Annotated in this window: 88 protein-coding genes, 1 tRNA gene, 1 rRNA gene and 2 pseudogenes; 52 read left to right on the top strand and 40 right to left on the bottom strand. The window is 62.6% G+C overall.

Annotation, left to right across the window (positions count from 1 at the left end):
- From rrf to AAZU54_RS14630, 7 genes are all read left to right on the top strand, one after another.
- Nucleotides 1–115: ribosomal RNA gene (gene rrf, locus AAZU54_RS14660) — 5S ribosomal RNA — on the top strand.
- A gap of 148 nt (nucleotides 116–263) precedes the next feature.
- The gene (gene recC, locus AAZU54_RS14655) at nucleotides 264–3,743 is read left to right on the top strand and encodes an exodeoxyribonuclease V subunit gamma (protein ID WP_434727306.1); all 3,480 of its coding nucleotides are present in this window, start codon (nucleotides 264–266) and stop codon (nucleotides 3,741–3,743) included.
- Nucleotides 3,740–7,417: an exodeoxyribonuclease V subunit beta gene (gene recB, locus AAZU54_RS14650; protein WP_434727305.1), complete on the top strand. Its 3,678-nt coding sequence runs from the start codon at nucleotides 3,740–3,742 to the stop codon at nucleotides 7,415–7,417. The genes recC and recB overlap by 4 nt, the downstream gene beginning before the upstream one ends.
- Entirely contained in the window at nucleotides 7,414–9,483 is a 2,070-nt protein-coding gene (recD, locus tag AAZU54_RS14645; protein ID WP_405130030.1) for an exodeoxyribonuclease V subunit alpha, read from the top strand. Before recB ends, recD begins: the two co-directional genes overlap by 4 nt.
- 91 nt (nucleotides 9,484–9,574) lie before the next feature.
- Nucleotides 9,575–10,150, top strand: coding sequence for a YfiR family protein (locus tag AAZU54_RS14640; protein ID WP_186554289.1), 576 nt, complete (start codon nucleotides 9,575–9,577; stop codon nucleotides 10,148–10,150).
- On the top strand, nucleotides 10,147–11,397 hold the full coding sequence (locus AAZU54_RS14635; protein ID WP_186554288.1) for a diguanylate cyclase domain-containing protein: 1,251 nt from the start codon (nucleotides 10,147–10,149) through the stop codon (nucleotides 11,395–11,397). The genes AAZU54_RS14640 and AAZU54_RS14635 overlap by 4 nt, the downstream gene beginning before the upstream one ends.
- A gap of 63 nt (nucleotides 11,398–11,460) precedes the next feature.
- Nucleotides 11,461–11,916, top strand: coding sequence for an OmpA family protein (locus tag AAZU54_RS14630; RefSeq protein ID WP_186554303.1), 456 nt, complete (start codon nucleotides 11,461–11,463; stop codon nucleotides 11,914–11,916).
- A 113-nt stretch (nucleotides 11,917–12,029) separates the two neighbouring features.
- On the opposite strand, the gene AAZU54_RS14625 is transcribed toward AAZU54_RS14630, so the two are convergent.
- Nucleotides 12,030–12,980 (bottom strand): LysR family transcriptional regulator, encoded by a 951-nt coding sequence (locus AAZU54_RS14625; protein WP_186554287.1) that lies wholly within the window; start codon nucleotides 12,978–12,980, stop codon nucleotides 12,030–12,032.
- 120 nt (nucleotides 12,981–13,100) lie between these two features.
- On the opposite strand from AAZU54_RS14625, the gene AAZU54_RS14620 reads away from it, so the two are divergent.
- Together AAZU54_RS14620 and mmsB are read left to right on the top strand one after the other, a co-directional pair.
- Entirely contained in the window at nucleotides 13,101–14,627 is a 1,527-nt protein-coding gene (locus tag AAZU54_RS14620; RefSeq protein WP_186554286.1) for a CoA-acylating methylmalonate-semialdehyde dehydrogenase, read from the top strand.
- A gap of 10 nt (nucleotides 14,628–14,637) precedes the next feature.
- Nucleotides 14,638–15,525 carry a 3-hydroxyisobutyrate dehydrogenase gene (mmsB, locus tag AAZU54_RS14615; protein WP_186554285.1) on the top strand — a complete coding sequence of 296 codons (888 nt, stop codon included), beginning with the start codon at nucleotides 14,638–14,640 and terminating at the stop codon, nucleotides 15,523–15,525.
- A 123-nt stretch (nucleotides 15,526–15,648) separates the two neighbouring features.
- Here mmsB and AAZU54_RS14610 read toward each other — a convergent pair whose 3' ends face one another.
- The 9 genes from AAZU54_RS14610 to AAZU54_RS14570 all read right to left on the bottom strand — a co-directional run bounded on the left by AAZU54_RS14610 (nucleotide 15,649) and on the right by AAZU54_RS14570 (nucleotide 23,429).
- Entirely contained in the window at nucleotides 15,649–15,993 is a 345-nt protein-coding gene (locus AAZU54_RS14610) for a cupin domain-containing protein (RefSeq protein WP_003251579.1), read from the bottom strand.
- A 110-nt stretch (nucleotides 15,994–16,103) separates the two neighbouring features.
- Complete coding sequence (locus AAZU54_RS14605; RefSeq protein ID WP_186554284.1) at nucleotides 16,104–17,036, bottom strand: phosphatidate cytidylyltransferase; 933 nt, start codon at nucleotides 17,034–17,036, stop codon at nucleotides 16,104–16,106.
- A 1-nt stretch (nucleotide 17,037) separates the two neighbouring features.
- On the bottom strand, nucleotides 17,038–17,661 hold the full coding sequence (locus AAZU54_RS14600) for a lysophospholipid acyltransferase family protein (RefSeq protein WP_186554283.1): 624 nt from the start codon (nucleotides 17,659–17,661) through the stop codon (nucleotides 17,038–17,040).
- A gap of 10 nt (nucleotides 17,662–17,671) precedes the next feature.
- On the bottom strand, nucleotides 17,672–18,103 hold the full coding sequence (locus AAZU54_RS14595) for a hypothetical protein (protein ID WP_434727304.1): 432 nt from the start codon (nucleotides 18,101–18,103) through the stop codon (nucleotides 17,672–17,674).
- Nucleotides 18,100–19,524, bottom strand: a complete 1,425-nt coding sequence (locus tag AAZU54_RS14590) for a phosphatase PAP2/dual specificity phosphatase family protein (RefSeq protein WP_434727303.1) — start codon at nucleotides 19,522–19,524, stop codon at nucleotides 18,100–18,102. The genes AAZU54_RS14595 and AAZU54_RS14590 overlap by 4 nt, the downstream gene beginning before the upstream one ends.
- A complete protein-coding gene (locus tag AAZU54_RS14585) occupies nucleotides 19,521–21,278 on the bottom strand; it encodes a bifunctional alpha/beta hydrolase/class I SAM-dependent methyltransferase (protein ID WP_186554280.1) in 1,758 nt (585 codons plus the stop codon). The genes AAZU54_RS14590 and AAZU54_RS14585 overlap by 4 nt, the downstream gene beginning before the upstream one ends.
- Nucleotides 21,279–21,321: 43 nt before the next feature.
- The gene (locus AAZU54_RS14580) at nucleotides 21,322–21,927 is read right to left on the bottom strand and encodes a CDP-alcohol phosphatidyltransferase family protein (RefSeq protein ID WP_434727302.1); all 606 of its coding nucleotides are present in this window, start codon (nucleotides 21,925–21,927) and stop codon (nucleotides 21,322–21,324) included.
- A 97-nt stretch (nucleotides 21,928–22,024) separates the two neighbouring features.
- Nucleotides 22,025–22,420 carry a hypothetical protein gene (locus AAZU54_RS14575; protein ID WP_434727301.1) on the bottom strand — a complete coding sequence of 132 codons (396 nt, stop codon included), beginning with the start codon at nucleotides 22,418–22,420 and terminating at the stop codon, nucleotides 22,025–22,027.
- Nucleotides 22,421–22,544: 124 nt separating this feature from the next.
- Nucleotides 22,545–23,429, bottom strand: coding sequence for a LysR family transcriptional regulator (locus AAZU54_RS14570; RefSeq protein WP_434727300.1), 885 nt, complete (start codon nucleotides 23,427–23,429; stop codon nucleotides 22,545–22,547).
- Between the two features lie 77 nt (nucleotides 23,430–23,506).
- Between AAZU54_RS14570 and AAZU54_RS14565 the strand changes: the two genes are divergently transcribed.
- A complete protein-coding gene (locus AAZU54_RS14565) occupies nucleotides 23,507–24,271 on the top strand; it encodes a sulfite exporter TauE/SafE family protein (RefSeq protein WP_405130025.1) in 765 nt (254 codons plus the stop codon).
- Here the strand turns inward: AAZU54_RS14565 and AAZU54_RS14560 are convergent.
- Nucleotides 24,261–24,575 (bottom strand): putative quinol monooxygenase, encoded by a 315-nt coding sequence (locus AAZU54_RS14560; RefSeq protein WP_186554274.1) that lies wholly within the window; start codon nucleotides 24,573–24,575, stop codon nucleotides 24,261–24,263. The genes AAZU54_RS14565 and AAZU54_RS14560 overlap by 11 nt on opposite strands.
- Nucleotides 24,576–24,754: 179 nt before the next feature.
- On the opposite strand from AAZU54_RS14560, the gene AAZU54_RS14555 reads away from it, so the two are divergent.
- The 3 genes from AAZU54_RS14555 (at nucleotide 24,755) to ggt (ending at nucleotide 28,145) form a co-directional block, all read left to right on the top strand.
- The gene (locus AAZU54_RS14555) at nucleotides 24,755–25,345 is read left to right on the top strand and encodes an NAD(P)H-dependent oxidoreductase (protein WP_186554273.1); all 591 of its coding nucleotides are present in this window, start codon (nucleotides 24,755–24,757) and stop codon (nucleotides 25,343–25,345) included.
- Between the two features lie 100 nt (nucleotides 25,346–25,445).
- On the top strand, nucleotides 25,446–26,348 hold the full coding sequence (locus AAZU54_RS14550; protein ID WP_186554272.1) for a LysR family transcriptional regulator: 903 nt from the start codon (nucleotides 25,446–25,448) through the stop codon (nucleotides 26,346–26,348).
- A gap of 129 nt (nucleotides 26,349–26,477) precedes the next feature.
- Nucleotides 26,478–28,145 (top strand): gamma-glutamyltransferase, encoded by a 1,668-nt coding sequence (gene ggt, locus AAZU54_RS14545; RefSeq protein ID WP_186554271.1) that lies wholly within the window; start codon nucleotides 26,478–26,480, stop codon nucleotides 28,143–28,145.
- Nucleotides 28,146–28,243: 98 nt separating this feature from the next.
- On the opposite strand, the gene AAZU54_RS14540 is transcribed toward ggt, so the two are convergent.
- The 3 genes and pseudogenes from AAZU54_RS14540 to ypfJ all read right to left on the bottom strand — a co-directional run bounded on the left by AAZU54_RS14540 (nucleotide 28,244) and on the right by ypfJ (nucleotide 31,260).
- Nucleotides 28,244–28,957, bottom strand: coding sequence for a methyl-accepting chemotaxis protein (locus AAZU54_RS14540; RefSeq protein WP_392465268.1), 714 nt, complete (start codon nucleotides 28,955–28,957; stop codon nucleotides 28,244–28,246).
- Nucleotides 28,958–29,098: 141 nt separating this feature from the next.
- Nucleotides 29,099–30,028: pseudogene (locus AAZU54_RS14535) on the bottom strand (methyl-accepting chemotaxis protein); the annotation flags it as partial.
- Nucleotides 30,029–30,366: 338 nt separating this feature from the next.
- Entirely contained in the window at nucleotides 30,367–31,260 is an 894-nt protein-coding gene (gene ypfJ, locus AAZU54_RS14530; RefSeq protein ID WP_434727299.1) for a KPN_02809 family neutral zinc metallopeptidase, read from the bottom strand.
- Between the two features lie 198 nt (nucleotides 31,261–31,458).
- On the opposite strand from ypfJ, the gene pcaH reads away from it, so the two are divergent.
- Together pcaH and pcaG are read left to right on the top strand one after the other, a co-directional pair.
- Nucleotides 31,459–32,178 carry a protocatechuate 3,4-dioxygenase subunit beta gene (gene pcaH / locus AAZU54_RS14525; RefSeq protein ID WP_186554268.1) on the top strand — a complete coding sequence of 240 codons (720 nt, stop codon included), beginning with the start codon at nucleotides 31,459–31,461 and terminating at the stop codon, nucleotides 32,176–32,178.
- An 11-nt stretch (nucleotides 32,179–32,189) separates the two neighbouring features.
- Nucleotides 32,190–32,795, top strand: coding sequence for a protocatechuate 3,4-dioxygenase subunit alpha (gene pcaG / locus AAZU54_RS14520; protein WP_186554267.1), 606 nt, complete (start codon nucleotides 32,190–32,192; stop codon nucleotides 32,793–32,795).
- A gap of 77 nt (nucleotides 32,796–32,872) precedes the next feature.
- On the opposite strand, the gene AAZU54_RS14515 is transcribed toward pcaG, so the two are convergent.
- From AAZU54_RS14515 to AAZU54_RS14495, 5 genes are all read right to left on the bottom strand, one after another.
- On the bottom strand, nucleotides 32,873–33,310 hold the full coding sequence (locus AAZU54_RS14515) for a cupin domain-containing protein (RefSeq protein WP_186554266.1): 438 nt from the start codon (nucleotides 33,308–33,310) through the stop codon (nucleotides 32,873–32,875).
- Between the two features lie 103 nt (nucleotides 33,311–33,413).
- A complete protein-coding gene (locus AAZU54_RS14510; protein WP_186554265.1) occupies nucleotides 33,414–34,319 on the bottom strand; it encodes a LysR family transcriptional regulator in 906 nt (301 codons plus the stop codon).
- Nucleotides 34,320–34,378: 59 nt separating this feature from the next.
- Complete coding sequence (gene trmA, locus AAZU54_RS14505; RefSeq protein WP_186554264.1) at nucleotides 34,379–35,464, bottom strand: tRNA (uridine(54)-C5)-methyltransferase TrmA; 1,086 nt, start codon at nucleotides 35,462–35,464, stop codon at nucleotides 34,379–34,381.
- On the bottom strand, nucleotides 35,461–36,756 hold the full coding sequence (locus AAZU54_RS14500; protein ID WP_312152573.1) for an NCS2 family permease: 1,296 nt from the start codon (nucleotides 36,754–36,756) through the stop codon (nucleotides 35,461–35,463). The genes trmA and AAZU54_RS14500 overlap by 4 nt, the downstream gene beginning before the upstream one ends.
- 276 nt (nucleotides 36,757–37,032) lie before the next feature.
- A complete protein-coding gene (locus tag AAZU54_RS14495; RefSeq protein WP_368972150.1) occupies nucleotides 37,033–38,253 on the bottom strand; it encodes an MFS transporter in 1,221 nt (406 codons plus the stop codon).
- A 417-nt stretch (nucleotides 38,254–38,670) separates the two neighbouring features.
- On the opposite strand from AAZU54_RS14495, the gene AAZU54_RS14490 reads away from it, so the two are divergent.
- Genes AAZU54_RS14490 through AAZU54_RS14480 form a run of 3 tightly spaced genes read left to right on the top strand, consistent with a single transcriptional unit; the run spans nucleotide 38,671 to nucleotide 41,293 of the window.
- On the top strand, nucleotides 38,671–40,113 hold the full coding sequence (locus tag AAZU54_RS14490) for a cytochrome ubiquinol oxidase subunit I (protein WP_392465240.1): 1,443 nt from the start codon (nucleotides 38,671–38,673) through the stop codon (nucleotides 40,111–40,113).
- Between the two features lie 3 nt (nucleotides 40,114–40,116).
- Nucleotides 40,117–41,124, top strand: coding sequence for a cytochrome d ubiquinol oxidase subunit II (cydB, locus tag AAZU54_RS14485; RefSeq protein WP_186554260.1), 1,008 nt, complete (start codon nucleotides 40,117–40,119; stop codon nucleotides 41,122–41,124).
- A 13-nt stretch (nucleotides 41,125–41,137) separates the two neighbouring features.
- Nucleotides 41,138–41,293 carry a DUF2474 domain-containing protein gene (locus AAZU54_RS14480; RefSeq protein ID WP_264234681.1) on the top strand — a complete coding sequence of 52 codons (156 nt, stop codon included), beginning with the start codon at nucleotides 41,138–41,140 and terminating at the stop codon, nucleotides 41,291–41,293.
- A 45-nt stretch (nucleotides 41,294–41,338) separates the two neighbouring features.
- Here the strand turns inward: AAZU54_RS14480 and AAZU54_RS14475 are convergent, their stop codons facing one another.
- Together AAZU54_RS14475 and AAZU54_RS14470 are read right to left on the bottom strand one after the other, a co-directional pair.
- Nucleotides 41,339–42,463, bottom strand: coding sequence for a methyltransferase (locus tag AAZU54_RS14475; RefSeq protein WP_434727298.1), 1,125 nt, complete (start codon nucleotides 42,461–42,463; stop codon nucleotides 41,339–41,341).
- Nucleotides 42,464–42,561: 98 nt separating this feature from the next.
- Nucleotides 42,562–43,266, bottom strand: coding sequence for an autoinducer binding domain-containing protein (locus AAZU54_RS14470; protein WP_405130022.1), 705 nt, complete (start codon nucleotides 43,264–43,266; stop codon nucleotides 42,562–42,564).
- 205 nt (nucleotides 43,267–43,471) lie between these two features.
- Here AAZU54_RS14470 and AAZU54_RS14465 point away from each other — a divergent pair, with 205 nt between their 5' ends.
- Complete coding sequence (locus AAZU54_RS14465) at nucleotides 43,472–44,248, top strand: ferredoxin--NADP reductase (protein ID WP_186554256.1); 777 nt, start codon at nucleotides 43,472–43,474, stop codon at nucleotides 44,246–44,248.
- An 88-nt stretch (nucleotides 44,249–44,336) separates the two neighbouring features.
- Here the strand turns inward: AAZU54_RS14465 and mscL are convergent, their stop codons facing one another.
- Nucleotides 44,337–44,756, bottom strand: a complete 420-nt coding sequence (mscL, locus tag AAZU54_RS14460) for a large-conductance mechanosensitive channel protein MscL (protein WP_186554255.1) — start codon at nucleotides 44,754–44,756, stop codon at nucleotides 44,337–44,339.
- 178 nt (nucleotides 44,757–44,934) lie between these two features.
- On the opposite strand from mscL, the gene radA reads away from it, so the two are divergent.
- From radA to AAZU54_RS14420, 8 genes are all read left to right on the top strand, one after another.
- Nucleotides 44,935–46,302 carry a DNA repair protein RadA gene (gene radA / locus AAZU54_RS14455; protein WP_186554254.1) on the top strand — a complete coding sequence of 456 codons (1,368 nt, stop codon included), beginning with the start codon at nucleotides 44,935–44,937 and terminating at the stop codon, nucleotides 46,300–46,302.
- Nucleotides 46,303–46,374: 72 nt separating this feature from the next.
- Nucleotides 46,375–46,878: an RNA polymerase sigma factor gene (locus tag AAZU54_RS14450; RefSeq protein WP_186554253.1), complete on the top strand. Its 504-nt coding sequence runs from the start codon at nucleotides 46,375–46,377 to the stop codon at nucleotides 46,876–46,878.
- A 68-nt stretch (nucleotides 46,879–46,946) separates the two neighbouring features.
- Nucleotides 46,947–47,948, top strand: a complete 1,002-nt coding sequence (locus AAZU54_RS14445; protein WP_434727297.1) for a FecR family protein — start codon at nucleotides 46,947–46,949, stop codon at nucleotides 47,946–47,948.
- Between the two features lie 207 nt (nucleotides 47,949–48,155).
- Nucleotides 48,156–50,825: a TonB-dependent hemoglobin/transferrin/lactoferrin family receptor gene (locus tag AAZU54_RS14440; protein ID WP_434727308.1), complete on the top strand. Its 2,670-nt coding sequence runs from the start codon at nucleotides 48,156–48,158 to the stop codon at nucleotides 50,823–50,825.
- A gap of 83 nt (nucleotides 50,826–50,908) precedes the next feature.
- Complete coding sequence (locus AAZU54_RS14435) at nucleotides 50,909–51,526, top strand: heme acquisition protein HasA (protein WP_186554250.1); 618 nt, start codon at nucleotides 50,909–50,911, stop codon at nucleotides 51,524–51,526.
- 169 nt (nucleotides 51,527–51,695) lie between these two features.
- Nucleotides 51,696–53,459, top strand: a complete 1,764-nt coding sequence (locus AAZU54_RS14430; protein WP_434727296.1) for a type I secretion system permease/ATPase — start codon at nucleotides 51,696–51,698, stop codon at nucleotides 53,457–53,459.
- Between the two features lie 5 nt (nucleotides 53,460–53,464).
- Entirely contained in the window at nucleotides 53,465–54,811 is a 1,347-nt protein-coding gene (locus AAZU54_RS14425) for an HlyD family type I secretion periplasmic adaptor subunit (protein ID WP_186554248.1), read from the top strand.
- A 4-nt stretch (nucleotides 54,812–54,815) separates the two neighbouring features.
- The gene (locus AAZU54_RS14420; RefSeq protein WP_405130019.1) at nucleotides 54,816–56,150 is read left to right on the top strand and encodes a TolC family outer membrane protein; all 1,335 of its coding nucleotides are present in this window, start codon (nucleotides 54,816–54,818) and stop codon (nucleotides 56,148–56,150) included.
- Nucleotides 56,151–56,258: 108 nt separating this feature from the next.
- Here AAZU54_RS14420 and AAZU54_RS14415 read toward each other — a convergent pair whose 3' ends face one another.
- A complete protein-coding gene (locus AAZU54_RS14415; RefSeq protein ID WP_186554246.1) occupies nucleotides 56,259–57,776 on the bottom strand; it encodes a nucleobase:cation symporter-2 family protein in 1,518 nt (505 codons plus the stop codon).
- A gap of 260 nt (nucleotides 57,777–58,036) precedes the next feature.
- A complete protein-coding gene (locus AAZU54_RS14410; RefSeq protein WP_186554245.1) occupies nucleotides 58,037–58,405 on the bottom strand; it encodes a PilZ domain-containing protein in 369 nt (122 codons plus the stop codon).
- 165 nt (nucleotides 58,406–58,570) lie between these two features.
- Between AAZU54_RS14410 and AAZU54_RS14405 the strand changes: the two genes are divergently transcribed.
- From AAZU54_RS14405 to yjiA, 3 genes are all read left to right on the top strand, one after another.
- A complete protein-coding gene (locus AAZU54_RS14405) occupies nucleotides 58,571–60,637 on the top strand; it encodes a carbon starvation CstA family protein (protein WP_434727295.1) in 2,067 nt (688 codons plus the stop codon).
- Between the two features lie 17 nt (nucleotides 60,638–60,654).
- Entirely contained in the window at nucleotides 60,655–60,852 is a 198-nt protein-coding gene (locus AAZU54_RS14400) for a YbdD/YjiX family protein (RefSeq protein ID WP_119145888.1), read from the top strand.
- Between the two features lie 77 nt (nucleotides 60,853–60,929).
- Nucleotides 60,930–61,907: a GTPase gene (gene yjiA, locus AAZU54_RS14395; RefSeq protein WP_405130018.1), complete on the top strand. Its 978-nt coding sequence runs from the start codon at nucleotides 60,930–60,932 to the stop codon at nucleotides 61,905–61,907.
- A 155-nt stretch (nucleotides 61,908–62,062) separates the two neighbouring features.
- Here the strand turns inward: yjiA and glyA are convergent, their stop codons facing one another.
- Both glyA and AAZU54_RS14385 read right to left on the bottom strand, forming a co-directional pair.
- A complete protein-coding gene (gene glyA, locus AAZU54_RS14390) occupies nucleotides 62,063–63,316 on the bottom strand; it encodes a serine hydroxymethyltransferase (RefSeq protein ID WP_186554242.1) in 1,254 nt (417 codons plus the stop codon).
- Nucleotides 63,317–63,620: 304 nt separating this feature from the next.
- Nucleotides 63,621–66,605 (bottom strand): annotated as a pseudogene (locus AAZU54_RS14385) (sensor domain-containing protein); the annotation flags it as partial.
- A gap of 1,096 nt (nucleotides 66,606–67,701) precedes the next feature.
- On the opposite strand from AAZU54_RS14385, the gene AAZU54_RS14380 reads away from it, so the two are divergent.
- The 3 genes from AAZU54_RS14380 (at nucleotide 67,702) to gdhA (ending at nucleotide 71,677) form a co-directional block, all read left to right on the top strand.
- Complete coding sequence (locus AAZU54_RS14380; RefSeq protein WP_312151429.1) at nucleotides 67,702–68,109, top strand: hypothetical protein; 408 nt, start codon at nucleotides 67,702–67,704, stop codon at nucleotides 68,107–68,109.
- 256 nt (nucleotides 68,110–68,365) lie between these two features.
- Nucleotides 68,366–70,033, top strand: coding sequence for an energy-dependent translational throttle protein EttA (gene ettA, locus AAZU54_RS14375; protein ID WP_186554239.1), 1,668 nt, complete (start codon nucleotides 68,366–68,368; stop codon nucleotides 70,031–70,033).
- 303 nt (nucleotides 70,034–70,336) lie between these two features.
- Entirely contained in the window at nucleotides 70,337–71,677 is a 1,341-nt protein-coding gene (gdhA, locus tag AAZU54_RS14370; RefSeq protein ID WP_186554238.1) for an NADP-specific glutamate dehydrogenase, read from the top strand.
- Nucleotides 71,678–71,784: 107 nt separating this feature from the next.
- On the opposite strand, the gene AAZU54_RS14365 is transcribed toward gdhA, so the two are convergent.
- Both AAZU54_RS14365 and AAZU54_RS14360 read right to left on the bottom strand, forming a co-directional pair.
- Entirely contained in the window at nucleotides 71,785–73,638 is a 1,854-nt protein-coding gene (locus AAZU54_RS14365) for an Lnb N-terminal periplasmic domain-containing protein (protein WP_186554237.1), read from the bottom strand.
- 77 nt (nucleotides 73,639–73,715) lie between these two features.
- Entirely contained in the window at nucleotides 73,716–74,204 is a 489-nt protein-coding gene (locus tag AAZU54_RS14360; RefSeq protein ID WP_186554236.1) for a DUF3015 domain-containing protein, read from the bottom strand.
- A gap of 256 nt (nucleotides 74,205–74,460) precedes the next feature.
- Between AAZU54_RS14360 and AAZU54_RS14355 the strand changes: the two genes are divergently transcribed.
- The 5 genes from AAZU54_RS14355 (at nucleotide 74,461) to AAZU54_RS14335 (ending at nucleotide 79,254) form a co-directional block, all read left to right on the top strand.
- Nucleotides 74,461–76,899, top strand: a complete 2,439-nt coding sequence (locus AAZU54_RS14355; protein ID WP_186554235.1) for a Lon protease family protein — start codon at nucleotides 74,461–74,463, stop codon at nucleotides 76,897–76,899.
- 163 nt (nucleotides 76,900–77,062) lie between these two features.
- Nucleotides 77,063–77,401, top strand: a complete 339-nt coding sequence (locus AAZU54_RS14350) for a hypothetical protein (RefSeq protein WP_084297418.1) — start codon at nucleotides 77,063–77,065, stop codon at nucleotides 77,399–77,401.
- A 218-nt stretch (nucleotides 77,402–77,619) separates the two neighbouring features.
- A complete protein-coding gene (locus tag AAZU54_RS14345) occupies nucleotides 77,620–78,108 on the top strand; it encodes a TIGR00645 family protein (RefSeq protein WP_186554234.1) in 489 nt (162 codons plus the stop codon).
- A 136-nt stretch (nucleotides 78,109–78,244) separates the two neighbouring features.
- A complete protein-coding gene (locus AAZU54_RS14340; RefSeq protein WP_186554233.1) occupies nucleotides 78,245–78,550 on the top strand; it encodes a DUF6482 family protein in 306 nt (101 codons plus the stop codon).
- Nucleotides 78,551–78,636: 86 nt separating this feature from the next.
- Nucleotides 78,637–79,254 (top strand): FKBP-type peptidyl-prolyl cis-trans isomerase, encoded by a 618-nt coding sequence (locus AAZU54_RS14335; protein WP_186554232.1) that lies wholly within the window; start codon nucleotides 78,637–78,639, stop codon nucleotides 79,252–79,254.
- A gap of 86 nt (nucleotides 79,255–79,340) precedes the next feature.
- Here AAZU54_RS14335 and AAZU54_RS14330 read toward each other — a convergent pair whose 3' ends face one another.
- The 3 genes from AAZU54_RS14330 to AAZU54_RS14320 form a co-directional block, all read right to left on the bottom strand.
- Nucleotides 79,341–79,586 (bottom strand): PA4570 family protein, encoded by a 246-nt coding sequence (locus AAZU54_RS14330; RefSeq protein ID WP_186554231.1) that lies wholly within the window; start codon nucleotides 79,584–79,586, stop codon nucleotides 79,341–79,343.
- A gap of 149 nt (nucleotides 79,587–79,735) precedes the next feature.
- Complete coding sequence (locus AAZU54_RS14325; RefSeq protein WP_264234696.1) at nucleotides 79,736–80,077, bottom strand: zinc ribbon domain-containing protein YjdM; 342 nt, start codon at nucleotides 80,075–80,077, stop codon at nucleotides 79,736–79,738.
- 160 nt (nucleotides 80,078–80,237) lie between these two features.
- Nucleotides 80,238–81,206 carry a polyprenyl synthetase family protein gene (locus AAZU54_RS14320; protein WP_392467964.1) on the bottom strand — a complete coding sequence of 323 codons (969 nt, stop codon included), beginning with the start codon at nucleotides 81,204–81,206 and terminating at the stop codon, nucleotides 80,238–80,240.
- A gap of 245 nt (nucleotides 81,207–81,451) precedes the next feature.
- Between AAZU54_RS14320 and rplU the strand changes: the two genes are divergently transcribed.
- From rplU to AAZU54_RS14295, 5 genes are all read left to right on the top strand, one after another.
- The gene (rplU, locus tag AAZU54_RS14315) at nucleotides 81,452–81,766 is read left to right on the top strand and encodes a 50S ribosomal protein L21 (RefSeq protein ID WP_011532169.1); all 315 of its coding nucleotides are present in this window, start codon (nucleotides 81,452–81,454) and stop codon (nucleotides 81,764–81,766) included.
- 38 nt (nucleotides 81,767–81,804) lie between these two features.
- Nucleotides 81,805–82,062: a 50S ribosomal protein L27 gene (gene rpmA / locus AAZU54_RS14310; RefSeq protein WP_101316402.1), complete on the top strand. Its 258-nt coding sequence runs from the start codon at nucleotides 81,805–81,807 to the stop codon at nucleotides 82,060–82,062.
- A gap of 186 nt (nucleotides 82,063–82,248) precedes the next feature.
- A complete protein-coding gene (gene cgtA, locus AAZU54_RS14305; protein ID WP_186554228.1) occupies nucleotides 82,249–83,475 on the top strand; it encodes an Obg family GTPase CgtA in 1,227 nt (408 codons plus the stop codon).
- A gap of 76 nt (nucleotides 83,476–83,551) precedes the next feature.
- Complete coding sequence (gene proB / locus AAZU54_RS14300) at nucleotides 83,552–84,670, top strand: glutamate 5-kinase (protein WP_186554227.1); 1,119 nt, start codon at nucleotides 83,552–83,554, stop codon at nucleotides 84,668–84,670.
- Nucleotides 84,671–84,674: 4 nt separating this feature from the next.
- Nucleotides 84,675–85,136: a CreA family protein gene (locus AAZU54_RS14295; protein ID WP_186554226.1), complete on the top strand. Its 462-nt coding sequence runs from the start codon at nucleotides 84,675–84,677 to the stop codon at nucleotides 85,134–85,136.
- A 108-nt stretch (nucleotides 85,137–85,244) separates the two neighbouring features.
- Here the strand turns inward: AAZU54_RS14295 and mksF are convergent, their stop codons facing one another.
- Genes mksF through mksB form a run of 3 tightly spaced genes read right to left on the bottom strand, consistent with a single transcriptional unit; the run spans nucleotide 85,245 to nucleotide 90,038 of the window.
- Nucleotides 85,245–88,076, bottom strand: coding sequence for an Mks condensin complex protein MksF (gene mksF / locus AAZU54_RS14290; protein ID WP_186554225.1), 2,832 nt, complete (start codon nucleotides 88,074–88,076; stop codon nucleotides 85,245–85,247).
- The gene (gene mksE / locus AAZU54_RS14285) at nucleotides 88,073–88,780 is read right to left on the bottom strand and encodes an Mks condensin complex protein MksE (protein WP_186554224.1); all 708 of its coding nucleotides are present in this window, start codon (nucleotides 88,778–88,780) and stop codon (nucleotides 88,073–88,075) included. Before mksE ends, mksF begins: the two co-directional genes overlap by 4 nt.
- The gene (mksB, locus tag AAZU54_RS14280; protein ID WP_186554223.1) at nucleotides 88,770–90,038 is read right to left on the bottom strand and encodes an Mks condensin complex protein MksB; all 1,269 of its coding nucleotides are present in this window, start codon (nucleotides 90,036–90,038) and stop codon (nucleotides 88,770–88,772) included. The genes mksE and mksB overlap by 11 nt, the downstream gene beginning before the upstream one ends.
- 259 nt (nucleotides 90,039–90,297) lie before the next feature.
- On the opposite strand from mksB, the gene AAZU54_RS14275 reads away from it, so the two are divergent.
- The 4 genes from AAZU54_RS14275 (at nucleotide 90,298) to AAZU54_RS14260 (ending at nucleotide 92,972) form a co-directional block, all read left to right on the top strand.
- Nucleotides 90,298–91,086 carry an energy transducer TonB gene (locus tag AAZU54_RS14275; RefSeq protein WP_434727294.1) on the top strand — a complete coding sequence of 263 codons (789 nt, stop codon included), beginning with the start codon at nucleotides 90,298–90,300 and terminating at the stop codon, nucleotides 91,084–91,086.
- Nucleotides 91,083–91,538 carry a ribosomal protein S18-alanine N-acetyltransferase gene (rimI, locus tag AAZU54_RS14270; RefSeq protein ID WP_186554221.1) on the top strand — a complete coding sequence of 152 codons (456 nt, stop codon included), beginning with the start codon at nucleotides 91,083–91,085 and terminating at the stop codon, nucleotides 91,536–91,538. The genes AAZU54_RS14275 and rimI overlap by 4 nt, the downstream gene beginning before the upstream one ends.
- 51 nt (nucleotides 91,539–91,589) lie before the next feature.
- Nucleotides 91,590–92,228, top strand: a complete 639-nt coding sequence (can, locus tag AAZU54_RS14265; protein WP_186554220.1) for a carbonate dehydratase — start codon at nucleotides 91,590–91,592, stop codon at nucleotides 92,226–92,228.
- Between the two features lie 159 nt (nucleotides 92,229–92,387).
- A complete protein-coding gene (locus AAZU54_RS14260) occupies nucleotides 92,388–92,972 on the top strand; it encodes a D-Ala-D-Ala carboxypeptidase family metallohydrolase (protein WP_434727293.1) in 585 nt (194 codons plus the stop codon).
- Here the strand turns inward: AAZU54_RS14260 and AAZU54_RS14255 are convergent.
- Complete coding sequence (locus AAZU54_RS14255) at nucleotides 92,912–93,829, bottom strand: LysR substrate-binding domain-containing protein (protein WP_434727292.1); 918 nt, start codon at nucleotides 93,827–93,829, stop codon at nucleotides 92,912–92,914. The genes AAZU54_RS14260 and AAZU54_RS14255 overlap by 61 nt on opposite strands.
- Before the next feature lie 222 nt (nucleotides 93,830–94,051).
- Here AAZU54_RS14255 and AAZU54_RS14250 point away from each other — a divergent pair, with 222 nt between their 5' ends.
- Nucleotides 94,052–94,669, top strand: coding sequence for a LysE family translocator (locus AAZU54_RS14250; RefSeq protein WP_186554217.1), 618 nt, complete (start codon nucleotides 94,052–94,054; stop codon nucleotides 94,667–94,669).
- A 57-nt stretch (nucleotides 94,670–94,726) separates the two neighbouring features.
- Here the strand turns inward: AAZU54_RS14250 and AAZU54_RS14245 are convergent.
- Nucleotides 94,727–94,803: transfer RNA gene (locus AAZU54_RS14245), tRNA-Met, on the bottom strand.
- A 96-nt stretch (nucleotides 94,804–94,899) separates the two neighbouring features.
- On the bottom strand, nucleotides 94,900–95,823 hold the full coding sequence (locus AAZU54_RS14240; RefSeq protein ID WP_434727307.1) for a FecR family protein: 924 nt from the start codon (nucleotides 95,821–95,823) through the stop codon (nucleotides 94,900–94,902).
- A gap of 189 nt (nucleotides 95,824–96,012) precedes the next feature.
- On the opposite strand from AAZU54_RS14240, the gene AAZU54_RS14235 reads away from it, so the two are divergent.
- The 3 genes from AAZU54_RS14235 (at nucleotide 96,013) to AAZU54_RS14225 (ending at nucleotide 98,788) form a co-directional block, all read left to right on the top strand.
- Complete coding sequence (locus tag AAZU54_RS14235) at nucleotides 96,013–97,227, top strand: MFS transporter (RefSeq protein ID WP_312152438.1); 1,215 nt, start codon at nucleotides 96,013–96,015, stop codon at nucleotides 97,225–97,227.
- A gap of 132 nt (nucleotides 97,228–97,359) precedes the next feature.
- On the top strand, nucleotides 97,360–97,503 hold the full coding sequence (locus AAZU54_RS14230; protein WP_264234708.1) for a hypothetical protein: 144 nt from the start codon (nucleotides 97,360–97,362) through the stop codon (nucleotides 97,501–97,503).
- 124 nt (nucleotides 97,504–97,627) lie between these two features.
- Entirely contained in the window at nucleotides 97,628–98,788 is a 1,161-nt protein-coding gene (locus AAZU54_RS14225) for an MFS transporter (RefSeq protein ID WP_312152434.1), read from the top strand.
- 38 nt (nucleotides 98,789–98,826) lie between these two features.
- On the opposite strand, the gene AAZU54_RS14220 is transcribed toward AAZU54_RS14225, so the two are convergent.
- The 3 genes from AAZU54_RS14220 to AAZU54_RS14210 form a co-directional block, all read right to left on the bottom strand.
- Entirely contained in the window at nucleotides 98,827–101,280 is a 2,454-nt protein-coding gene (locus tag AAZU54_RS14220) for a TonB-dependent siderophore receptor (protein ID WP_434727291.1), read from the bottom strand.
- A gap of 94 nt (nucleotides 101,281–101,374) precedes the next feature.
- Nucleotides 101,375–102,331 carry a FecR domain-containing protein gene (locus AAZU54_RS14215; protein WP_434727290.1) on the bottom strand — a complete coding sequence of 319 codons (957 nt, stop codon included), beginning with the start codon at nucleotides 102,329–102,331 and terminating at the stop codon, nucleotides 101,375–101,377.
- Complete coding sequence (locus AAZU54_RS14210; protein ID WP_186554212.1) at nucleotides 102,318–102,833, bottom strand: sigma-70 family RNA polymerase sigma factor; 516 nt, start codon at nucleotides 102,831–102,833, stop codon at nucleotides 102,318–102,320. The genes AAZU54_RS14215 and AAZU54_RS14210 overlap by 14 nt, the downstream gene beginning before the upstream one ends.
- A gap of 299 nt (nucleotides 102,834–103,132) precedes the next feature.
- On the opposite strand from AAZU54_RS14210, the gene AAZU54_RS14205 reads away from it, so the two are divergent.
- Entirely contained in the window at nucleotides 103,133–103,765 is a 633-nt protein-coding gene (locus AAZU54_RS14205; RefSeq protein ID WP_405129952.1) for a DNA-3-methyladenine glycosylase family protein, read from the top strand.
- Nucleotides 103,766–103,846: the final 81 nt, after the last annotated feature.

Raw genomic sequence — 103,846 nt, 5'->3', positions numbered from 1 at the left:
TTGACGACCATAGAGCATTGGAACCACCTGATCCCATCCCGAACTCAGTAGTGAAACGATGCATCGCCGATGGTAGTGTGGGGTTTCCCCATGTGAGAGTAGGTCATCGTCAAGATTCATTTCGCAAAACCCCTATCTGCGTGAGCAGGTAGGGGTTTTGTCTTTCTGGCTGAAAAGAAATGTGGCTGTGTGGGTTTCAGTTCGCAGCCCATCCCCATGATATGGTTCCTCCCCAGGACCGACTGCCCTCCAGAGAGTGCCCAATGGCAAATACCCCCTTGCACCCCGGCTTCATGATCGTTCACGGCAACCGCCTGGATGACCTGCGTAGCCTGGTTGTGAGCTGGATGCGTCGTTACCCGCTCGCGCCCCTGGAGAACGAAGTCGCCTTGGTACAGAGCAATGGCATCGCCCAATGGCTCAAGCTGGCCCTGGCCGAAGACCCACAGGACGACGACCAAGGTGGCTGTGGCATTGCCGCTGCCATCGATGTGCAATTGCCGGGTAGCTTCATGTGGCAGCTGTACCGCAAGGTCCTGGGCCGTGATGAAATCCCAGAAGTGTCCTTGCTCGACAAGGCGCCGTTGACCTGGCGGCTGATGCGCCTGCTCCCCGAGTTGATCAAGCGCCCGCATTTCGAACCGCTGCGACGCTTTCTGACCGACGACAGCGACCTGCGCAAGCGCTATCAGCTGGCCGAGCGATTGGCCGATCTGTTCGACCAATACCAGGTCTACCGCGCCGACTGGCTCAAGGACTGGGCTGGCGGTGAGCATGTGCTTAACAGCGCTCGCGGCGAGCGCAAGCCTTTGGCTCCCGGTAATCGCTGGCAGGCCGAGTTGTGGCGCGCATTACTCGAAGATGTCGGCCTGGAAGGCATGGCCCAGAGCCGTGCCGGGGTGCACCAACGCTTTATCGAGCGCATGCACAGCCTGGCGCAAGCGCCCAGCGGTCTCCCCGGCAGAGCGATCGTATTCGGCATCTCTTCCTTGCCCGCGCAAGCCCTCGAAGCCCTTGCTGGCCTGGCCCGTTTCAGCCAGGTGCTGTTATGCGTGCATAACCCCTGTCGCCACCATTGGGCCGATATCGTTGCCGACAAAGATCTGCTCCGGCACCAGTACAAGCGTCAACAACGCAAGCAGGGCATGCCGCTGCAATTGGACGACGACTCGCTGCACCAGCATGCCCATCCACTGCTGGCCGCCTGGGGTAAGCAGGGCCGTGACTACATCAACTTGCTCGATAGCTATGACGACCCCGCCAGCTACCAAGGGGTGTTCAGCGACGGTCGTATCGACCTGTTCAGCGAGGGCCAGCCGACCAACCTGCTCAACCAGCTGCAGGATGACATCCTTGAGTTGCGGCCTTTGGCCGAGACCCGCGACGTGTGGCCGCCAGTCGATCCCGGCAAGGATCGCTCGATACGCTTCCACGTCGCGCACAGTGCCCAGCGTGAAGTTGAAATCCTTCATGACCAACTGCTAGCCCGTTTCAGCGCCGACCCAACCCTGCGCCCGCGCGACATTATCGTCATGCTGCCAGCGATCGATGACTATGCCCCCCACATCCGCGCGGTGTTTGGCCAGTTGGATCGCCATGATCCGCGCTATATCCCCTTCACCCTGACCGACCAGGGCCAGCGCGGTCGCGACCCACTGCTGATTGCCCTGGAGCACTTGCTCAAGTTGCCGGAAAGCCGCTTCGCGGTGAGTGAAGTCCTCGACCTGCTCGATGTTCCTGCGCTACGTGCTCGCTTCGCCATCCAGGAAAGCGATTTGCCAACCCTGCACCGCTGGATCGAGGGCGCCGGTATCCGCTGGGGCCTGAATGCCGAACAGCGCGCTACCCTTGGTTTGCCGCAAGGCCTGGAGCAGAACAGTTGGCGCTTCGGCCTGCGACGCATGCTGCTTGGCTACGCCGTTGGGGTGGGCGAGGGCTGTGATGGCATCGAACCTTATGACGAAATTGGCGGCCTGGACGCAGCCTTGATCGGCCCGCTAGTAGCCTTGCTCGATGCCCTCGATGTGGCCTGCCTGGCATTGTCGCAACCCGCCACCGCAGCGCAGTGGGGCGAGCGCCTGAACGCCTTGCTGCAGGTGTTCTTCCTGGCTGAAAACGAACACGACGAGTTTCTTCTGGTGCAGCTGCAAGACCTGCAAGACACCTGGCTGCAAACCTGCGACACCGTCGGCCTGCAAGACCCCTTGCCGCTGACGGTGGTGCGCGAAGCCTGGTTGTCCGGCCTGGATCAGGGCAAGCTGTCGCAGCGCTTTCTTGCGGGCTCGGTGAACTTCTGCACCCTGATGCCCATGCGTGCGATCCCCTTCCGGGTGGTCTGTCTGCTGGGCATGAACGACGGCGATTATCCGCGCGCCCAGCAACCCCTGGACTTCGACCTGATGGCCAGCGACTATCGCCCAGGTGACCGTTCGCGGCGCGAGGATGACCGCTACCTGCTGCTCGAAGCACTGCTCTCGGCCCGGGACCAGTTGTACGTCAGCTGGGTCGGTCGCAGCATCCGCGACAACAGTGAGCGTCCGGCATCGGTGCTGATTGGCCAGTTGCGGGATCACCTCGCAGCAGGATGGCGACTGGCCGGAGCCAAGCAAGGGCTGCGTGACGACCCTGGCCAGCAACTGCTGCACGCGCTGACCCAGGAGCACCCCTTGCAGCCCTTCAGCCAGCGCTATTTCCAGAAGGGCAGCCCGCTGTTCAGTTATGCCCATGAGTGGCAGGTATTGCACCAGACCGACGACTCGCCGCTTCCGGCTGATCAACCATTGCCGCCGTATGTGAGTGACGAGCCACTGAACCTGGTGCAACTGCAGGACTTCTTGCGCCACCCGGTTCGGCATTTCTTCAGTCAACGCTTGAAGGTGTTCTTCGAGGCACTTGAAGCGCCGACTCCGGACGAAGAGCCTTTCGTCCTCGATGCGCTACAGCGATACGGCCTTAGCGAGACATTGCTGGGCGCAGCGCTGGCCGATCCAGACAACGCCGAACGCGCCTTGCACACCCAGGCGCGTCGCCTACAGGCATGTGGCCTGCTGCCACTGGCGGGGTTTGGCGAGATCCTCCAGGCCGAGCTGATTCAGCCGCTGCCGGACCTGCTGCAACGCCATCGGCAACTGCTGCAGCGCTGGCCGACCCTGGTCGAGGGCGCCCTGCCGATTCACTTCGAACGCGGTAGCGATCGCTTGCAGGGCTGGCTGGGCCGGGTTTATCAGGCCGATGACCAGAGCTTGTTGAGCATCACCACCGTGCCCAACACCATCAGTGCAGGGCGCAACAACCTCAAGCGACATCGCCTGATCCCCACCTGGGTGATGCACCTGGCGGCCTGCGCCGCCGGCTACCCGCTGCACAGCGCCCTGGTTGCCAGTGACCTGACCCTGCTGCTTGAGCCGCTACCACAGGCACAGGCCGCCGATCTGCTGGGCGATCTGCTGATCTCGCGCCAAGCCGCAATGAACGCGCCGCTGCCAGTGGCGGCCAAGACCGCATTCGCTTGGCTGGCCCAGGATGATGCCGACAAAGCCTTGGCTGCCGCTGCCCGCGCCTACGAAGGCGACGGCCAGAACAGCTTTGGCGAGCGCAGCGAAAGCCTGGCCCTGGCCCGGCAGTTTCGCGACTTTGCCGCGCTTACGGCTGATGAAACATTCGAAGGCTGGTGTGAAGCCCTGTACCGCCCCCTGTTCGCCGCGCCCTGGCAGACCCTGGGCAATCCGGAGAGTGCCGCATGACCCAGGCCCGCCCTTTGGCCTTGAGCTTTCCGCTGCATGGCAGCCAACTGATCGAAGCCAGCGCCGGTACCGGTAAAACCTTCACTATCTCGGCGCTGTACCTGCGCCTGATCCTCGGGCATGGCGACGAGCAGGGCTTTGGCCGCGAACTGTTGCCGCCGCAGATCCTCGTAGTGACCTTCACCGACGCCGCCACCAAAGAGTTGCGCGAGCGTATCCGCACCCGCCTGGCAGAAGCTGCGCGCTTCTTCCGTGGCGAGCTGGCCGACGCCGATCCACTGCTGCAGCTACTGCGCGACGACTATCCCGAAGCGCTTTGGCCACGCTGTGCCAGTCGCCTGGAGGTGGCCGTGCAGTGGATGGACGAGGCGGCGGTGTCGACCATTCACGGCTGGTGCCAGCGCATGCTTCGAGAGCATGCCTTCGACAGCGGCAGCCTGTTTACCCAAAGCCTGGAAACCGATCACAGCGAACTGCTCGGCCAGGTCATGCGTGATTACTGGCGCCGCTACTGCTACAGCATGCGTGGCGAAGCCCTGGCCTGGGTCCGCGCTCGCTGGATCAGCCCCGATGCGTTGTTGCCGCGCATCCGCCCGCTGTTCGCCCGTGCCACAGCCGAGCAGGAAGAGGTCGAGCCGCAGGCGTTGATCGAGGCCACCCTGCAACAGCGCAGCGAGCAGCTTAGCCAACTGAAGGCGCCGTGGGCAGAGTGGGCCGAGCAGTTGCAGCAGATCTGCCGCGATGCCGTGGCAGCCAAGCAGGTCGATGGCCGCAAAATGCAGGCGCGTTTCTTCGAGCCCTGGTTTGACAAGCTGCGCAGCTGGGCCACTGATGAGCAGGCGCTGGAACTGGACCTGGGCACGGGCTTCACCCGTCTCACCCCGGCGGGTATGGCCGAGGCCTGGAAGGTTGGCGAGCCGCCGCAGCACCCAGCGCTGCACGCCATGCAAAGCCTGCCTCAGCAGCTACAGGCGCTGCCTAGCCCCGATGTACGCTTGCTCGAGCATGCTGCCAACTGGGTATCTGCACGTTTCGAAGTGGAAAAGCGCCGCCGCGCTGAAATGGGCTTCGACGACATGCTCCTGCGTCTGCAGCACGCCCTTGGGCAAGAGGCTGGCGAACGCCTGGCCGGATTGATCCGCGAGCAGTTCCCGGTGGCGATGATTGACGAATTCCAGGACACCGATCCGGTCCAGTACGGCATCTTCGAGCGCATCTACCGGATCAGCGAGAATCGCACGGAAACCGGCTTGTTCATGATCGGCGACCCCAAACAGGCGATCTATGCGTTCCGCGGTGCCGACATTTTCACCTACCTCGCTGCCCGGCGCGCCACCGCAGGCCGGCTGCACAGCCTGGATACCAACTTCCGCTCCAGCCAGGCCATGGTCGGCGCGGTCAACCGCGTGTTCCTCCAGGCGGAGGCACGTGAGCAAGGACGCGGTGCGTTCCTGTTCCGCGAGGGGCAGGACAACCCCTTGCCTTTCATTGAAGTGAACGCCAAGGGACGCGGCGAGCGGTTGCTGATCGAGGGCCAACCGACCGCTGCCTTGCACTGCTGGCGGCTGGAAAGCGAAGAGCCGGTGTCCAGCACCCTGTACCGGCAACAGTTGGCCGCCAGCTGCGCCAGCCAGATCGTCGCCCTGCTCAATGGCGGACAACGCGGCGTAACCGGTTTCAGCAACGCTGACGGCCTGCTGCGGCCCTGCCTGCCTTCGGACATCGCCATCCTCGTGCGTGATGGCCGCGAGGCGCAGTTGATCCGCAGCGAGCTGGCTGCCCGCGATGTGCGTAGCGTGTACCTGTCGGACAAGGACTCGGTGTTCGCCGCCCAGGAGGCCCATGACCTGCTGGCCTGGCTGAAGGCCTGCGCCGAGCCGGACTCAGAGCGCTTGCTCAAGGCTGCGCTGGCGAGCCTGACCCTCGACCAGTCGCTGGCCGAGCTTGAGCGCCTGAACCAGGACGAGCGGATCTGGGAAGACTGGGTCATGCGTTTTCGCCTGTATCGCGAGACCTGGCAACGCCAGGGCGTGCTGCCGATGCTGCGCCGCTTGCTGCACGACTTCAAACTGCCACGCACGCTGATCGCCCGCAGTGATGGCGAGCGGGTGCTGACCAACCTGCTGCACCTGGCCGAGCTGCTGCAACAAGCCGCTGGCGAGCTGGATGGCGAGCAGGCACTGATTCGTCATCTTGCGGAGAACCTGGCCGGTGCTGGTCAGGCCGGCGAAGAGCAAATCCTGCGTCTGGAAAGCGACGAACAGCTGGTCAAGGTGGTGACCATCCACAAGTCCAAGGGCCTTGAATATCCGTTGGTCTACCTACCGTTCATCTGCACCAGCAAGCCAGTCGATGGCCAGCGCCTGCCGCTGACCTGGCACGACGAACAGGGCAATGCCCACCTGACACTAACCCCGGATGAGCAGCAGATCGCCCGCGCCGACGATGAGCGCCTGGCTGAAGACCTGCGCCTGCTCTACGTCGCCCTGACCCGCGCCCAGCATGCCTGCTGGCTCGGCGTCGCCGACCTCAAGCGTGGCAACCAGAAGCACTCGCAGCTGCATCGTTCGGCCCTGGGCTATCTGCTTGGCGGCGGTCAGCCCCTGGCCGCCTCGCCGCAGCTCACGGACTGGCTACACGCCCTGCAAGCGGGCAGTACCCATATCGCCTGCGCCAGCGTGCCCGCGCCGGATGAGGTGCGCTATCTGCTCCCTGACGACGCCCGCGAATTGATGCCCGCACGCAAGCCGCGTCGGTCTGCCGCAGAGAACTGGTGGATTGCCTCCTACAGCGCCCTGCGCGTCGGCGACCAGACCCTGGGTGCCGACAGCTCGCAAGCCCAGCAGTTGATGGATGATGAGCGAGTCGATGCCCAACAGTTGCGTGAAATCCCTGCCGAGAGCGGCGACATTCATCGCTTCCCCCGTGGCCCAGGCCCAGGCACCTTCCTCCATGGGCTGTTGGAGTGGGCTGGGCGCGAAGGCTTTGCCGAAATCAGCGCCAACCCCGAATTGATCGAGCGCACCGTTGGCCAGCGCTGCAATCGGCGTGACTGGACCGGCTGGATCCCCGCCTTGAGCCAATGGCTTGGGCACATGCTCAACGAACCGCTGCCTTTACAGGCGCCAGGCGCGCAGCTGACCCTTGCGCACTTGCGGCAGTACCAGATCGAGATGGAGTTCTGGTTCGCCAGCCATCAGGTCGATGTGCTGCGCCTCGACCAGCTGGTGACCCGTCACACCCACGCTGGCGCCGCTCGGCCAGCGGCGCAGGCGTCCCAGCTCAATGGCATGTTCAAGGGCTTCATCGACCTGGCGTTCGAGCTGGACGGCCGCTATTACGTGACCGACTACAAGTCCAACTGGCTCGGCCCGGATACCCAGTCTTACAACGCGCTGGCGATGGAACAGGCGATCCTCGAACACCGCTACGACCTGCAGTACGTGCTCTATTTACTCGCCCTGCACCGGCAATTACGCGCGCGCCTGCCCGATTACGATTACGACCGCGATGTTGGCGGTGCCTTGTTCATCTTCCTGCGCGGCGCCAACCGCGCAGGTCATGGCCTGTATTTCGCCAAGCCGCCGCGTGAGCTGATCGAATCCCTCGACGCATTGTTCCGCGGCGCCCTTGCGCCTGAACAGCAGGACCTGTTTGCCGGAGCCGCGCCATGAGCCGACGTCTCGACGACCTATTGCCAACGCCGCTGGAAGCTGAGCAACTGGCGGCCCTGACGCCGCTGAGGGACAGCAAGGATCTGCTGATCCTGCTCGACCGTTGGGTTGAGCGCGGTTGGCTGCGTGCACTGGACCGGGCCTTCGTGGGTTTTCTCGAAGAGCGGGCACCTGGCAGCGATCCGCTGCTGTTGCTGGCGGCGGCCTTGGCCAGCCATCAACTGGGGCACGGGCATGTCTGCCTGGATCTGGCGCAAACCCTGGCCGAACCGGATTTCGCCTTGTCCCTGCCGCCAGAAGGAGACGCCCTGACGGGGCCGCTGCTGCTGCCCTCGCAACTGCTGGCCAACCTTGATCAAGACACCTGGCGCCAACGCATCGCGGCCAGTTCACTGGTCGCTGCGGGTAACACGCCCGATCAGAGCTCGCGACCATTGGTGCTCAGCGGCCTGCGCCTGTATCTGCGGCGCTACTGGAGTTATGAGCGCCAGATCGACGATGCGCTACGCCAGCGGTTGGCGGCGGATGAGTCGATTCCGGCGGATCTGCCGGCGCGTCTTGCCCAGCTGTTCGAAGGTGGCGCGCCGGCCGGCCAGGTGGACTGGCAGAAACTGGCCTGCGCCTTGGCGACCCGCGCCGCGTTCAGCATCATCACCGGCGGCCCAGGCACCGGCAAGACCACTACCGTGGTGCGCCTGCTGGCGCTGCTGCAAGCCCCTGCGGTGGAGCAGGGCCGGCCCCTGCGGATTCGCCTGGCTGCGCCCACGGGCAAGGCTGCGGCGCGTCTGACCGAATCGATTGGCCAGCAGGTCGAGCGCTTGCAGGTGAGCGCTGAGATTCGTGCGCAGATCCCTACCGACGTCAGTACCGTTCACCGCCTGCTGGGGAGTCGCCCCGGCTCGCGGCACTTTCGCCACCATGCGGCCAACCCGTTGCCGCTGGATGTGCTGGTGATCGATGAAGCGTCGATGATCGACCTGGAAATGATGGCGGTGCTGCTTGACGCTCTGCCGCCCAAGGCACGCTTGGTGCTGCTGGGGGACAAGGACCAATTAGCCTCGGTGGAAGCCGGGGCGGTACTCGGTGATCTATGCCGGGATGCCGAGGACGGCTGTTACTCATCGGCGACCCAGGCCTGGCTGGAGCAGGTCGGTGGCCAGGCGCTGGGCGCTAGCGGCCTCAAGACCGGCGATGCCCAGCGCAACCCGCTGGCCCAGCAGGTGGTGATGCTGCGTCACTCGCGGCGTTTTGGCGAAGGCAGTGGTATCGGTCAGCTGGCACGCCTGGTCAATCGCCAGCAGGCACAAGAGGCGCGCGAGTTGCTGACGCACACACTTGCCGATGTCCATGGTCTTTCACTGCAGGGCGAGCATGATCGCCGGTTCGACCGGCTATTGCTCGACGGCCTGGGCAACGACGGGCCACAAGGCTATCGCCATTACCTGCGCACCATTGGCCGCCAGCGGCCGCAACCCGGCACGCCGCTCACGGATCCTCGTTGGGAGGTGTGGGCAAGCCAGGTCCTGCAAAGCTTTGAAGACTTCCAGCTGCTTTGCGCAGTGCGCAAGGGGCCTTGGGGGGTGCAAGGGTTGAACGAGCGCGTGAGCCGAGTGCTGCACAACGCCGGGCTGATCGACAGCCAACAGCCCTGGTACGAAGGCCGTCCGGTATTGGTCACCCGCAACGACTATGGCTTGGGGCTGATGAACGGCGATATCGGCATCGCCCTGCGCCTGCCTGACGAGCAGGGCGTATCGCTGCTGCGCGTAGCCTTCCCGCGTAACGATGGCAGTGGCGGTGTGCGTTTCGTCCTGCCCAGCCGGCTCAATGAAGTGGAAACGGTGTTTGCCATGACGGTGCACAAGTCGCAGGGCTCGGAGTTCAGCCACACCGCGTTGGTGCTGCCCGATGCGCTCAATCCGGTGCTGACCAAAGAGCTGGTGTATACCGGCATTACCCGGGCCAAACACTGTTTCAGCCTGATCGAGCCACGCGCAGGTATCTTTGAGGAGGCGGTCAAGCGCAAGGTGCGGCGGATTTCCGGGCTGATGCTGGAACAGGTCTGAGGCGCTGGGGTTGGGACGGACGTACACGCTGCCTGGCGGCGATATGCTATCTTTGCGGCATTATCTGACCTTATTTTGAGAGTTTTCCCACATGATGGTGGCTGTCTCGCCCTGGGGTCGAGTGACTGGCTGTGCCTTATCGCTGCTGCTGGCGGCCTTGATGCTTTTCGCCAGCCCCAGCCAGGCAGACACTGGCGCGACCACCGCCCAGGTGCAACAACGGGCCAAGGCTGTTACCCAGGTGGTGCTGGGCATTCTCAGCTATGCCCGTTGGCCGACAGAGCCTGTGCCGTTGCGATTGTGCCTGGTGGGGCCTACCGAATACGCCGACGACCTGATCAAGGGCAACGTGCAGAACTCTGGCCAGCCCCTGCAAGTCCGCCGCCTGTTGGCCAACGACCGGCGCATCGCCGGGGCTTGCGATGCGGTGTATATCGGCAAGCTCGATCAGGGCGAGCGCGATCATCTGTTTCAGGCCCTCAGCGGCCAACCGGTACTGAGCATCAGCGAGGCCGATGACCCGTGCACGGTCGGCAGCTTGTTCTGCCTGCGGGTGGGCGATCGTCAGGTGACCTTCGAGGTGAACCTGGACTCGGTAGCGCGTAGTGGCGTGCGCATCCACCCCAGCGTGTTGCAGCTGTCCCGTCGGCGAGCGGCGCAGCCATGATCGCCTCAGCCAAGCGGGTTATCCGTCCGACCCTGCGCGCCGTGCTCGGTCGTGGGCATCTAAGCGCCGCACTGTTGGCGGTAGGTCTGGCGGGCGTTTCGGTAACCTTGCTAGGCGTCTTGGCTCTGCGCGTCTATGCCGACCACAACCTGCACCTGATCGCCCGCTCGATCAACTACACCGTGGAAGCCGCAGTGGTGTTCGACGACCGCGCCGCAGCCAACGAGGCCCTAGTGACGATCGCCGGCACCGAAGAGGTCGCCGATGCCAAGGTGTTCAACAACGACGGTGAGGAGTTGGCCCACTGGCAGCGTGAGGATGACGGCGTGCTCGCGCCGCTTGAAGCCATGGTCGCCAGCACCTTGCTCGAGCAGCCGATCAATCTGCCGATCATGCATCAGCAGCAAAAGGTCGGGCATATCGAGTTGATCGGCCAGGGCCGCAGCCTGCTGCGTTTCCTGCTCAGTGGTCTGGCCGGGGTGGTGCTGTGCACCATGCTCAGCGCACTGGTTGCCAGCTACCTGTCGCGGCGCTTGCTGGGCGACATCATCCGCCCGTTGCGCAGCCTGGCTAGCGTGGCCCATGCCGCACGTCGCGAGCGCAGCTTCGACCGGCGCGTCCCCGAGGCGCAGATTGCTGAGCTGAACGAGCTGGGCAACGACTTCAACGCCTTGCTCGACGAGCTGGAAACCTGGCAGAGCCATCTGCAGAGCGAGAACGAGACCTTGGCTCATCTGGCCAGCCACGACAGCTTGACCGGCCTGCCCAACCGCGCCTTCTTCGAAGGCCGGGTCAGTCGCAGCCTGCGCAACGCGGCCCGGGAGCAGGAGCATCTGGCGCTGCTGTTCCTCGACAGCGATCACTTCAAGCAGATCAACGACAGCCTCGGCCACGCGGTGGGCGATGAAGTGCTGATCAGTGTGGCCAACCGCATCCGCGCGCAACTGCGCGAGCACGACCTGGTCGCACGGCTCGGTGGCGATGAGTTCGCGGTACTGCTGACCCCGCTGCACTCGCGCGAAGATGCCGAGCGCATCGCGGAAAAAATCGTCACCAGCATGAAGCTGCCAATTCAACTCGACGATGGCGACAGCCTCACCACCTCGCTCAGCGTAGGCATCGCCTACTACCCGGACGATGGCCAAGACCCGGCCAGTCTACTCAACGCCGCCGACGCGGCGATGTACCAGGCCAAGCGCAAGCGCCGTGGCCATTGGCAAGTGGCGCATACGGAACGTGGCGCTTGACGTGAAAAAAAGGAGCTAGCCGTGATTCACCCGTTTTCCCAACTGCGTTTTCCTTTGCTGGCCATGCTGCTGGCGCTATTGACCCTGGGGGGTTGCCAGAGCGTGCCTCAGGGCCTGACGGCCGAGCAGGTGGCCGTGCTCAAGCGCGAGGGGTTCGCCCCGACCGAGGAGGGCTGGGCGTTCGATCTGTCTGGCAAAGTGCTGTTCGGCAGTGACCTGGACAGCCTCAATAGCCAGAGTCAGGACATCGTCGAACGCATTGGCAAGGCCTTGTTGAGCGTTGATATCCAGCGCGTGCGCGTTGACGGTCACACCGATGCATCGGGTAAGGCCGCCTACAACCAGCAACTGTCCGAGCGCCGTGCGCAGAGCGTGGCCAAGGCTTTGGTGGGCATCGGCATGCAGCCACAGAACATCCAAACCCGGGGTATGGGGAGTAGCCAGCCGGTGGCGGATAACAGCACCAGCAGTGGGCGGACCGAGAACCGGCGGGTGTCGATCGTGGTGGCGTCTGATTGAGTCAAGTTGTCGCTTAAATCATTGGGGCCCGCTTTGCGGCCCTTCGGGGCGCCTAACCGAAGCGAAGGGCTGCGAAGCAGCCCCAGAATCTTAAGTGCAAAGCAGTGGAATATTCACTCGCGAGCAAAACGCATTTCACGCGTATCGCCCATCAACAACGGCGCATTCGCCTCGGTCACTTCGCGGATGTAATCCCACAGCAAGGTAATGCGCTTGAGCTTGCGCAGATCCTCCCGGCAATACATCCAAAACTGCCGGGTAATGTCCACTTCCCCAGGCAAAACGGTAATCAAACGCGGATCCTGCGCCGCCAGGAAGCACGGCAGAATCGCCAGCCCACGCCCTTGCAGCGCCGCCGTGTATTGGGCAATGACACTGGTGCTGCGCAAATGCGCATGGGCGTTGGGGATCAAGTTGGCCAGGTACAACAGCTCCGAGCTGAAGGCCAGATCGTCGACGTAGCTGATGAACGGATGAGCGGCCAGGTCGCTGACTTGGCGGATCGGCTCGTGACTGTCGAGGTAGTCCTGCGTTGCATAGAGCCGCAAGCGGTAGTCACACAACTTGCAGCACACGTATGGCCCATGCTCGGGCCGCTCCAGGGCGATGACAATGTCCGCCTCGCGCTTGGACAGGCTGATGAAGTGCGGCAACGGCAGGATATCCACCGAGATCGCCGGCCACGCATCGACGAAGTGGCTCAGCTGCGGAGTGACGAAAAAGCTGCCGAAGCCCTCGGTGCAGCCCATGCGCACATGCCCGGACAACGCCACGCCCGACCCTGACACCTGCTCGCACGCCATGTGCAGCGTGCTTTCGATCGACTCGGCATAGCCCAGCAAGCGCTGGCCCTCGGCCGTCAGGACGAAGCCGTTGGTCCGCGACTTTTCGAACAGCAAGGTGCCCAACGCGCCCTCCAGCGAGCTGATCCGTCGCGACACCGTGGTGTAGTCGACGCTCAAGCGTTTGGCCGCGCTGCTGGCCTTGCGGGTGCGCGCCACTTCAAGAAAGAACTTCAGGTCGTCCCAGTTCAGCGACCCGAGGGAGGTGAGGTCTTTTTGCATGATGATCCGGTTTTTTTGTGCGTTCTTGTTGGATGTTTGCACATCTATACTCGAAATCAGCGCCTAGACGCCACCTCGCGTTGGCGATCTCGTCCCACAATAATTCCAAGGAGAGCGCAGATGAACGCACCTCAAACCCCCACCCAGGCCACAGTCGAGCAGGTCAAGCTGCTGATCGACGGGCAATGGGTCGAATCTAAAACCAGCGAGTGGCGCGATATCGTCAACCCGGCCACCCAGCAAGTGCTGGCGCGTGTGCCGTTCGCCACCGTGGAGGAAGTCGACGCCGCCGTAGCCGCTGCCCAGCGCGCTTTCGTCAGCTGGCGCGACACCCCGATCGGCGCACGCATGCGCATCATGCTCAAGCTGCAAGCGCTGATCCGCGAACACACCAAGCGTATCGCCCAAACCCTCAGCGCCGAGCAGGGCAAGACCCTGGCTGATGCTGAAGGCGATATCTTCCGTGGCCTGGAAGTGGTCGAGCACGCCGCGTCCATCGGCACCCTGCAAATGGGCGAGTTCGCCGAGAACGTCGCAGGCGGCGTCGATACCTACACCTTGCGCCAGCCGATCGGTGTATGCGCCGGTATTACGCCATTCAACTTCCCGGCGATGATTCCGCTGTGGATGTTCCCGATGGCTATCGTGTGTGGCAACACCTTCGTCCTCAAGCCGTCCGAGCAGGACCCGCTGTCGACCATGCTGCTGGTCGAGCTGGCGCTGGAGGCTGGCGTTCCGGCTGGTGTGCTGAACGTGGTGCATGGCGGCAAGCAGGTGGTGGATGCGATCTGCACGCACAAGGACATCAAGGCGATCTCGTTCGTCGGCTCCACCGAAGTCGGCACCCACGTGTACAACCTGGGCAGCCAGCATGGCAAGCGCGTGCAATCGATGATGGGCGCCAAGAACCACGCCGTGGTATTGCCTGACGCCAACCGCACGCAAACTGTCAACGCCCTGGTGGGAGCTGCCTTTGGCGCTGCCGGCCAGCGCTGCATGGCAACCTCGGTGGCCGTGCTGGTCGGCAAGGCCCGTGAATGGCTGCCAGACATCAAGGCTGCGGCGAGCCAGCTCAAGGTCAACGCCGGTTGCGAGCCGGGCACCGATGTCGGTCCGGTGGTTTCCAAGCGCGCCAAGGAGCGTGTGCTGGGCCTGATCGAGAGCGGCATCCAGGAAGGCGCCAAGCTTGAGCTGGACGGCCGCGGCGTGACGGTGCCGGGCTATGAACAAGGCAACTTCGTCGGCCCAACCCTGTTCTCCGGGGTGACTACCGACATGCAGGTCTACACCCAGGAAATCTTCGGCCCGGTGCTGGTGACCCTGGAGGTTGATACCCTCGATGAGGCTATCGCCCTGGTCAACGCCAACCCGTTCGGCAACGGCACTGGCCTGTTCACCCAGAGCGGCGCAGCGGCGCGCAAATTCCAGAGCGAGATCGACATCGGCCAGGTCGGTATCAACATCCCGATTCCGGTGCCCGTGCCGTACTTCAGCTTCACCGGGTCGCGTGGCTCCAAGCTCGGCGACCTCGGCCCGTACGGCAAGCAGGTGGTGCAGTTCTACACGCAGACCAAGACGGTCACCGCACGCTGGTTCGACGACGACAGCGTCAACGACGGCGTGAACACCACCATCAGCCTGCGCTAAGGAGGCCCCCATGCGCATTGCATTCATCGGTCTGGGCAACATGGGCGCGCCTATGGCGCGCAACCTGATCAAGGCCGGCCATCAGCTGAACCTGTTCGATTTGAACAAGACCGTGCTGGCTGAGCTTGCCGAACTGGGCGGGCAGATCAGTGCCTCGCCCAAGGACGCTGCCGCCGCCAGCGAGCTGGTCATCACCATGCTGCCGGCTGCCGCCCATGTGCGCAGCGTGTATTTGAACGAAGACGGGGTATTGGCCGGGGTAAAACCGGGCACGCCGACAGTCGATTGCAGCACCATCGATCCGCAGACCGCGCGTGATGTGTCCAAGGCGGCCGCCGCCAAGGGCGTGGACATGGGCGATGCGCCGGTATCGGGCGGCACCGGTGGCGCAGCAGCAGGCACCCTGACCTTCATGGTCGGCGCGAGTGCCGAGCTGTTCGCCACGCTGGAGCCGGTGCTCAAGCAGATGGGGCGCAATATCGTCCATTGCGGTGAGGTGGGTACCGGGCAGATCGCCAAGATCTGCAACAACCTGCTGCTGGGCATCTCGATGATCGGCGTGTCCGAGGCCATGGCCCTGGGCAACGCACTAGGGATCGATACCAAGGTGCTGGCCGGCATCATCAACAGCTCGACTGGGCGTTGCTGGAGTTCGGATACCTATAACCCGTGGCCGGGGGTGATCGACAGTGCCCCGGCGGCCCGTGGCTATACCGGCGGCTTTGGCGCTGAGTTGATGCTCAAGGACCTGGGGCTGGCCACCGAGGCGGCGCGTCAGGCGCACCAGCCGGTAATTCTCGGTGCGGTGGCACAGCAGCTGTATCAGGCCATGAGCCTGCGCGGTGAAGGCGGCAAAGACTTCTCGGCCATCGTCGAGGGTTATCGCAAGAAAGACTGAGCAACGAGGTGGGCTTCATCTTGATCGCGGCTCGAACGACTCTCCCCCTGTAACTGCGCACCTGGGGGAGGGGCGTTTGAGCTGCGATTTTTTTCGCTTGGTTGAGCAGCTTGGGAGCGCTAATCAGGCGAAGACGAAGTATTTGCGTACCGTCTCGACCACTTCCCAGGTGCCCTTCATCCCGGGTTCGATGACAAAGACATCACCCGCTTTCAGGTGCTTTGGCTCTTCACCTTCGGGGGTGATGATGCAGTAGCCGTCGAGGAAGTGGCAGAACTCCCATTTGTCGTAATTGACCTCGAACTTGCCTGGGGTGCAGATCCAGGTGCCCATGATCTTGCTGCCGTCAGCCGACAGGTAGGCGTTGAGGTTGACGGTGTGCGGATCGCCGCCAATGCGCTTCCACTTGGTGGCGTCGACCACCGGAGTCGGGCAGGTTTCGCGCAGGACGGTGATGAAATCGGACATGGCAGGTTTCCTGTTGGTGGGTTCGAAGACTCATCACCATAGGGCTATCGACCTCGGCCCAGTTGCCTGGGCTCGACGTCCACCTGCCTGGTCGCGCTATGCCCGGCTGATCAGGCCCACCAGTAGCGCACGAAGTGAAAGAACACCGGCGCTGCGAAGCACACCGAATCCATCCGGTCGAGCATGCCGCCATGGCCTTCGATCATGTGGCCCCAGTCTTTGACCCCGCGATCACGCTTGATCGCCGACATCACCAGGCCGCCGAAGAAACCCATGGCATTGACCGTCAGTGCCATCAGCGCCGCCTGCCAGAAGCTGAACGGGGTGATCCAGCACAGCGCCGCGCCGACCAGGGTGGCCAGGGCCACGCCGCCGAGCAGGCCTTCGAGGGTCTTGGACGGCGACAGGTTGGGCGCCACCTTGCGCTTGCCGAACAATTTGCCGCACACGTACTGCAGCACGTCGCTGATCTGCACCACCAGGATCAGCCAGGCGATTAGCAGCAGGTTGCGGCCCTCGAAACCGGGAATATCCAGGGTCAACAGCGCAGGCACCGAGGACAAGCAATAGACCGCGATCATCAGGCCCCACTGCACCTTCGAGGCGCGCTCGAGAAAGCGCGTGGTATCACCGCCGAAGCTGGCCAGGATCGGCAGGAACAGGAACAGATAGACCGGAATGAAAATGCTGAACAGCCCATACCAGTCCATCGCGATCAGCAGGTACTGCACCGGCAGTGCCACGTAGAACGCCGCCACCAAGGCCGGGTAGTCGCCGCGTCGGGTCGGGGTCAGGGTCATGAACTCGCGCAGCGCATAGAACGACACGCAGTAGAACAGCACGATGACGCCGTACTTGCCGAACAGGAAGGCGATGCCGATCACCAGCACCATCACCCACCAGGCGTTGATCCGCGCGTTGAGGTTGTCGATGACTGCGTGCGGCGCCGGGCCCGCGCGCCACTTGAGCAGGCGGCCGATGACGCTGGCGAGCAGCAGCAGCGCGCCGATACCGGCGAACAGGGCATAGGTGTTGTGGTCCATCTCAGGCTTCCTTGGGGGCCAGGTTCAGCAGAGCCTGGCGGGCCCGCTCGAGAAATGCGTGCTTGCCTTCAGCGGCGTCCAGGTGCAGTGGCTCGCCAAAGCTCAGGGTGCACAACAGTGGCAGCGGCAGGGCGCGGCCCTTGGGCATGACCCGGTTGAGGTTGGCGATCCACACCGGCACCAGTTCGATACTCGGATTGCCAGCGGCGAGGTGGAACAGGCCGCTTTTGAACGGCAGCAACGGCTCATCAGTGAGGTTGCGCGTGCCCTCGGGGAAGAAGATCAGCGAATCACCGGCGGCCAGGGCGTCCAGCACCGGCTGCAAGGGATTGTCGTGCGGCTCGCTCTGCTGGCGATCGATCAGCACGCCATTGAACACCTTGCGAATGACGAAATCGCGCAGCCCAGGCTTGGCCCAGTAGTCGGCGCCAGCCACCGGCCGGGTTCGCTGGCGCAAAGGGGCTGGCAGCGAAGCCCACAGCAGGACGAAGTCGCCATGGCTGCTGTGGTTGGCGAAGTACAGGCGCTGCACCGGTTGTGGTGTGCAGCCCAGCCACAGGGCGCGGGCGCCCGTGATCAGGCGGGCGGCGGAGGTGATGGCAAAGGCAGTCAGGGCGGCGAGCATGGCACGGTTCTTATCCGATAAATGGGAGTGTCAGCAGGGTAGTCAGTACTAGCGCGATCTGCAGGCCCAGGCACAGCGCCTGACGGCGCAACAGGGCGAGAGCGGCCTGGCTGCGACTGGGCCAGTCGCGCGGGTCGCTGGCGTTAGCTTTCAAGTTGAGGTCGAACAGGGCGCGGTCGAGTTGTTGGGTGGCCGTCGTCAGGTCGGTGCTGTTGGCGAGGTAAGCGAATAGCTCGGCGTCCAGTGCCACACGGATCGCCCAGTACTTGTGCAGCAGGCCCAGGCAAACCAGCAGGATGCACAGCGCACTGGCCAGTGCCGGCAACGCCAGCCCCAGCAGCGGCGCCAGGGCATAGGCCAAGGCCAGCAGGCTGATGCCGTCAGCGACGCGCTCCAACTGCTGACCGCGGGCGAGCAGGGTGGCGACCAGATGCAGGTTCATGCTTGGGCTCCTAGCTGTTGCAACGCCAAGCGATGGCCGGGGTGCAACACCACGCCTGGGCGGGCCTGGCGGATGCGCGCTTCAGCCTCGCTGATATCCGCGCAGCGGCCGCTGTGCAGTAACCAGGCGGCCACGGCGCTGGCGCTGCGTGAATAGCCCAAGGCGCAGCAGACCAGTACGGGGCCCCGATGATGGAGCTGCTCGATGGTCTCGGCGGCCTTTCGCAGAAGGGCGGCGTCGGGGATGACCAAATCCAGGGTAGGCAAGCTCTTGTAGCTCGGCTGAGAGGTCGTTGTTGCCTGTGCCGGTACCTTCGCGGGCAAGCGCGCTCCCACAGGGGCCGCCGCATCCACCGAGATCTCTGTGGGAGCGGGCTTGCCCGCGAAGGGGCCGGCACAGGCAACTACAGCTCTGCAGGGTAGCTCTGCACACAGATCCACAATCGCTACAAACTCATTGGCCTCACCCCGCCCCGGAATGCGCCCCAGGTAAACCCCATCACACACCTCATCGGCCTGCGGATGGCGCCGTGTCCACAGCCTGGAGTTGAGCCACGCCCCCAACAGATAGGGCGCCAGCAACCAACCCGCTGCTACCGACAGCCGCCCATCGGCGCCTTTCTGAAATCCGTCAGCACCCAGCAGCGCGTAGTTCAAGGCCACCAGCAACAGCGATACGGCCGGCCATAGCAACCACAGCCAAGCACCGCCCATCGCCAACCCTGGCCAAGCGCACAGCACAGCGCCCAGGGCATAGCGCAAGGCCAGCCGCCAGCGTTTGCGATCGCCTGCAAGGCGGGCTTGCCGCAGCGGTAATGTGCCCTCGCCGGGCCACAACCAGACGCATAGAACACCAACCAATGCCCCTGTGGGTAAGTCGATGAAGTGGTGCTGCCAGGTAGTCAGCACCGATACCCCGATCAGCCCCATCCAGCCATGCAGCACGATGCGCCCGATAGGATGGCGTACATGCCGGGCAAACATCGTCCAGATGATCACCAGCAGCGCGATGTGCAACGAGGGCGCTTGGTTGAAGGGTTTGTCGAAGCCCATCAGCACATCGAACAGCCAGCCAAACAGGCCGCCCAACTCCGGACGCTCGAAGGTGAAACGCAGCGGCCAGAGCAGGAAACTCGCGACGCAGATCAGCTGCGCGGTGAGCAGCGCCAGGGCATGCCGGTCCATTTCGCGGCGACTGCGCGGCAACAAAAACGACAGCCCGTAAAGCAGGTCGATCGACCAATAGGGAATGATCGTCCACGGCCACAATGGCATCTGCGTTTCCCAAGCGAACACCAGGCTGCCGACATCGTCTCGGCTTGCGGTGTAGGTGTTGGCCAGGCCATAGCTGAGGAAGAAAAACGGGCCGAGCAGCAACAGCCACAATACGCCACGACGAATCAGCCCAGGCTCACGACTCATCCATTGACCCGCTGCGCCAGGCTGACACTGAAGATGCCCCACTCATCGATGCGCTGGGTGATCTTGCGAAAACCTGCCGCCGCCACCAATTGGTCCATCTCCGCCTGGCTGCGCCGACGCATCACCCAGGCCTGGCCGCCTCGGTGGCTGGTCAGGGCGCGGGCGATCATCTCCAGTTGCGGGTGCCAGGGTTGCCCGGTGTAGACCAGATAACCGCCCGGCTCGACCGCATCGGCCAGGCCTGACAGGGAGTTGCCAACTAGCTGGTTGCTGGCGAACAGCTCATACAGCCCGGACACCACCGCCAACGTCGGGCGAGGGTCGAGCGCCGCCAGGCTCTGGCGGTCGAAGGCATCGCCCTGGACAAAACGAGCAATCTCGCCGAGGCCTTTTTCGGCGATCAATGCCGTGCCTTGCTCGACATTCAGCTTGCTGTAGTCACGCAGCAGGATCGAGTCTGGCAGTTGCTCCAGCTCCTGCAGGGCTTCGAGGATGTAGCGACCATGGCCGGCGGCGATGTCGACGATGTTCACCGGCTTACCCTGTTCATGCAGGTGGCCGATGGCTTGGCGCAGCAGCTCTTCGACATGCAGCTTGCGTTGGCGAATGCCACGCCAGCCGATGGCATCGAGGTAGTTACGGTCGATCAGTTCGCCGAGCTTGCCCTTGCCGGTGGCTTGGTTGCGGTAGACGTAATCAAGCGTGCTGCCGGAGTCGAAGCCTGTGTCGAAACCCAGTTTTACCCCTTCGGACAAGCCCTGGCCTAGACGCAGGCCAGCGCGGGTGGCGCGCCAGTACAGATCGCGAGGCGAGTTGCGCGGCAATGGCGCCGCCAGGCTTTCGGCTTCGGCGCAGCTGGCGCCGGTCTTGTCGGCATCGAGCAACGAGGGCGCCGCCACTGGCGAGGCAAAGCAGTGCTCGACGAAGCGGCTGATCCGCGCCAGGGCATGGGCGCGATCCCGCTCGCCGAGGGTGTCATGGAAAAAGCCGGGCAGCACATGCAGCTCTTTACGCGCGCTGCCCAGGCGTTGGAAGAACAGCTCTTGAGGCTTGCGCTCAACCACCAGATCAGCGCCGGAGACCAGCAGCTGGGTCGGTAGCTGGATCGCCTGGGCGTCGGCCACCACGCGGTCGGCCGCCTCATAGAGACCCAGCAGCATGGTCACTGAGATCGGCCGGCTGATCAGTGGGTCGGCCACATACGAGGCGACTCGCTCCGGGTCGTGGGTGAGCAGGCGTGGCTTGACGTAGCTGTTGACGAAGAAGTTGCCGCGCAGCGCTTTCAGCAGTTTCAGGCCAGGCCGGGCGAAGGGCACGTAGAGCTTGACCTTGAACGCTGGCGAGGCGAGCACCAGGCAGCGGACCTTGGGTGCGTAGTCGTGGGCCCAGGTGGCGATCAGGACTGCCCCGACACTCTGCGCCAGCACCACCATGTCTTGCTCTTCGATGCCGTGGCTGGCGTGAATATGCTCGATGAAGGTCTGCACGTCGCGCACGCTGCAGGCAAAGCCCGGGCTGTCGCCACGCGCCCCGGGCGACTGGCCATGGCCACGGGCGTCCCAGGCGAAGAAGTCGTAGCCCGGCATGTCCAGCTCATCGACCAGGTGGGCCAGGCGCCCACCGTGTTCGTGGCCGCGATGGAACATCACCACGGCGCGTCGTGGCTGATGCTCGTTACGCGTGGCGGGCCAGTAACGGTAATGCAGCTCGACGCCGTCATGGGTAGTGAAGTGCAGCGATTGCGCTTGGCGCATGGCGAAAATCCTTGTCCGGCAGCAATGAGGGCAGCGAGGGGGCTCAGCGGGCTTCAGCCAACCCGCGACGTACCCGGTTGTAGAGGGTATAGAGCGACAGCAGCGCAATGACCAGCAGCAGGCCGTTGATCCAGGTCGGGCTGAGCAGGCCGAAGGCCACCCCAGCACCCAAAACGCCGAAGGCAAACGCCCGATCGCTCTTGCCCATCGGCCCGTCATAGCGCCGCGAAGCGCCGGCCAGCGGCCCCATCACCCCGGCGTATTCGCAGATCAGCGCGCTGATCACCACCAGCACCACCAGGGTTGGCGACACGCCAGCCAACAGCGCGAAGGGCAGGTACAGGGCGGCATCGGCGATCACGTCGCTGAGCTCGTTGAGGTAGGCGCCGAGCTTGGATTGCTGGCCGAACTCACGGGCGAGCATGCCGTCCACGGCGTTCAGTGCCATGCGCAGCAGCATCCATAGCGGAATCAGGCCGAATAACCAGGTGACGTGCGCGAGCCAGGCCAACAGCACGCCCAGCAACACTGAAACCACTGCAGCACAGACGGTGACCTGGTTGGCAGTGACGCCGCGCTCGTACAGGCGCTGCACCGAAGGGCGCAGCAAGGCCTGAAAGCGCGGTTTTAGTTGATAGATCGACGGCACATGAAGCTCCCTTTCGTGATGCGGCGTGACGGCGATTGTGTGGAAAGAGATCCTCTGGCGGCAAGCAAAAGCTGAAGGCAGCGTGATCGGGTCGTGCTTAGCCTGGGATCGAGCCGTGATAGTCGATACCTGGGCGTTGCTTCATGGGTTCGCTGCGTGCCCAGAACCAGTTGCCACCTTCGGCGATGAGCAAGCCGCCATCGGCCAGCGCCAGCTCGGTCCAATCACCGGACCACGTTTGCAGGGTGAAGCCTGTGTTGCACAGGACATACAGCTTGCCGAGTGCCGGCAGCGATTGCGGTTTTGCTCGCCATTGCTCGGCGAATACCCGCTCGATGTCATGACAAATACGGGCATGCAGCTGGCCAGGATTTTTCGTCGCTTCATGCACGAAACGCGCGCTGAATGGTGTTCGTACATAGCGCTGGGTGAAGAGCTGCAGCACCGGTTCAAGTTCGGCTTGTAGTCTTCGATGGACAGCTGTTGGTTTCATGGCGTATCCGTGGGTGAGTGAAGTGCGAATATCGACCCTGCATCTGTTCACTGTCTTGCCTGCTTGGGAATTGATGCCCTGCCATACAGTGCGTAGGAATCGTCCCGATTGCGTTAGGTATTCTTCATTCGCCCACTAAGCGCGTGACCAAGGCCGCCGCATATCCTGGCAATGTAGAAAAGTTTTGCGCACAGAGTTGCAACCGGCGATTGGCCCAATCTTCGCCTAGCGCCACCCAGTGAAGGGGCAATACGGCCTCCCAGCGGCGCACCGAAGCCAGCGGTACCACGCTCACCCCCGCGCCCCCAGCGACCATGCGAATGACCCCGTCGAAGCCCTCGGCGCGGACGCGTACCTGCATGCGCAGGCCCTGACGCAGGGCCTGCTCCTCCAGGTGCAAGGCCAACGCGCTTTGGCTGCCAAGGGCCACATGGCCGTGGGCGAGACTGTCGCTGAAGCTGGGGGCGTGCTGCTCGGCCAGGGGATGCCCGAGTGGCATGATCAATACCAGCGGGTCGTCGCGAAAAGGGCGGGTTTGCAGATGCGCGCAGGGCGCGGCGGTGGAGATGATACCCAGCTCGGCCATGCCCTGAGTGATCGCCTGGACGATGCGCAGGCTAGGCAGCTCCTGGACGTCGACACTGACAGCGGGGCAGTCCACCAGGTAGGCGGCGAGCAGTTCGGGCAGGTACTCGGTGAGCGCTGCGGTATTGCACAACAGGCGCACCTGGCCTTGCTGGCCTTGAGCGTATTGCGCCAGGTCGTACTGCAGGCGCTCGACCTGCTGGGCGATCAGCCGCGCATGCTGGGACAAGGCCTGGCCCGCTGGGGTCGCTTGCACGCCACGGCGGTTGCGCTCCAGCAGCGCGATACCGAGGGACGCCTCCATCGCTCGAATGCGCGCGCTGGCCGCAGGCAGCGACAGGTGGCTGCGCTGCGCGCCAGCGGTGATATTGCCGCACTCCAAGGTGTGCTGGAACAGCTTGAGGTCAGTCAGATCGAAATGCATGTGCCTCTGTCCTGGCAAGAGCCTGGCTGAGTATATGGCAGATTTTCAGGCACTGGCCGCCGCGGCAGTATTCGCCCATGGATACTTTGCTCGCGTTCTACAACGACATAGGCCCGGCACTGTCGCTACTGGTGCTGGTGACTTTTCTTCTGGCTGGTACGGTGAAGGGCGTGATCGGCCTTGGCCTGCCAACGGTCGCCATGGGCCTTTTGGGGCTGGCTATGCCGCCGGCGCAGGCTGCGGCGCTGTTGATCGTGCCGTCGACCTTGACCAATCTCTGGCAGCTGGCAATCGGCGGGCACCTGCGGGCGCTATCACGGCGGCTGGCGGGCATGCTGCTGATGATCGTGCTGGGCACGCTGCTGGGCAGTGTCTGGTTGGGCATAAACAGTGGGCCGTGGGCGGCGCATGCCTTGGGTGGGGCGCTACTAGTGTATGCGCTGTATGGCTTGGTTGGGCCGGGCTTTCGCATCGCAGTGCCACGTGAGCGCTGGCTGGGGCCATTGTGTGGGTTGCTGACCGGTGTGCTGACGGCCGCCACCGGCGTCTTCGTCATGCCCGCAGTACCGTATCTGCAAGGCCTGGGCTTGTCGCGAGAAGAAATGATCCAGGCCCTGGGCCTGTCGTTCAGCGTCTCGACCCTCGCCCTGGCAGTGGGCCTGAGCGGACAGGATGCTCTGGGTGGGCAGGCGTTGGGCGCTTCGCTGGTGATGCTGGTGCCCGCCTTGCTGGGTATGTTCGCTGGCCAGTGGCTGCGCCAGCGGATCAGCGCCCAGCTATTCAGGCGCTGTTTTTTCATTGGCCTGTCAGTGCTGGGCGGGCATCTGCTGGTTAACGGCTAGCCGACGACGGGCTGAGCATTTCGATCATTTGGATATCGAAGTCGCGTTCCAGGTAGTCCATGCGCTGGGCGAAGAACTGCTGCATGTGCGGCAGGGCCGAGTGCACATCCAGCGCAGCCTTGTCGGCCCACACCTCGAAGAACACGAACAGGCTCGGGTCTTGCTGGTCACGCAGCATGTGGTACTCGATGCAACCAGGCTCCTGGCGGCTCGGTTCGACATAGCCACGGAACAGTTGCTCGAAGGCTTCGGCCTTCTCTGGGCGGGTCTTGGCTTTGAGGATAAAGGCGTATTGCTCACTCATGGGTTGGGCCTCTGAAGGAAGTGGTACGCCGATTTTAAAGCAACAATCAGAGTTCAATTTGTGAATTGCAGGCAAATGTATTTTGCTCCGCTCCTGCTGTTTCCCCCGCTCGCGAGCCTCTAATCTGCCGTCATCCCATTCGGTCCCCGGATCGAGCCAGACACATTTAGAGGCCCACTATGAAAAAGATTCTCCTGCTCAATGGCGGTAAACGCTTTGCCCATTCCGATGGCCGTCTGAACGAAACCCTGCACGACCTGGCGCTGGCCTACCTGGACCGCGCCGGTTACGACGTCAAGCAGACCTTCATCGATGGCGGCTATGACATCCAGGAAGAAGTCGAGAAGTACCTGTGGGCCGATGTGGTGATCTATCAGATGCCAGGCTGGTGGATGGGCGCGCCGTTTACCGTCAAGCAGTACATCGATGAGGTGTTCACCGCAGGTCACGGCAGCCTGTACGCCAGTGATGGCCGCACCCGCTCCGATGCTTCGCAAAAGTACGGCAGTGGTGGCCTGATCCACGGCAAGCAGTACATGCTCTCGGTCACCTGGAACGCCCCGCAGCAGGCTTTTGACGATCCGAGCGACTTCTTCGAAGGCAAGGGCGTGGATGCGGTGTACTTCCCGTTCCACAAGGCCAACCAGTTCCTCGGCATGACCGGCCTGCCGACCTTCCTGGCAGTGGATGTGATGAAACGTCCCGATGTGCCGGCGACCATGGCAGCCTACGAGGCGCATCTGGCCAAGGTGTTCGGCAAGGCCAACTGATGCGCTGATTGCTGAGGGGGCTGCACGGGCCTTCAGATCGCTTGCAGGGGGAGGCTCAACCGGCTATCTATCATCGCGTCATTCAAGTGCAGGCCGCCAAGTGAAAACCCGTTCAGAAGAACTCCAGGTATTCGTCACCGTCATCGATTGTGGTTCGATCTCCGCCGCCGCCGAGCAGATGGGCCAGACGCCGTCGGCGGTCAGTCGCACCCTGTCGCGCCTGGAAGGCAAACTTGGCACCACCTTGGTCAACCGCACCACCCGGCGCATGGACCTGACCGAAGAGGGCCGTTTCTTCCTCGAACGCTCGCGGACCATCCTCGAGCAGATGGACGAGATGGAAGAGCGCCTGTCGATGAACCGGCAAACCCCCTCGGGCCGGCTACGCATCAATGCCGCAGCACCGTTCATGCTGCATGCCATCGTGCCGTGGATCGGCGAGTTCCGTGAGCAGTACCCGGGTATTGAGCTTGAGTTGAATACCGACGATTTGATCATCGACCTGCTGGAGCAAAGCACCGACGTGGCCATTCGCATTGGCGAGCTGGCCGACTCCAGCCTGCATGCACGCTCGCTCGGCTGCAGCCCGATGCAGATCCTGGCAAGCCCGGCGTATCTCGAGCGCCATGGCACGCCGCTCAAGGTCGAGGATCTGCACCAGCATTGCCTGCTCGGCTTCAGCCAGCCTGAGGTGCTCAATCAATGGCCGCTACGCCATGCCGAAGGCGATCGCTGGACGATCCGCCCCAGCCTGATCGCCTCCAGTGGGGAGACCCTGCGCCAGCTGGCGCTATCAGGCAATGGCATCGTCAGCCTGTCGCACTTCATGACCCATGAAGACATCCGCGCCGGGCGCTTGCAGGTGCTGCTGAACGAGGCCAACAACGGCTATCGCCAGCCGATCCACGCGGTGTACTACCGCAACACCCAGCTGGCGCTGCGCATTCAGTGCTTCCTCGACTTCATCCAGCACAAGCTGGCGGGGTACGCCTGCTCTGCGTAATGGAAAAAACAGTGTTCTGAACGCGACAGTTTTGGCTGATTGGCGTCGTAATGCTCCTGGGTTGTTTGCTTAGTCGAAACGCTTCGGCCTTAATGACTGATCAACAAAAACAACACCAAGGAAGCGCACATGCGTCTTGTCATGTTCCAGTCCATGGCCCTCGGGGCCGCGATCCTGAGCTGTTCGTCGGCCTTCGCCGTCACCCTGGAGGGCGGCGCGGTGGCTGCCCCCGATCAATATGGCGCACAGGTGGCCGCCGATATCCTGAAAAAAGGCGGTAACGCCGTGGATGCCGCGGTAGCCACGGCCTTTACCCTGGCGGTGACCTACCCCGAGGCCGGCAACATCGGCGGCGGTGGCTTCATGACCCTGTTCGTCGATGGCAAACCGTACTTCCTCGACTACCGCGAAGTGGCGCCCAAGGCGGCGACACGCAACATGTACCTGGACGACAAGGGCGAGGTGATCGAAAACCTCAGCCTGGTCGGCGCCCGCGCAGCTGGCGTGCCCGGCACGGTGATGGGCCTGTGGGAAGCGCATCAGAAGTTCGGCAAGCTCAAGTGGAGCGAACTGCTCACCCCCGCCATCGGTTATGCCCAAAACGGCTTCAAGATCGCCCAGAAGCAGTACCAGTACCGCGACGATGCCCAGGGCATGTTCAAGACCGCGACCAACTTCAATGACTATTTCGGCAACATGAAGGTCGGCGAGCTGTTCAAGCAGCCAGAACTGGCACAGACCCTCGAACGCATCGCCGATAAGGGCGTCAGCGAGTTCTACCAAGGCAAGACCGCCGACCTGCTGGTGGCGCAGATGCAGGCCGACAAGGGCCTGATCACCAAGGACGATTTGAAGGACTACAAGGCGCTGTGGCGCGATCCAATGGCCATCGACTGGCGCGGTAATGTGGTCTATACCGCACCGCCGCCAAGCTCTGGCGGCGTAGCCCTGGCCCAGCTGCTGGGGATCAAGGAAAACCGCGCCGCCGATTTCAAGGGCGTGGAGCAGAACTCGGCGCGCTACATCCACTTGCTGGCCGAGATCGAGAAGCGCGTCTTCGCCGACCGCGCCGACTACCTGGGCGACCCGGCCTTTACCAAGGTGCCAGTGGACAAGCTGATCGCCAAGGACTACCTGGCCAAGCGCGCCGAACAGGTCAACCCCACTGCCATATCGGCGACCGACAAGGTGCGTCCAGGGCTGGAGCCGCACCAGACCACCCACTTCTCGATCGTCGATAAACAGGGCAACGCGGTGAGCAACACCTACACCCTCAACCTCGACTACGGCAGCGGTGTAGTGGTCAAGGGGGCAGGCTTTCTGCTCAACGACGAGATGGACGACTTCAGCGCCAAGCCGGGTGCAGCCAATGCCTTCGGCGTGGTCGGCGGCGAGGCCAACGCGATCGCTCCGGGCAAACGCATGCTGTCGTCGATGAGCCCAAGCCTGGTGACGCGCGACGGCAAGGTGACCCTGGTGATCGGCACCCCGGGGGGATCGCGGATCTTTACCTCGATCTTCCAAGTGATGAACAACCTGTATGACTACAACATGCCGCTGGACAAGGCCGTGGCCGCGCAGCGCGTGCATCACCAGTTGCTGCCCAAGGACACTATCTACTTCGACAGCTACGCGCCGCTCACTGGTGCGGTGGCTGAGGAGCTGAAGAAGATGGGCTATGTGCTGGAGGATCAGGGCTGGGAAATGGGCGATATCCAGGCGATCCGGGTGACGGGCGAGAAGATCGAGACCGCTTCGGATCCGCGTGGGCGCGGCGAGGGTCGGGTGGTCAAATAGAGCCCTTTAGGCAGGGCTGACGCTATCGCGGGACAAGCCCCCACCTACAGGGTCACACGACCCTGTAGGTGCGGGCTTGTCCCGCGATGGGTTCGACGTCAGACGCGGAACTGGCTGACCAGCATCTGCAAGTGACCGCCCAGACGCGCCAGCTCAACGCTGGAGGCCGCGGTTTCATCACTGGCCGAAGCGGTCTGTTCCGACACATCGCGCACGTTGAGAATGCTGCGGCTGATCTCTTCAGCCACGGCGCTCTGCTGCTCGGCAGCGGCGGCGATCTGTTGGTTCATCGACTGGATGTTCGACACCGTGCGCGTGATGTTCTCCAACGAACCACCGGCTTTGCGCGCCAACTCGACACTGCTTTCAGTCAGGTTGCGGCTGCCGAGCATGGCATTGGCCACCTGCTGGGTGCCGTTCTGTAGGCTGGCGACCAGCTCCTCGATCTCTTCGGTAGACTTCTGGGTGCGCTGCGCCAGGCCGCGCACTTCGTCCGCGACCACGGCAAAACCACGACCCGCCTCACCCGCGCGTGCTGCCTCGATGGCCGCGTTGAGGGCGAGCAGGTTGGTCTGCTCGGCGACCGACTTGATCACGTCCATGACGCTGCCGATCTTCTGGCTTTCCTGCTGCAGCAGGTTCATCGCTTCGGTGGAGCGGTGCACTTCTTCGGCCAGGCGCTCGATCTGGCTGATGGCTTCGCCCACCACCCGATCGCCCGCGCGCGCTTCGTCGTCGGCACCGGTGGCGGCGTGCGAGGCTTGCTCGGCGTTACGTGCCACTTCCTGCACGGTCGCGGCCATTTCATGCATGGCGGTCGCTACCTGGTCGGTTTCGACTTTCTGGCTGTTGGCGCCGGCGCTGGTCTGCTCGGTCACCGCCGACAGCTCTTCAGCGGCGCTGGCAATCTGGGTAACGCCATCGCGAATACCACCGATCAGCTCGCGCAGCGTGGTGCCCATGCGGCCGATGCTCTGTTGCAGCACGCCCAGCTCGTCACGGCGGGTGACGCGCAGATCGTGGGTCAGGTCGCCACCGGCGATGCGCTCCACGGCTGCCATGGTCTCGCGCAGAGGGCGGGTGATCTGCCGGGTAATGATGACTGCTGCCAAGACACCCACCAGCAGCGCCAGCAAGGTGGCGATGATCTGCATGCTGCGGGCTTGGGCGCTTTCGATGTCGCGGCGCTCGATCTGGATCTTGTACAGCGCGTCGCTGCGCTTGACGATGTCGGCACCCTGTACAGTCATTTCGGCACGCGCCACGGCGATCGCGGCGACGGCGTCGCGGTACTCGCGCACAGCGGTCCGGTAGGCCTGCACACTGTCTTCGAACTGTTGCACGCGGGCGCTTTCGTTAGGCAGTTGGCGCTTGAGGTTGTCGACTTCTACCAGGGCCGCATCGAGCTGACGCAGGGCAGCCTGTTCGCTGGCGGCATCGCTGTCGGCAATGTAGCCGCGCACGTCTACTCGGACCTGGGCCAGTTGCTGGCGGGTTTTGCTGATGACCTGGTACTGGGCAAAGCGCACGCTGTCGTTTTCACCTTGGGCGAGCACGTCACGGCTGATGCTTTCAAGGATTTCATCGGCCTTGCTTGCCGCCTTGTTCATGTTCTCGCGATTGGCCAGGGTGGTCTTGTAGCCAGCCCGCATCTTGCTCAGCGAGGTCTTGTAGTCGCTGATGATCGCGCCCAGCTCATTGAGCAGCTTGACGTTCTCGGGGCTCTTGAAGGTAGTCGCCAGGTGCTGCTGCTGGGCGCTGAAGGCATCCAGCTTGGCCTGGGTGTTGGCCGCAGCGGTATCGTCGCCGTTGGCGATCATGTACTGCAGGCGCGCCACGCGCAGGTCGGTCAGGTCTTTATTGAGCTGACCGATGTCGCCCATCCAGTTACTGCGGTCGATCAGGCTGCCCAGGCTGTTCCAGCCCGTCAGGGCCAAGAGGCCGGTCAGCAGCAAGACCAGGCCAAAGCCCAGTCCGAGTTTGAGGTTGACGCTGATGTTGGCAAACCAGCTGTTCATGCACGCTCTCCAGAAAATGATTTCGCTCACTTGATCTGAATCGCTGGGCGTTATTCTTCCTGAGTGCCCGCTGATTCGTGCAGGAGTTATCGGCAAGATTGGCTGGAGCTGAAACGCTTTTTCCGCAGAATTGTAACCCTATGAAAACGTTTGCGTTTTCATCGGCAACTTCGCGGGTTTTCCCGCGAAGCGGTGTGCAGGCGTTAGAGGCTACGCGCGGTAAAGGTATCGCAGCGGTTCACATCGCCATTGGCAAAGCCGGTCTTGAACCAGCGCACGCGCTGCGCCGAGGTGCCATGGGTGAAGGAGTCCGGCACCACGCGACCTTGGCCCTGCTGTTGCAGGCGGTCATCGCCAATGGCATTGGCGGCGTTCAGCGCCTCTTCGATGTCGCCAGGTTCGAGCCAGTTCAAGCGCTTCTGCGCCTGGTAGGCCCACACCCCCGCCAGGCAGTCAGCTTGCAGCTCCTGGCGGACCAGCAAGCCATTGTCACCCTCCATTTTCTGTCCGCGCTGGCGCGCGGCCTGTACCTGCGAAGAGACGCCCAGCAGGGTCTGCACGTGGTGGCCGATCTCATGGGCAATCACATAGGCCTGGGCAAAATCACCGGCTGCGGCAAAGCGGCTTTCCATCTCGCGGAAGAAGCTCATGTCCAGGTATACCCGCTGATCGCCCGGGCAGTAGAACGGCCCGACTGCCGACGAGGCGAAGCCGCAGGCAGAATTGACCTGGCTGCTGAACAGCACCAGCTTGGGGTCGCGATACTGTTTGCCAGCCTGGGCAAACAGCGCCTTCCAGGTGTCTTCGGTGTCGCCCAGGATCGAGGCGACGAACTCGGCCTGCTCATCATTGGCCGGCGGCGCCTTGCCTTCCACACCAGCCGGGGCGGTCTGGGTTTGTTGTTGGTCCATCTGTCCGGCGATCTGGCCGAGGATCTGCAACGGGTCTTGTCCAGTCAGCCAGCCGATACCGACGATCAGCAAGATCGCGCCGAGGCCAAGCCCTTTACCGCCACCAAAGCGCATACCGCCGCCACCACCGCCTTCGCCGCGGGCATCGACCACGTTGTCGCTACGCCGGCCTTTTCGCCATTCCATGAAGTGTGCTCCAGCTTGAAACATGAGGTTAAAGATTAGTTCAGGGGACGGCGCTCTGACAGCTAATGCTGCATCCATAACCAAATGGTTATGTTATGGGCCGTTGATTTCAATATTCATCCCCCGCGACCTGCCGGAAACTGCAAGTCCGCCTGCCACGCACAGGCGCTCGCACAAGTCCAATAAGAGGAAAACGGCATGCCCGCCCAGGACACCAGCCGCTTCGTGATCCGTGATCGCAACTGGCACCCAAAAGCCTTTACGCCTGACTACAAGACCTCGATTGCCCGTTCCCCGCGCCAGGCGCTGGTGAGCATCCCGCAGTCGATCAGCGAGACCACCGGTCCCGACTTCTCTCATCTGCGCTTTGGTCAACACGACAACGACCTGCTGCTGAACTTCGACAACGGTGGCCTGCCAATCGGCGAGCGCATCATCGTGGCCGGCCGGGTCATCGACCAGTATGGCAAGCCCGTGCCCAACACCTTGGTGGAAATGTGGCAGGCCAACGCTGGCGGTCGCTATCGACACAAGAACGATCGCTACCTGGCCCCGCTGGACCCCAACTTCGGTGGCGTCGGCCGCGCCCTGACCGACAGCGACGGCTACTACAGCTTCCGTACCATCAAGCCCGGCCCGTACCCATGGCGCAACGGCCCGAATGACTGGCGCCCGGCGCACATTCACTTTTCGGTCAGTGGCCCGTCGATTTCGACCAAGTTGATCACCCAGCTGTATTTCGAAGGTGATCCGCTGATCCCGATGTGCCCGATCGTCAAATCCATCGCCAACCCGGCAGCGGTGCAGCAGTTGATCGCCAAGCTCGACATGAGCAACGCCAACCCGATGGATTGCCTGGCCTACCGCTTTGACATCGTCCTGCGCGGTCAGCGCCAGACCCACTTCGAAAACCGCTGAGGAGCGCCGACATGCCAATCGAACTGCTGCCGGAAACGCCCTCGCAGACTGCCGGCCCCTACGTACACATCGGCCTGGCCCTGGAAGCGGCCGGTAACCCGACCCGCCCAGAGGAAATCTGGAACCGCCTGGCCCGCCCTGAAGCGCCGGGCGAGCACATCCTGTTGATCGGCCAAGTGTATGACGGCAACGGCCATCTGGTGCGTGATTCGTTCCTGGAGATCTGGCAGGCCGATGCCGAGGGTCATTACCAGGACGAATACAACCTGGAGAACCCCTTCAACAGCTTTGGTCGAACCGCCACCACCTTCGACTCGGGTGACTGGACCTTGCACACGGTCAAGCCGGGCGTGGTCAACAACGCTGCAGGTGTGCCGATGGCGCCGCACATCAACATCAGCCTGTTTGCCCGGGGGATCAACATCCAGTTGCATACGCGGCTGTATTTCGATGACGAAGGCGAGGCTAACGCCAAGTGCCCGGTGCTGAATTTGATCGAACAGCCACAGCGACGTGAGACGTTGATTGCCAAGCGCTGTGAGGTTGATGGCAAGACGGCGTATCGCTTCGATATCCGTATTCAGGGGGAAGGGGAGACGGTGTTCTTCGATTTCTGATCCGCATTGGATCAGAGGGGGCCGCTGCGCTGTCCATCACAGCGCTTCGGCGCCCCGCCGCGTCAGAATCTGATGGTTCAACCCTTGACCGGATTGAGATCGAACGCATCCGCTTGGTACTGGAACAGCAGGCAATCGGCTGCGGCAGTACAACCACTCTCATGCACCAGATTGGCCGGCAGCTTGTAATACGAGCCAGCCGGATACTCGGTGCGCTTGCCATCGATCACCGCATAGAACGTCCCCTTCAGGACCACGGTCGGCAGCGTCTGACTGTGGGTGTGCAGACCGTTATCCACGCCTTTGTTGAATTTCACGAACGCAGAGTATGGGCCTTTGCCGAACAGATCGCCTTCGACGTTGGCGTAGCTGACTGCCCCTTTAGTGCCGTCGACGTCTTTCCAAGTCAACGCAGCGCTGTTTGGTACCGAGATAAGTTTTTCCTCGGCTGCGTGAGCGGTGGTGACGAAGGTGGCAAGGGTCAGGCCAGCGAGAATGGCATGCAGTGCTTTCATGGTGGAGCTCCTACGCACATTGAATGAGAGGCGCAGGTTAATTGATCAGTAGTCGCACAAATACGGCGCCAAGCAGCCAGGATTTGTGCATTTATTGCACTGATTAATCAGCCCAACGTGCATGCGCGTAGTAGGCCTGCACGTAATCGAGAAATGCCCGAACCTTAGGCGCCAGGTAGCGGCTCTGCGGATACACCGCATACAGCGTGCGCGCCGGCAGTTGCCAGCCGTCCAGTACTGGCACCAGGCGACCGTCGCGCAGGGCATCGTGGACGATGAAGCGGTCGAAGCTGGCGATCCCCAGCCCACCAATTGCCGCCGCGCGCAGCGCCATGGGGGAGTTGGCGCTCAGCCGCCTGGGCATCAGCACTTCGCGTTGCTCGCCTTGTGGGTCACTTAGTTGCAGGCGCTGTGGGTGTGTCAGCCGGCTATAGCCCAGCAGTGGATGGTTGGCCAACTGCTCAGGTGAGGTCGGGCGGCCATGGCGCTCAAGGTAGCTTGGCGCTGCTACCAGTAGCACTTCACTCGCGGCCAGGCGTCGCGCCACCAGGCTTGAATCTGGCAGGTGATCGGTCACGCGCAGGCAGACATCGATCTCCTCTTCCAGAAGGTCGACGAAGCGGTCGGTGCAGTTGAGTTCGATCTGCAGGCGCTCATGGCGCTCGACGAAGTCGGGCAGCCAACGGCCCAGCTCCAGTTCACCAAAGGCCGTTGCAACGCTTAGGCGCAAGGTGCCGCTAGGTTGCTGCTGGTGCTCGGACAGCTCGAGGGTCATCGCCTGCATTTGTTCGAGGATCTGCACGCAGTGGCGATAGAACAGCGCCCCTGCTTCGGTCATCTGCAAGCGCCGGGTGGTGCGGTTGAGCAGTTGCGTGCCGAGTTGGCGCTCAAGGTTTTTCACCTGGCGCGACAGCACGGTATGGGACACCCCGGCCTGAACGGCGGCGGCACTGAAACTGCCGAGATCGACCACCCGGCGAAAGGTCTGCATGGCGCTTAGTTGATCCATCGGCACAGCACTCCTTGCAGCGTTCGCGGCGAGGCCATTGCGGCCTCGCCGGTTGCGGGTCAGCGCCGAACCAGCAACACCCCGCTTTCCATATGATGGGTATAGGGGAACTGGTCGAACAGCGCACAGCGTTCGATACGGTGGGTATCGTGCAGCTGGGCGATGTTCTGCGCCAGGGTTTGCGGGTTGCAAGAGATGTACAGGATGCGCTCGAAGCGACGGGTCAGCTCGCAGGTGTCCGGGTCCATGCCGGCGCGTGGCGGGTCGACGAACACCGTGCCGAAGTCGTAGCTTTTCAGCTCGATGCCTTCCAGGCGGCGGAACGGGCGGACCTCGTTCAGCGCCTGAGTCAGCTCTTCAGCCGACAAGCGCACCAGGCGCACGTTGTCCACGCCGTTCTCGTCAAGGTTATGCAGTGCGGCGTTGACCGAGGTCTTGCTGATCTCGGTGGCCAGCACCTTACGTGCGCGGGTGGCCAGGGGCAGGGTGAAGTTGCCATTGCCACAGTACAGCTCGAGCAGATCGTCGTCGCGCTCGCCCATGGCGTCGAAGGCCCAGTTGAGCATCTTCTGGTTCACTGCGCCGTTAGGCTGGGTGAACGCGCCTTCGGGTTGGCGGTAGCTGAAGGTGCGGCCAGCGACTTGCAATTGCTCGACCGCGTAGTCGCGGCCAATCACCAGGCGCTTGCCCTTGGAGCGGCCGATCAGGCTGACGCCGAGTTGTTCGGCAAGCACGCGGGCAGCGGTTTCCCAGGCCTCGTCGAGTGGACGGTGGTAGCACAGGGTGACCATCGCATCGCCTGCCAGGGTGGTCAGAAACTCCACCTGGAACAGCCGATTGCTCAGCGCCTCGCTGGCCTGCCAGGCCGCTTTCAGGCGCGGCATCAGCGCGTTGATGCGCTCACTGGCAATCGGGAAGTCGTCGATCAGGATCGCCTTGTGCTTCTCGCCTGGGGCGAACATCGCGTAGTGGCGCTGGCCTTCCTCACGCCACAGGCGGAACTCGGCACGCAGGCGATAGTGCTCGCGCGGCGAATCGAACACCGCAGGCTCTGGCGCATCGAACGGCGCCAGCAACTCTCGCAGGCGCTCGACCTTGGGCGTCAGCAGGCTTTCATAGGACGACGGATCGAAGACAGCACTCATGCGTTTAACCAGCCAAGCTTGATGACGAACAGGATGGAGAGGATCACCAATGCCGGGTTGAGCTCGTGGCGGCGGCCCGAGAGCAGTTTGATGGCGGTCCAGGTAATGAAGCCGAAGGCGATGCCGTTGGCGATCGAGTAGGTCAGCGGCATGGCCAGGGCAGTGACCATCACTGGCGCGGCTTCGGTGACGTCATCCCAGTTTATTTCCGCCAGCCCCGAGGCCATCAGCACGGCGACGAACAGCAGCGCCGGCGCAGTGGCGAAGGCCGGAACGCTGCCAGCCAGGGGCGCGAAGAACAGCGCCAGGAGGAACAGGATCGCGACCACGATGGCGGTCAGGCCAGTACGGCCACCGGCGCTCACGCCCGCAGCCGACTCGATGTAGCTGGTGGTGGTCGAGGTGCCTAGCAGCGAGCCGGCCATGGCCGCGGTGCTGTCGGCGATCAGGGCACGGCCCATCTTCGGCATGTGGCCGTCCTTACCCATCAGGCCGGCGCGCTTGGCGACGGCGATCAGGGTGCCGGAGTTATCGAACAGGTCGACGAACAGGAAGGCGAAGATCACGCTGATCAGGCCCACATCGAGGGCACCGGCGATGTCCAGTTGCAGGAAGGTCGGGGCCAGCGAAGGCGGCATCGACACCACGCCGGCAAAGGGCGTCACGCCCATCAGGATCGAGGCCAGGGTGACCGCGAGAATGCCGATCAGCACCGCGCCGCGCACTTTCATTGCTTCCAGGGCGACGATCAGGAAGAAGCCCAGCGTAGCCAGCACGGGGGCCGGATTCTTCAGGTCGCCCAGACCCACCAAGGTGGCCTGGTTATCGACGACGATGCCTGCGTTATGCAGGGCGATCAGTGCCAGGAACAGGCCGATGCCGGCGGCGATCGCCGAGCGCAGCGGCAGCGGAATGCTGTTCACGATCCACTCACGGATGCGGAAGATCGACAGCAGGAAGAACAGCACCGCCGAGAGGAATACCGCACCCAGCGCCACTTGCCAGGTATGGCCCATGTGCAGCACGACGGTGTAGGTGAAGAAGGCGTTCAGGCCCATCCCCGGCGCCAGGGCGATCGGGTAGTTGGCGATCAGGCCCATGGTTGCCGAGCCGATCGCTGCGGCCAGGCAGGTGGCGACGAAGATCGCACCCTTGTCCATGCCGGTCTCGCCGAGGATGCTCGGGTTGACGAACAGAATGTAGGCCATGGCCAGGAAGGTAGTGACGCCCGCAAGAATCTCGGTGCGCACATTGGTGTTGTGTGCTTTTAGTTGAAACAGCCTTTCCAGCATGCCCGCTCCCCAAGGCGCCCCCAGGCGCCGTGAATATATCGACCCCATCAGCAAAGCACAGACCGTACCGGATGCCGTGGTTTATGTGGGGCGGAAAAAAGCCGCGCATCATACCAGCATGGGTGGCGGGGGCCTATGGCCGTTGGCAGGTCACCTGGCGGACCGACCGAGCAGGTAGCGTGGGAGCGGGCTCGCCCCGCGATGGTGCTGCTGGGTCTTTGGCTATCGCGGGGCAAGCCCGCTCCCACGCTTTCACGGGTTGCTTGCGCGAGCTGATCAGGAACTGTGCAACCGATCCCGATTGGCCAGGGTCGGGAACAGTTTTATCCACACCCCGGTCACCAGCAATGTGCCCACCCCGCCAAGCACCACCGCCGGCACTGTGCCAAACCAGTGCGCAGTCACCCCAGATTCGAACTCGCCGAGCTGATTCGAGGCACCGATGAACAACCCGTTCACCGCGCTCACCCGCCCGCGCATCTCATCGGGCGTCTCCAACTGCACGAACGAACTGCGGATGACCATGCTGATCATGTCCGCCGCGCCCAGCACCACCAGCACCGCCAGCGAGAACCAGAACGAGGTCGACAAGCCAAAGGCAATGGTCGCCACGCCAAACACCCCGACCGCGGTGAACATGGTCCGGCCGACCTTGCGCTCGAACGGGAAGCGCGCCAGCCAGATCGACATCAGCAGCGCCCCCACCGCAGGTGCCGAGCGCAGCAGGCCCAGGCCCCATGGGCCGGTGAGCAGGATGTCCTTGGCGAACACTGGGAGCAGGGCGGTGGCGCCGCCGAGCAGTACCGCGAACAGGTCCAGGGAGATAGCGCCGAGGATGTCCGGGCGACTGCGAATGAAACGGATCCCGGCCAGCAGCGACTCCAGGCTGGCGCGGCCACGCTGAGGCAGCTGTTGGCGGGCGTCGAGGCTCAGGGTGAGCAGGCAGGCAATCGCATACAGCGCCACGGTCGGGCCGTATACCCAGATGCTGCCAAAGGCGTACAGCAAGCCGCCAACTGCCGGGGCGACGATGGTCGCTGCCTGTGTCGCCGAGGCCGACGCGGCCACCGCCCGTGGAAACAGCCCCGGCGGCACGACATTGGGCAGCAGTGCCTGGGTCGCTGGCATTTCGAACGAGCGGGTCGCACCGAGCAGGAAGGCCAGGATGAAGATCATCTCGCGGCTGACGTTGTCAGTCGCGCTGCCCACCACCAGGGCCAGGGCGATCAGTGCTTGCAGGCTTTGGCACAGGGCGGCGACCCGGCGCCGATCGAAGCGGTCTGCCACATGCCCGGTGTGGAGCATGAACAGCACCCGTGGGGCGAACTCGACCAGGCCGACCAGACCCAGATCGAGCACGTTGCCGGTCAGTTGGTAGAGGTGCCAGCCGATGGCCACGGTGAGCATCTGAAAGCCGCTGGCGGTGAATACGCGGGCTAGCCAGAAGGCGAGGAAGGGGCGGTGTTGCCGGAGCAACAGCGGGGCGGAATCAGACATCGGGAAACCTGTGGCCTCGGCGATAGGGGAGGGCCAGAGCGTATCATCTGTTTGTAACAAATAGTTGCCGGAGCTGGATTAGAGGCGAGCTGAGTTTGCACATCTCATTGCGTCACGGCTTCAGCGTGCAGAAATGATCAGCCCAGCTCCCAACAGCTGCCTTGCCTATTCAACTAAAGGCGGGTGAGACAACGGGTCACGCGGCATTCAACCACACGGCTAGGGCGGCCATTCGGGGCTATGCTCACTGGCAACCGTTGACCTGGATCAATCGTTCCAGAAGCAACGATTTGGCCATCAGGCCTCAATCCCTGCGATCGAACAGAACAATTCCAACGCGCCGCACTCGATAACCGTGGGGGCAGTGGGCGACAGGGCCATGAGCCCGGACGCCGGATTATCTGAAGAGGAAGCACCATGTTCGGATTAGAAGCCCTAGAGCTCGCCCGAATCCAGTTTGCCTTTACCGTGTCCTTTCACATCTTGTTCCCAGCCATCACCATTGGCCTGGCGAGCTACCTGGCGGTTCTCGAAGGCCTTTGGCTGAGAACCCACGAGCAGGTCTACCGCGACCTCTATCACTTCTGGTCGAAGATCTTCGCCGTCAACTTCGGCATGGGGGTGGTCTCCGGTTTGGTCATGGCCTATCAGTTCGGCACCAACTGGAGCCGCTTCTCTGACTTCGCCGGGGCTGTTACCGGACCGTTGCTGACCTATGAAGTACTCACCGCGTTCTTCCTCGAGGCCGGTTTCCTCGGGGTCATGCTGTTCGGCTGGAACCGCGTCGGCCGGGGGCTGCACTTTTTCTCGACAGTGATGGTGGCCCTGGGCACCTTGGTTTCGACCTTTTGGATCCTGGCCTCGAACAGCTGGATGCAGACCCCGCAAGGCCACGAAATCATCGACGGTCGCGTGGTGCCGGTGGACTGGCTGGCAGTGATCTTCAACCCCTCGTTCCCCTATCGACTGATGCACATGGCCACCGCGGCCTTTGTCGCCACAGCGTTCTTCGTCGGCGCCTCGGCGGCCTGGCACTTGCTGCGCGGGCGTGACAACCCGGCGGTGCGCAAGATGCTCTCGATGGCCATGTGGATGGCGCTGATCGTCGCGCCGATCCAGGCGGTGATTGGCGACTTCCATGGTTTGAACACCTTGAAGCACCAGCCGGTGAAGATCGCCGCGATCGAAGGACACTGGGAGAACGTCCCCGGTGAGCCTACGCCGCTGATCCTGTTCGGTATCCCCGACATGCAGGCTGAAACGACCCGCTACAAGATCGAAATTCCGGCCCTGGGCAGCCTGATCCTGACCCACAGCCTGGATAAGCAAGTGCCGGCGATGAAAGAGTTCCCAGCCGAGGATCGACCCAATTCGACCATCGTGTTCTGGTCGTTCCGGGTCATGGTGGGCTTGGGCTTGCTGATGATCTTCGTGGGCCTGTGGAGCTTGTGGCTGCGTAAACGCGGCACCTTGTACAGCAGCAAACCCTTCCTCTACCTCACCCTCTGGATGGGGCCGTCCGGTCTGATTGCCATCCTGGCCGGTTGGTTCACCACCGAGATCGGCCGTCAGCCGTGGGTGGTCTACGGACTGATGCGCACCTCCGAAGGGGTGTCCAACCATAGCTACACCCAGCTCGGCGTGACCCTGGTGATCTTCGTGGTGGTCTACTTCGCCCTGTTCGGTACCGGCCTTGGCTACATGATGCGCCTGGTGCGCAAAGGCCCGCACACCGGCGAAGGCGATGCGCAGCCACCGGGCGGTCCTGGCCAGCAGCGCACACCCGCACGGCCATTGTCTGCCGCCGACGATAGCGCCGACGCCAACACCGACGCCGTCAGCCTGAACAAGGAGAGCTGAGTCATGGGTATCGATCTTCCGCTGATCTGGGCTGTGATCATCATCTTCGGCGTCATGATGTACGTGGTGATGGACGGCTTCGACCTGGGCATCGGCATGCTCTTCCCGTTCGTCAAGGCCGAGCGTGACCGCGATGTGATGATGAACACCGTCGCCCCGGTATGGGACGGCAACGAAACCTGGCTGGTGCTGGGGGGCGCGGGCTTGTTCGGCGCCTTCCCGATGGCTTATGCGGTAGTGCTGGAAGCGTTGTACCTGCCGCTGATCCTGATGCTGGTGGGCTTGATCTTCCGTGGAGTGGCCTTCGAGTTTCGTTTCAAGGCCAAGGATGACAAGCGGCACCTGTGGGACAAGGCGTTCATTGGCGGCTCATTGGTGGCCACCTTCTTCCAGGGCGTCGCGCTAGGCGCGTTCATCGAAGGCTTCAAGGTGGTCGACCGCCATTACGCCGGCGGCTCGCTGGATTGGCTGACGCCATTCAGCCTGTATTCCGGGCTGGGTTTGATCGTCGCCTACACCTTGCTTGGCTGCACCTGGCTGATCATGAAAACCGAAGGCCCGCTGCAAAAGCAGATGCATGACCTGGCGCGCCCGCTGGCGCTGGTGCTGCTGGTGGTGATCGGTATTGTCAGCCTGTGGACGCCGCTGGCTTATCCACAGATCGCCGAGCGTTGGTTCAGCATGCCTAACTTGATCTGGTTCATGCCGGTGCCGATCCTGGTCCTGGTGACCTTCTACGGGCTGCTCAAGGCAGTGGCGCGCAATGCCAACTACACGCCATTCCTGTTGACCCTGGTGTTGATCTTCCTCGGTTACAGCGGGCTGGGCATCAGCTTGTGGCCGAACATCATCCCGCCCTCGATCTCGATCTGGGAGGCCGCCGCGCCGCCGCAGAGCCAGGGCTTCATGTTGGTGGGGACGCTGTTCATCCTGCCGTTCATCCTGGGTTACACCTTCTGGAGCTACTACGTGTTCCGCGGCAAGGTGACCCACGAAGATGGCTACCACTAGGGAGGGCTGCACGATGACGGGTAAACATGGCATCGAGGAGCAGAAGAAGCCGCTGTGGCAACGGCTGGGTTGGCTGGTGCTGATCTGGGCGGGCAGTGTGGCCGCGCTTGGGGTGGTGGCCTGGTTGATGCGGATGTTCATGGCCGCGGCAGGCTTGAGTACCCACTGAATGCAGGTTTTTGGGACCGCAACGCGGTCCCAAGGGCCTTTGGGTTTACTTGCGGGCCTTGAGGATGACGAACTTGGGTGTAGCCGCTACCTGCTCAACCCCACGGAACAGCCGCGCCAGCTTACTGTGATACCCCAGGTGCCGGTTACCCACGATGTACAGCGCGCCGCCCACCACCAAGGCATCGCGCGCCTGCTGGAACATCCGCCAGGCTAGGAAGTCGCCCACGACCTGCTGCTGATGGAACGGCGGGTTGCACAGCACCACATCCAGCGACTGCTTCTCCTGCCCAGCCAGACCATCGGCTGCGCGCACCTCCACCGGCCGATCGGCCAACGCCGCCTGCCAGTTATCCAACGCTGATTGCACTGCCATGTACGACTCGTCGACTAGTGTGTACTGCGCCTCAGGATTAACCAGGGCACTGGCGATCGCCAGCACGCCATTGCCACAGCCAAGGTCGGCAACCCGAGCCTGGCCCAGATCACGCGGCAGGTGCGGGAGAAATGCGCGGGTGCCGATATCCAAGCCTTCGCGGCAAAACACATTGGCATGGTTGACCAGCTCCAGGGCTGGCGCATCCAGGCGGTAGCGCGTGGGATAAGGCGAGTTAGCCCGTGGTCGTTCGGCCACGGTGGCGGTCAGCAGGCGGGCTTTTTTCTGCGCAAGCGACGCCTGCACCGGGCCGATGTACTTTTCCATCAGGTCGCCCGCTGCTCGCGGCAGGTGCTTGATCATGGCGGTGGCGATCACTTGCGCACCCGGGGCCAGATGGCCTTGCAGGCGAATCAGCTGCTCCTCGAGCAGCGCCAGGGTCTTCGGCACCCGCACCAGCACTCGGTCAAACGGCCCTTGCCAGGGCGCGTTGGCGGGCACGAAAGGCACGGCGTCGAAGGGCTTGGCGTTACGCGCCAGGTTCTTTTCCAAGGCCACCCGCGCCAGGTGCGAATCACCGCTGCTGAGCACCTGCATATCAGCGCACAGGCTGGCCGCCAGGGCGCCGAAGCTGTCGTTTAGCACCAGCACCCGGCAATCCGTCGGCAGCGCCTGGCTGGCCAGGTGCTCGAGCAGATACTCATCGGCAGCGTCGAACGCTTGCAGGGGGTCGTTGGCCTGTTCCGGTTGGCGGATCAGGTCGAGTTCGGCAAAGGGGCTGGTCAACAAGGGCATGGCATGGGGCTCAGGTGCGAATCTGCCCGGCGCAGACCACGACGAGCTTGAAGCGCGCAATTCTACAGGGCTTTGCCCAAACGGTGGGATGTCTGGCGTCAGAACAGCCCGCGGCTGGCGGCGATGGCAATGGCACCGGCCTTGTTGGAGGCGTTGGTCTTGGTGATCACGCTGCGGATGTGGAAGTTCACTGTGCTGGTCGACAGCGACAGGATCCGGGCAATCACTGCCGCAGTCTTGCCGTCGGCCGACCACTTGAGCACTTCCAACTCGCGTTCGCTTAGTTTGGGGATCGGTGCCAGGGCTGCCAGGTGGTGTTCACTGAGCCGCTCGTGCAGGGTGTGGCACAGCCAGACGATACGCGCGCTCTTGTCATAGAACTCAGCGGTGTCGATCTTGCCCTGCGGCCTGGCTACGCTCAACTGCGTTTCGTTATGCCGCTGGTCGTGCACCGATTGGCTCCAACCATGGCGCAAACCATAGGAGCACGCCGTACTACGCAGTGTTGGCACTTCGCGAAACAGCTCGTCATCCCATAGCACCGGCAGGGTGGATTCATGACAGCGCTTGACGATGGGGTCCTGTTTGATCAACTCAGCTTGCGTATAGAATGCGTTCCATTGCGCTGGGAAATTGTTGTACAGGAAGATTTGCGGTCGGTTAGCGGCCAGATGGATGTGCAATGCCAAACCCATGTAGGGCATGCCCATATCCTGTACCAACGCCAACGCACGCTTGAACAACTGCTGCGGGTCGCGCTCGTCTAGCAGCTGTTGCAGCTGCTCCGGGTTCCATTGCGACATTGAAACGCTCCCTGATAGCTCCTTGGATCCAACTCCACTACCACCCGGCTCATTGTAGGAAAAGACCCAGCGTTGCGTTGGGATTTTTTCGCTATAGCCATGCAAGCCTTGTATGACGCTCAGTTTGGCTTGCCCCTGCAAACCGTCGGTGTTCATCGCCGCCGCTTTGGGCGAAACTGTGCACACTTGATTTATGGAGCCCGTCATGACCGCCAGCGCCGACAAATTCACTCGCCAGACCTTGCTCGACGTGCAACCGCTGACGCCCAGCTTGTTCTCCTTGCGAGTCACCCGCGACGCAGGCTTTCGCTTTCGCTCCGGCCAGTTCGCCCGCCTGGGTGTGACCAAGGCCGATGGCAGCGTGGTTTGGCGGGCCTATTCGATGGTCAGCGCGCCACATGATGAGCACTTGGATTTTTTCTCGATTGTAGTCCCAGGGGGCGAATTCACCAGCGAGCTGAGCCGTCTGGGCGAAGGCGATACGCTGTTGATCGACCGTCAGGCGTTTGGTTTTCTGACCCTCGATCGCTTCATTGGCGGTCGCGATCTATGGCTGCTGGCGACCGGTACCGGCATTGCACCGTTCATGTCGATCCTGCAGGACTTCGAGGCCTGGGAGCGTTTCGACAACATCAAGCTGGTGTATTCGGTACGCGAAGCCAATGAGCTGGCTTATCTAGAGGAGATCGCTGGCCTGGAACAGCGTGACTACCTGGCTGAGTTCGCTGGCAAGTTGCAGTTCATTCCGGTGGTAACCCGCGAGAAGCACCCTGGCGCATTGGATGCACGCATTACCACACTGATCGAAAATGGCGAATTGGAGCGGGCGGCAGGGCTTGAGTTTTCCCCTGAACATTCCCGCATCATGCTCTGCGGTAACCCGCAAATGATCGATGACACGCGCAAGGTGCTCAAGGCACGCGATCTGCAACTGAGCTTGAGCAAGCGGCCGGGGCAGGTGGCGGTAGAAAACTACTGGTGAGAATCAGCTACAAGCGACAAGCCTCAAGCTGTTAGAAAAGCCAGGGCCGAGCTCGGCCCTGGTGTTTCGTTTCGGCTCGTAGCTGCGTTCAGGGCAGACGATTCTGATTCTGCGTCTTGAGCAGGTCGCGAATCTCAGTCAGCAGGGTTTCCTGCGGGGTAGGCGCTGGCGGTACGCTCGGCGCCACGGCCTCTTCGCGCTTGAGGCGGTTGATCACCTTGACCCCCATGAAGATGGCGAAGGCGACGATGAGGAAGTCGATTACGGTCTGGATGAACTTGCCGTAGGCCAGCATCACTGCCGGAACATCGCCTTCGGCCGCCTTGAGGGTGATTGCCAGGTCACTGAAGTCCACGCCGCCGATCAGCAGGCCCAGCGGTGGCATCACCACGTCACCGACGAACGACGAAACGATCTTGCCGAACGCTGCGCCGATGATGATACCGACGGCCATGTCGACGACATTGCCCTTGACCGCAAACGCCTTGAATTCACTGATCATGCCCATGGTTGTGTTCCTTGTAACAAATGGATAAGTAAACGCAGTGTAAGCCACTTAAACGCTTCATGCGTGATGCTTGCAGCTAGAGACTGCGGTTAGATCGAATAGTTTTGTCGCACCCCGCGGCGTTCGAGACACGTCCAGCTCGGCTATCATGGCGGTTTTTTCCCAGGAGACTGCCCCCATGGCCAAAGCCAAGCGCTTGTATGGCTGCACCGAGTGCGGCGCGACCTTTCCCAAATGGGCCGGCCAGTGCGGTGAGTGCGGCGCCTGGAACACCCTGACCGAAACCATGATCGAGAGCGGCGGCGCGGCAGCGCCAAGCGGGCGCGCCGGCTGGACTGGGCAGCAGGCGCAGATCAAGACCCTGGCCGAGGTCAGCGTTGAAGAAATCCCGCGCTTCACCACCAGCAGCACCGAGCTCGACCGAGTGCTCGGTGGTGGCCTGGTCGACGGCTCGGTGGTGTTGATTGGGGGTGACCCGGGTATCGGCAAGTCGACCATCCTGTTGCAGACCCTGTGCAACATCGCCACCGGCATGCCGGCGCTATACGTGACGGGCGAGGAATCCCAGCAGCAGGTGGCGATGCGCTCACGGCGCCTGGGGTTGCCGCAGGATCAGCTCAAGGTCATGACCGAAACCTGCATCGAAACCATCATCGCCACGGCGCGCGTGGAAAAACCGCGGGTGATGGTCATCGACTCGATCCAGACCATCTTCACCGAGCAGCTGCAATCGGCGCCTGGCGGGGTGGCGCAAGTGCGCGAGAGCACGGCGCTGTTGGTGCGCTATGCCAAGCAGAGCGGCACGGCGATTTTCCTGGTCGGCCACGTCACCAAGGAAGGCTCGCTAGCCGGCCCGCGGGTGCTGGAGCACATGGTCGATACCGTTCTGTATTTCGAGGGCGAGTCGGACGGCCGCCTGCGTCTGCTGCGCGCGGTGAAGAACCGCTTTGGCGCGGTCAATGAACTGGGCGTGTTCGGCATGACCGATCGTGGCCTGAAGGAGGTTTCCAACCCTTCGGCGATCTTCCTCAACCGTACCCAGGAAGAGGTGCCAGGCAGCGTGGTGATGGCCACCTGGGAAGGCACCCGGCCGATGTTGGTCGAGGTGCAGGCGCTGGTCGACGACAGCCACCTGGCCAACCCACGACGAGTCACCTTGGGCCTGGACCAGAACCGCCTGGCCATGTTGCTGGCGGTTCTGCATCGCCATGGCGGCATTCCTACCCATGACCAGGACGTGTTCCTCAACGTGGTCGGTGGGGTGAAGGTATTGGAAACCGCTTCGGACCTGGCGCTGCTGGCGGCCGTCATGTCCAGCCTGCGCAACCGGCCGTTGGCCCACGGTCTGCTGGTGTTCGGCGAGATTGGCCTATCGGGTGAGGTGCGCCCCGTGCCCAGTGGCCAGGAACGCCTCAAAGAGGCCGCCAAGCACGGCTTCAAACGCGCCATCGTGCCCAAGGGCAATGCGCCCAAGGAGTCGCCGGCGGGCTTGCAGGTGATTGCCGTGACGCGTCTGGAACAGGCTTTGGACGCCCTGTTCGAGTAATCGGTCTTCTTGCAACTGATTCTCAATTGCCAGTAGCATACCGCCACCTTGCGACCAGCCTCTGGAGTATGTGTGGCGCAGTCCGATTTAAAACGCCTGTTCCTCAAGCATGCGAAAACCCTGCAGGGTCTGCTCTCGCGCAAGGTGCGCGATCCGCAGTTGGCCGCTGACCTGGTCCAGGAGAGCTTCCTGCGCTTGGCCGAGCAGCAACGCCTCGAGCAGATCGACAACGCTTCGGCCTACCTGTACCGGACTGCGCATAACCTGATGGTCGACCATGTGCGTCAGCAGCAACGGCGCAAGACTGATCTGGTCCCGCATGAGGCACTCGAAGGCATCGTCGAGGAACGCCCCGGCCTCGACGAACAGGCCGAGCGTGCGCAGCATCTGCAGCGTTTGCAGGCGATCCTGGCTGAGCTGCCCGAACGCACTCAGCAGGTGTTTCGCTTGAACCGCCTGGAAGGCATGACGCACGCCGAGGTCGCACGGCACCTGGAAATTTCCGATAGCTCCGTGCAGAAGCATCTGGCCAAGGCCCTGGCCTATGTGATGCAGTGCTTGCAGGAAGCGGAATGACCAACGGTTTACTGACAAACGCCCCCTCAGACGTCAGCCAAGACATAACCAGATCGCGAGAGAACCGTGTGAGCAGCCAGAACTTGCCAGAGCAAGCCATCCGCGAGCAGGCCGCCGAGTGGGTGGTGCTGCAAAGTGCCGGGCCGTTGACCACGGACCAGCAACAGGCACTTGAGCAGTGGTGCGCCAGCGATGCGCGGCATGCCCAGGCCTATGCGTTTGCCCAGGCGACCTGGGCTGATCTTGGCCAGTTGACGAGCGTGGCGGCGCCTGCTGCGGCGCGACGTGCGTCGACGCCTGCAGCGCGCGCCCGGCCTGCGCGCGCCAGGCGCCCGCGTTTGCGCGCGGCAGTCGCCAGTGCGGCGGTGCTGTTTCTAGCGGTGTTCACGGTCAATCAGGGGCCTGACTGGCTGCTCGATTGGCGCGCTGACTATGCCACTGCCACAGGTGAAGTGCGGCGCGTCACGCTGGCAGATGGCAGCCTGATCGAGCTGGACAGCCGCAGCGCCGTGCAGATCGCATTCAACGATCAAGAGCGGCGCATTCGGCTGTTGGCCGGTGAGGCGGTTTTTACCGCGGCGCCTGTCAGCGCAACCGAGCCGCGGCCATTTGTCGTCGAATACGCCGGCGCCACGACGCGCGCCCTGGGCACCCGCTTCGTGATCGGTGAGGCGGGCGCCGGGGGCTGGGTTGGCATGCTCGAGCACAGCGTGGCGGTTGACCTGCAAACGCAGCCCGCCCATGGCCAGGCCAGCCAGCGGCTGGAGGAGGGCGCGAGCCTGCGTTACGACCAGGCCCAGGGCGTTCGGCCTTGGCCGCAGCGCGATCTGCATCGGGCGACCGACTGGCAGCGTGGCGTGCTGGTGTTCGAGCGTCAGCCGTTGAGCGAAGTGGTCGAGCGGCTCAACCACTATCGCAGTGGCCGCTTGGTCGTCACCGATGCCGAGTTGGCCCGGCGTGAGGTGAGCGGGGTGTTCCGCCTGGACAACCTCGACGCTGCGGCGAGCGTGCTCAGCGATGAGCTCAAGGCCAAGCGTTTGGAGGTGGCGGGGCTGACGCTGATCTACTGAAATTGCGCCTGACAGAAATTATTTTGATTTTCCGTTACTGAGTTTTCCTACGCCGCACGTCTGATTGTTGAGATTGATTTTCATTACTAGAAAACAGCCAACAACAGACGAGCGACAACAGTGAGCACGCCACGACCACACCCTCAGCGACCCCTCGGTCGCCTCGCCTTGGCCAGCAGCTTGGTCTTTGGCGCTTGTGCCCTGCCGATGGGGATCGGCCTGGCACAGGCGGCCAGCGACAGCGGCGCGGCCAGCCGCCAACTGATTCAATTCGCCATCCCGGCCCAGTCATTGGACAGCGCTGTGCTGGCCTATGCCGAGCAGTCTGGAGTGCAGGTGTTCTTCGACAGTCGTAAGTTGGCTGGCTTGCGCAGTGAGGGGCTGCGCGGTGGCTACAGCGCCGAGGACGGTCTGCGCCAATTGCTGCGCGGTGCGCCGGTACGCTACCGCTTCAGCGCCGCCGGCCAGGTTGGCCTTGAGCGGGTCGAGGACAACGGCGAGGTGATGGAACTGGGCGCTACCCATGTCAACTCGAACCGCGAAGGCGATTGGGTCTACCTGACGCCACGTTCGACCAGCGTGATTACCCGCGAGCAGATCGACAAGCGCCCGCCACGGCATGCCGCGGACATGCTCGAAGAAACGGCCGGGGTCTACACCGCGGTCGATCAACGCGATCCAGGCCTGTCGGTGAACATCCGGGGTGTGCAGGACTACGGCCGGGTCAACATGAACATCGATGGCATGCGCCAGAACTTCAACGTCAACGGCCACCAGCAGCGCAATGGCGTGATGTTCATCGACCCTGAGTTCATCAGCAGCGTGCAGATCGACAAAGGCAGCCAATCGGGCATGGGCGGTGCCGGGGTGCTCGGTGGTATCGCCAGTTTCAATACCGTGCAGGCCAGCGAGTATCTTGGCCCGGACAAAGAATATGGCGGGCGCATTCGCGCCGGCCACGGCATCGGTGAACTGGGCAATGGCACCTACTTCAATGGCAGTGCGGTGTTTGCCTTCGGCAACGAGGTCGGTGACGTCTTGCTCGGCGTCAGCGAGCGCCATTTCGGAGACTACCGCGCCGGCAGCAACGATACCGACAATCTTGGGACCCAGATCCGCCTGAAAGATCAATTTCCTCAAGCCTGGCAGGACTGGATCGACTCCGAAGTCGGTGACATGAGCAGCGTCACGCGTTCGCAGATGATCAAGCTGGGCCTGAATTTGCCGCTGGATCAACGCGTCCAGCTCAGTTACCTGCAAACCGATACCGACAGCAAGGATGCCTGGACCTGGCAAAGCGCGGACAGCAACTCCTGGTATTACCGCCGTTCGGCCAGCAATGACATCACTGCCAAGAACGTCGCGTTCGACTACAGCTATTCGCCAGACAACGATCTGATCGATCTCAAGGCCAAGCTGTATTACGTCACCACCCGCCAAGACCGTTGGAACGCCGGCAGCACCGCCAGCATTGGCAGTGGCAACTACTATGCGCCCTACACCGATCGTTTCCAGACCGACACCTGGGGGCTGCAGCTGGAAAACACCTCGCGCTTCTACCTGGGGCAGCGCGATAGCCTCAGCGTCAACTATGGCACCGAGATGTTCCAGGACACCTTCAAGCCAAGCAGCGAGATGGTTCCGGCACGCAGTAACAGCAGCAATCCCTTTGCTGGCGGGGCCAATCCTGAAGGCAAGCGGATCATGGCCAGCCTGTTCGCTGACCTGACCTACGAGCATGACGATTGGCTGACCCTGGATGCCGGTTTGCGCTATGACCGCTACCGCCTGACCGGCAAGACGGGCTTGACCACCTACATGTACCCCACCGGCATCACCCAGGTCGATCTGCTCAAGCAGCGCACCGAGCTGCTGTATGACGTCGACCAAGAGCAGGGGCGTTTTTCGCCAACCTTCGGCATTGGCGTCAAGCCGGGCCTGGACTGGTTGCAGCTGTACACCCGCTGGGGTCGAGGCTGGCGCCCGCCTTCGGTGACTGAAGCGTTCATGAGCGGCAAGCCGCACGGCGGTGGTAACGAGCTGGTTTATCCCAACCCGTTTCTCAAGCCGGAGACCTCGCACAACTGGGAGGTGGGCATGAATATCTTCAAGGAATCACTGTTTCGCAGCGGTGACCGCTTCGCCGCCAAGATCGCTTATTTCGACACGCGGATCGATAACTTTTCCTTCCTCGATACCAACGTCGATTTGCCAGGCACCGACGGCGCGACCGGGGTGTCGATGGGGCGCAGCGCCTACCAGAACAATTTGCAAGACACGCGCTTTCGAGGGCTTGAGTACTCCCTGGACTACGATACCGGGCGCTTCTACACCCGGCTCAGCTACACCCACATGATTGGCAGCAACGACTTCTGTTCAAAACAGCTCTACCTCGGTGGCGCGCAGAAGAAGAACATCAGCGGTACCGAAATCGTCGAGCTGCCCATTGGTGGCGGCATGACGATCCCAGTGCCCATGCCGGTCTACGACGCGGTGGCGGATGCCGACCTGGATGCCCAGACGCGCTGTGGCGACATCATGGGCAACGCCAGCTACATGCCGGCTGACCGTGGCTCGCTCACCGCCGGGCTGCGCTTTTTCGACAATACCCTCGATGTCGGGGCTCGACTGCGCTACAGCAAAGGCAATGGCGCCAATCTCGAAACTCATGGCTATAGCCAACTCGACCAAGCCCTGTGGCCGCAATACAAGGTCTGGGATCTCTACGCCAGCTATTGGGCGACCCCACAGCTGAACATTGCCCTGTCGATGGAAAACCTCACCGACCAGGCCTACTTCGTCGCCATGGGCGACTCCAACAACTTATCGCTGGCACGCGGTCGGACCTTGACCGGCATGCTCGAGTACCACTTCTGATCCATCAGGTTCGCCCAATGAAGGGCAACACGAGGGCTTGGCAAGAGCCTTCGCTTTCAACTGCAATGCAATGAGGAATCGAAATGAGCGTTTCCGTTACTTATTCCGCCAGCTTCGCCAACATCACTGTCGATCAGTACTTCACGCTGTGGTCGACCGGCTTCAAGACTGCCGATCACAACGCCAGCAACACCGGTGGCTTCAACAACGGCTCGTTCGACGGTGACCAGTACGCGATCCGCGGGACCAATGGATCGAACTATGCGGTGATTGCCGAAAGCGAAACCGCCAATGGCCTGCACTACGTGTTCAACCCGGCACTGCCCGCCAGCAACAACCTCAACCACTACCTGTGGGGCGAGTTGGATAGCGTTCAACTGGGTAATGGCCTGCAAGGTGGTGGTGGCAGCGATTACAGCCTGTCGACCTTTGCCGTCAGCTTCGAAGGCCTGGACCTGAGCGCCGCGCAAGGTGCCGGTCGTGTCGGTAACGACGTGCACAACGTCATCTACAGCCTGATGCAAGGCAATACCGACGCCCTGGAGTCGGTGCTCGACAACCTGCTGGCCGACTACGGCGTATCCACCGACAGCACCTTCGCGGCGATCAGCTCGGCCCTGGCTGCTGGCCCGTCCAGCGCGCTTGCCGCCGAAGCTGTGGGGGTCCAGGCGCTGCCAGAAGATCTGGCGCTGGCGGCCTGATCCCAGGCATGAAAAAGCGAATGGAGGGTGACCCTGCCATTCGCTGATCTGTTGCAGTTACCCCGCAACCCGTGTCTTTGCCGGGCCCAGGTTGCGGTGGTGCGAATTCTGTGGCGCCGACCAGGCGAAAGCAATCGCCGATCGACGCTTGCCATGAGGTTTCCATCAAATGCGAACCGCTCCCGCCGCAGCCAATCAAGTGCTGCAGGCGCTCAAGGCCTGTCGCGCCGGCTCGGCCAACGTCGCCCTGTTCACTGCGGTGATCAACCTGCTGATGTTGGCGCCAGCGCTGTACATGCTGCAGGTGTATGACCGCGTGTTGTCCTCGCGCAACGAAATGACCCTGTTGATGCTCAGCTTGATGGTGCTTGGGCTGTTCGCGTTCATGGGCCTGTTGGAGTGGGTGCGCAGCCAGGTGGTGATCCGCCTCGGCACGCAGATGGACCTGCGCCTGAACCCCAGGGTGTTCGAGGCTGCTTATGAGGCGAGCCTTGCCGGCCAGCGCGGGGTGGCCGGGCAGATGCTCGCCGACCTCACCCATCTGCGCCAGTTCGCCACCGGGCAGGCGCTGTTCGCCTTGTTCGATGCGCCGTGGTTCCTGGTGTACCTGCTGGTGATGTTCCTGTTCAGCCCCTGGCTTGGCCTGATGGCCGTGGTCGGCGCGGTTGTGCTGATGGTGTTGGCTTGGGTCAATGAGCGGCTGACCCAGGCGCCGTTCGCCGAAGCCGGGCAGCTGTCCCAGCAAGCCAGCCAACAGGCCAGCGCCAACCTGCACAATGCCGAGGTCATCGAGGCCATGGGCATGCTCGGTGCGGTACGCGAGCGTTGGGCGCAACTGCATCATGGTTTTCTTGCCCGGCAGAACCTGGGCAGTGAGCGCACCGCAGCGATCACCGCCATGTCCAAAAGCGTGCGGCTGGCCCTGCAATCCTTGGTACTAGGCTTGGGAGCGTGGCTGGCGATCGAACAGCTGATCACCCCAGGCATGATGATCGCCGGTTCCATTCTGATGGCGCGGGTGCTGGCACCGATCGATCAGTTGATCGGCGCTTGGCGCCAGTGGGGCGCGGCGCGGCTGGCCTATCAGCGCCTGAGTGGAATGATGCAGGCGCAGCCGCCGCGCCCGGCAGGCATGCCCCTGCCGGCGCCGAGCGGCAAACTCACCGTCGAGGCGCTCGACGCACTGCAACCCGGCAGCAACAAGCCCTGCCTGAGCAACCTTGGCTTCGAGCTGCCGGCCGGAGAGTCGCTGGGCATCATCGGCCCATCCGGTTCGGGCAAGTCGACCTTGGCCCGCCTGTTGATCGGTGCCCAGGCGCCGGCTGCGGGCAAGGTGCGCCTGGATGGCGCCGATCTGCGTCTGTGGGACAAGCACGCGCTGGGCATGCATATCGGCTACTTGCCGCAGGACGTGCAACTGTTCGCCGCCAGCATCGCCGAGAACATCGCCCGGCTGGGCGCGGTGGATGCCCAGCAGGTGGTCGCTGCCGCGCAACTGGCCGGGGTGCACGAGATGATCCTGAAACTGCCGGCCGGTTACGACACCCAGTTGGGCGAGGGCGGCAGTGGCCTGTCCGGCGGCCAGCGCCAGCGCATCGGCCTTGCCCGGGCCTTGTATGGGCTGCCGGCGTTGATCGTGCTCGACGAGCCTAACGCCAACCTCGACGAGGCTGGCGAGCGGGCCTTGCTCGAGGCCATCGGCAAAGTCCGCGCACAGCGCCGCACGCTGATCCTGATCACCCATAAATCCGCACTGCTGGCCGGGCTCGATAACCTGCTGATGCTCAACAGCGGCCAGCTTCAGGCCTACGGGCCGACGGCGCGGGTGCTCCAGGATGCCCAGCGTTCACGCCCAACCGCCGCTGGGGTATCGAGCCCGGCGCCGCGCCCACCTGTTGGCCTGAGCATGAGCTACGGCCTGCCGAGATCTTGAAGACCATGACGGTACACGCTGCATTCATCCGCAAAGCCGAGACACCTGGCGAGTCCGCTACTGTTTTGCGCCTCGACGAGCGTCGTCCGGCCAGGCTTGGCCGTTGGCTGGTCTTGGGCGGTTTTGGTGGTTTTATCCTGTGGGCCGCGCTGGCGCCGCTGGACAAGGGCGTGCCGCTAAGTGGCACGGTGATGGTCGCCGGCAGTCGCCAGGCGGTGCAGCACGTCGCGGGCGGGGTGATCGAGCAACTGCTGGTGCGCGATGGCGACCGGGTCGGCGCCGGCCAGGTGCTGCTGCGCATGGACGCGACCCAGGCTGAGGCGCAGAAGGGCTCGCTGCAGGTGCAATACGTCAACGCGCGGGCCACTGAGGCGCGGCTGATGGCTGAGCGTGACGGCCGCTCCAGCGTTGATTTTCCTGAATCACTGCGCGCCCAGGCTGCTACGCCGTGGGTGGCTAGCGTACTGGAGGCGCAGCGCCAATTGCGCGCCAGTCGCGCCCAGGCACTGCAGATGGAATTGGCCGGCATGGGCGAGGGGATCGCCGGCGCCGAGGCCTCGCTGCAAGGCTTGCAAGGCTCGCTGGCCAGCAAGCAGGCGCAGCGTGATGCGCTCGATGAGCAACTGCGCGGGCTGCGTGAGCTGGCCCAAGATGGCTACATCCCGCGCAATCGCCTGCTCGACAGCGAACGCTTGCTGGCCCAGGTCAACGGCTCGATCGCCGAGGATCTGGGCAACATCGGCCGCACCCGCCGCCAGGTGCAAGAGTTGAAGTTACGCATTGGCCAACGCCGCCAGGAAAACCAGAACGACGTTCGTCAGCAGTTGAGCGAGATGCAGGCCAGTGCCGAAGACCTTGGCAATCGCCTGCGCAGCGCCGAATTCGAATTGGCCCACAGCCTGGTGCGCGCGCCGGTTGCAGGTACGGTTGTGGGGCTTAGCGTCTTCACCAATGGCGGGGTGATTGCCCGCGGCCAGCAGTTGATGGAGATCGTCCCCGGCGATGCGCCGTTGTTGGTGGATGCGCGGGCGCCGGTGGAGATGGTCGACAAGCTGCAACCGGGTTTGCCGGTCGAGCTGATGTTCGCCGCTTTCAACCAGAGCAGCACGCCTCGGGTGGATGGCGAGGTGGCGCTGGTATCGGCCGACCGCTTGCTCGATGAAAAGACCCAGCAGCCGTATTACCAGGTGCGCATCAAGGTCACTGAACACGCCTTGCAGCAGCTGTCCGGCCTGGACATTCGCCCCGGCATGCCGGTGGAAGCGTTCGTGCGTACCGGTGAGCGCTCGATGCTCAACTACCTGTTCAAGCCGCTGGCCGACCGGGTGCATATCGCCCTGGCGGAGGAATGACCCGATGCGTTCGTTGTTGATCTTCGGGCCGTTGCTGATGGGCCTGAGCTATTCCGCGCACGCCTTGGACCTGGGCGATGCCTACGCCTTGGCGCTGCGTAACGACCCCACGCTGCACGCGGCCATCGCCGAGCGCGATGCCGGCGTGGAGAACCTGACCATCGGCCGCGCCCGGCTGCTGCCGAACTTGTCGTACCGCTACAATCGCGCGCGCAATGACTCCGAAGTCACCCAGTACAGCCCGCTGGGCGACAGCACCGTGCAACGGGACTATCGCAGCTACAGCTCGACCCTGACCCTGCAACAGCCGCTGTTCGACTACGCCGCCTGGAGTGAGTACCGTCGTGGTGTGGCCCAGGCGGCGCTGGCCGACGAGCGTTTTCGTGGCCGTAGCCAGGAGCTTGTGGTGCGCCTGTTCGGCGCCTACAGCGAGGCATTGTTCGCCAACGAGCAGATCGCCCTGGCCCAGGCCCAACGGCGCACCTATGCCGAACAGCTGACCCTCAACCAGCGCCTGCTCAAGGGCGGTGAAGGCACCCGTACCGATCTGCTCGAGACCCGTGCCCGGCTGGAGCTGGCCCAGGCCCAGGAGATCGAGGCGGGGGATAACCTCGATGCGGCCCTGCGGGCACTGGAGGCGATCATCGGCGAGGCGGTACTGGTCGAAGACCTGGCGCCCATGCTGGGTGATTTCCGTGTGCAGCCACTGCTGCCGACGCGTTTTGAACAGTGGCGCGATCTGGCCGTGGCGCACAATGCCGAGCTTGCCAGTCAGCGTCATGCGCTGGATGCGGCCGATCAGACGGTCGAGCAACAGCGGGCGGGGCATCTGCCGAGTTTGAGCGCCTATGCCAGCAAGGGGATTTCCAGCTCCAGCTCCGAGAGCACCTACAACCAGCGCTATGACACCGACAGTATTGGCTTGCAGTTGAGTGTGCCGCTGTTTGCTGGCGGCGGGGTGTCGGCGTCGGTGCGTCAGGCCAAGGCTCAGCGCGCTGCGCTTGGCTATGAGCTCGATGCGCAGTTGCGCGATACGGTTAACCAGCTGCGCAAGCAATTCAACCTGTGCGCCAGTAGCACGGCGAAGATTCGTGCCTATGGCCTGGCGGTGAATGCCGCTGCGGCGTTGGTTGAGGCCACGCGCAAGAGCGTGCAGGGCGGTGAGCGGGTCAACCTCGATGTGCTGGATGCCGAGCAGCAGCTGTATGGCGCCCGGCGCGACCTGGCGCAGGCGCGGCATGACTATCTAAGGGCGTGGGTGCAGTTGCGCTATTTGGCAGGCGTGCTGGATGCCGGAGACTTGAGTGCGTTGAATCGCTATTTCGCCGGGCCCGCGTAGCAAGGACCTCGCGGGCGTGGACTTGGCCAGCGATAGCGTCATCAACACCCACAAAAAAGGGGAGCCGACGATGCGCATCGGCTCCCCCCTGACCGCTTCGATCAGCGATCAATGCTCGGCAATGGCCTTGCGCCGTGGCGCCTCGTCGCCATGCTCATCGGCTTCGAGCAGCGGCACTTCATTACCTTCGGCATCGAACAGCTTGCCATCCTTGAAGTAGTCGCCATCGCGCAATGCCGAGATGTCCGAGTACTGGATGGTGCGCTCGTAGGCAGCGGCAAATACCGACTGTTGGTCCGAGTTGCCCGTGGTGAAGTGGTTGAAGATCAGGTTGAGCAGAATCGCCATGATCGCCGCCGAGCTGATGCCGGAGTGGAAGATGGTCTCGAACCAGTTCGGGAAGTGGTGGTAGAAGTTCGGTGCGGCGATCGGGATCATGCCAAAGCCCAGCGAGGCGGCGACGATGATCAGGTTGACGTTGTTCTTGTAGCTGACCTTGGACAGGGTGCGGATGCCGCTGGCGGCAACGGTGCCGAACAGCACGATCCCTGCGCCGCCCAGCACTGGCGTCGGCACTGCGGCAATCACCCGGCCCATGATCGGCAGCAGGCCCAGCACGACCAGGATCACACCACCGGTAGCGACCACGTAGCGGCTCTTGACCCCAGTCACGGCCACCAGGCCGACGTTCTGGGCAAAGGCGCTCTGGGTGAAGGAGCCGAAGATCGGCGCGAGGATGCTCGAGGCCATGTCGGCGCGCAGGCCATCACCCAGGCGCTTGGAATCGACCTTGGTGTCGATGATGTCACCGACGGCGAGGATGTCCGCCGAGGTTTCCACCAGGGTCACCATGATCACGATGCACATCGACAGGATCGCAGCGATGTGGAAGGTCGGCATGCCGAAGTGGAAGGGGGTTGGGAAGGCGAACATCGGGCCTTCGGTGACCTTGCTGAAGTCAGCCATGCCCAGCGACCAGGCGATCAGGGTTCCGGCGACCATTGCCAGCAAGATCGACAACCGCGAGATAGCCGCGCTGCCCAGCTTGCTCAGTAGCAGGACGATGGCGAAGGTCGCCGCCGCCAGGCCGATGTTGGCCATGCTGCCGAACTCCGGCGAGGCGCTGTTGCCGCCCATCACCCAGCGTGCAGCGACTGGCATCAGGGTCAGGCCGATGGTGGTAATGACGATACCGGTCACCAGCGGCGGGAAGAATTTGGTAATGCGCGAGAACACCGGGGTAATCAGAAAGCCGATCAGCGAAGCCGCCATGACCGCACCCAGTACACCCTGCAGGCCACCGCCACCCTCGCTACTGAGGATCGCGCCCATGGTCGCCACACCGGCGAACGACACACCCTGTACCAGCGGCAACTGACAGCCGAAGAACGGCAGGCCCAAGGTCTGCAACAGCGTCGCCAGGCCACCGGCAAACAGCGAGGCGGCGATCAGCAGGCCGATTTCCGCAGGGTTCAAACCTGCAGCCTGCCCCAGGATCAGGGGTACTGCAACGATCCCTCCATACATGGTCAGCACATGTTGCAGACCATAAGCCAGGTTGGCACCCAAACCGAGGTTTTCGTCCTCGGGGCGTTGGGCGGGAGACGTGCTAGGGGACGTAGTCATGGAGCAGGCTCTCTGTTTATTGTTGTGCCGCTACTGTAGACACTTCCTACATTAGATGGCCACAAAAATTGTATACAATATTTTGATTGGAGCGCGCACAAGGGTGGCCGCAAACAGCGCGTTTACTGAATGCAGAATGCGTTCCAACTGGTCAGAGGCGGTGCAGGATGGATGTGTACAAGCGCCCAGACGCCCCGCAAGAAGCTGTCTGGGTAGACAGGAAACAGTAGGTGGGAAGTACGTTAGCTAGCTAAGAGATATCAATCTTCGATGAGTTCGCGCAGTTCACGCATCATTTCGGTGCTGTCAGCCAGGTTCAATTCCACAAGACGGTGCAAATGGCTCATCGAGTCGAGGTCGATGTGCAGGCAGACGAATCCGAGCCGGTCGGGTTCTTCGTGACGCAGTTCGACCTGCATGCGCAGCTGGGTCTGTTGGTCACTAAGATGGATGACTGCATCGAAGTCCTGCGTGGCATCGGCGTCCCACGGTTCAGGTCGTTGGATCAACAGTCCTTTGAGCGATAAATCGAGCAATTTTACCGGCCAGCGTCGGTTGCCCTGGCGCAATTCAGTGGGCGCATCGAAGGCAATGCGCTGAAAGCGCCGGCGTTCATCGTGGTTGCTCATGGGAAAGCCCTCCGGAGTACATCCTGACTATAGTTAATTTCGTACCTGCATCAGGTAAAGCAAACGGGCAGCAAAGGCTCTAGACCAAAGCAAGTGTGGCAATGCGCGATGACACGCCCTAGACTCGATGGGCGGTCTTTCCAATCCACCAGCTGGAAGTAAACCATGAACAACAATAATAGCCTGCTACGCCACCTTCCGTGGCTGGCGCTGGCAGTCCTGGGAGCCTGTGCGCTGGGTGTGGTTGCCCTGCGTCGCGGCGAGGCGATCAATGCCTTGTGGATCGTGGTCGCGGCAGTGGCCATCTACTTGGTCGCCTATCGCTACTACAGCCTGTTCATCGCCACCAAGGTGATGCAACTGGACCCCCGTCGGGCTACGCCCGCGGTACTCAATAACGACGGTCTGGACTATGTCCCGACCAACAAGCACATCCTCTTCGGTCACCACTTCGCGGCGATCGCCGGTGCAGGGCCGCTGGTCGGTCCGGTGCTCGCGGCGCAGATGGGCTATTTGCCCGGTACGCTGTGGCTGATCGCGGGCGTGGTGCTGGCCGGTGCCGTACAGGACTTCATGGTCCTGTTCATGTCCACCCGCCGCAACGGCCGCTCGCTGGGCGACATGGTGCGCGAGGAGATGGGCAGGATCCCTGGCACCATCGCCTTGTTCGGCTGCTTCCTGATCATGATCATCATCCTCGCGGTGCTGGCGCTGATCGTGGTCAAGGCCCTGGCCGAGAGCCCATGGGGCATGTTCACGGTTATGGCGACCATCCCGATCGCGATGTTCATGGGCATTTATATGCGCTACATCCGCCCGGGTCGTATCGGTGAGATTTCGCTCATCGGTGTGGTCTTGCTGCTGCTGTCGATCTGGCTGGGGGGCCTGATTGCCGCAGATCCGGTTTGGGGCCCGGCCTTCACCTTCACTGGCGTGCAGATCACCTGGATGCTGGTCGGCTACGGCTTCGTCGCGGCGGTGCTGCCGGTCTGGCTGGTGCTGGCGCCGCGTGACTACCTGTCGACCTTCCTCAAGATCGGCACCATCGTTGGCCTGGCCATCGGTATCCTGATCATTGCGCCGGAACTGAAGATGCCGGCCCTGACCCAGTTCACCGACGGCACCGGCCCGGTGTGGAAGGGCACGCTGTTCCCGTTCCTGTTCATCACCATCGCTTGCGGTGCGGTGTCTGGCTTCCATGCGCTGATCTCTTCGGGGACCACGCCCAAGTTGCTCGACAACGAAACCAACGCCCGTTACATCGGCTACGGCGGCATGCTGATGGAGTCGTTCGTCGCCATCATGGCCATGGTTGCCGCTTCGGTGATCGAGCCAGGCGTGTACTTCGCCATGAACAGCCCGGCCGCAGTGGTCGGCGCCGACGTCGTATCGGTGGCGCAGACTGTCAGCAGCTGGGGCTTCTTGATCACCCCTGAGCAACTCGAGGCGGTCGCCCGCGACATCGGCGAGCACACCATCCTGGCCCGGGCCGGCGGTGCGCCAACCTTGGCCGTAGGTATCGCGCAGATCCTCCACCAGGTGTTGCCGGGTGAGAACACCATGGCCTTCTGGTACCACTTCGCGATCCTGTTCGAGGCGCTGTTCATCCTCACCGCAGTGGACGCCGGTACCCGTGCCGGGCGCTTCATGCTGCAAGACCTGCTGGGCAGCTTCGTGCCGGCGCTCAAACGTACCGAGTCGTGGGCGGCCAACCTGATCGCTACTGCGGGCTGTGTAGCGCTATGGGGCTACCTGCTGTACCAGGGCGTGATCGATCCGCTGGGCGGTATCAACACCTTGTGGCCGCTGTTTGGTATCTCCAACCAGATGCTGGCGGGTATCGCCCTGATGCTCGGCACCGTGGTGCTAATCAAGATGAAGCGTCAGCGCTACATGTGGGTCACCCTGCTGCCTGCGGTATGGCTGCTGATCTGCACCACCACTGCTGGCTTGATCAAGCTGTTCGATCCGAACCCGGCAGTCGGCTTCCTGGCCCTGGCCAACAAGTACAGCGTAGCGCTGGATGCCGGTCAGGTGCTGGCGCCGGCCAAGGACATCGGCCAGATGCAGCACGTGATCTTCAACGCCTACACCAACGCTGGCCTGACGATCCTGTTCCTGCTGGTGGTCTTCAGCATCCTGTTCTTCGCCCTCAAGGTTGGCTACCGCGCCTTGGGTCACAAGGAGCGCAGCGATAAAGAAACCCCATTCCAGGCCTTGCCTGACGCGTAAACGAGAGGATTGCAGCTATGTTCAACGACCTGGGTCGACTGGGTAAGTACCTGGGGCAGGCTGCCCGCCTGATGGTCGGCATGCCCGACTACGACAACTATGTCGAGCACATGCAGGGCAAGCATCCGGACAAGCCGGTGATGAGCTACGAGGAGTTCTTCCGAGAGCGCCAAGAAGCCCGTTACGGTGGCAAGTCGGGGCCTAAGTGCTGTTGAACCAGCGGCAAGCGTGAACCTGTGGGAGCCTGGGTAACCGGCTCCCACTTTCATTTTCGGCTTGAGGAGATTTCTGCGTGCAAGCGCCCATTCCCGTAACTGTCCTGACCGGCTTTCTCGGTGCCGGCAAGACCACCCTGCTCAAGCACATGCTCAAGGCCGAGCATGGCCTGAAGCTGGCGGTGATCGAAAACGAGTTCAGCGAAGCCGGCATCGACAGCCAGTTGCTGGGCGATGAGCCAGTACAGGTCATGACCCTGGCCAACGGCTGCGTGTGCTGCACCATCCACACCGACCTGACCAAGGCCTTGTACCTGCTGCTCGAGCGTCTGGACGCTGGTGAAATCGCCTTTGACCGGCTGGTGATCGAATGCACCGGCCTAGCCGATCCTGCGCCGGTGGCGCAGACCTTCTTCATCGACGAGGAACTGCGCGAGCGCTACATCCTCGACGGCATCATCACCTTGGTCGATGCCGCGCATGCCGAGCTGCACCTGACCCAGGCCATCGCCCAGGCGCAGGTGGGTTTTGCCGATCGTCTACTGCTGAGCAAGACCGATCTGGTCGAGCCGCAGGCGGTGCAAGCACTGCGCGAACGGCTGGCGCGGATCAACGGTCGAGCGGGCATCCGCGTGGTTGAGCATGGCCGCATCGATCTGGCCGAACTGCTCGATGTGCGTGGTTTCAACCTCAATACCGATTTGGGTGTGAGCCTCAAGCCAAGCTTGCGCCCGGTGCTCAAACCGGCCACCCCGGACCGCATTTCGACCTTGGTCCTGCGCACCGAAACCGCGCTGGATATCGACCTCCTCAGCGACTTCATGAACGAGCTGCTGGAAACCCATGGCAAGCAACTGCTGCGTTATAAAGGCGTGTTGAACATCGCCGGAGAACAGCGCCGGCTGGTGTTCCAGGGCGTGCTGAAGCTGTATGGCTTTGACTGGGATGCTGAGTGGAAGCAAGGGGAAGCGCGGGAGAGCGTGATGGTGTTTATTGGTGATGAGTTGCCAGAGGAGAAGATTCGTACAGGCTTCGACGCATTGAGCGCGGACTGAAGATGCAGATCGCATCAAGGCTGCCTGGCGCATGCCGGTAAGTTTTGTAACGCACTTCAGGTTCTGCACTTGGCGCAAGCTCAACAAAAAACCGCTACCAGTTACCTGGCAGCGGTTTTTTCATACCCGACGATCAGGCCGTCGGCTAGGCGCTCTTAGTTGCCGTAAACCGGCAGCTTCTTGCAGATAGCCTTGACCTTCTCACGCACGGCGTCGATCACCGCTTCGTTGTTCAGGTCGGCGAGGATGTCGCAGATCCAGCCGGCCAGCTCGCGGCACTCGGTTTCCTTGAAGCCACGGGTGGTGACGGCTGGGGTGCCGAAACGCAGGCCCGAGGTGACGAATGGCGAACGTGGGTCGTTCGGCACCGAGTTCTTGTTGACGGTGATGAAGGCTTTGCCCAGTGCGGCATCAGCGTCCTTACCCGAGATTTCCTGCTTGATCAGCGACAGCAGGAACAGGTGGTTTTCAGTACCACCGGAAACCACGTCGAAACCGCGCTCGATGAACACGCTGGCCATGGCCTGGGCGTTCTTCACCACTTGCTGCTGGTAAGCCTTGAACTCAGGCTGCAGGGCTTCCTTGAAGCAGATCGCCTTGGCTGCGATGACGTGCTCCAGCGGGCCACCTTGGGCGCCTGGGAATACTGCCGAGTTGAGCTTCTTCTCGATGTCGGCGTTGGCACGGGCCAGGATCAGGCCGCCACGTGGACCGCGCAGGGTCTTGTGGGTGGTGGTGGTGACCACGTCGGCGAATGGCACTGGGTTCGGGTAGACGCCAGCGGCGACCAGACCGGCGACGTGAGCCATGTCGACGAACAGGTAGGCACCGACCTTGTCGGCGATTGCGCGGAAGCGTGGGAAGTCCAGCACCTGCGAGTAGGCAGAGAAGCCAGCAACGATCATCTTCGGCTTGTGCTCGACAGCCAGACGCTCGACTTCGTCGTAGTCGATCAGGCCGTTGCCGTCGATGCCGTACTGGATGGCGTTGTACAGCTTGCCGGAGGACGAAACGCTGGCGCCGTGGGTCAGGTGACCGCCGTGGGCCAGGCTCATGCCCAGGATGGTGTCACCCGCCGACAGCAGGGCCAGGTAGACTGCGGCGTTGGCCTGGGAACCGGCGTGTGGCTGGACGTTGGCGTAGTCGGCGCCGAACAGCTCTTTGGCGCGGTCGATGGCCAGTTGCTCAACTACGTCGACGTACTCGCAACCACCGTAGTAGCGCTTGCCTGGGTAGCCTTCGGCGTACTTGTTGGTCAGTACCGAACCCTGGGCTTCCATGACAGCTGGGCTTGTGTAGTTTTCCGAAGCGATCAGCTCGATATGCTCTTCCTGACGCTGAGCTTCTTGCTCCATGGCGGCAAACAGATCGGCGTCGTACTTGGCAATGGTCAAATCACGGCTGAACATGGCGGTCCTCAAGGATCGGGGCAGAATTGGGTGTGCATTCTAACCGATTGATTCGCCCCTGGCATATGAAGTGGCGTCATGTCGCGGACCAATGGAGTTCATGTGGCACACCGCGCCCCGCCTGGGTTGGCTGGGGGCTGGAGTTGACTTTTAGGTCCGCTTTTTCGGCGCAGATTTCAGCCACAACACCGTACCTGTGGGAGCGGGTTTACCCGCGAAGCAGGCAACGCGGTGGATGGCACCGGCTTCGCCGGTGTTCGCGGGTAAACCCGCTCCTACAGGGATCGCGCCAGTTGACGTGGGATCACTGGAACATGAACAGCGTCTCGTTACTGAACTGCGCCTCGAACTGATTGGCCGGCATCGGCCGGCCGAACAGGTAGCCCTGCACTTCGTCGCAGCCATGCTCGCGGAGGAACTCCAACTGCTCATGGGTCTCCACGCCTTCGGCGATCACCGCCAGGTTGAGACTGTGAGCCATGGCGATGATGGCGCGGGCGATCTGCGCGTCCTGTTCGCCTTCAGGCAACCCATCGACGAAGGTGCGGTCGATCTTCAGCACATCGATGGGAAACTGCTTGAGGTAGTTGAGCGACGAGTAGCCGGTGCCGAAGTCATCGACCGCGATGCTCAGCCCCAGCTTTTTCAGGCTGTCGAGGATCTGCATCGCCTCATGCACTTCGCGCATCAGGATACTTTCGGTCAGTTCAAGCTCCAGGCACGCCGGCGGCAGGCCGGTTTCTTCAAGGATGGTGGCGATCCGCGTGCCGAGCTGACCATCGGAGAACTGCCGCGCCGAGATGTTCACCGAGACCTTGGGTACCCTAACCTTTGCCAGGTGCCAGGCCTTGAGCTGGCGGCTGGCCTCGCGCAATACCCAATCGCCAACGTCGACCACCAGGCCGAGCTCTTCGATCACCGGGATGAAATCCCCCGGCGGCACCAGGCCACGCCGCGGATGCCGCCAGCGCAGCAGCGCCTCGGCGCCGGTCAGGCGTTTGCCATCACCGCTGAACTGCGGCTGGTAATAAAGGATGAACTCGTTCTGCTCCAGGGCGTGACGCAGGTCGCTCTCCAGCTCCAGGCGCTCCAGGGCGCTGGCGTTCATCTCGGTCTGGTAGAACTGGAAGTTGTTCTTGCCGCGCTCCTTGGCGTGGTACATGGCGGTGTCGGCGTTCTTCATCAGCTGGCTGAGTTCGCTGCCATCCTGCGGGCTCAGGGCGATGCCGATGCTGGCAGTGACGAAGAACTCGCGATTCTCCAGGACGAACGGCCGCACCAGGCTGCCGAGGATATTCTCGGCCACATGAATGGCGCGGTTCAAAGCCTGCTCGCGCGAAGCCTTGGGTTGCAGCAGCAGGGTGAATTCGTCGCCGCCCATGCGCGCCACGGTGTCGTCGTTATCGACGCATTCAAGCAGACGCTGGGCCATGTCCTTGAGCATGCGATCGCCTGCGGCATGGCCGAGCGAGTCGTTGATCGGCTTGAACCGGTCAAGGTCGAGGAACATCAGCACCACCCAGGATTTTTGCCGTTCGGCTTGCTGCAGGGCGGTATACAGCCGGTCCTGGAACAGCGTGCGATTGGGCAAGTGGGTCAGGGCGTCGTAGTACGCCAGGCGGTGGATGCGTTGTTCGCTGGCCTTGCGTTCACTGATGTCGGTGAAGAAGCACACGTAGCTGGCCAGGTCGCCCTCGTCGTCGAGCACTGCGGTAATCCCGACCCAGGCCGGATAGTGTTCGCCATCGCGGCGCTTGAGCCACACCTCGCCCTCCCAGCTGCCACGCAGGTGCAGTTGCTTAAGGATATAGCCCAGGTGCGCATCCTGTTGCTCTTCGACGGTGAGCATGCCCGGCAGTTGGTCGAGCACCTCATCGACCGCATAGCCACTGACCCGGCTGAACGCTTCGTTGGCCTGGACGATATAGCCGGCCGGGTCGGTAATGAGGATGGCCGAGGTCGAGTGCTCGAATACCGTGGCGGCCATGCGCAGGTCTTTTTCGGCTCTGCGCTGCTGGCTGATGTCGCGGCCCACGCCGAGAACGCCTTCGAAGCGCTCGTGCTCATCCCACACCAGCACCAGGCGCAGTTCGATGGGGATCTTGCGGCCATCGGCGCGCAAGCAGTCGAATACAAACAGCTGGGTGGGCAGTTCGCGGCGCAGTTTGGCCAGTTGCTCAGGGTCATCAAGGACCTTGCTGACCCGCTCCATCAGGCTATAGATGCCCGTCAGTTGAGCTGGATTGGCGACGATCGATTGCCAGCCGTTATCGAAGATCCAGTCGGCTTGATAACCCAGTACCGCCAGCACCGAGGGGCTGACGTAGTTGAGCTGCAGTTTGCTGTCGGTAGAGAAGATCACGTCGCTGATGCTTTCGGCGAGCATGCGGTAGCGCTGCTCGCTGTCACGCAACGATTCGCTGGCCTCGATCTGCACCGTGACGTCCTTGCCTACGCCGATGATGCGGGTGACCTGGTCATCGCTGTCGCGGGTCAGCACCTGCTCGCGGATGTCGTAGCAGCGCCAGTTGCCATCCCGGTGGCGGAAGCGCAGCTGGCAGTGCAGCGATTGGCTATGCCCGCTATCGCGTTGTAGCTGGCGCAGATCGCGATAATGCGCGGCGTCTTCGGGGTGTAGCAGCAGCTCCCAGAAGCGGTCGCCCATCTGCGCCAGTTCGGCGCGGTCGTAGCCCAGGGTCTGGCCCAGGTGGCGGTTGCTGAAGATCATCCGCTGGCTGGCTACGTCCTGCACATAGAGCTGGTCGGGCACGGTGCGCACTACGTCCGACCAGAAACTCTCGCGCTCGAGCAACGACAGCTCGACCTGTTTGCGGCTGGTGATGTCGCTGATACTGAGGATCACCGCCTGGTAGTCGCGGCGTTGCAGCGGCAGGCGCGACATCAGCCACAGGTGCAGCTCGCCGCCCAGGGGTGCGGGTAGGCGTACTTCCAGTTCGAGCAGCATGCGCTGCTCGATCAACGCATCGATCAGTTGCATGCCAACGCTGTCGCGGCCATCGCCGGTGCCTTCGATCAGCCGCTGCCAGGCGCCCTCGTTGCATTGGACATTGAGCAACTGGCGGGCGACTTCATTGATCTCGGTGATCTTCAGTTCTTGCAGCAGCGAGCGGCGCAAGCCAGGGTCGAGCGCCAGGCTCTGCTTGAGGGCGGCATGATTGCGCAGGTGATAGCGGTCGAGTTGTCCGGGCAGGCTGGACAAGTCCAGCACGCACAAGGCCACGCCCGTGCCCTCGAAGATTTCTTGATAGCGTCGCCGGTCTTCCTGCAAGGCGCGCTGACGACGGCGCATGTTGATCAGCGCGAGCAACGGAAGCAGCGCGCAGATCAGCACCAGCAGGCATTTGCCGATCAGTGCGGGCAGTAGTTTCTGCTGCGCCTGGCCGACGTCATACAGACCGCGCAGTTGCCAGGTGCTGTTATCGATGAATGCCAGCATCACACTTTGTAGCGGCTGGTCACTGACCGGGGTCGGCCCATGGCGTTCGAGCACTTCGCCACTGCGGCTGTTTTCCAGCAACCAGAGTGGGTGATCGGGACCGTCCAGGTGCGCCGTCAGTTGCAGGTAGTAGTCTGCCGACAGGCGCAGTAGCCAGTAGCCGCGGCCCTGTTCGGCAGGTTGGCGCAACAGCAGATAGATCAAGCTGTTGTCGGGCGAATTGGTGAAGAAGTAGCTGCGTCCTTGATTGAGCTGGAGTAGCTCGTCAATCATCTGGCGGTCGGGACTGCCCTCGAAGCTGTCGCTCAGAACCCGTCCGCTGCTGTCCAACCAGGCCAGATGGCGCAGGCCAGGCAGGCGCCCTTGCAAGGTTGCGCGCAGCGATGGCAGCGCTTCGGGCGTCGGCGGTTTGACATAGGGCTGCACCAGATTCACCGCCTGCTGCGCTTTGAGTGCCATGTTCAGGTTCAGGTGATCGGCCAGTTCAGCGCTCGCTATCAGGCTGTGTTGGCGCAGATCGGCCTGGGTATGGCGGAACTGGGCGAACAGCTGCCACAGCAGCAGGCCCAGTAAAACCAGCGCCAGCAAGGCCAAGGTGCCCTTGAGTGAGCCACGTAGGGAGGGGGCCCCGGCAGTGGGGGCAGGGCGCAAGATTGACGGTTGGTTGAGATTGGTCAAGCGGTGGTCCTGCGATTGGGCTGGCGATGGCAGGGACGGAACATGCATGGGCCGTGCCTGCGCCTGAGCACGGCGCGCACTATAAATCTGCAGACATGGAGCCGGCTAGCATGCCTGCAAATATGGCAAAGTGCCAGTGTGCAGTCGGGTTGCCGACGGTCGTGCTTGGCTGGGGCTGGTCGGCAAGTCCCTGCAACCTGTGCGAGAATGCCGGCCGCTTCATTGTCAACGCTTCTGGAGATGTACGGTTTTGGTTACCCACTATTCCACCAATGGCCTCGATTCCGCCTGCGGGCGCAGCAGTCAGACCCTGGTCAGCACTGTCGTGGCCGATGACGTATCTTGCAAGTCCTGCCAGCGCACGCTGAGCAAAGCTGATGCCGCTGCCGCTACTGTGCGCAAGAGCCCGTCGTTGGCTGAACTGCGCAAGTCGGCGAAGGCGGTTGCCGAGCCTGCCGCTGTTGCTGGCGCCGCTGCTGGCGCACCTGTGGCCAAGCCGGCCGCCGCCAAGCCTGTCAGCAAGCCTGTGGTTCAGCCTGTCAGCAAACCCGCGGCGACGCCTGGCTACAATGCCAAGGCTGCGTGGGCTGCGCGTCTGGCCGAGCAGGCCGGCAACCGCCTGCCGCGTGGCGTGCAAGCGAAGCAGCGTCAAGCTTAAGCCCGCTAGCAGCCTGTTGCGCCCTGATCGCGGGGCAAGCCCGCTCCCACGCAACTGCCATTGGCTGTCGTGGGAGCAGGGCGCGCAATTTTCTCGCGGACCGGCTTCGCTCCGGTCCGCCATCCGGCCATCTGTATAACGTCACGACTTGGCGTAGAATGGTCGACTTTGTTCAATGACACTCCGTAAACACATCCCCCTGGCATCAGCCAGGTCGTACGTCGATGTCTTTACCTATCTGATAGAGGGCTTGGTTTTGGCTCAATACGTCTACACCATGCATCGGCTGAGCAAGGTCGTGCCGCCGAAGCGGGAAATCCTGAAGAACATTTCCCTGTCGTTCTTCCCTGGCGCCAAGATTGGCGTGCTCGGCCTCAACGGCTCGGGTAAATCGACCTTGCTGAAAATCATGGCCGGCGTCGACAAAGAGTTCGACGGCGAAGCCCGGCCGATGCCGGAGCTCAATGTCGGCTACCTGCCGCAGGAGCCGCAGCTGGACCCTACCAAGACCGTGCGTGAAGTGGTCGAGGAAGCGGTCAGCGTGATCAAGGACGCCCAAGCGCGTCTGGACGAGGTCTACGCCGCCTACGCCGACCCGGATGCCGACTTCGACAAGCTGGCCGCCGAACAGGCCAAGCTCGAAGCGATCCTGCAGGCGGCCGACGGCCATAACCTGGAGCGTCAGCTGGAAGTCGCCGCCGACGCCCTGCGCCTGCCGGCCTGGGACGCCAAGGTCGAGCATCTGTCCGGTGGTGAAAAGCGCCGTGTGGCCCTGTGCCGCCTGCTGCTGTCGGCCCCTGACATGCTCCTGCTCGATGAACCAACCAACCACCTGGACGCCGATTCGGTGGCCTGGCTGGAGCGCTTCCTGCACGACTTCCCGGGCACCGTGGTGGCGATTACCCACGACCGGTACTTCCTCGACAACGTCGCCGGCTGGATCCTCGAACTGGACCGCGGTGCGGGTATCCCGTACGAAGGCAACTACTCGGGCTGGCTGGAAGCCAAGTCGGATCGTCTAGCGCAGGAATCCAAGCAGCAAAGCGCCCACGAGAAGGCCATGAAGGAAGAGCTGGAGTGGGTGCGCAAAGGCGCCAAGGCTCGTCAGTCGAAATCCAAGGCCCGTCTGGCTCGCTTCGAAGAAATGCAGTCGCAGGAATTCCAGAAGCGCAGCGAGACCAACGAGATCTACATCCCGGCCGGTCCGCGCCTGGGCGACAAGGTCATCGAGTTCAAGAACGTCACCAAGGGCTACGGCGATCGCGTACTGGTCGAGAACCTCTCGTTCGCCATGCCTAAAGGCGCCATCGTGGGTGTGATCGGTGGTAACGGTGCCGGTAAATCGACCCTGTTCCGCATGCTGATGGGCAAGGAGCAGCCAGATTCGGGCAGCATCGAGATCGGTGAAACCGTGCAGCTGGCCTGTGTCGACCAGAGCCGCGAAGATCTTGACGGCAACAAGACCGTGTTCCAGCAGATCTCCGACGGTTCCGACCAGATCCGCATCGGCAACTACGAGATCCCGGCGCGCACCTACGTTGGCCGCTTCAACTTCAAGGGCGGCGACCAGCAGAAGTTCGTCAAGGACCTCTCCGGTGGTGAGCGTGGCCGTCTGCACCTGGCCCTGACCCTGAAGGAGGGCGGTAACGTCCTGCTGCTCGACGAACCGTCCAACGACCTCGACGTCGAAACCCTGCGTTCGCTGGAGGAAGCCCTGCTGGACTTCCCGGGCGCCGCCATCGTGATTTCTCACGATCGCTGGTTCCTGGACCGTGTGGCTACCCACATCCTGGCATACGAAGACGACTCGAACGTGGTGTTCTTCGAAGGTAACTACACCGAGTACGAAGCCGATCGCAAGAAGCGCCTGGGCGATGCTGCTGCCCAGCCGCATCGGGTACGGCACAAGAAGCTGGCGCAGTAAGCCGGTTTTAGTTGCACAACAATGGGGCCCTTCGGGGCCCCATTTTTGTGCCTGTTGCAAGCGCTGCGTTGGAGCGGGGGTTGGCCTGCGATTGCGCTTTAAGGACTACGTGGTCGTTAGTTCTGCTGCTATCGCGGGGCAAGCCCGCTCCCACGATGGTGTCTGTGGTTTTGTATACACTTATATAAAACGCACCAAATAATTTCATAAAAACGACATTTCGCCCTGTTCCAGTGCGATTGCTTCTTGGTAAAGTCGGGAAAAAACCAATAAGTCCAATCCTCTCTTGGTGAGATGTCTAGCATGATCGAATCCGTCGACGACTTCCTCGCGCGTCTGCAACAACGCGACCCTGCCCAACCCGAATTCCACCAGGCCGTGGAAGAGGTCCTGCGCAGTCTGTGGCCTTTCCTCGAAGCCAACCCGCATTACCTGCAAGCCGGTATTCTCGAGCGCATCGTCGAGCCGGAGCGCGCCATCCTGTTCCGCGTGTCCTGGGTCGATGACCAGGGCAAGGTCCAGGTCAACCGCGGTTACCGCATCCAGATGAACAGCGCCATCGGCCCGTACAAGGGTGGCCTGCGTTTCCACCGCTCGGTGAACCTCAGCGTGCTGAAGTTCCTGGCCTTCGAGCAGACCTTCAAGAACTCCCTGACCTCGTTGCCCATGGGCGGCGGCAAGGGCGGTTCGGACTTCGATCCGAAGGGCAAGAGCGATGCCGAAGTGATGCGCTTCTGCCAGGCGTTCATGAGCGAACTGTACCGCCACATCGGTGCCGACCTGGATGTACCTGCTGGCGATATCGGTGTGGGTGCGCGCGAAATCGGCTTCATGTTCGGCCAGTACAAGCGCCTGGCCAACCAGTTCACCTCGGTGCTGACCGGCAAGGGCATGACCTACGGCGGCAGCCTGATTCGTCCAGAAGCCACCGGTTACGGCTGCGTGTACTTCGCCGAAGAAATGCTCAAGCGCCAAGGCCTGCGCATCGACGGTCGCCGGGTCGCCATCTCTGGTTCGGGTAACGTCGCTCAGTACGCTGCGCGCAAGGTCATGGACCTGGGCGGCAAGGTCATCTCGCTGTCCGATTCCGAAGGCACCTTGTTCTGCGAAGCCGGCCTGAGCGATGCGCAGTGGGATGCTTTGATGGAGCTGAAAAACGTCAAGCGCGGGCGCATCAGCGAGCTGGCTGATCAATTCGGCCTGGAGTTCCGCAAGGGCCAGACCCCGTGGACCCTGGCCTGCGACATCGCCCTGCCGTGCGCGACGCAGAACGAACTGAACGCCGAGGACGCCCATACCCTGCTGCGCAATGGCTGCATCTGCGTGGCCGAAGGCGCCAACATGCCGACCACCCTCGACGCTGTGGATATCTTCATCGAAGCGGGCATCCTCTACGCCCCGGGCAAAGCTTCCAACGCCGGCGGTGTGGCCGTCAGCGGCCTGGAAATGTCGCAGAACGCCATGCGCCTGCTGTGGACTGCCGGTGAAGTGGACAGCAAGCTGCACAACATCATGCAGTCGATCCACCATGCTTGCGTGCATTACGGCGAAGAGGCCGATGGCAAGGTCAACTACGTCAAGGGCGCGAACATCGCGGGCTTCGTTAAAGTGGCCGATGCGATGTTGGCGCAGGGCGTGGTTTAACACGCGATTGCGTCAGGGCCTCCAGGCGCATGCCTGGGGGCGTTAGCCAGCGCCGCCCTTGCGGCGCATCGCAGGCTTCGCCAGCTCCTGCAGTGATAGACGCCAACTCAGTAGTGATACCACTTGAGCTCCAGCATCACCTCGTTCTGCGCTGAAGCCACATGGCTGAACTCGCGCTTGGCACTCAAGCGCAGCCCCAGGTCCTGGCTGATTTCCCACTGCTGGTTCAGGCTCACACTGCGTCGTACCTCACCATTGGTGAAGTAATCGCCCTTGGCCTCCAGGGTCAGGTTGCCCAGGCCATTGCGCCACAGCAGCCCACCATTGAAGCCTGCAGCCGGTGAGATGAATTCGGCGAAGTCGTTGTGATGCTCGACCCGCACCGTACCCAGGGCAAAGCCGAGCAAGCCATCGGCCAGCTGCCATGTCCCACCAGCACCGCCGTTGACGTGACTCACCAGCACTTCGTCATCATGCTTGCCCGGCACCCGCTCAAGCCCCCCGGCCACCTGCCACGACAGTGGCTTGAGCAGCTCGTTACGCGGTGTCAGCGAGCGAATAGTCGCCAAGTCCAGGCGCTGTACCTGCCAGTCGTTGCCTTCGTATTGGCGCAGCTTGAGCTGAAGAATCTCGATCTGCGCGCCCAGCGGGAAGCCATAGGCGTTGTCGTTGAGGTCGTGATAGGCCATGCGCAAGCCATACTCGGCATAGGCACGGTCGTCACGGCTGCCCACGCCCAGTTGCCAGGTGCGCGACTGGTGGCCGTTCTCTGGCAGCCCAGGGCGCTCGATCTGCAGCGGCGGCGGTGGATTGCGGTTGATCGCCCGCAGCAGCTCGAAGCTGCGTTTGGCCTGGCCTGGATCGCGCTCCTGGCCGTTGGCACGGTAGCGCTCCAGGCGATACGCCGCGTCCTGCACCAGTGCCTGGCGCTGACGGGGCAGGGCGGTGAAGTCGGGGTTTTGCAGGTGTGCGGTGTCGGCACTTAGGGCCAGCACCTGTTGTTTCTCCTGATGATCGAGCGCATCTGCCCGCGCCAGCAATTCACGCTCACGCGAGGGGCGGTAGCGCACACCGGAGACCAGCCCCGACTGCTTGACTGCCTTGACCGTATCGGTCGGAATCGCCGTCAGCGGGAACTGCGAAGTCAGGTCCAGCCCTGGTCGGGCTACCTGCAACAGCTCCAGCAGCCGATAGGAGCAGTTTTCGTCGAAGAAGAAGTAATCGAACTGGATCTGCTTGAGCTCCCAGACATGCTCGACCATGCGCCCGGTTTCTTGTGGGGTCAGGTCCAGTTGGTATTCCCACAGGTCGCGGTTTTCCAGGCTGCGGTATTCGGACAATTTTTCCTGGTAGGGCATCAGCGCGAACAACCCGGGATAGCCGCCCATCAGCCCTTTCCAGGCATACAGGATGCTGTTGTCGCTGCCTTCGATATAGGCGCCGAAGTTGATCGCGTAGCTCAACAGGGTGGTGTCGTCATCGCGGGTCTTGGCCTGGTCGATGCGCAGCAGGGTGTGGCCGAACATCGACGACGGGCTGTTCAAGTAGGCCGCCGGGAAGATCAACACCGCGCTATGCGGGTCGACCGACTGGTACCACTGCCGATACTCCTGGCAATCGGGCTGCGGCAGGTCTTTGAGGTCAAGCTGCTCGCGCAGCCAGCGGGTGCGCGCCGGGAACACGCACTGGGCATGTTTATCGCCAAGGGTGGGCGGCGCATACAGCGCCTGCACGGTGGCCGCCAGCTCACGATCGGGGTGGTGGCCGCCATCCTCGGCAAGGAAGAAGTTTTTATCGTCGACATAGCTGCGCCAGCCGCCAAGCTTGCCGGTCTCATAGTGACCAAGGGCGATCCAGTAGGGTGTCGCCGCCAGTTGTTGCAAGCGTGCCGGGTCAACCTGGGGCGCAGCGTGAAGCTCGGCGCTGGCAAGCAGCGTCAAAAGGGCAAGGCGTTTGAGCATGTCGGGCAACTACGTCTGAATGATGCCGATGGTGGAATGCCAAACCCGCCCCGAAACCGGGGCGGGAAGGGCCGGACTCAAGCCTCGGTGGCGTACTTGGCCAGTTGTGGGTCGCTCTTGAGCACGGCAAGGGTGTTGCTGTGCACGGTTTCGGCGGTGACATCGGCGCTGGAGAAGATCTCGCCGAAGTGCTGGTGGGTGACCGCGGCAAAGTGCGCACGATCTTCAGGCGCTACACCGAGGACCACGGCATAGGTGGTCAAGGCTTCGCCCTGGCCCTGGGCCATGTCTTCGGAAAGCTCGTTCATCATGCCGTTCATGGCGAACCAGGACTTGCCGCCGTAGGTCAGCGAAGCCTTGGTCGAACAGCCGTTGGTGCCGGAAGTCATACCGAACGTGGCGTTGCCGGACGTGCCGTTGGTGGTGGAAGCCAGGAAGTGGGCGGGAGTGCCGCGCTGGCCTTCGAACAGCATGTTGCCCCAGCCGCAATTCGGGCCGCCTGGCGCTTCGGCCATGGCGTTGAGCGAGACGACGGTGAACAGGGTACCCAGAAGAATCCGTTTCATAGCTTTGTTCTCTTTCTCAGTAGACGTACCAATGGTCAGGGGTTCTGGCAACGCCGTTGCCAGGTCGGGAAAGCAAACCGCCAACCCGCGCAAGGTTGGAGTTTAGGCACGATCCAAAGGTTGCGTGGCTTATTGCGAAAAATTGCATCGCTAATCGCCGTATCCTTGCTGCGACATAAAGTCCCAGTGAGCCTTGCAAGGCGCGGGCAGGCAGCGCCAGAATGCCTTCATCGCCCCGCCGAAGTAAGGAAACCCAATGCCCGATCCTGTCGCTGCGCGCCTGCGTCTTGCGCCCGAAGCCCTGACCCGGCGTTTTTCTCCTGAGCAGTTTGCTTTCACTCATACCGACGATCTGGAGCCGTTTCGTGGAGTCCTGGGCCAGGAGCGTGCTGTCGAGGCCCTGCAATTCGGTGTGGCCATGCCGCGCCCTGGTTACAACGTGTATGTGATGGGCGAGCCGGGCACCGGCCGCTTCTCGTTCGTCAAGCGCTACCTCAAGGCTGAGGGCAAGCGCCAGCAGACCCCGGCTGACTGGGTCTACGTCAATAACTTCGAGGACTCGCGCGAACCCCGTGCGCTGGAGCTGCCGTCGGGCACCGCCAGCGAATTCATCAGCGACATGGGCGGTCTGATCGACAACTTGCTGGCGACCTTCCCAGCCGTGTTCGAACACCCGTCCTACCAGCAGAAAAAAGGCGCCATCGACCGCGCCTTCAACCAACGCTACGACCGCGCCCTGGATGTGATCGAACGGGCGTCGCTGGAAAAAGACGTGGCGCTCTATCGCGATGCCAGCAACGTCGCCTTCACCCCGATGAGCGAGGGCAAGGCGCTGGATGAGGCCGAGTTCGCCCAGCTGCCGGAGGAGGTGCGCGAGCGTTTCCACGAGGATATCGCCGAGCTTGAAGAGCGCCTCAACGAGGAGCTCTCCAGCCTGCCGCAGTGGAAGCGTGAGTCGAACAACCAGCTGCGCCAGCTCAACGAAGAAACCATCACCCTGGCGCTGCAGCCACTGTTGGCCCCGCTGTCGGAGAAGTACGCCGAGAACGCGGCTGTCTGTGCCTACCTGCAATCGGTGCAGCTGAACCTGCTGCGCACGGTGGTCGAGCAGTTGGTCGATGACAGCAAGACCGACGCCGTGGCGCGCAAGATGCTCGAAGAACAGTACGCGCCGAGCCTGGTGGTCGGCCATCACATCAGCGGCGGCGCGCCGGTGGTGTTCGAGCCACACCCGACCTACGACAACCTGTTCGGGCGGATCGAATACAGCACCGACCAAGGCGCGCTGTACACCTCCTATCGCCAGCTGCGTCCGGGTGCGCTGCACCGGGCCAATGGCGGTTTCCTGATCCTGGAAGCCGAGAAGATGCTCGGCGAGCCCTTCGTCTGGGATGGCCTCAAGCGCGCCTTGCAATCGCGCAAGCTGAAAATGGAATCGCCGCTGGGCGAGCTGGGCCGGGTGGCCACGGTGAGCCTGACGCCGCAGGTGATCCCGCTCAACGTCAAGCTGATCATCATCGGCTCGCGTCAGCTGTACTACGCCTTGCAGGATCACGACTCGGACTTCCAGGAGATGTTCCGGGTGCTGGTCGACTTCGACGAAGACATGCCCATGGTCGACGAGAACCTGGAGCAGTTCGCCCAGTTGCTGCGCACCCGCACCAATGAGGAGGGCATGGCGCCGCTGACCAGCGATGCGGTAGCGCGCCTGGCCACCTACAGCGCCCGCTTGGCGGAGAACCAGTCGCGGCTGTCGGCGCGCATCGGTGACCTGTTCCAACTGGTCAGCGAAGCCGACTTCATTCGCCAGCTGGCCAATGACGAGATGACCGACGCCGGGCATATCGAACGCGCCCTCAAGGCCAAGGCCACCCGTACCGGGCGGGTTTCGCAGCGAGTGCTCGACGACATGCTTGCTGGGATCATCCTGATCGACACCGAAGGTGCAGCGATCGGCAAGTGCAACGGCTTGACCGTGCTTGAAGTGGGCGATTCGGCGTTCGGTATGCCGGCGCGGATTTCCGCCACGGTATACCCGGGCGGCAGTGGCATCGTCGACATCGAGCGTGAGGTCAACCTGGGCCAACCGATCCACTCCAAAGGGGTGATGATCCTCACCGGTTACCTGGGCAGTCGCTACGCCCAGGAATTCCCCTTGGCGATTTCGGCGAGCATTGCCCTGGAGCAGTCCTACGGCTATGTCGACGGCGACAGTGCATCGCTGGGTGAAGCCTGCACGTTGATCTCGGCGCTGTCGCGCACGCCACTCAAGCAGTGCTTTGCCATTACCGGCTCGATCAACCAGTTTGGCGAGGTGCAGGCGGTCGGCGGGGTCAACGAGAAGATCGAGGGCTTCTTCCGCCTGTGCGAGGCGCGTGGCCTGACCGGTGAGCAAGGGGTGATCATTCCCCGCGCCAACGTCGCCACCCTGATGCTCGATGAGCGCGTGCTGCAAGCAGTGGAGTCGGGGCTGTTCAATGTCTATGCGGTGAGCCAGGCCGATGAAGCGCTGAGCCTGTTGGTCGGCGAAGAGGCAGGTACGCCGGATGACAAGGGCGAATTCCCCGAGGGCAGCGTCAACGCACGGGTGGTCGAGCGGCTCAGCGAGATCGCCGAGATGATCAGCGAAGAAGACATCAAGGACGCAGAAAAGGAGCGTTTGGAGGAGATGGTGGCCCAGGCTAAGCCTGCGTAAGTCAATAAATCGGCGCTGGCGGCCATGTGCTACCGTTCAGCGCCGGTTTTCCATCTTTTTGCGGCTTTCTTCTATGCTGGAACTTAAGGATGGCTACAGCGTTCAGGATGGAAACAGCCTGGTGATCGAAGGCTGAACTGGGCTTTTCAGAGGGGACGCGGCCATGCGCAACCTCAGCCTCACCCGCCAGTGCCTGGGCCTGGTGACCCGCATCGAATGCAGCATCCGTCCGCTTGCCGGCGACAATGGCATGTGGACGTTGCTGTTCGCCGCCGGCATGGCCGGCGAACAACCCTCGGCAATCAAGGCCCAGGGGCCCTTCCATGGGCCATTGGTGGCTGAGTCGGTGCTCAACGCCATCGTCGACAGCCTGACCTTGCATGGGTATCAGGTGGCCGAGGATCCGCAGATCTGGTGTCTGCACTTGCAGGCGCAGCTGCGCAAGATCAACGGCGAGCGCTGTCGAAATCTTGGGGATTATCAATTCCACCCAGAAACCTGATACACCGAGTCGGCCTTTTCGCGGGCAAGCCCGCTCCCACAGGCACAGCGCCGATCTGAAGATGAGCGCTGTACCTGTGGGAGCGGGCTTGCCCGCGAAAAGGCCCACTCGGTTCCCTGACCTGGCAACTGCGGCAACCCGCCGCAGGCTTTTGCTGTCACAGGTGGCTGGCTATACTCGCCCTCGCTTTCCGCTCACCTGACGAGTCTCTATCCTCCATGGAACGTATCCTCGAAAACGCGATGTACGCCTCGCGTTGGTTGCTTGCCCCTATCTACTTTGGCCTGTCGCTGGGGCTGCTGGCGCTGGCGCTGAAGTTTTTCCAAGAAGTCCTGCACGTGCTGCCTAACGTCTTCGCCCTGAGCGAGGCCGACCTGATCCTGGTGATCCTGTCACTGATCGACATGTCGCTGGTCGGCGGCCTGCTGGTGATGGTGATGATCTCGGGCTACGAGAACTTCGTCTCGCAGCTGGACATCGACGACAGCAAGGAGAAGCTCAACTGGTTGGGCAAGATGGACTCCTCCTCGCTGAAGATGAAGGTTGCCGCCTCGATCGTGGCGATCTCCTCGATCCACCTGCTGCGGGTGTTCATGGATGCCCAGAACATCTCCACCGACAAGCTGATGTGGTACGTGATCATCCACATGACCTTCGTGATCTCGGCGTTCGTCATGGGCTACCTGGACAAGCTGACCAAGCACTGATCGCGCTGCGCGTTGAGGTTGTACAACCGCCCGTCCGTTGTAAAACGGACGGGCGGTTGCGTTTAAACCTTGTGCTTTTGTTTCAGCTGTACAAAAGATGAGCGATCACGCGTGGTTCCCCCAGCGAGGTGCTCCCATGAACCTGCATGAACTGAACGGTGAGGCCAGGGCGGGCCGGGTCGATGAAGTCAACCTGATCGCCATCGAAGGCGGTGACTATCTGCTAGAGGCCCGTGTGCGCGGGCGTGCCCATCCACTGGCCGACAACCGTGGCGAGCGCTTGCGGGTGCGCTCGGTCGAGGATGCGCGGCATTTGCTGCAGGCCATGCCGCTGCTGTCGATGAACCTGATCCATTGGTCGGTGCAGGACGAAATGTGTGGCATGGGCAATCATCCCGAAGAAGACCTCAAGGTGCCGATCTCGCCGCGCTCGGCCTGGTAGCTGATCTGCTGCGCCGCAGTGTGCTAGGCTGCTCCCCCTTTTGATCAAGGGCGCGGCGTCACTGCGCCCTGCAGCGGAGCAAGCTAATGTCCGAACTCAATCTGTCCACCGACGAAACCCGCGTCAGCTACGGTATCGGCCGTCAGCTGGGTGGCCAACTGCGCGACAACCCACCACCAGGCGTGAGCCTGGAAGCCATCCTGGCTGGCCTGACCGACGCTTTCGCCGGCAAAGAAAGCCGCGTCAGCGAGGCTGACCTGTCGGCTGCCTTCAAGACCATCCGCGACATCATGCAAGCCGAAGCTGCCGCCAAGGCTGAGCTGGCTGCGGCTGCCGGCCTGGAATTCTTGGCTGAAAACGCCAAGCGTGACGGCATCACCACCCTGGCTTCCGGTCTGCAATTCGAAGTGCTGACCGCGGGCGAAGGCGCCAAGCCGACCCGTGAAGACAACGTGCGTACCCACTACCACGGCACCCTGATCGACGGCACCGTGTTCGACAGCTCCTACGAGCGTGGCCAGCCGGCTGAGTTCCCGGTTGGCGGCGTGATCGCTGGCTGGACCGAAGCCCTGCAGCTGATGAACGCTGGTAGCAAATGGCGCCTGTACGTGCCGAGCGAGCTGGCCTACGGCGCCCAAGGCGTTGGCAGCATCCCGCCGCACAGCGTACTGGTGTTCGACGTCGAGCTGCTCGACGTTCTGTAATACCTGCGCTTACATCGCGGGGCACGCCCGCTCCCACACTGCCTGGATTACAGCTTCGTGGGAGCGGGCTTGCCCCGCGATGCGTTTCAGTTCCAGTCTGTGCCCCCAGGGCGCAACGCCCGCGCATAGCAAAACAGAAACAAATTACGCACCAGCTCCTTGAGCACCCCCGGCTCACTCGAATTCAATCCAGTCATGTCCAGGTCACCCTGGTCGCGCAGTTCATCCAGCGCTTCTTCCTCAAGCACAGCGCACACTTCGCCGGTCTCGCGATGAAGAATTCTCAGGTAAGGGTGGGGGCGGTCCAGCCAGGCGTCGATCAGATAAGTCATGGCTATTCTCCTTGGATAGCAATTTCCAATGAGAATAATTCTTATTATCAAAATAGCAAGGGTCTATTGGCGTTTTTTCGCCAATGGTCACTCGATCCTGTTGCAGGATCTGTCGGGGCCACCGGCTGGCAGCCCCGAAGAAGGGGCGATCAGACCTTGCGCACGAACTCGGATTTGAGCTTCATCGCGCCGATGCCATCGATCTTGCAATCGATGTCGTGATCGCCGTCGCACAGGCGGATGTTCTTGACCTTGGTGCCGACCTTAACCACCAGCGACGAGCCTTTGACCTTGAGGTCCTTGATTACGGTGACGGTGTCGCCATCTTGCAGGACATTGCCCACCGAATCCTTCTTCACCACGTCATCGCTGGCCGCTTCGGCTTCGCCGTTGGCCGACCACTCGTGGGCGCATTCAGGGCAGATCAGCTGAGCGCCATCCTCGTAGGTGTATTCGGAGTTGCATTTAGGGCAGGGTGGCAAAGTGCTCACTACGGTTCCTCGGACAGACGGGTAAAAACCCACATTATATAAGGTTTTGTCTGGCAAATGTGCGTTGAGCGTGCAAATGCAATCGCGGGGCAAGCCTGCTCCCACGTAGCGAGGGGCATACGTGGCAGCGGGCTTGCCCCGCGATGGGTGTTACGCGATATCAGTGGGTACGAGCGACCGCAAACTCACTCAGCTCGACCAGCGCATTGCGGTATTCGCTGGCTGGCAGCACTTCCAGGCAGGCAATGGCACGAGCGACATAGTCGCGGGCCATCTGCGCGGTGTAGTCGAGGGCGCCAGAGGCTTCCACGGCTGCGCGGATCTGCTCCAGATCATCCAGGCCACCTTTTTGGATCGCCTGACGCACCAGGGCAGCCTGTTCGGCAGTGCCTTCGCGCATGGTGTAGATCAACGGCAGGGTCGGCTTGCCCTCGGCCAGATCGTCGCCGACGTTCTTGCCCAGGGTTTGCGAGTCGCCCTTGTAGTCGAGCAGGTCGTCGACCAGCTGGAAGGCCACGCCCAGGTGATCGCCAAAGGTGCGCAGGGCCTCGCGCTGTTCGTTGCTGGCTTGGGCCAGTGCCGCGGCACTGTGGGTCGACGCCTCGAACAGCATCGCGGTCTTGCCGCGGATGACCTCCATGTACACCTCTTCGGTGGTGCTGGCGTCACGTACCCGCGACAGCTGCAGCACTTCACCCTCGGCGATGACCCGGGTGGCCTTGGAGAGGATCTGCATGACCGGCATCGAGCCCAGCTCGACCATCATTTCGAACGAGCGCGAATAGAGGAAGTCACCGACCAGCACGCTCGGCGCGTTGCCCCACAGGGCGTTGGCGGTGGAGCGACCACGGCGCATACCCGACATGTCGACCACGTCGTCATGCAGCAGGGTGGCGGTGTGCAGGAACTCGATGGTCGCGGCGAGCAGGCGCAGGTCGTCGCCTTCGCGGCCCAATGCCTTGCCGCACAGCAGCACCAGCAGGGGGCGCAGGCGCTTGCCACCGGCGGAAGTGATATAGTCGCCGATCTTCGATACCAGCGGCACGCGCGAGGTCAGCTGCTTCTTGATGATCTCGTCGACGGCGCTGAAATCGTCAGCTACCGCGCGGTAGAAGGTTTGGGGTTGCATCGGCTGCTCCATTGGGGTTGCGCGGCATGCTAGGTCGCGGGTCCCGGTGTGTCAAGGCACGGTGCCTGGCGGCCGGGGGCGGGACTTGCAAGGCAATCTTGGGTTGCGTACAATCGCGCACCCTAACTTTCCTGGGCAGCACCTGCCTTACGCAATTGCGCCGGGCCGTTCCAGCCTTGTGCAGCCATGCCAGCCAATACTCATCATATAAAGAGCTGGGTGAGCAGGATTATCGGAGAAATACCATGTCTTACGCAGTAATCGTTACCGGCGGCAAGCAGTACAAAGTCGCTGAAGGTGAATTCCTCAAGATCGAGAAACTGGAAGTCGCTACTGGCGAATCCGTGACTTTCGATCGCGTCCTGCTGGTCGCCAACGGCGACGACGTTACCATCGGCGCTCCAGTCGTTGCTGGTGCCAAGGTCGTTGCTGAAGTCGTTTCGCAAGGCCGTCACGACAAGGTTCGTATCATCAAGTTCCGTCGTCGTAAGCACCACATGAAGCGTATGGGCCACCGCCAGTGGTTCACCGAGATCAAAATCACCGGCATCCAGGCTTAATTTCCTAGATCCCCTGAATTTATTTGGAGAATTGAACCATGGCTCACAAGAAGGCTGGTGGTAGTACTCGTAACGGTCGCGACTCAGAATCGAAACGCCTTGGCGTGAAGATGTATGGCGGCCAGGTCATCAAGGCCGGCAACATCATCGTCCGCCAGCGCGGCACCCAGTTCCACGCCGGCTACGGCGTTGGCATGGGCAAAGATCACACCCTGTTCGCTAAGATCGAAGGCGTGATCAAGTTCGAGAAGAAAGGCGAGTTCAACCGCCGTTACGTGAGCGTCGTCGCGGGCTAATCGCGCTGTCGCTGGAGAAGCCCCGTCATGCGACGGGGCTTTTTCGTTTGTGGTGAGCCTCTTGCAAAGCTGTTTGCCTGGGCTGCCGGCGTTGGTCTCTGCGTATCGGGGTCGCCGCGCTCATTTTTGCAAGAGCCTCATGTTTTTGAGTCATTTCAGCTCGTCACCTGACGAGAGGCGGTTTTTATGAAGTTTGTTGACGAAGTATCGATCCGGGTCAAAGCCGGTGATGGCGGTAACGGTTGCATGAGCTTCCGCCGCGAGAAGTTCATCGAGAACGGTGGCCCCAACGGTGGCGATGGTGGCGACGGTGGCTCGGTGTTCATGATCGCCGACGAAAACCTCAATACCCTGGTCGACTACCGCTACACCCGTCACCACGAAGCCCAGCGCGGCGCCAACGGCGGCAGCACCGACTGCACCGGCAAGAAAGGTGAAGACCTGATCCTGCGCGTACCGGTCGGCACCACGGTGATCGACGCTTCGACCCAGGAAGTGATCGGCGACCTGATCGCCCCTGGCCAGAAGCTGATGGTCGCCCAAGGCGGCTGGCACGGCCTGGGCAACACCCGTTTCAAGTCCAGCACCAACCGGGCACCGCGCCAGACCACCCCAGGCAAGCCGGGTGATCAGCGTGACCTGAAGCTGGAAATGAAAGTGCTGGCCGACGTCGGCCTGCTCGGTCTGCCCAACGCCGGCAAGAGCACCTTCATCCGCGCAGTTTCGGCCGCCAAGCCGAAAGTCGCCGACTACCCGTTCACCACCCTGGTGCCGAACCTGGGTGTGGTCAGTGTCGACCGCTGGAAGAGCTTCGTCATCGCCGACATCCCGGGCCTGATCGAAGGCGCCTCCGACGGTGCCGGCCTGGGTATCCGCTTCCTCAAGCACCTGGCCCGTACCCGCGTGCTGCTACACCTGGTCGACCTGGCGCCGCTGGATGAAACCAGCCCGGCCGATGCCGCTGAAGTGATCGTCAACGAGCTGACCAGCTTCAGCCCGTCGCTGGCCCAGCGCGAGCGCTGGCTGGTGCTGAACAAGTCGGACATGATCATGGACGACGAGCGCGACGAGCGCGTCAAGGAAGTGGTCGATCGCCTGCAGTGGGAAGGTCCGGTCTACGTGATCTCGGCCATCTCCAAGCAGGGTACCGAGCAGCTCAGCCGCGACCTGATGCGCTATCTCGAAGACCGCGCCGATCGCCTGGCCAACGACCCGGCCTACGCCCAAGAGCTGGCCGAGCTCGATCAGCGTATCGAAGACGAAGCCCGTGCTCAGTTGCAGGCCCTGGACGATGCCCGCACCCTGCGCCGCACTGGCGTCAAGAGCGTGCATGACATCGGCGACGATGACGACTGGGATGATGATTTCGAGGACGACGAAGACGGTCCGGAAATCATTTACGTGCGCGACTGACCGGTTGCAGTACACTAAACGCCGCTCAAATGAGCGGCGTTTTGGTATCTACAGATTCGACATAGGTTGGAAGAAGATGCGAAGCAAGGTGACGGGCGCGAAGCGCTGGGTCGTGAAGATCGGCAGCGCCCTGCTGACCGCGGATGGCAAGGGCCTGGACCGCGGCGCCATGGGTGTTTGGGTCGAGCAGATGGTGGCCTTGCGCGAAGCAGGCGTGGAACTGGTGCTGGTCTCCTCCGGAGCCGTGGCCGCCGGCATGAGCCAGCTCGGTTGGAGCAAGCGACCGAGCGCGATGAACGAGCTGCAGGCCGCTGCTTCGCTGGGCCAGATGCGCCTGGTGCAGGCTTGGGAGTCGAGCTTCGGCGAGCACGGCAAGCACACCGCGCAGATTCTTCTGACCCACGACGACCTTTCCGACCGCAAGCGTTACCTCAATGCCCGCAGCACCCTGCGCACCCTGGTTGACCTGGGTGTGGTGCCGGTGATCAACGAGAACGACACCGTGGTCACCGACGAGATCCGCTTTGGCGACAACGACACCCTGGCCGCATTGGTGGCCAACCTGGTCGAAGCCGACTTGCTGGTGATCCTCACCGACCGTGACGGCATGTTCGACGCCGACCCACGCAACAACCCCGATGCCCAGCTGATCTTCGAAGCGCGCGCCGATGATCCGGCGCTGGATGCCGTGGCTGGCAGCACCGGTGGTGCGCTGGGCCGTGGCGGCATGCAGACCAAGCTGCGCGCTGCGCGTCTGGCAGCGCGTTCCGGCGCCCACACCATCATCGTCGGCGGGCGCATCGAGCGCGTGCTCGATCGGCTCAAGGCCGGGGAGCGCCTGGGCACCTTGCTGTCGCCCGAGCGCGGCATGCTCGCGGCGCGCAAGCAGTGGCTGGCTGGCCACTTGCAGACCCGTGGCACCCTTGTGCTCGACGCCGGTGCCGTACAGGCCCTGCGTGGGGCCAACAAGAGCCTGTTGCCGGTTGGGGTGAAAACCGTCCAAGGCAGCTTCCGGCGTGGCGAGATGGTGGTCTGCGTCGGCCCTGATGGCCAAGAGGTCGCGCGCGGCCTGGCCAACTACAGTGCCCTGGAGGCGCAGAAGATCATCGGCCAGCCGTCCGATGCCATCGAAGCCCTGCTCGGCTATAGCGCCGAGCCTGAGCTGGTGCACCGCGATAACCTGGTTCTGGTCTGAGGAAATGACTGTGTTGAAAAGGCTGATTGCCGTGGCGGCGCTGGCGCTGCCGATGGTCGCGAGTGCCGAGGAAGTTGGCCAGGTGTCCACCGTGTTCAAGTTCGTCGGGCCTAATGACCGGATTGTCGTCGAGGCGTTCGATGATCCCAAGGTCGAGGGCGTGACCTGCTACCTGTCGCGGGCCAAGACCGGGGGTTTGAAGGGTGGTTTAGGCTTGGCCGAGGATCGCGCCGAGGCGTCGATTGCTTGCCGCCAGGTTGGGCCGATCAACTTCAAGGGCGAACTCAAGGATGGCGAGGAAGTGTTCAAGGAACGCACCTCGCTGGTGTTCAAGACCATGCAGGTGGTGCGTTTCCTCGACAAGAAGCGCAATACCTTGGTCTATCTGGTGTACAGCGACCGCCTGATCGAAGGCAGCCCGCAAAATGCGGTGACGGCGATTCCGATCGTGCCGTGGGCACAGTAAGACTGCGTTGAAATGATCGCGGGGCAAGCCCGCTCCCACGATGCCATCCCGCCATGCTGGGTGGGCTTCGTGGGAGCGGGCTTGCCCCGCGAGGGTTCTACGCCCTGATCAGGCCAATTCTTCGGCCTGATCTTCGCGAACGATGGCCTTCACTTCATCGATGCGGCTGATGTACTTCCAGTCCGACTCGTCGATGTAGATACCATTGGGCCCGCTACCCCCTTCCAGATCGATTGCCACCCGCGCCGACACCTGCGGCTTGACGCTCGCCAGAATCGGCACGAAGCCCAGTTGCTGGCTGGTTTCCAGCAGCGCCGCCTGGTTGCGTTCGTCGATGTCTGCCGCCTCGTCGAGGTAGTAGGGCAGGCGAATACGTCCGGCCAGGTCACGGTCCATCAGGTGCAGCAACAAGTACATGTTGGTCAGCGCCTTGATGGTCATGGTGGTGCCGTTGGAGGCGGCGCCGTCGATGTCGGCGTGGATCACCGGCTGGCTGTTGATCTTGGTGATCTCGAACGCCAGTTCGAACAGGTCCTTGAGGCCCAGCTGGTTGTGGTTGGCCGCCACCAGCCGCGCCAGATACTCCTTGGCCTCTTCGTTCTTGTGATCCTGGTCGGCGCTCTGGGTCAGGTCGAACACCGACAGGGTTTCGCCTTCTTCGTACTGGCCGGCGCTGTGGATGATCTGGTCGATGTGCTTGAGCGCTTCCTTGTTCGGCGCCAGCACCACGCGGAAGCTCTCCAGGTTGGACACCTGGCGCTTGTTGATCTCGCGGTTGAACAGGGCCAGCTGGTGCTCGAGGCTGTCGTAGTCGCTGCGGATGTTGCGCAAGGTCCGGGCGATGTCGGTGACCGCGGCGCGGCGGGCCTTGGCCAGGGTCAGGGCTTCTTCGGTGCGGTGCGAATAGGCGTTGATCAGCAGCTGCAGGCGACGCTCCATGTCGTCTTCGCTGTCGAACTTGGCCACGCCCTTGAGGCGTACCTGGGCGTACAGCGCCTCGATCTGGTTGTCGACCCGTTGCAGGCCCTGCCAGCTGTCCTGATAGTCGTTGAGCAGCGGCAGCAGGTTGTCCATCGAGTCGTCCACCGGCTCCATGAATGGCGTGCCGAACGGAAGGTCGGCCGGCAGCAGCTGACGACGACGCAGGGCGTCTTCGAGGGTGCGTTGCTTGGCTTCGAGGTCGGCGATTTGCCGGCCCACCAGTTGCAGCTTGGCCGAGAGCTGCTGAACGCGCTCGGTGAACGCATCGCTGGAGCGCTTGAGCTCGTCCTGGGCCGCTTCCAGCTGGCTCAGTTGCTCCAGCTTCTCCGGCTCTTCAGCGCTCAGGGTTTCAGTACGGCGGAAGTCTTCCAGGGCTTTCTGCGCATCCAGTACCTGCTGGTACAGGGCTTCGGTCTGGGCCTTGCTCGCCGAACGGTCAGCGGCTACTGCTTGCTGGGTCCTGAGCTGCTTGAGCTCGCGATCCAGGCGGTCTTTCTGGTCGCGCAGGGCGGCGCGGTCGGCCAGTGCTTGCAACGCTGGCGGATCGATGTGCGACAGGTCGATGGACAGGCCAGGCGCTTCGAAACGCTCGCCCTTGAAGCTATCGAGCACGGCTTCCAGGGATTTCACCCACAGGTCGCTGTCGTCCAGTTCGATGCCGCGCTCGCCCAGCGGCAGGCTGAACAGGGCGCCGTTGAACAGGCGCATCAGGCGGTCGACGTCCTGTTGCGAGAACTCTTCGCGCAGGCGGGCGTAGCTGTTGTTGTCGGCGTGGTCGAGCTGCTGCTTGACCGCTTTGACGCGCTTTTCCAGATCGCGCACGCGCTCGTCGAGGTCTTCGGCAGAGAACTGCCGCGACTGGGCCAGGGCGCCGGCCAGCTCATCGTGGGCGTCCTTGGCAGCGAGCAACTGCTGCTCCAGGACCTTGACGTCGGTGACCAGGGCAAAGCGATGCTTGAGCACCGACAGTTCGCCCAACCAGCGCTGGATGCCGGTGATCTCGCGCTCCAGGCGCATCAGCTCCTGGGTGCCGCCGCGCTGGTCGTTTTGCAGGCGGTCCTGCTCGGCGCGGTAGTGCTCAGACTGGATCACCAGCTCTTCCTTGCGCGCCATGGCGTAGTCCTGCCAGGTGCCCAGCAGGTTGTCGAGCAGCGGCGACAGGCGATGCAGCTTGCCGCGCAGGATGTCGCGCTGGGCCACGCCGCCAGCCAGGGCCTCGACCAGTGGCCCGGCAGCGACCAGGGCGTTGTAGTCGCCTTCCATACGGCGTACGTCGCGGAAGGCTTCTTCGCAGGCGGCGATGTAGTCGACGCTACCCGAGCGCAGGCTGTGCTCGAAGGCATCGAGGAACAGCTGCTTGAGCTTGGCAGCAGTGATCTCGCGCATGTGCAGCAGGTTGATGAACAGGGCGCGGAAGGTCTTCAGGCTCTGTTCGCTGGTCGAGCGCAGCGGGATCAGGGTCAAGTCCAACGGCACCGAGGTGTGGCCGCCCACCAGCAGTCGACGCAGCTCGTCTGGCTTGAGCTCGTAGGCCTTCAGGCCGTTGCGCTCAAGGTTGGTGAACAGCTCTTTCTGGCGCAGGCAGGTGTCGTCTTTCTGGTAGTGGGCCAGGTCCAGCTCGCCCTGGTAGGCGAAGAACTGGTGGCCGAAACCGCCGCCTGGGCCGCGGCCGACCACGCCGATCACGTGCGGGCCGTGCGGCAGGTTCAGTTCGCAGAGGATGTAGCTGGTGTCGCTGGCAAAGTAGAAGCGCCGCGACTGCTCCAGGCTGTACTTGCCGAAGCTCATGTCGGACATGCGCGCCAGGATCGGGAACTGCAAGGCGTTGATCGAGGCGGACTTGCCCAGGTTGTTGGCGCCGTAGACCGACAGCGGGTGTTCCAGGGGGAACAGGCCCAGGCTGTAGCCGGCGGTGTTGAGCAATGCGAAGCGGCGGATGCCGTAGCGTTCCTGGCTCATGCGTCAATCTCCTGTTGCTCTTCGCGGATGGCCCGGGCAAGGGCGTCTTCTTCGCTTTCCTCGCCGTCGAACGGGCTCAGGTCGAGCGGGTCGTCGGTGCGCGCCAGCTCCTCGGGGCTTTCTTCTTCGACCAGTACCGGCGTCGGCAGGGGCAGGTCGCTGTGCAGGGTGGCGGCCAGGTCACGGTCCTGCTGGACCGACAGGCACACATCGAGGAAGCGGTGCATCGGCGGCAGGAAGCGGTAGATACCACCTTCTTCATGAGCGAAGCCCAGCTGGGTCATGCGCCGCAGGATCTTTTCTTCCAGCTCGTCGACGGTCTGCACTTCGGCCTGGATGAACAGGTCGCGGTATTTTTCCAGCAGCGACGGCAGTTCATCGCGGCCAATGCTGCCGCCATCGAGCACGGCAATCGGGTCGCGGCCCTGGTCGGCCAGGTGCTCGACCAGGATGAAGGTGAACAGCGAGAGGCGCTGGGCGGTCTTGTTGACCTGCGCGGCAGCCAGCTCCGGAACGAAATAGTAGAAGCCGCGGGTATCGCACACCAGCTCGAAGCCCAGGGCCTTGAACAGGGTGCGGTACTGGTCCTGGAAGTTCGACAGTTGGGCGTACAGCTCCGGGTCGCGGCGGCTGACATGGAAGCCCTTGAACAGCTCGCGGAAGATCGGCGCGAGCTGGGACAGTTCGGAAAGATCAAGATGCATTGGCTGGGCTCGCGTTGGATTCAGGCGATGGTGCGGTCAGGGCGAACGAGCGCAGACTCACCAGGTGTTCACGGGTGGTGTAGTCACGCCGTTCGAGGCGTTCGCGGCTGAAGCGCTTTTCTCGCGACAGGCGCGAGAACCAGTACAGCAGTTCGTCGGTGGCGCCTTCGGGCTCCTGCTCCAGCAGCCAGACCATCAGGTCGGGCAGGGGCAGGGCGTCCTGGCAGCGTTCGAGCATTTCCTTGACTGTGCGCGGCGCGCGCGGTGCCGGGCCCTTGTTGGTCTTGTGCGCCTTGGGGAAGCGCGCAGGCTTGGGCTCGAAGCGGGCCAGGGCATAGACGTAGGCCTCGACCTGGCTGGCGCTGCCGAGGAAGGTGCTCTGCGGACGGGTGAACATCGGCATCGCCGCCTGTGGCACGGCGTCGATGCCCTTGCGGCGGATCACCGAAAGGGCGAGGGCGGCGCCACGGGTCACGGCGTTATGCCGGCGCGCTTCTTCGCGCAGCGGCAGCAGCAGCTCGCGGGCGTGACGCAGGGTCAGCTGGGCGCTGGTCTGCATCTCGAGGATGCGCGCGTGGGTGCGCAGCAACATGTCGTCATCGACCAGGTGACCGAGTCGCGCCTGTTCGCCGAGCAGGCGCAGCAGCACGGTCTCGACCTTGCGCACGCCTTGCTCGAAAGCGCCGTCGGCGTTGACCAGCTGGATCATCGGCTCGACGTACTCGTCCCAGGTCGCCAGGACCTCGGCATAGCGCTGACGCAGGGGGATCTGGCGGTTGCTGGTCTTGGCCCGTTCGGCCACGGCGACCAACGCCTGCTCGTCGTTGTCGAGCTTCTTGAGGACGTCGCGCACACGCATGTCGAGCAGGCGCAGCTGGCGCGCCAAATCGTCGCTGTCGCGGTTGTCGAAGGCGTCCTGGATATGCCCGGCCAACCGCTCCAGGTGGCGCAGGTAGGCTTCGATCTCCAGGCACAGGCCCAGGCGGTGTTCGCGGCGCAGGTAGGCGAGGAAGTCGTGGATCTGGGCGTTGAGCTCGAAACGGTTCGGGCTTTTCGCCACCGGCACCAGGATATCCAGGCGGATCCACACATCGAGTAGCTGGGTGATGTCCTGTGGGGTGCTTTCCACCTGCTGGCGGCCCAGTTGCTGGCGCAGCTCGATCAGGCTCAGGGTGCCCTGGTCGAAACGCTCGCACAGCGGCTCGATCAATGCCCAGTGTTCGGCTAGGGCGCGCAGGACGCGCTTGGGTTCGATCATTGGCGGGTCGACTCGTTGCCAAGTTAAAAGCGGCGATTGTACTGCATCCGGGGGGGAGGATTTCACCCCTTGGTCTGTAATGAGGATTTGCAGGGTCTGCAGCGCCCTTATCGCGGGACAGATACGTAGGAGCCGCGTGGGAGCGGGCTTGCCCCGCGATGGCGGCAGTACAGGCAACAAATTTCCGCCAGCCAGTAGCGGCGCAAGCGGGCCAAGGGCGGTAGAATGGCCGACTGACTTCTCCCTGGATGACCGTGCTGTGCTGATCGAGTCCCGCCGCCGCGCCTACCTTTGCGCCATGCAAGTGGTGCATTGGCTGCCGCGCGCCGAACTGCCGTTCGCCGCGCCGTCGCGCCCGGAGCTGCTGTTGCCGCAGGCGCCAGTCGAGGACATCGAGTTCGACGTCCGCCCTGCCGCGCCCAGCGCTACGCCGCCGCCAGCTGCGCCACAAGCGCGCTCCGGCGAACGACCGAAAATCGAGATACCTCGCCCAGCCAGCACCGCCAAGCCTGCGCCCAAGGCGGTCGAGGCCGAAGAAACCGCGCCTGGGGTACGCCCGGCACCGGTGCCACCGCCACGTTTTGCTTTGCAGCTGCTGCGCGCCGGCAGTTGCCTGCTGTTGGTCGAGCTTGCCACCGGTCAGCCGTTCCAGAGCCGCGACCCGTCCTACCTGCTGCTCAAGGACATGCTGCGCGCCGCCGGTCTGCCCGATGCGCCGCAACTCATCGGCGAGCCGGTGCGCTGGCCGCTGCTGGTGCGCGGCAATATGGACCAAGGCCCGGAAGCCGCCCGCGATTTCGTCCAGGGTTTTATCCAGGCGCGGTTGGAAGAAACCCCCTGCACCTGCCTGTGGCTGGTCGGCCTGCCAGCGCTGCGCTTTGCCGCTGAAGTTCAGACTGAAGCCTATTACCAAGAACTGAAGGTCGACGGTCTGGGCGATGCCTGGGCCTTGCCTGGTCTTGAACTGTTGATGGACGAGCCGCAACGCAAAGCGGACGTCTGGCAAGCGATGCGCCAGCTGATGGCGCGCTGGAAGAGCGTTGAATGAGTGATTCGATCAGTTTCCGCCCGATGACCGAGGCGGATCTGGATGCCGTGCTTAAGATCGAATATGCCGCGTTCAGCCATCCCTGGACCCGTGGAATCTTCCAGGATGCGCTCAAGTCATATGAAGTGTGGCTGATGTTCGACGGTCAGCAGCAGGTTGGACATGGCGTGATCAACGTGATCATCGATGAGGCGCATCTGCTCAATATCACCGTCAAGCCGGAAAACCAGGGCTGCGGGCTGGGCCTGCGCCTGCTCGAGCACCTGATGGCACGGGCCTATCAGCTCAACGGCCGCGAGTGCTTCCTGGAAGTACGCGCCAGCAACCAGTCGGCCTACCGCCTGTACGAACGCTACGGATTCAACGAAGTCGGTCGGCGTCGGGACTACTACCCGATGGCTGGCGGACGCGAAGACGCCCTGGTGATGGCCTGCACTCTATTCGAAGAGTGACCCCGCGGGGGTAGGTCGAGTCACACAGGCATAACCTGATGAGGCAAGACCATGCACGACCTGCAGGAATTGATCGACAACAACCAGCGCTGGGCGGATGCCATTACCCAGCGCGATCCCGATTTCTTTGCCAAGCTGGCCCGCCAGCAGACGCCGGAATTTCTCTGGATCGGCTGCTCCGATGCGCGGGTGCCGGCCAACGAGATCGTCGGCATGCTGCCGGGTGATCTGTTCGTGCACCGCAACGTCGCCAACGTGGTGTTGCACACCGACCTCAACTGCTTGTCGGTGATTCAGTACGCGGTCGAAGTGCTCAAGGTCAAACACATCCTGGTGACCGGCCACTATGGCTGCGGCGGGGTGCGTGCGGCCATGCAGGACCGTCAGCTGGGCCTGATCGATGGCTGGCTGCGCTCGATCCGCGATCTGTACTACGAGAAGCGTGGCGAGCTGGCCAAGCTGGACAGCATCGATGCGCAGGTCGATCGTCTGTGCGAGCTGAACGTGATCCAGCAGGTGGCCAATGTGGCGCACACCAGCATCGTCCAGAATGCCTGGCACCGGGGGCAGGAGCTGTCGATCCATGGTTGCATCTATGGCATCAAGGATGGCCGCTGGAAGAGCCTGGACACCACCATCAGCGGCTTTGCCCAGTTGCCGCCGCAGTATCGCTTGCGGCCATTGGAATAAAGCCCCTGAGTATTGCCTGAGCAGGGGTGGCCTGTTCGCGGGCAAGCCCGCACCAGGACGACACACATCCCTGTGGATGCGGGCTTGCCCGCGAACGAGTCGCGCAGCGGCTCGCCGTGCTTAACTGCATCTCAGGCAGCCGACGGATAGGGGGCAGGGATGGAGCGAGCAAGGAAACTGATACTGGCAGCGGGTCTGCTGAGCGCTGCTGTCACCCAGGCCGACGAGCGCGACCTGTGGATGTTCGCCCAATGGGCGGGAGACCATCAGACCCGGCCGTTTCGCCAGATGCTGGTCGATGCTCGCCTCTACGGCATCGTGCCGATCCATCAATTGCTGCGTTCAGCCTCCGATTGGCGCCTGTGCCGGGCTTCACCCTTCGCCGTACCGCCCGCCAGCCAGTGGCCGGCGGTACGCTCGACCCTGGCCTTGATCAAGACCCTCGACGACCGGGGCGCGCTGCGCCAATTCGAGGTGGTCTCGGCCTATCGCGAGCCCCGCCTCAACGCCTGCGCCGGGGGCGCGGTGGGTAGCGCGCATACCCGGGCGTTCGCTGTCGACCTGTTGTTGCCCGCCTGGGCCGATCCCAATCCACTGTGCAGCTTCTGGCAGCAACACGGCCAGGCCTGGAACATGGGCTTGGGTCGCTATCCGTCGGGGCGCATTCATATCGACACGGCGGGCTATCGAACCTGGGGTGGTGATGGCAGCGCTGGTTCGTCGTTCTGCGTCAAGCCCAAGTGAGTCAGGCAAGCCTGGCATTGGTTGATCACCCATTGTGCGAAGCGTTGCCGTTGGCTGCCGTCTTGCAGCGGTTGCGGGCTGAGCAGGTGATAGGCCGAGCCGTCCCGCAGGAAGCCGAATGGGGCTTGTAGCTGGCCACTGTCCAGCTCGTCACGCACCATCAGCGCCGAGGCGGTCGCCAGCCCTAGACCGGCGCTGGCGGCCTGGATCGACAGATAAAAATGCTCATAGTCACTGCGCTCGGTATGCCGGGCGTGTTGCTTGCTCAAGCGCAGCCAACTGCTCCAGGCGTCTGCCCGGGTGCGGCTGTGCAGCAGGCGTTGGCCATCCAGGCGCTGATCCTGGCCTGGGCGGCAGACCGGGCCGACCCATTCGTCACAGATCTTCAGGCTGTGCAGCTGGCGGTCCCAGTGAAAATCATCGCGGCGCAGCGCCAGGTCGATACCGCCGCGGGCGAAATCCACCGGGCCGCCGGCCGCGACCAGATGCAGCTGGATATCTGGATGGGCAGCGTGAAAGCCGGGCAGGCGGGGGATCAGCCAGCGCATGGCGATGGTCGGCTCGCAGGACAGTACCAGCACCTTGTCCTGCTCTTGTTGCTGCACGCGCTGCACGGCGCTTTGCAGTTGCTCGAAGATCGATTGGGTCGCGGCGTGCAAATCGCGCCCGGCGGGGGTGAGGAAAATCGCCCGGTTGCGCCGCTCGAACAGCGCCACTCCGAGGCTCTCTTCAAGCAGGCGCACCTGGCGGCTGACCGCACCGTGGGTGACGTGCAGGTGCTCGGCGGCGCGCACGAAGCTCTCGGTTTGTGCGGCGATGTCGAAGTAGCGAAAGGCGTTAAGTGGGGGTGTTTTCATTTTTTTGGCGTCGGTTGTGCGGGCCTCATCGCGGGGCAAGCCCGCTCCCACGGGGGCCATGTCATTTCTGTAGGAGCGGCCCCGCGATGATGCCGGTACAGACAAGATAATGTGTGAATAAAACTAGCAGATTAGTCGCACTATAAATCGATTTTTACCTGTGGATAAGCCTTCGATAATCAGCGCTCTGTGCATTTTCATCGTCTATCGAGGACATATCCTGTGAATGAATTGATCGCCGTCGCCCTGTTTACCATCCTGGCTGTCATCAGCCCGGGCGCGGACTTTGCCATGGTCACCCGCAGCAGTTATGCACAGGGCCGCAAAGCTGGACTGGCAGCCGCGTTGGGCATTGCATTGGGCGTGCAGGTGCATGTGCTGTACACCGTGCTGGGGATTGCCGTGATCATCAGCCAAAGCCCGGCGCTGTTTTTGGCCATGAAAGTGCTGGGGGCGGGTTACTTGATCTACTTGGGCTACAAGTCGCTGACCAACACCACGCGGATTCGCCTTGATGGGCTCGGGCAGGATGACAGTGCAAGCCTGTGGATGGCATTGCGCAGCGGCTTTCTGACCAACGCGCTAAACCCCAAGACCATGCTGTTCGTGGTCAGTGCCTATACCCAGGTGGTCCAGCCAGGTAGCCCATTGGCAGTGGACTTCGCCTATGGCGCATTCATGTCCGTGGCCCATTGGCTGTGGTTCAGCCTGGTGGCGGTGTTCTTTTCCAGTGCAGCCTTGCGCAAGGCCATGATCGAGCGGCAGGTGGTGGTCGATCGGCTGATAGGTGTAGCACTGATTGGCCTGGGCTTGGCGGTGATGGTGTCAGGCGTGCGCTGATGGCTTTTGCCCGGACAAAGAAAAAGGGCTTACCTTGCGGTAAGCCCTTTTCGAATTTGGTGGCTACACAGGGACTTGAACCCCGGACCCCAGCATTATGAATGCTATGCTCTAACCAACTGAGCTATGTAGCCAACTGGCGCGCATTATTCTCTTCAAACGCCCCTCTGTCAACACTCATTTCAAAAAAAATTTACACGCTTTCAAACGCTTAGCCGGCTAGGGCCGATTCAGCGGACGATCAGCCACTGCCCAAGCAGGCTGTGCAGCTGCAATTGCTGTTCGCTGGCGAGCTGCTCCAGGCTTTCTGCCGAGCGATCCAGGTTGAAGTCGCCACTGACGCGGCGATAGGCGGTTTGCTCATCCATCAGCCAGACGCGCTTGCCCTGGTAGCCGGCCAAGCGCTGCAGGACCTGCGCCAATGGCACGTCCTTGGCCAGCAAGTGACCGTTGCGCCAGGCATCGGCGTACTTGGCGTCGATCTTCTGTACCGGATCGATGCGGCTGTCGGAGAAGGTCACCCGTTCGCCGGCCGACACCATGCGTTGGTCGCCCCCCTGAATAACCATCGCCTTGCCGTTGAGCACCACCAGTTCGTCGTGCGCGGGCGTGCGAGCGATCATCAGGCGAGTGCCAAACACCTGGATCCGCGCATCGTCGACCTGTACTTCCATTGCCCGACCATCGAGCATCACCTCCAGATAGACTTGCCCTTGCACCAGGTGCAATTGGCGGGTGCGGCCACGCAGATCGACGTTCATCGCGCTGGCGCTGTCCAGGTGCAGGGTCGATCCGTCGGCCAGGCGCACACTGCGCCGCTCGCCGCTGGCGGTATGCAGCTCGCTGGCAAGGCGCTGCATCAGCGGCCAGTAGAGGTAAGCCAGGGCTGCCAGCAGCAACAGGAACAGTGCCGCCAAAACCTTGCCCAGATGGCTGCGACGGGCCTTGAGCAGGCGTGGCCGCGGCCGCGCTGTGGGCGGCTTGAGCTGCTGCCAGTACGCCTCGAGTTCGGCATAGGCACGGGCATTGTCAGGCTCCTGGCACCAGGCGGCGAAGGCGCGGCGTAGCTGCTCGTCGCTACCGGGCTGGCGCAGGCGGGAGAACCACTCCAGCGCCTCGCGTTCGGGATCGGGCTGAAGCTGCAGGGCGGGCATCGGGCTCATGGTCGGGTTGCTCGCGAAAAAGGGCGTAGTCGCGCAATGTGGCAGGGCAATGTGCCATGGATGCTAAATATATTGAGAACCATTTACAAGTGCGTGGCGGACCGGTGGCAAAAAAGCTAGCTATGTATCTATTTGTTTCCCGATAATCGGATCCCAAACCTGCGGACGGATATCTAGCCCATGGCCATCAGTAGTACCCAGACCACCACCCCTGTGTCGGCTGCCCAAGGCGCCAACCCCTTGGTGATGCGCATCATCGGCTTTTGCGCGCTGGCGCATCTGATCAACGACCTGATCCAGTCGGTGCTGCCGGCTATTTATCCGATGCTCAAGGCCAACTACGACCTGAGCTTCGCCCAGATCGGCCTGATCACCCTGACGTTCCAGATCACCGCCTCGCTGTTGCAGCCGTGGGTAGGTTTTTTCACCGACAAGCGTCCGACCCCTAACTTGCTGCCGCTGGGCACCCTGTGCACGCTGGTGGGGATTGTGATGCTGGCGTTTGTCGGCAGCTTCCCGATGATTCTGCTGGCCTCGGCGCTGGTCGGCATCGGCTCCTCGACCTTCCACCCAGAAACCTCGCGTATCGCCCGCCTGGCCTCGGGCGGGCGCTTTGGCCTGGCCCAGTCGACCTTCCAGGTCGGGGGCAACGCCGGTTCCGCGTTCGGCCCGTTGCTGGCGGCGGCGATCGTCATTCCGTTCGGCCAGAGCCATGTCGCCTGGTTTGGCCTGGCAGGGCTGTTCTTCTTTGCCGTGACGCTGATGCTGCGCCGCTGGTACAAGGCCCACCTCAACCAGGCCAAGGCGCGCAAGGCGGTGCAGGCGACCCATGGCCTGTCGCGCCAGCGGGTGATCGCTGCGCTGATCGTGCTCGGCCTGCTGGTGTTCTCCAAGTACTTCTATATGGCCAGTTTCACCAGCTACTTCACCTTCTATTTGATCGAGAAGTTCGACCTGTCGGTGGCCAGCTCCCAGCTGCATCTGTTCCTGTTCCTCGGTGCGGTGGCGGCGGGGACCTTCTTCGGTGGGCCGATTGGTGATCGCATCGGGCGCAAGGCGGTAATCTGGTTCTCGATTCTTGGGGTGGCGCCGTTCACCCTGGCCCTGCCGTATGCCGACCTGTTCTGGACGACGGTGCTGAGCCTGGTGATCGGCTTTATCCTCGCCTCGGCGTTTTCGGCCATCGTGGTGTATGCCCAGGAACTGGTGCCGGGCAATGTCGGCATGATTGCCGGGATCTTCTTCGGCCTGATGTTTGGCTTTGGCGGGATTGGCGCGGCGCTGCTCGGCTATGTGGCCGACTTGCGCGGGATCGAGTATGTGTATGGGTTGTGCTCGTATCTGCCGCTGTTTGGCTTGTTGGCGGTGTTCTTGCCGTCTACGGGTAAGCGCTGAGATGGTTGGGACCGCTTCGCGCTCCATCGCAGGCACGCCAGCGCCTACAAGGATCGCGCGGTCCCAACAATTGACGAATCGATCAGCCTTGGCCTAGAGTGCCGCCTCCTCTTTACCTGCGTAGTCGATGCAATGCGCCGTACTCAGCGTCTCCTCCAAGCCCGCCAGCCTGCTGCCCAGGCCTGTCGGCGTGCCTGGCCGAGCGACACGGTGCTCAAGCGGCGACGCAGCGTGCTGTTTGCCTTCACCTTCTCGCCACACCTTGCCCTGAGCTGATCCGCGTGCCTGCGTCCAACGCCTCCCCGGCGTGATTGCGGGCGTTCGCGTGCGAACATTTTTCAGTGATTTTAAGCCGACCGGGCCAGCAAGGCCTGGGTGCGTCGGCTTGCAAGGAGTGGTAATGAACATGCGTTTGCTGGCGGGCCTGTTGTTCGCCGTTTCGGTCGTGGGTTTCAGCCTGGGGGCGAGCCTGCCGCTGGTGTCGTTGCGTCTGCATGAGGCGGGCGCGAGCACCCTTGAGATCGGTATTTTGTCGGCCATTCCGGCAGCGGGCATGATGCTTTCGGCGTTCATGGTCGATGCCTGCTGCCGGCACCTGACCCGGCGCTCCATCTACCTGCTGTGCTTTAGCCTGTGCACCTTGAGCATTGGCTTGCTGGAGTGGGCGTTCTCCTCGGTCTGGCTGCTGGCGCTACTGCGCCTGGGGTTGGGCCTGGGCATGGGGATTGCGATCATCCTTGGCGAGTCGTGGGTCAACGAGCTGTGCCCTGAGCACAATCGCGGCAAGATCATGGCCTTGTATGCGACTAGCTTCACCGGGTTCCAGGTGCTGGGGCCGGCGATGCTGGCGGTGGTCGGTGCCAACAGCCCTTGGGTCACCGGCGTGGTGACGGCCTGCTATGGCCTGGCCTTGCTGTGCATCCTGGTGACCGTGCCGAACGACCATGTGCAGCACGAAGATGACGGCGAGAAGAGCTTCACCCTGGCCGGGTTCTTCCGCGTGGCCCCGGCGCTGTGCGTGGCCGTGCTGTTTTTCTCGTTCTTCGACGCCGTGGTGCTGTCGTTGCTGCCGGTATACGCCAGCAGCCATGGCTTTGCCGTGGCGGTGGCGGCTCTGATGGTGACCGTGGTGTTCGCTGGCGACATGCTGTTCCAGTTGCCGTTGGGCTGGTTGGCTGACCGGGTCGAGCGGACCGGGTTGCATTTGCTCTGCGGTTTGATAGCGATGGCGATCGGTATCGCTCTGCCGTGGCTGCTCAACCTGACCTGGCTGCTGTGGCCGATGCTGGTGCTGCTGGGCGCGGTTGCCGGTGGCATCTATACCTTGGCGCTGGTGTTGATCGGTCAGCGCTTCAAGGGCCGTGACCTGGTTACGGCCAATGCCAGCGTCGGCTTGCTGTGGGGTGTCGGCAGCCTGGTCGGGCCATTGGTCAGTGGCGCGGCGATGGGCGTTGCCCCGCACGGCTTGCCGATGGCCCTGGCGCTGATGGCGGGGTTGTTCGTGTGCTTTGCCCGGCAGTCGTATCGCCGGGCAGGAAGGCTCAAGGCGGTGGCTGAGTAATGTCTTTACCGTGAACGAGGGCAGAGCCCTCGTTTGGCTCAGAAAGTCCCGCGCAGGGTTACCGACACATTGCGCGGATCACCCCAGTAATAGCCCGTGGCAGTCGTACCAATCTGTCGGTAGTACTTCTTGTCGAACAGGTTATTGGCATTCAACTGAACCGTGTAGTTATCGTTGAAGCGGTATTTGATTAGCGCGTTGTAGACCGCATATCCCGATTGGGTTGCCTTGGCGGTGCCACTTTGCGCGTAGATATTGCTCTGCGCCTGCACGCCGCCGCCAACGGTCCAGGCATCCAGTGCACCTGGCAGGCGATAGCTGCTGAACACGCGCAGCATGTGCTCAGGGTCGGTGGTGCGGATGGCGTCGCCATTGGTGGCCGCCGTGTTCTTTACATACTCGGTTGTGTTGTAGGTATAGCCGCCTGTTAGCTGCCAGCCGGGTAAGACCTCGCCGCTCACTTCCAGGTCGATGCCTTCGCTGCGGCTCTTGCCAGAGGCGATTTTGCAGCGAGCGGTACCACCGCCGCAGCCGGGTTCTGTCGAGAAGTCATCTACCGGCGTGCCGACTTGGTTTATACGGAAAAAGGCCAGCGAGGTATTCAGGCGCCCGTCATAGAACTCGCCTTTGATCCCGGTCTCGTAAGCCTCGCCCACTACCGGGTCGAGCACCGTCAGGTTCTTATCCACAACCGTCTGCGGGTTGAAGATTTCGGTATAGCTGGCGTAGACGCTGAAGTTGTCATTCAGGTCGTAGATAAGCGCCGCGTAGGGCACGATCTCTTCGTCGATGCTGAATGTCTTGTCAGCTGCAGCGGCGAACTCCTGTTCGTAGTCGTACCAATTGATCCGTGCGCCGATTACGGCGGTCAATGGATCTGCCAGGGAAATCCGCCATGTCGCATGTGCCGCCTCTTGAGTAGTGCGCGTGCGTAACGGATGGGGGATACCGTCAATGGTGGGCTCTGGCAAGCTGGTCTTGGGGTCCCAGTGGCGGATGTCGATGATGTCCGAGTACACCACGCGATTGGTGCCGGAGGCGTAGGAGTCGTTGCGGATTCGCTCTACTCCCAACATCAATTCGTGGGTGCGGCCCAACAGCTCGAAGGGGCCATTGAGGGTAGCGCTGAGGTTGTTCTGGAGACTTTCACCGCCGTCCCCTTCAGTGACCTGGTAGGTCATCAAGTAAGGGTTGGTGGCGCTGGCTCGCGACATGTAGGTTTGTTTGAAACCATTGTCGTCCAGCTCGAAGTGAGTGCGCAGGGCCATCAGCTTGAGCGTCCAGTCGTTGTCGAAGCGATGCTCGAGTTCTGCGAAGGTCTGCAGATTGCTGCGATCCCAGCGATTCCATTCGGCGCCCAGATACGTGCTACGGCCCAGTGGCAGGGGCGAGCCGTCGAAATTGGCCGGCAAATTGCCCCAGGCTCCGGTGGCATCGAGCTTGGTCCATTCAACGCCGGTAGTCAGTGTTGTGCTCTCGCTCAAGTCGAAGGCCAATTGGCCGGAGAAGGCCTCCTTGCGCTCCATCCGCGAATCCTGGAACAGGTCGCGGTCATCATGCACGGCGATGACTCGGCCGCGAACGTTACCCGTTTCGTTCAGCGGGCCGGAAACATCGGCGACATAGCGCTGAGCGTTCCACGAGCCCAAGGTGACCAAGCCCTGGGCCTGAAAGTCGTGGGTCGGTCGTTTGCGCACCAGGTTGACGGTGCCGGATGGGTTGCCCGCGCCGCGCAACATGCCGGTTGCGCCGCGCAGGATTTCGGCGCGGTCGATGAAGGCCGAATCGCTCTGAATGAATGAACCACCGCCGCTGCTTTGCACCACGGTGGCGCCGTCATACTGGATGGCATCGATGGCGAAGCCGCGGGAGTAATACTGAACGCGTTCGCTGTCGGTGTAGTTGACCACCACCCCCGGCGTCTGCTCGAGCAAGTTGGTGAGGTTGGTGATGTTCTGATCGTCGATGCGCTGGCGGGTGACCACGGTTACCGACTGCGGGGTATGGCGCAGGGTCTGTGGCATCTTGCCGATGGTCACCGCGCCAGTCGTGTAGGAACCGGTGTTTTCAGTGACTTCACCCAAGCGATTGCTGGAAATGCTGGTCGCTCCCAACTCCAAGGCAGAGCCAGTGTCGATTGCCGGGATCAACAAAAAGCTCTTGTCACTCTCCTGTTGCACCTGCACGTCGCTGCCCTGCAACACAATCGACAGGGCCTGGGCGCTGTCATAGTGGCCTTGCACACCGCGGGTGGTCTTGCCTTGCAGGCTGTTCGCATCGAACGACAGGTTCAGGCCACCTTGCCGGGCCATCTGGTCCAGCGCAGGGGCCAATGGGCCAGCGGCAATGTTCCAGTCCAACTGCTGGCTCTGGCTGGCCGCTGCGTGGGCCACCAGCGGCAGCGCGCAGCTGCTCGCCAGGCTCAAGCCGAGCACGGCGGCGCGTACGGCGTGGCGTAGCCTGTCTTTGCGGGGAGAACAAAGGTGAATCATGACGCGCTCCTGAAGGTTGTGAAGACCACTTTTCGGGCTTTGTTCCTTCAGGCCGATCGAGAATGAGATTCCACCTCATTTATTTTCAGGTTTTTCATGCAGCCCCGATGCTGACCCAATAGCGCGTGCGGTAGTCGATCCGCAGCGGCAGGCTGCGCGCCAGCAGCTGGAGGATTTGCTCGGTGTCGGCCAGTTGATAGGTGCCGGACACTTTCAGATCGGCTACCTCAGGTGCGCAGCGCAACAGCCCCGGGCGATAACGCGACAGTTCAGCGGTAAATTCGCTGAGCGGCATCTGCTGCACGCTGAGTACGCCATCGGTCCAGCCCCAGGGGTCGCCATGCACCAGCGCTGGCTGGATTGCGCCGGACGCGTCCAGCTGCAGCACTTGGCCTGGGTACACTTGGCGTAACGGCGCCGAGTGGGGCATCAGGGTGACCTCGCCGCGGCGCACTGCCAGCAACAGGCCTTGAGCGTTTTCTCGCAGTAACAGTTGGCCGTCGTGGGTGCTCAACGCACCGAGTTGGGTGTCGATGATGAAAGGGCGTTTGTCGTTGGCATTGCTGTCCAGGGTCAGCTCGCCGCGAATCAGCGTCAGCAGGCGTTGATCGGCGTTGTAGCGCAAGTCGATGGCGCTGGCGGTGTTGAGCTGGATGCGGCTGCCGTCGCTGCCTTGCACGTCACGTCGCTCGCCAGTGGCGGTACTGCTGTCGGCCAGCAGGGCGGGTAGGCCCAGCGGCTCGCGCGCCGCCCAACCGAGGCTGCCACCCACCGCCAGGACGGCGAGCAGCTTGAGATGATCGCGCCGACTGATCTGCTGGCGCCGGCTGCCTTCGAGGGTGCGCCGGCTGAGGTCGCTGGGCAGGCCGGCGAGTTCGTCGCTCAGCGTGCTCACCCGCTGCCAGGCCAAGGCGTTGTGCGGGTGGCTGGTCAGCCACTGCTGGAACTGCCGCTCGGTGCGCGCACTGGGTTCGTCGAAGCGCAGTTTTACCAGCCAGTCGATGGCTTGATCGACCTGGGCTTGTGCGGGAATGCGCTCAGGCGTCGGCATAGCGCAACCGATAGCAGGTGCCCAGGGCCTTGGCCAAGTCACGTTCGATGGTCGCGCGCGAGACATCCAGGCGCAGGGCGATCTGGGCGATGCTCAGACCATCGAGTTGGGCCAGTAGAAAAGCCTGGCGCACCCGCGGTTTCAACTGGTGCAGGGCACGGTCCAGGCGTTCGAGGGTGTCGAGAATCACCCGTCGATACTCTTCGCTGGGCGCCTCGCCTTCTGGCAAGTTGGCCAGGCTCTCTTGATAAGCCCGCTCCAGCGCCCGACGGCGGAACTGATCGATCATCAGGCCACGGGCGATGCTGCTCAGGTAGGCGCGTGGCTCTTTCAACGGCGAAACCTGGCGCGCCCGCAGCAGGCGCACGAAGGTGTCCTGGGCCAGGTCGGCGGCGTTCTCCCGGCAACCGACCCGGGCCTTGAGCCAGCCGCGCAGCCAAGCATGATGGGACTGATAGAGCAGATCGATTTCGGCCGGCTTGAGCGTGTCGTTCATCTGCATCGTGGCAACGGCCTTGACCCTGGAAGTAACTGCGTTTGTTAATAGTTCTCAATTCTAGGCGGGGTCGATGAGCCAGGGCAACGGTATACCAGGAAATTATCGCGCAAGATCCGGCGTTTCCCCGATAAACGGCTGGGCTAAAGTGATAATGCTGTTCACACAAGATTTTTGGGCCGCTCTGCGCCCCTTCGCGGGCAAGCCCGCGAAGGGGCGCAGAGCGGCCCAAAAGCAGGCGACAAGGGCTTTGAGTGAACCGTATTAGGGCTAAGATGAAGGTTTTCTGCACTGGGTAGTCGTCGATGATTCTGGCCGATCTTTCGCCCGCCGCGTTTCGCGAAGCTGCAGATTATCTCGCGGCGCTCGATCCGCACTGGTCCCAGCACATTGCTGCGACCGGGCCCTGTCTGCATCAGGCAACGCCCGGGCGCGAGCCCTATGAAGCGCTGGTGCGAGCGATTGCCTACCAGCAACTGCATGCGCGTGCGGCCGAGGCGATCCTGGGGCGGATGCTGGCACTGTTTCCTGGTTCGGCATTTCCCAGCCCTGATCAACTGCTGGCGATCCGCCCCGAGGCGTTGCGCGCCTGTGGCTTTTCAGCGAGCAAGTTGGCGACCGTGCAGGGCATTGCCCAGGCCCGCCTGGACGGTATCGTGCCCAGTCGTGAGCAAGCGCTGGGGCTTACCGATGAGGTGCTGATCGAGCGGCTGGTGACCTTGCGTGGAGTAGGGCGGTGGACAGTGGAGATGCTCTTGATCTACTGCCTGGAGCGCTCGGACATACTGCCTGTGGATGATTTCGGCGTGCGCGAAGGCTATCGGCGGATCAAGGGCCTGGACAAGGCGCCGACACCCGCCCAGATGAGATCGCTGGCCAGTGTGTGGAGCCCGCACCGGACGGTGGCCGCCTGGTATCTGTGGCGGGCGGTAGGTTGATGGGGCTGCGCTGCCGCGCAGGGAAACAGGGTTCCAGCGTGGGAGCGGGCTTGCCCCGCGATCACCGGCAAAGCCGGTGCC

The organism is Pseudomonas sp. Je.1.5.c (assembly GCF_051129895.1).
Taxonomy (GTDB): Bacteria; Pseudomonadota; Gammaproteobacteria; order Pseudomonadales; family Pseudomonadaceae; genus Aquipseudomonas; species Aquipseudomonas urmiensis.
Note: the sequence above shows the minus strand (reverse complement) of the source record. Positions and strands in the feature narration are given on the sequence as shown.

Coding starts and splice junctions, on each gene's coding strand:
- recC (WP_434727306.1), top strand. CDS start 264: ATGGCAAATACCCCCTTGCACCCCGGCTTCATGATCGTTCACGGCAAC.
- recB (WP_434727305.1), top strand. CDS start 3,740: ATGACCCAGGCCCGCCCTTTGGCCTTGAGCTTTCCGCTGCATGGCAGC.
- recD (WP_405130030.1), top strand. CDS start 7,414: ATGAGCCGACGTCTCGACGACCTATTGCCAACGCCGCTGGAAGCTGAG.
- AAZU54_RS14640 (WP_186554289.1), top strand. CDS start 9,575: ATGATGGTGGCTGTCTCGCCCTGGGGTCGAGTGACTGGCTGTGCCTTA.
- AAZU54_RS14635 (WP_186554288.1), top strand. CDS start 10,147: ATGATCGCCTCAGCCAAGCGGGTTATCCGTCCGACCCTGCGCGCCGTG.
- AAZU54_RS14630 (WP_186554303.1), top strand. CDS start 11,461: ATGCTGCTGGCGCTATTGACCCTGGGGGGTTGCCAGAGCGTGCCTCAG.
- AAZU54_RS14625 (WP_186554287.1), bottom strand. CDS start 12,980: ATGCAAAAAGACCTCACCTCCCTCGGGTCGCTGAACTGGGACGACCTG.
- AAZU54_RS14620 (WP_186554286.1), top strand. CDS start 13,101: ATGAACGCACCTCAAACCCCCACCCAGGCCACAGTCGAGCAGGTCAAG.
- mmsB (WP_186554285.1), top strand. CDS start 14,638: ATGCGCATTGCATTCATCGGTCTGGGCAACATGGGCGCGCCTATGGCG.
- AAZU54_RS14610 (WP_003251579.1), bottom strand. CDS start 15,993: ATGTCCGATTTCATCACCGTCCTGCGCGAAACCTGCCCGACTCCGGTG.
- AAZU54_RS14605 (WP_186554284.1), bottom strand. CDS start 17,036: ATGGACCACAACACCTATGCCCTGTTCGCCGGTATCGGCGCGCTGCTG.
- AAZU54_RS14600 (WP_186554283.1), bottom strand. CDS start 17,661: ATGCTCGCCGCCCTGACTGCCTTTGCCATCACCTCCGCCGCCCGCCTG.
- AAZU54_RS14595 (WP_434727304.1), bottom strand. CDS start 18,103: ATGAACCTGCATCTGGTCGCCACCCTGCTCGCCCGCGGTCAGCAGTTG.
- AAZU54_RS14590 (WP_434727303.1), bottom strand. CDS start 19,524: ATGAGTCGTGAGCCTGGGCTGATTCGTCGTGGCGTATTGTGGCTGTTG.
- AAZU54_RS14585 (WP_186554280.1), bottom strand. CDS start 21,278: ATGCGCCAAGCGCAATCGCTGCACTTCACTACCCATGACGGCGTCGAG.
- AAZU54_RS14575 (WP_434727301.1), bottom strand. CDS start 22,420: ATGAAACCAACAGCTGTCCATCGAAGACTACAAGCCGAACTTGAACCG.
- AAZU54_RS14570 (WP_434727300.1), bottom strand. CDS start 23,429: ATGCATTTCGATCTGACTGACCTCAAGCTGTTCCAGCACACCTTGGAG.
- AAZU54_RS14565 (WP_405130025.1), top strand. CDS start 23,507: ATGGATACTTTGCTCGCGTTCTACAACGACATAGGCCCGGCACTGTCG.
- AAZU54_RS14560 (WP_186554274.1), bottom strand. CDS start 24,575: ATGAGTGAGCAATACGCCTTTATCCTCAAAGCCAAGACCCGCCCAGAG.
- AAZU54_RS14555 (WP_186554273.1), top strand. CDS start 24,755: ATGAAAAAGATTCTCCTGCTCAATGGCGGTAAACGCTTTGCCCATTCC.
- ggt (WP_186554271.1), top strand. CDS start 26,478: ATGCGTCTTGTCATGTTCCAGTCCATGGCCCTCGGGGCCGCGATCCTG.
- AAZU54_RS14540 (WP_392465268.1), bottom strand. CDS start 28,957: ATGCATGAAATGGCCGCGACCGTGCAGGAAGTGGCACGTAACGCCGAG.
- ypfJ (WP_434727299.1), bottom strand. CDS start 31,260: ATGGAATGGCGAAAAGGCCGGCGTAGCGACAACGTGGTCGATGCCCGC.
- pcaH (WP_186554268.1), top strand. CDS start 31,459: ATGCCCGCCCAGGACACCAGCCGCTTCGTGATCCGTGATCGCAACTGG.
- pcaG (WP_186554267.1), top strand. CDS start 32,190: ATGCCAATCGAACTGCTGCCGGAAACGCCCTCGCAGACTGCCGGCCCC.
- AAZU54_RS14515 (WP_186554266.1), bottom strand. CDS start 33,310: ATGAAAGCACTGCATGCCATTCTCGCTGGCCTGACCCTTGCCACCTTC.
- AAZU54_RS14510 (WP_186554265.1), bottom strand. CDS start 34,319: ATGGATCAACTAAGCGCCATGCAGACCTTTCGCCGGGTGGTCGATCTC.
- trmA (WP_186554264.1), bottom strand. CDS start 35,464: ATGAGTGCTGTCTTCGATCCGTCGTCCTATGAAAGCCTGCTGACGCCC.
- AAZU54_RS14500 (WP_312152573.1), bottom strand. CDS start 36,756: ATGCTGGAAAGGCTGTTTCAACTAAAAGCACACAACACCAATGTGCGC.
- AAZU54_RS14495 (WP_368972150.1), bottom strand. CDS start 38,253: ATGTCTGATTCCGCCCCGCTGTTGCTCCGGCAACACCGCCCCTTCCTC.
- AAZU54_RS14490 (WP_392465240.1), top strand. CDS start 38,671: ATGTTCGGATTAGAAGCCCTAGAGCTCGCCCGAATCCAGTTTGCCTTT.
- cydB (WP_186554260.1), top strand. CDS start 40,117: ATGGGTATCGATCTTCCGCTGATCTGGGCTGTGATCATCATCTTCGGC.
- AAZU54_RS14480 (WP_264234681.1), top strand. CDS start 41,138: ATGACGGGTAAACATGGCATCGAGGAGCAGAAGAAGCCGCTGTGGCAA.
- AAZU54_RS14475 (WP_434727298.1), bottom strand. CDS start 42,463: ATGCCCTTGTTGACCAGCCCCTTTGCCGAACTCGACCTGATCCGCCAA.
- AAZU54_RS14470 (WP_405130022.1), bottom strand. CDS start 43,266: ATGTCGCAATGGAACCCGGAGCAGCTGCAACAGCTGCTAGACGAGCGC.
- AAZU54_RS14465 (WP_186554256.1), top strand. CDS start 43,472: ATGACCGCCAGCGCCGACAAATTCACTCGCCAGACCTTGCTCGACGTG.
- mscL (WP_186554255.1), bottom strand. CDS start 44,756: ATGGGCATGATCAGTGAATTCAAGGCGTTTGCGGTCAAGGGCAATGTC.
- radA (WP_186554254.1), top strand. CDS start 44,935: ATGGCCAAAGCCAAGCGCTTGTATGGCTGCACCGAGTGCGGCGCGACC.
- AAZU54_RS14440 (WP_434727308.1), top strand. CDS start 48,156: ATGGGGATCGGCCTGGCACAGGCGGCCAGCGACAGCGGCGCGGCCAGC.
- AAZU54_RS14435 (WP_186554250.1), top strand. CDS start 50,909: ATGAGCGTTTCCGTTACTTATTCCGCCAGCTTCGCCAACATCACTGTC.
- AAZU54_RS14430 (WP_434727296.1), top strand. CDS start 51,696: ATGCGAACCGCTCCCGCCGCAGCCAATCAAGTGCTGCAGGCGCTCAAG.
- AAZU54_RS14425 (WP_186554248.1), top strand. CDS start 53,465: ATGACGGTACACGCTGCATTCATCCGCAAAGCCGAGACACCTGGCGAG.
- AAZU54_RS14420 (WP_405130019.1), top strand. CDS start 54,816: ATGCGTTCGTTGTTGATCTTCGGGCCGTTGCTGATGGGCCTGAGCTAT.
- AAZU54_RS14415 (WP_186554246.1), bottom strand. CDS start 57,776: ATGACTACGTCCCCTAGCACGTCTCCCGCCCAACGCCCCGAGGACGAA.
- AAZU54_RS14410 (WP_186554245.1), bottom strand. CDS start 58,405: ATGAGCAACCACGATGAACGCCGGCGCTTTCAGCGCATTGCCTTCGAT.
- AAZU54_RS14405 (WP_434727295.1), top strand. CDS start 58,571: ATGAACAACAATAATAGCCTGCTACGCCACCTTCCGTGGCTGGCGCTG.
- AAZU54_RS14400 (WP_119145888.1), top strand. CDS start 60,655: ATGTTCAACGACCTGGGTCGACTGGGTAAGTACCTGGGGCAGGCTGCC.
- glyA (WP_186554242.1), bottom strand. CDS start 63,316: ATGTTCAGCCGTGATTTGACCATTGCCAAGTACGACGCCGATCTGTTT.
- gdhA (WP_186554238.1), top strand. CDS start 70,337: ATGATCGAATCCGTCGACGACTTCCTCGCGCGTCTGCAACAACGCGAC.
- AAZU54_RS14365 (WP_186554237.1), bottom strand. CDS start 73,638: ATGCTCAAACGCCTTGCCCTTTTGACGCTGCTTGCCAGCGCCGAGCTT.
- AAZU54_RS14360 (WP_186554236.1), bottom strand. CDS start 74,204: ATGAAACGGATTCTTCTGGGTACCCTGTTCACCGTCGTCTCGCTCAAC.
- AAZU54_RS14355 (WP_186554235.1), top strand. CDS start 74,461: ATGCCCGATCCTGTCGCTGCGCGCCTGCGTCTTGCGCCCGAAGCCCTG.
- AAZU54_RS14350 (WP_084297418.1), top strand. CDS start 77,063: ATGCGCAACCTCAGCCTCACCCGCCAGTGCCTGGGCCTGGTGACCCGC.
- AAZU54_RS14345 (WP_186554234.1), top strand. CDS start 77,620: ATGGAACGTATCCTCGAAAACGCGATGTACGCCTCGCGTTGGTTGCTT.
- AAZU54_RS14340 (WP_186554233.1), top strand. CDS start 78,245: ATGAACCTGCATGAACTGAACGGTGAGGCCAGGGCGGGCCGGGTCGAT.
- AAZU54_RS14335 (WP_186554232.1), top strand. CDS start 78,637: ATGTCCGAACTCAATCTGTCCACCGACGAAACCCGCGTCAGCTACGGT.
- AAZU54_RS14330 (WP_186554231.1), bottom strand. CDS start 79,586: ATGACTTATCTGATCGACGCCTGGCTGGACCGCCCCCACCCTTACCTG.
- AAZU54_RS14320 (WP_392467964.1), bottom strand. CDS start 81,206: ATGCAACCCCAAACCTTCTACCGCGCGGTAGCTGACGATTTCAGCGCC.
- rplU (WP_011532169.1), top strand. CDS start 81,452: ATGTCTTACGCAGTAATCGTTACCGGCGGCAAGCAGTACAAAGTCGCT.
- rpmA (WP_101316402.1), top strand. CDS start 81,805: ATGGCTCACAAGAAGGCTGGTGGTAGTACTCGTAACGGTCGCGACTCA.
- cgtA (WP_186554228.1), top strand. CDS start 82,249: ATGAAGTTTGTTGACGAAGTATCGATCCGGGTCAAAGCCGGTGATGGC.
- proB (WP_186554227.1), top strand. CDS start 83,552: ATGCGAAGCAAGGTGACGGGCGCGAAGCGCTGGGTCGTGAAGATCGGC.
- AAZU54_RS14295 (WP_186554226.1), top strand. CDS start 84,675: ATGACTGTGTTGAAAAGGCTGATTGCCGTGGCGGCGCTGGCGCTGCCG.
- mksF (WP_186554225.1), bottom strand. CDS start 88,076: ATGAGCCAGGAACGCTACGGCATCCGCCGCTTCGCATTGCTCAACACC.
- mksE (WP_186554224.1), bottom strand. CDS start 88,780: ATGCATCTTGATCTTTCCGAACTGTCCCAGCTCGCGCCGATCTTCCGC.
- mksB (WP_186554223.1), bottom strand. CDS start 90,038: ATGATCGAACCCAAGCGCGTCCTGCGCGCCCTAGCCGAACACTGGGCA.
- rimI (WP_186554221.1), top strand. CDS start 91,083: ATGAGTGATTCGATCAGTTTCCGCCCGATGACCGAGGCGGATCTGGAT.
- can (WP_186554220.1), top strand. CDS start 91,590: ATGCACGACCTGCAGGAATTGATCGACAACAACCAGCGCTGGGCGGAT.
- AAZU54_RS14260 (WP_434727293.1), top strand. CDS start 92,388: ATGGAGCGAGCAAGGAAACTGATACTGGCAGCGGGTCTGCTGAGCGCT.
- AAZU54_RS14255 (WP_434727292.1), bottom strand. CDS start 93,829: ATGAAAACACCCCCACTTAACGCCTTTCGCTACTTCGACATCGCCGCA.
- AAZU54_RS14240 (WP_434727307.1), bottom strand. CDS start 95,823: ATGCCCGCCCTGCAGCTTCAGCCCGATCCCGAACGCGAGGCGCTGGAG.
- AAZU54_RS14235 (WP_312152438.1), top strand. CDS start 96,013: ATGGCCATCAGTAGTACCCAGACCACCACCCCTGTGTCGGCTGCCCAA.
- AAZU54_RS14230 (WP_264234708.1), top strand. CDS start 97,360: ATGCGCCGTACTCAGCGTCTCCTCCAAGCCCGCCAGCCTGCTGCCCAG.
- AAZU54_RS14225 (WP_312152434.1), top strand. CDS start 97,628: ATGAACATGCGTTTGCTGGCGGGCCTGTTGTTCGCCGTTTCGGTCGTG.
- AAZU54_RS14220 (WP_434727291.1), bottom strand. CDS start 101,280: ATGATTCACCTTTGTTCTCCCCGCAAAGACAGGCTACGCCACGCCGTA.
- AAZU54_RS14215 (WP_434727290.1), bottom strand. CDS start 102,331: ATGCCGACGCCTGAGCGCATTCCCGCACAAGCCCAGGTCGATCAAGCC.
- AAZU54_RS14210 (WP_186554212.1), bottom strand. CDS start 102,833: ATGCAGATGAACGACACGCTCAAGCCGGCCGAAATCGATCTGCTCTAT.
- AAZU54_RS14205 (WP_405129952.1), top strand. CDS start 103,133: ATGATTCTGGCCGATCTTTCGCCCGCCGCGTTTCGCGAAGCTGCAGAT.